This is a genomic window from Arthrobacter sp. NQ4, assembly GCF_029077345.1.
In the GTDB taxonomy this organism is placed as follows: domain Bacteria; phylum Actinomycetota; class Actinomycetes; order Actinomycetales; family Micrococcaceae; genus Arthrobacter.
In genome coordinates, this window is sequence record NZ_JARETC010000007.1 from 57,672 (window position 1) to 173,014 (window position 115,343).

The 115,343-nt window shown below is 67.2% G+C and carries 101 protein-coding genes, 4 tRNA genes and 1 pseudogene (2 of these 106 cut by a window edge); 76 read left to right on the plus strand and 30 right to left on the minus strand.

The genetic code is table 11. The features are described 5' to 3' along the window. The 3 genes in view from prmC to PUN51_RS13155 are tightly spaced (each overlapping or abutting the next) and all read left to right on the plus strand, a layout consistent with a single transcriptional unit that may run on beyond the window. Positions 1–148, plus strand: the 3' end of a protein-coding gene (prmC, locus tag PUN51_RS13145; protein ID WP_275181262.1) for a peptide chain release factor N(5)-glutamine methyltransferase. Its footprint begins 758 nt before the window's first position; the window shows 148 of its 906 coding nt (coding positions 759–906); its start codon lies off the left edge, out of view; the stop codon is at positions 146–148. Then, positions 145–1,032, plus strand: a complete 888-nt coding sequence (locus tag PUN51_RS13150; RefSeq protein ID WP_275181263.1) for an L-threonylcarbamoyladenylate synthase — start codon at positions 145–147, stop codon at positions 1,030–1,032. Before prmC ends, PUN51_RS13150 begins: the two co-directional genes overlap by 4 nt. Beyond that, positions 1,032–1,799, plus strand: a complete 768-nt coding sequence (locus PUN51_RS13155) for a WecB/TagA/CpsF family glycosyltransferase (RefSeq protein ID WP_275181264.1) — start codon at positions 1,032–1,034, stop codon at positions 1,797–1,799. The genes PUN51_RS13150 and PUN51_RS13155 overlap by 1 nt, the downstream gene beginning before the upstream one ends. A gap of 45 nt (positions 1,800–1,844) precedes the next feature. On the opposite strand, the gene PUN51_RS13160 is transcribed toward PUN51_RS13155, so the two are convergent. After that, positions 1,845–2,741 (minus strand): glycosyltransferase, encoded by an 897-nt coding sequence (locus PUN51_RS13160; RefSeq protein WP_275181265.1) that lies wholly within the window; start codon positions 2,739–2,741, stop codon positions 1,845–1,847. A 289-nt stretch (positions 2,742–3,030) separates the two neighbouring features. Here PUN51_RS13160 and PUN51_RS13165 point away from each other — a divergent pair, with 289 nt between their 5' ends. The 14 genes from PUN51_RS13165 to PUN51_RS13230 all read left to right on the plus strand — a co-directional run bounded on the left by PUN51_RS13165 (position 3,031) and on the right by PUN51_RS13230 (position 16,569). Beyond that, positions 3,031–4,143, plus strand: a complete 1,113-nt coding sequence (locus PUN51_RS13165) for an MraY family glycosyltransferase (RefSeq protein WP_159631643.1) — start codon at positions 3,031–3,033, stop codon at positions 4,141–4,143. 111 nt (positions 4,144–4,254) lie between these two features. Beyond that, on the plus strand, positions 4,255–4,737 hold the full coding sequence (locus PUN51_RS13170) for a hypothetical protein (protein WP_159631644.1): 483 nt from the start codon (positions 4,255–4,257) through the stop codon (positions 4,735–4,737). Further along, positions 4,730–5,068, plus strand: a complete 339-nt coding sequence (locus PUN51_RS13175) for an AtpZ/AtpI family protein (RefSeq protein ID WP_275181266.1) — start codon at positions 4,730–4,732, stop codon at positions 5,066–5,068. The genes PUN51_RS13170 and PUN51_RS13175 overlap by 8 nt, the downstream gene beginning before the upstream one ends. 81 nt (positions 5,069–5,149) lie before the next feature. After that, positions 5,150–5,950, plus strand: coding sequence for a F0F1 ATP synthase subunit A (atpB, locus tag PUN51_RS13180; protein ID WP_159631646.1), 801 nt, complete (start codon positions 5,150–5,152; stop codon positions 5,948–5,950). A 110-nt stretch (positions 5,951–6,060) separates the two neighbouring features. Next, entirely contained in the window at positions 6,061–6,279 is a 219-nt protein-coding gene (gene atpE / locus PUN51_RS13185) for an ATP synthase F0 subunit C (protein ID WP_003804776.1), read from the plus strand. Between the two features lie 54 nt (positions 6,280–6,333). Beyond that, complete coding sequence (locus PUN51_RS13190; RefSeq protein ID WP_159631647.1) at positions 6,334–6,885, plus strand: F0F1 ATP synthase subunit B; 552 nt, start codon at positions 6,334–6,336, stop codon at positions 6,883–6,885. Beyond that, positions 6,885–7,712: a F0F1 ATP synthase subunit delta gene (locus tag PUN51_RS13195; RefSeq protein WP_275181267.1), complete on the plus strand. Its 828-nt coding sequence runs from the start codon at positions 6,885–6,887 to the stop codon at positions 7,710–7,712. Before PUN51_RS13190 ends, PUN51_RS13195 begins: the two co-directional genes overlap by 1 nt. 78 nt (positions 7,713–7,790) lie before the next feature. Beyond that, positions 7,791–9,428 (plus strand): F0F1 ATP synthase subunit alpha, encoded by a 1,638-nt coding sequence (gene atpA, locus PUN51_RS13200; RefSeq protein WP_141160059.1) that lies wholly within the window; start codon positions 7,791–7,793, stop codon positions 9,426–9,428. A gap of 72 nt (positions 9,429–9,500) precedes the next feature. Further along, positions 9,501–10,391, plus strand: a complete 891-nt coding sequence (locus PUN51_RS13205) for a F0F1 ATP synthase subunit gamma (protein ID WP_159631649.1) — start codon at positions 9,501–9,503, stop codon at positions 10,389–10,391. Positions 10,392–10,473: 82 nt separating this feature from the next. Continuing rightward, complete coding sequence (gene atpD, locus PUN51_RS13210) at positions 10,474–11,928, plus strand: F0F1 ATP synthase subunit beta (RefSeq protein ID WP_159631650.1); 1,455 nt, start codon at positions 10,474–10,476, stop codon at positions 11,926–11,928. 1 nt (position 11,929) lies between these two features. Further along, positions 11,930–12,214: a F0F1 ATP synthase subunit epsilon gene (locus PUN51_RS13215; protein ID WP_018760117.1), complete on the plus strand. Its 285-nt coding sequence runs from the start codon at positions 11,930–11,932 to the stop codon at positions 12,212–12,214. A gap of 10 nt (positions 12,215–12,224) precedes the next feature. After that, a complete protein-coding gene (locus tag PUN51_RS13220; protein WP_159631651.1) occupies positions 12,225–12,656 on the plus strand; it encodes a DUF2550 domain-containing protein in 432 nt (143 codons plus the stop codon). A 5-nt stretch (positions 12,657–12,661) separates the two neighbouring features. After that, positions 12,662–13,990 (plus strand): alpha/beta hydrolase, encoded by a 1,329-nt coding sequence (locus PUN51_RS13225; RefSeq protein ID WP_275181268.1) that lies wholly within the window; start codon positions 12,662–12,664, stop codon positions 13,988–13,990. Further along, complete coding sequence (locus PUN51_RS13230) at positions 13,972–16,569, plus strand: bifunctional lysylphosphatidylglycerol flippase/synthetase MprF (protein ID WP_374114946.1); 2,598 nt, start codon at positions 13,972–13,974, stop codon at positions 16,567–16,569. Before PUN51_RS13225 ends, PUN51_RS13230 begins: the two co-directional genes overlap by 19 nt. Positions 16,570–16,699: 130 nt before the next feature. Here the strand turns inward: PUN51_RS13230 and PUN51_RS13235 are convergent, their stop codons facing one another. After that, on the minus strand, positions 16,700–16,903 hold the full coding sequence (locus tag PUN51_RS13235) for a cold-shock protein (protein WP_011692441.1): 204 nt from the start codon (positions 16,901–16,903) through the stop codon (positions 16,700–16,702). A gap of 304 nt (positions 16,904–17,207) precedes the next feature. Further along, positions 17,208–17,903 (minus strand): endonuclease NucS, encoded by a 696-nt coding sequence (nucS, locus tag PUN51_RS13240; protein WP_275181269.1) that lies wholly within the window; start codon positions 17,901–17,903, stop codon positions 17,208–17,210. A 128-nt stretch (positions 17,904–18,031) separates the two neighbouring features. Between nucS and PUN51_RS13245 the strand changes: the two genes are divergently transcribed. Both PUN51_RS13245 and PUN51_RS13250 read left to right on the plus strand, forming a co-directional pair. Then, positions 18,032–18,385: an ATP/GTP-binding protein gene (locus PUN51_RS13245; RefSeq protein ID WP_159631654.1), complete on the plus strand. Its 354-nt coding sequence runs from the start codon at positions 18,032–18,034 to the stop codon at positions 18,383–18,385. A gap of 45 nt (positions 18,386–18,430) precedes the next feature. Beyond that, positions 18,431–19,228 (plus strand): alpha/beta hydrolase, encoded by a 798-nt coding sequence (locus PUN51_RS13250; RefSeq protein ID WP_275181270.1) that lies wholly within the window; start codon positions 18,431–18,433, stop codon positions 19,226–19,228. Between the two features lie 13 nt (positions 19,229–19,241). On the opposite strand, the gene PUN51_RS13255 is transcribed toward PUN51_RS13250, so the two are convergent. Continuing rightward, positions 19,242–20,555 (minus strand): AI-2E family transporter, encoded by a 1,314-nt coding sequence (locus tag PUN51_RS13255; protein ID WP_159631656.1) that lies wholly within the window; start codon positions 20,553–20,555, stop codon positions 19,242–19,244. Between the two features lie 233 nt (positions 20,556–20,788). Here PUN51_RS13255 and PUN51_RS13260 point away from each other — a divergent pair, with 233 nt between their 5' ends. From PUN51_RS13260 to PUN51_RS13275, 4 genes are read left to right on the plus strand one after another with little or no spacing between them, the layout of a single operon-like run. Next, a complete protein-coding gene (locus tag PUN51_RS13260; protein ID WP_275181334.1) occupies positions 20,789–22,459 on the plus strand; it encodes a hypothetical protein in 1,671 nt (556 codons plus the stop codon). A gap of 51 nt (positions 22,460–22,510) precedes the next feature. Next, entirely contained in the window at positions 22,511–23,533 is a 1,023-nt protein-coding gene (locus tag PUN51_RS13265) for a tetratricopeptide repeat protein (RefSeq protein WP_275181271.1), read from the plus strand. After that, positions 23,533–24,630: an NADH:flavin oxidoreductase/NADH oxidase gene (locus tag PUN51_RS13270; protein ID WP_275181272.1), complete on the plus strand. Its 1,098-nt coding sequence runs from the start codon at positions 23,533–23,535 to the stop codon at positions 24,628–24,630. Before PUN51_RS13265 ends, PUN51_RS13270 begins: the two co-directional genes overlap by 1 nt. Positions 24,631–24,658: 28 nt before the next feature. After that, the gene (locus tag PUN51_RS13275; RefSeq protein WP_224026460.1) at positions 24,659–24,937 is read left to right on the plus strand and encodes a DUF3253 domain-containing protein; all 279 of its coding nucleotides are present in this window, start codon (positions 24,659–24,661) and stop codon (positions 24,935–24,937) included. A gap of 10 nt (positions 24,938–24,947) precedes the next feature. Here PUN51_RS13275 and PUN51_RS13280 read toward each other — a convergent pair. After that, positions 24,948–26,841, minus strand: a pseudogene (locus PUN51_RS13280) (Na+/H+ antiporter). Between the two features lie 51 nt (positions 26,842–26,892). On the opposite strand from PUN51_RS13280, the gene PUN51_RS13285 reads away from it, so the two are divergent. From PUN51_RS13285 to PUN51_RS13305, 5 genes are all read left to right on the plus strand, one after another. Then, positions 26,893–27,687, plus strand: a complete 795-nt coding sequence (locus PUN51_RS13285; RefSeq protein ID WP_159631661.1) for an ABC transporter ATP-binding protein — start codon at positions 26,893–26,895, stop codon at positions 27,685–27,687. Continuing rightward, positions 27,669–29,240 carry a transporter gene (locus PUN51_RS13290; protein WP_275181273.1) on the plus strand — a complete coding sequence of 524 codons (1,572 nt, stop codon included), beginning with the start codon at positions 27,669–27,671 and terminating at the stop codon, positions 29,238–29,240. Before PUN51_RS13285 ends, PUN51_RS13290 begins: the two co-directional genes overlap by 19 nt. A gap of 21 nt (positions 29,241–29,261) precedes the next feature. Beyond that, positions 29,262–30,041: a glucosamine-6-phosphate deaminase gene (nagB, locus tag PUN51_RS13295; RefSeq protein WP_275181274.1), complete on the plus strand. Its 780-nt coding sequence runs from the start codon at positions 29,262–29,264 to the stop codon at positions 30,039–30,041. 109 nt (positions 30,042–30,150) lie between these two features. Then, on the plus strand, positions 30,151–30,489 hold the full coding sequence (locus PUN51_RS13300; protein ID WP_159631664.1) for a DUF3039 domain-containing protein: 339 nt from the start codon (positions 30,151–30,153) through the stop codon (positions 30,487–30,489). Further along, a complete protein-coding gene (locus PUN51_RS13305; protein WP_159631665.1) occupies positions 30,489–32,270 on the plus strand; it encodes a DEAD/DEAH box helicase in 1,782 nt (593 codons plus the stop codon). The genes PUN51_RS13300 and PUN51_RS13305 overlap by 1 nt, the downstream gene beginning before the upstream one ends. A gap of 4 nt (positions 32,271–32,274) precedes the next feature. Here the strand turns inward: PUN51_RS13305 and PUN51_RS13310 are convergent, their stop codons facing one another. Continuing rightward, positions 32,275–32,907, minus strand: a complete 633-nt coding sequence (locus PUN51_RS13310) for an isochorismatase family protein (RefSeq protein ID WP_275181275.1) — start codon at positions 32,905–32,907, stop codon at positions 32,275–32,277. Further along, entirely contained in the window at positions 32,907–34,235 is a 1,329-nt protein-coding gene (locus PUN51_RS13315) for a nicotinate phosphoribosyltransferase (RefSeq protein ID WP_275181276.1), read from the minus strand. Before PUN51_RS13315 ends, PUN51_RS13310 begins: the two co-directional genes overlap by 1 nt. A gap of 38 nt (positions 34,236–34,273) precedes the next feature. Here PUN51_RS13315 and clpS point away from each other — a divergent pair, with 38 nt between their 5' ends. From clpS to rdgB, 6 genes are all read left to right on the plus strand, one after another. Then, positions 34,274–34,657: an ATP-dependent Clp protease adapter ClpS gene (clpS, locus tag PUN51_RS13320; RefSeq protein ID WP_159631668.1), complete on the plus strand. Its 384-nt coding sequence runs from the start codon at positions 34,274–34,276 to the stop codon at positions 34,655–34,657. After that, positions 34,650–35,216, plus strand: a complete 567-nt coding sequence (locus PUN51_RS13325; RefSeq protein WP_224026455.1) for a DUF2017 domain-containing protein — start codon at positions 34,650–34,652, stop codon at positions 35,214–35,216. Before clpS ends, PUN51_RS13325 begins: the two co-directional genes overlap by 8 nt. Positions 35,217–35,321: 105 nt before the next feature. Next, complete coding sequence (gene murI, locus PUN51_RS13330) at positions 35,322–36,353, plus strand: glutamate racemase (RefSeq protein ID WP_374114947.1); 1,032 nt, start codon at positions 35,322–35,324, stop codon at positions 36,351–36,353. Beyond that, entirely contained in the window at positions 36,350–37,147 is a 798-nt protein-coding gene (locus tag PUN51_RS13335; protein WP_159631670.1) for an MBL fold metallo-hydrolase, read from the plus strand. Before murI ends, PUN51_RS13335 begins: the two co-directional genes overlap by 4 nt. Positions 37,148–37,215: 68 nt before the next feature. Then, a complete protein-coding gene (gene rph, locus PUN51_RS13340; protein ID WP_159631671.1) occupies positions 37,216–37,974 on the plus strand; it encodes a ribonuclease PH in 759 nt (252 codons plus the stop codon). Beyond that, the gene (rdgB, locus tag PUN51_RS13345; protein ID WP_275181277.1) at positions 37,971–38,618 is read left to right on the plus strand and encodes an RdgB/HAM1 family non-canonical purine NTP pyrophosphatase; all 648 of its coding nucleotides are present in this window, start codon (positions 37,971–37,973) and stop codon (positions 38,616–38,618) included. Before rph ends, rdgB begins: the two co-directional genes overlap by 4 nt. 106 nt (positions 38,619–38,724) lie before the next feature. Here the strand turns inward: rdgB and PUN51_RS13350 are convergent, their stop codons facing one another. Beyond that, positions 38,725–39,519, minus strand: coding sequence for a VTT domain-containing protein (locus tag PUN51_RS13350; RefSeq protein WP_159635376.1), 795 nt, complete (start codon positions 39,517–39,519; stop codon positions 38,725–38,727). An 82-nt stretch (positions 39,520–39,601) separates the two neighbouring features. On the opposite strand from PUN51_RS13350, the gene PUN51_RS13355 reads away from it, so the two are divergent. Beyond that, a complete protein-coding gene (locus tag PUN51_RS13355; RefSeq protein ID WP_275181278.1) occupies positions 39,602–40,663 on the plus strand; it encodes an exonuclease domain-containing protein in 1,062 nt (353 codons plus the stop codon). A gap of 79 nt (positions 40,664–40,742) precedes the next feature. Next, entirely contained in the window at positions 40,743–41,222 is a 480-nt protein-coding gene (locus tag PUN51_RS13360; RefSeq protein ID WP_275181279.1) for a DUF4395 domain-containing protein, read from the plus strand. On the opposite strand, the gene PUN51_RS13365 is transcribed toward PUN51_RS13360, so the two are convergent. Next, a complete protein-coding gene (locus PUN51_RS13365) occupies positions 41,203–42,288 on the minus strand; it encodes an ADP-ribosylglycohydrolase family protein (RefSeq protein ID WP_275181280.1) in 1,086 nt (361 codons plus the stop codon). The genes PUN51_RS13360 and PUN51_RS13365 overlap by 20 nt on opposite strands. Positions 42,289–42,509: 221 nt before the next feature. Here PUN51_RS13365 and PUN51_RS13370 point away from each other — a divergent pair, with 221 nt between their 5' ends. The 4 genes from PUN51_RS13370 (at position 42,510) to PUN51_RS13385 (ending at position 49,239) form a co-directional block, all read left to right on the plus strand. After that, the gene (locus PUN51_RS13370; RefSeq protein WP_275181281.1) at positions 42,510–43,463 is read left to right on the plus strand and encodes an MIP/aquaporin family protein; all 954 of its coding nucleotides are present in this window, start codon (positions 42,510–42,512) and stop codon (positions 43,461–43,463) included. Positions 43,464–43,520: 57 nt separating this feature from the next. Further along, positions 43,521–44,699: an exonuclease SbcCD subunit D gene (locus PUN51_RS13375; RefSeq protein ID WP_275181282.1), complete on the plus strand. Its 1,179-nt coding sequence runs from the start codon at positions 43,521–43,523 to the stop codon at positions 44,697–44,699. Next, entirely contained in the window at positions 44,696–47,782 is a 3,087-nt protein-coding gene (locus tag PUN51_RS13380; protein ID WP_275181283.1) for an AAA family ATPase, read from the plus strand. The genes PUN51_RS13375 and PUN51_RS13380 overlap by 4 nt, the downstream gene beginning before the upstream one ends. Before the next feature lie 116 nt (positions 47,783–47,898). Further along, on the plus strand, positions 47,899–49,239 hold the full coding sequence (locus tag PUN51_RS13385; RefSeq protein WP_374114948.1) for an MFS transporter: 1,341 nt from the start codon (positions 47,899–47,901) through the stop codon (positions 49,237–49,239). Positions 49,240–49,296: 57 nt separating this feature from the next. On the opposite strand, the gene PUN51_RS13390 is transcribed toward PUN51_RS13385, so the two are convergent. Further along, the gene (locus PUN51_RS13390) at positions 49,297–50,031 is read right to left on the minus strand and encodes an IclR family transcriptional regulator (protein ID WP_224026450.1); all 735 of its coding nucleotides are present in this window, start codon (positions 50,029–50,031) and stop codon (positions 49,297–49,299) included. Between the two features lie 253 nt (positions 50,032–50,284). Here PUN51_RS13390 and PUN51_RS13395 point away from each other — a divergent pair, with 253 nt between their 5' ends. After that, positions 50,285–51,619 carry an MFS transporter gene (locus tag PUN51_RS13395; RefSeq protein ID WP_159631680.1) on the plus strand — a complete coding sequence of 445 codons (1,335 nt, stop codon included), beginning with the start codon at positions 50,285–50,287 and terminating at the stop codon, positions 51,617–51,619. Between the two features lie 124 nt (positions 51,620–51,743). Here PUN51_RS13395 and PUN51_RS13400 read toward each other — a convergent pair whose 3' ends face one another. Together PUN51_RS13400 and PUN51_RS13405 are read right to left on the minus strand one after the other, a co-directional pair. Then, positions 51,744–52,571: an alpha/beta fold hydrolase gene (locus PUN51_RS13400; RefSeq protein WP_275181284.1), complete on the minus strand. Its 828-nt coding sequence runs from the start codon at positions 52,569–52,571 to the stop codon at positions 51,744–51,746. 81 nt (positions 52,572–52,652) lie between these two features. Beyond that, positions 52,653–54,050 carry an amino acid permease gene (locus tag PUN51_RS13405; protein WP_159631682.1) on the minus strand — a complete coding sequence of 466 codons (1,398 nt, stop codon included), beginning with the start codon at positions 54,048–54,050 and terminating at the stop codon, positions 52,653–52,655. A 295-nt stretch (positions 54,051–54,345) separates the two neighbouring features. On the opposite strand from PUN51_RS13405, the gene PUN51_RS13410 reads away from it, so the two are divergent. The 5 genes from PUN51_RS13410 to PUN51_RS13430 are packed head-to-tail and all read left to right on the plus strand — an operon-like array spanning position 54,346 to position 60,213. Continuing rightward, positions 54,346–55,056: an NUDIX hydrolase gene (locus PUN51_RS13410; protein WP_159631683.1), complete on the plus strand. Its 711-nt coding sequence runs from the start codon at positions 54,346–54,348 to the stop codon at positions 55,054–55,056. Further along, positions 55,053–56,357 (plus strand): quinolinate synthase NadA, encoded by a 1,305-nt coding sequence (gene nadA, locus PUN51_RS13415; RefSeq protein WP_159631684.1) that lies wholly within the window; start codon positions 55,053–55,055, stop codon positions 56,355–56,357. The genes PUN51_RS13410 and nadA overlap by 4 nt, the downstream gene beginning before the upstream one ends. Beyond that, on the plus strand, positions 56,357–58,129 hold the full coding sequence (locus PUN51_RS13420) for an L-aspartate oxidase (protein ID WP_275181285.1): 1,773 nt from the start codon (positions 56,357–56,359) through the stop codon (positions 58,127–58,129). The genes nadA and PUN51_RS13420 overlap by 1 nt, the downstream gene beginning before the upstream one ends. Beyond that, positions 58,122–59,039 carry a carboxylating nicotinate-nucleotide diphosphorylase gene (gene nadC / locus PUN51_RS13425; protein WP_159631686.1) on the plus strand — a complete coding sequence of 306 codons (918 nt, stop codon included), beginning with the start codon at positions 58,122–58,124 and terminating at the stop codon, positions 59,037–59,039. Before PUN51_RS13420 ends, nadC begins: the two co-directional genes overlap by 8 nt. Positions 59,040–59,046: 7 nt before the next feature. Continuing rightward, positions 59,047–60,213 carry a cysteine desulfurase family protein gene (locus PUN51_RS13430; RefSeq protein WP_275181337.1) on the plus strand — a complete coding sequence of 389 codons (1,167 nt, stop codon included), beginning with the start codon at positions 59,047–59,049 and terminating at the stop codon, positions 60,211–60,213. A gap of 13 nt (positions 60,214–60,226) precedes the next feature. Here PUN51_RS13430 and PUN51_RS13435 read toward each other — a convergent pair whose 3' ends face one another. Together PUN51_RS13435 and PUN51_RS13440 are read right to left on the minus strand one after the other, a co-directional pair. Continuing rightward, positions 60,227–60,715, minus strand: coding sequence for a GtrA family protein (locus PUN51_RS13435; RefSeq protein ID WP_159631687.1), 489 nt, complete (start codon positions 60,713–60,715; stop codon positions 60,227–60,229). Positions 60,716–60,740: 25 nt separating this feature from the next. Further along, positions 60,741–61,403 (minus strand): DUF1684 domain-containing protein, encoded by a 663-nt coding sequence (locus PUN51_RS13440; RefSeq protein WP_224026443.1) that lies wholly within the window; start codon positions 61,401–61,403, stop codon positions 60,741–60,743. 180 nt (positions 61,404–61,583) lie between these two features. Here PUN51_RS13440 and PUN51_RS13445 point away from each other — a divergent pair, with 180 nt between their 5' ends. Both PUN51_RS13445 and PUN51_RS13450 read left to right on the plus strand, forming a co-directional pair. Further along, positions 61,584–62,411 (plus strand): hypothetical protein, encoded by an 828-nt coding sequence (locus tag PUN51_RS13445; RefSeq protein WP_275181286.1) that lies wholly within the window; start codon positions 61,584–61,586, stop codon positions 62,409–62,411. 71 nt (positions 62,412–62,482) lie between these two features. Continuing rightward, complete coding sequence (locus tag PUN51_RS13450) at positions 62,483–63,289, plus strand: transglutaminase-like domain-containing protein (RefSeq protein ID WP_224026441.1); 807 nt, start codon at positions 62,483–62,485, stop codon at positions 63,287–63,289. Here the strand turns inward: PUN51_RS13450 and PUN51_RS13455 are convergent. The 8 genes from PUN51_RS13455 to bcp all read right to left on the minus strand — a co-directional run bounded on the left by PUN51_RS13455 (position 63,286) and on the right by bcp (position 73,337). Then, complete coding sequence (locus tag PUN51_RS13455) at positions 63,286–63,747, minus strand: MarR family winged helix-turn-helix transcriptional regulator (protein WP_224026440.1); 462 nt, start codon at positions 63,745–63,747, stop codon at positions 63,286–63,288. The two genes, PUN51_RS13450 and PUN51_RS13455, sit on opposite strands and share 4 nt — an antisense overlap. Next, positions 63,747–64,856, minus strand: a complete 1,110-nt coding sequence (locus tag PUN51_RS13460) for an LLM class flavin-dependent oxidoreductase (RefSeq protein ID WP_275181287.1) — start codon at positions 64,854–64,856, stop codon at positions 63,747–63,749. The genes PUN51_RS13455 and PUN51_RS13460 overlap by 1 nt, the downstream gene beginning before the upstream one ends. A gap of 189 nt (positions 64,857–65,045) precedes the next feature. Next, a complete protein-coding gene (locus PUN51_RS13465) occupies positions 65,046–68,276 on the minus strand; it encodes an efflux RND transporter permease subunit (RefSeq protein ID WP_275181288.1) in 3,231 nt (1,076 codons plus the stop codon). 69 nt (positions 68,277–68,345) lie between these two features. Next, positions 68,346–69,848, minus strand: coding sequence for a malate:quinone oxidoreductase (locus PUN51_RS13470; protein WP_224026437.1), 1,503 nt, complete (start codon positions 69,846–69,848; stop codon positions 68,346–68,348). Positions 69,849–69,927: 79 nt separating this feature from the next. Beyond that, entirely contained in the window at positions 69,928–71,595 is a 1,668-nt protein-coding gene (locus PUN51_RS13475; RefSeq protein WP_275181289.1) for an ABC transporter substrate-binding protein, read from the minus strand. 163 nt (positions 71,596–71,758) lie between these two features. Next, a complete protein-coding gene (locus PUN51_RS13480) occupies positions 71,759–72,451 on the minus strand; it encodes a fasciclin domain-containing protein (protein WP_275181290.1) in 693 nt (230 codons plus the stop codon). 234 nt (positions 72,452–72,685) lie between these two features. Next, positions 72,686–72,767: transfer RNA gene (locus PUN51_RS13485), tRNA-Leu, on the minus strand. Between the two features lie 96 nt (positions 72,768–72,863). After that, positions 72,864–73,337 (minus strand): thioredoxin-dependent thiol peroxidase, encoded by a 474-nt coding sequence (bcp, locus tag PUN51_RS13490; RefSeq protein WP_275181291.1) that lies wholly within the window; start codon positions 73,335–73,337, stop codon positions 72,864–72,866. A 96-nt stretch (positions 73,338–73,433) separates the two neighbouring features. Here bcp and PUN51_RS13495 point away from each other — a divergent pair, with 96 nt between their 5' ends. Continuing rightward, positions 73,434–73,892 (plus strand): MarR family winged helix-turn-helix transcriptional regulator, encoded by a 459-nt coding sequence (locus tag PUN51_RS13495; RefSeq protein WP_275181338.1) that lies wholly within the window; start codon positions 73,434–73,436, stop codon positions 73,890–73,892. A gap of 207 nt (positions 73,893–74,099) precedes the next feature. On the opposite strand, the gene PUN51_RS13500 is transcribed toward PUN51_RS13495, so the two are convergent. The 3 genes from PUN51_RS13500 to PUN51_RS13510 all read right to left on the minus strand — a co-directional run bounded on the left by PUN51_RS13500 (position 74,100) and on the right by PUN51_RS13510 (position 76,594). Further along, a tRNA-Lys gene (locus PUN51_RS13500) sits at positions 74,100–74,175 on the minus strand. Positions 74,176–74,289: 114 nt separating this feature from the next. Further along, complete coding sequence (locus PUN51_RS13505; protein WP_275181292.1) at positions 74,290–75,489, minus strand: PQQ-dependent sugar dehydrogenase; 1,200 nt, start codon at positions 75,487–75,489, stop codon at positions 74,290–74,292. Next, positions 75,443–76,594: a sunset domain-containing protein gene (locus PUN51_RS13510; RefSeq protein ID WP_275181293.1), complete on the minus strand. Its 1,152-nt coding sequence runs from the start codon at positions 76,592–76,594 to the stop codon at positions 75,443–75,445. The genes PUN51_RS13505 and PUN51_RS13510 overlap by 47 nt, the downstream gene beginning before the upstream one ends. 257 nt (positions 76,595–76,851) lie before the next feature. Here PUN51_RS13510 and ilvD point away from each other — a divergent pair, with 257 nt between their 5' ends. The 10 genes from ilvD to PUN51_RS13560 all read left to right on the plus strand — a co-directional run bounded on the left by ilvD (position 76,852) and on the right by PUN51_RS13560 (position 91,948). After that, entirely contained in the window at positions 76,852–78,573 is a 1,722-nt protein-coding gene (gene ilvD, locus PUN51_RS13515; protein ID WP_275181294.1) for a dihydroxy-acid dehydratase, read from the plus strand. A gap of 400 nt (positions 78,574–78,973) precedes the next feature. After that, positions 78,974–80,881 (plus strand): acetolactate synthase large subunit, encoded by a 1,908-nt coding sequence (locus tag PUN51_RS13520; RefSeq protein WP_159631697.1) that lies wholly within the window; start codon positions 78,974–78,976, stop codon positions 80,879–80,881. Positions 80,882–80,883: 2 nt separating this feature from the next. Beyond that, the gene (gene ilvN / locus PUN51_RS13525) at positions 80,884–81,396 is read left to right on the plus strand and encodes an acetolactate synthase small subunit (RefSeq protein ID WP_275181295.1); all 513 of its coding nucleotides are present in this window, start codon (positions 80,884–80,886) and stop codon (positions 81,394–81,396) included. Positions 81,397–81,481: 85 nt separating this feature from the next. Continuing rightward, positions 81,482–82,507 carry a ketol-acid reductoisomerase gene (gene ilvC, locus PUN51_RS13530; RefSeq protein WP_159631698.1) on the plus strand — a complete coding sequence of 342 codons (1,026 nt, stop codon included), beginning with the start codon at positions 81,482–81,484 and terminating at the stop codon, positions 82,505–82,507. Between the two features lie 125 nt (positions 82,508–82,632). Next, positions 82,633–84,222, plus strand: a complete 1,590-nt coding sequence (serA, locus tag PUN51_RS13535; RefSeq protein ID WP_018768338.1) for a phosphoglycerate dehydrogenase — start codon at positions 82,633–82,635, stop codon at positions 84,220–84,222. 217 nt (positions 84,223–84,439) lie between these two features. Further along, positions 84,440–87,238, plus strand: a complete 2,799-nt coding sequence (locus PUN51_RS13540) for an ABC transporter permease (RefSeq protein WP_224026431.1) — start codon at positions 84,440–84,442, stop codon at positions 87,236–87,238. Beyond that, positions 87,235–87,990, plus strand: a complete 756-nt coding sequence (locus PUN51_RS13545; protein ID WP_159631700.1) for an ABC transporter ATP-binding protein — start codon at positions 87,235–87,237, stop codon at positions 87,988–87,990. The genes PUN51_RS13540 and PUN51_RS13545 overlap by 4 nt, the downstream gene beginning before the upstream one ends. 39 nt (positions 87,991–88,029) lie before the next feature. After that, positions 88,030–89,586 carry a methionine--tRNA ligase gene (metG, locus tag PUN51_RS13550; RefSeq protein WP_224026430.1) on the plus strand — a complete coding sequence of 519 codons (1,557 nt, stop codon included), beginning with the start codon at positions 88,030–88,032 and terminating at the stop codon, positions 89,584–89,586. Between the two features lie 93 nt (positions 89,587–89,679). After that, entirely contained in the window at positions 89,680–90,732 is a 1,053-nt protein-coding gene (locus PUN51_RS13555) for a 3-isopropylmalate dehydrogenase (RefSeq protein ID WP_275181296.1), read from the plus strand. A 103-nt stretch (positions 90,733–90,835) separates the two neighbouring features. Continuing rightward, positions 90,836–91,948, plus strand: coding sequence for a branched-chain amino acid aminotransferase (locus PUN51_RS13560; RefSeq protein WP_275181297.1), 1,113 nt, complete (start codon positions 90,836–90,838; stop codon positions 91,946–91,948). Between the two features lie 82 nt (positions 91,949–92,030). Here PUN51_RS13560 and PUN51_RS13565 read toward each other — a convergent pair whose 3' ends face one another. Beyond that, positions 92,031–92,624, minus strand: a complete 594-nt coding sequence (locus tag PUN51_RS13565; protein WP_275181298.1) for a hypothetical protein — start codon at positions 92,622–92,624, stop codon at positions 92,031–92,033. Positions 92,625–92,758: 134 nt separating this feature from the next. Here PUN51_RS13565 and PUN51_RS13570 point away from each other — a divergent pair, with 134 nt between their 5' ends. The 4 genes from PUN51_RS13570 to PUN51_RS13585 are packed head-to-tail and all read left to right on the plus strand — an operon-like array spanning position 92,759 to position 96,673. Next, positions 92,759–93,577 (plus strand): MBL fold metallo-hydrolase, encoded by an 819-nt coding sequence (locus PUN51_RS13570; protein WP_275181299.1) that lies wholly within the window; start codon positions 92,759–92,761, stop codon positions 93,575–93,577. Positions 93,578–93,587: 10 nt separating this feature from the next. Next, positions 93,588–94,364, plus strand: coding sequence for a fumarylacetoacetate hydrolase family protein (locus PUN51_RS13575; protein ID WP_224026426.1), 777 nt, complete (start codon positions 93,588–93,590; stop codon positions 94,362–94,364). 57 nt (positions 94,365–94,421) lie between these two features. Continuing rightward, positions 94,422–95,936 (plus strand): glutamate--tRNA ligase, encoded by a 1,515-nt coding sequence (gltX, locus tag PUN51_RS13580; RefSeq protein WP_275181300.1) that lies wholly within the window; start codon positions 94,422–94,424, stop codon positions 95,934–95,936. Then, positions 95,936–96,673 carry an HAD family hydrolase gene (locus tag PUN51_RS13585; RefSeq protein WP_275181301.1) on the plus strand — a complete coding sequence of 246 codons (738 nt, stop codon included), beginning with the start codon at positions 95,936–95,938 and terminating at the stop codon, positions 96,671–96,673. The genes gltX and PUN51_RS13585 overlap by 1 nt, the downstream gene beginning before the upstream one ends. Positions 96,674–96,746: 73 nt before the next feature. On the opposite strand, the gene PUN51_RS13590 is transcribed toward PUN51_RS13585, so the two are convergent. After that, positions 96,747–98,231 carry a hypothetical protein gene (locus tag PUN51_RS13590; RefSeq protein WP_275181302.1) on the minus strand — a complete coding sequence of 495 codons (1,485 nt, stop codon included), beginning with the start codon at positions 98,229–98,231 and terminating at the stop codon, positions 96,747–96,749. A 382-nt stretch (positions 98,232–98,613) separates the two neighbouring features. Between PUN51_RS13590 and PUN51_RS13595 the strand changes: the two genes are divergently transcribed. From PUN51_RS13595 to PUN51_RS13610, 4 genes are all read left to right on the plus strand, one after another. Continuing rightward, a tRNA-Gln gene (locus PUN51_RS13595) sits at positions 98,614–98,685 on the plus strand. 128 nt (positions 98,686–98,813) lie between these two features. After that, positions 98,814–98,889 (plus strand) — tRNA-Glu (locus PUN51_RS13600). A 220-nt stretch (positions 98,890–99,109) separates the two neighbouring features. Next, entirely contained in the window at positions 99,110–100,879 is a 1,770-nt protein-coding gene (locus PUN51_RS13605) for a dynamin family protein (RefSeq protein WP_275181303.1), read from the plus strand. Beyond that, entirely contained in the window at positions 100,876–102,492 is a 1,617-nt protein-coding gene (locus tag PUN51_RS13610) for a GTPase (protein WP_275181304.1), read from the plus strand. Before PUN51_RS13605 ends, PUN51_RS13610 begins: the two co-directional genes overlap by 4 nt. Before the next feature lie 10 nt (positions 102,493–102,502). Here PUN51_RS13610 and PUN51_RS13615 read toward each other — a convergent pair whose 3' ends face one another. Both PUN51_RS13615 and PUN51_RS13620 read right to left on the minus strand, forming a co-directional pair. Beyond that, positions 102,503–103,048 (minus strand): DUF1697 domain-containing protein, encoded by a 546-nt coding sequence (locus PUN51_RS13615; protein WP_275181305.1) that lies wholly within the window; start codon positions 103,046–103,048, stop codon positions 102,503–102,505. Positions 103,049–103,091: 43 nt separating this feature from the next. Next, a complete protein-coding gene (locus tag PUN51_RS13620; RefSeq protein WP_009356552.1) occupies positions 103,092–103,811 on the minus strand; it encodes an IclR family transcriptional regulator in 720 nt (239 codons plus the stop codon). 113 nt (positions 103,812–103,924) lie between these two features. Between PUN51_RS13620 and leuC the strand changes: the two genes are divergently transcribed. The 6 genes from leuC (at position 103,925) to PUN51_RS13650 (ending at position 110,442) form a co-directional block, all read left to right on the plus strand. Then, complete coding sequence (gene leuC / locus PUN51_RS13625) at positions 103,925–105,379, plus strand: 3-isopropylmalate dehydratase large subunit (protein ID WP_275181306.1); 1,455 nt, start codon at positions 103,925–103,927, stop codon at positions 105,377–105,379. Between the two features lie 9 nt (positions 105,380–105,388). Beyond that, positions 105,389–105,991, plus strand: coding sequence for a 3-isopropylmalate dehydratase small subunit (gene leuD / locus PUN51_RS13630; RefSeq protein WP_159631713.1), 603 nt, complete (start codon positions 105,389–105,391; stop codon positions 105,989–105,991). A gap of 148 nt (positions 105,992–106,139) precedes the next feature. Next, on the plus strand, positions 106,140–107,465 hold the full coding sequence (murA, locus tag PUN51_RS13635; protein ID WP_026265620.1) for a UDP-N-acetylglucosamine 1-carboxyvinyltransferase: 1,326 nt from the start codon (positions 106,140–106,142) through the stop codon (positions 107,463–107,465). A gap of 9 nt (positions 107,466–107,474) precedes the next feature. Beyond that, positions 107,475–108,245, plus strand: coding sequence for a lysophospholipid acyltransferase family protein (locus tag PUN51_RS13640; RefSeq protein ID WP_275181307.1), 771 nt, complete (start codon positions 107,475–107,477; stop codon positions 108,243–108,245). Next, a complete protein-coding gene (locus tag PUN51_RS13645; RefSeq protein WP_159631715.1) occupies positions 108,242–109,291 on the plus strand; it encodes an NAD(P)H-dependent glycerol-3-phosphate dehydrogenase in 1,050 nt (349 codons plus the stop codon). The genes PUN51_RS13640 and PUN51_RS13645 overlap by 4 nt, the downstream gene beginning before the upstream one ends. Positions 109,292–109,293: 2 nt before the next feature. After that, positions 109,294–110,442 (plus strand): D-alanine--D-alanine ligase family protein, encoded by a 1,149-nt coding sequence (locus tag PUN51_RS13650; RefSeq protein ID WP_275181308.1) that lies wholly within the window; start codon positions 109,294–109,296, stop codon positions 110,440–110,442. Positions 110,443–110,629: 187 nt separating this feature from the next. Here PUN51_RS13650 and PUN51_RS13655 read toward each other — a convergent pair whose 3' ends face one another. Beyond that, on the minus strand, positions 110,630–111,133 hold the full coding sequence (locus PUN51_RS13655) for a DUF3515 domain-containing protein (RefSeq protein ID WP_275181309.1): 504 nt from the start codon (positions 111,131–111,133) through the stop codon (positions 110,630–110,632). Positions 111,134–111,202: 69 nt separating this feature from the next. Between PUN51_RS13655 and thiL the strand changes: the two genes are divergently transcribed. The 3 genes in view from thiL to PUN51_RS13670 are tightly spaced (at most 22 nt apart) and all read left to right on the plus strand, a layout consistent with a single transcriptional unit that may run on beyond the window. Continuing rightward, positions 111,203–112,249 (plus strand): thiamine-phosphate kinase, encoded by a 1,047-nt coding sequence (gene thiL / locus PUN51_RS13660; protein ID WP_224026414.1) that lies wholly within the window; start codon positions 111,203–111,205, stop codon positions 112,247–112,249. Positions 112,250–112,271: 22 nt separating this feature from the next. Beyond that, positions 112,272–113,258: a DAK2 domain-containing protein gene (locus tag PUN51_RS13665; protein ID WP_159635397.1), complete on the plus strand. Its 987-nt coding sequence runs from the start codon at positions 112,272–112,274 to the stop codon at positions 113,256–113,258. After that, positions 113,248–115,343, plus strand: the 5' portion of a protein-coding gene (locus tag PUN51_RS13670; RefSeq protein ID WP_275181310.1) for an ATP-dependent DNA helicase RecG. Its footprint extends 175 nt past the window's final position; only the first 2,096 of its 2,271 coding nucleotides appear in the window; the start codon lies at positions 113,248–113,250; its stop codon lies off the right edge, out of view. The genes PUN51_RS13665 and PUN51_RS13670 overlap by 11 nt, the downstream gene beginning before the upstream one ends.

Genomic DNA, 115,343 nt, shown 5'->3' on the forward strand with positions numbered 1-115,343 from the left:
AGTCCAGGCCGGCTGGATTGCCGCCATGCTCGCAAAGACCGGAACCTGGACAGCCATCACAACGCACCTGGACCTCAACGGCAAGGAGCGCGCCACCAGCGCCGTGCTCGTGGAGGACTCCGCACGGAATGAAAGAATGGGCCAGTGACCACAACTTATGACTGCACCATCGACGACGAGCGGGCCCGGGGGCTGGAACATGCCCAGCGCGCCATCAGTGAAAAGAAGTGCGTCGTGCTCCCCACGGACACCGTCTACGGGATCGGCGCGGACGCGTTCTCGCCGCAGGCCGTCACCATGCTGCTGGTATCCAAGGGACGCAGCCGCACCATGCCGCCGCCCGTCCTGATTCCGCGGATCAACGCCCTGGACGGCCTGGCCACCGAGGTCTCGGCCGACGCACGGAAACTCGCCGAGGCCTTCTGGCCCGGAGGCCTGACGCTGATCCTGCACGCACAGCCGTCCCTGGACTGGGACCTGGGCGAAACCAAGGGGACCGTGGCCCTCCGGATGCCTGCCGACGAGGTGGCCCTGGAACTGCTGACCTTGACCGGCCCGCTTGCCGTGTCCTCGGCAAACCGCACCGGCCACGCACCGGCCCAGACTGCTGCTGCCGCCCGGGAACAGCTTGCTGATTCCGTCGAGGTGTACCTGGAGGGCGGCCAGCGCCCCGTAGAGGGCGAGGCCGGCGTGCCGTCCACTATTGTGGATGCCACCGGCCCCATCCTGCGCGTGGTGCGCAACGGGGCAGTGAGCCTGGACCAGCTCCGCGGGCACGTCCCCGGCGTCCTGGGCCTGGGAGAGATCCCCATGGCCGAAGAGGAAGCCGCAGCTGAGCAGCTTGGCGGCGAGCAGATTGGCGCTGAACAAATCGGCGCTGGGCAAACCGGCGCCGGGCAGCCGGGCACAGGCGGGTCAAGCGCAGCCGGCGTACAGGACGACGGCGGGGCCGCACCTGAGGCGCCCGGGTCGTCCGTCGTGACCGGCCCGGCCACGGAATCCGCCACGCCGGCCGGGAACCAGCAGCCTTGATGGCGCTGGACCGCCAGCAGATCCCTGTCCTGGACGTCCACGCCACGCCGCTGCGCGTCCCCGAACTGGTGGCGGAACTGAGCAGCTTCGTGGCGGATGGCGCTACCCGTACCGTCCTGGGCCACAACCTGCACAGCGTGACGCTGGCGTTGTCCGACGACGGATTCCGGCGCCTCTATGAGGACAGCGACGTCGTGCTCCTGGACGGGGCACCCGTGCTGTGGCTGTGGGGGAGGACCGGCAACGCCGAAGGCCCCGTCATGGATTACCGGCTGGGTTCAACGGACTGGCTGCCGGCGCTGGACCAGGTGCGCGGCCTTGACCGGATTGCCGTGATCGGTGCCGGTGCGGAAGCGAACGCCGGGGCAGTCAGCAGGCTGAAGGACATCGTTCCGGGCGCCCGCGTCTCAGGCTTTCCCGGTGAAGGATGGGGTCCTGAGCTGGAGGAGGCAGCCGTTGCCTGGCTGCACCGTGAACAGCCGCAGCTTGTCCTGCTTGGCCTGGGCATGCCGCTCCAGGAGGAAGTGCTGCAGCGGCGGCTGGCTGAGATGCCGCCTGCCGTGTACTGCGCCGTGGGCGGCGCCATCGAGCAGTTGGCGGGCGTCCAGAAGCTGGCCCCCCGGTGGCTGGGCAGGATGGGCCTGGAGTGGGCCTGGCGCCTGCTCCTGCATCCCCGCCGCGTGGCCTACCGCGTGCTGGGGGAGCCCTGGGTCCTGCTGTGGCTCCTGGCCGCCCGGAGGCTCGGAAAACCGGGGCTGGCCAAATAGCCGGGCCGAACGCAGCGGAGCGCGGCAAACGGCGGCAGGGCCCGCCTAGAACTTCTGGTCCTCCAACGGAGCAAAGCCCTTGCCCCGCAGGCCGGTGGTGAACGAACGTGCCCACCCCAGGAAGCCCGGAAGGTCGCGGCGCTGCAGGAAGTAGCCCAGGTACCCGCCGACGTCGGCCACGAACGAGCGCACCCGGAAGTAGCGGCGGATCAGGTAGCCCCGGTTCCGGTAATAGTAGAAGCGCTTGAAGGCGGAGTCCGGGACGATCACATGCCAGCGGGCGCCGTAGACGTGCTGCGTTTCCCCGAACGCGTGCGGGTGCGTAATGGCCGTGGTGGTGACGGTGCCAAAGCGGATCCCGGCCTTGCGCAGCCGGATGGTGAAATCAACCTCATCGCCCCGGATGAACAGGCGCATGTCCGGCAGGCCCACCTTGAAGAACACGTCGGAGCGGATCAGCGCACCATTGAAGAAATGGCCATCGTCCGGCAGGAAGCCACGTTTCTCCACCTCGGCCCTGTCGTGCGTGACCTTGCCGTCCAGCCGGAAAAAGAAGGACAACCGGTCGGGATGGCCGGGCGCCGTGACCAAAGGGACCACCGCCTCCAGGTCGCGTGCCTCAGCCTCACGAAGCAGCGTGGCGAGGCACTCCGGATCTGCCGGCTCGGCGTCGTCGTCCATCATCCAGATCCAGCGGGCCCCGCTGGCGACGGCCTTCAGCGCGGCAAGCGCAAACCCGCCGGCGCCGCCCAGGTTCGCTTCGGAGCGCACATAGTCCACGTTGGGGTGCGTCGTAGCCACATCCGCGGCCGGGGTGGTGCCGCTGTCCACCAGGCAAATCGTGTCCACGTGCCGGCTCTGGGCGTTGATCGAATCCAGCAGGACGGACAGTTCCTTGGGCCGGTCGAAAGTCACGGCGGCAACCGCAATGCGGGGGGTCATGGGGGTCCTTTCAGCATGGCTGCAAGGGAGTTCCCCGCCTGTTGTGCGCCCGTGTGGCGCGGAGCCATGGTGCCGGTGGCACTAGTATCTTTGACTAGAGTCCACTGTAATACAGCCCTGTAAGGCGCTGCGCGCATGTCTGAGCGCACCGCCTGCTGCGCGCTCGGCGACGGAGAAGTTTCATTTATCGAAGAACAGATTCCCGGCCCGTGAGCCCACACACCCCCAACCGGCTGCCACCGCAGGCGAGCGGTTTTGGCGCCACCATCCTTGAAGCGGTTGCCGTCCCATGATCATGTACCTGCTTATGGGGCTCACCGCCGCCATCGTCTCCTACGCGGCCACCTGGGGCGCCCGCGTCGTGGGGCACCGGCTTGAGCTGCACCTGCCCATCCGCAGCCGGGACATGCATTCCACGCCGGTGTCCAGGCTGGGCGGGGTGGCAATCTTCCTGGGCGTCATGGTGGCGCTGGTCGTTGCCAGCCAGTCCTTCTTCGTCAAGGACATTTACCGCAACAACTTTTCACCGTGGGGTGTCCTGGCAGGAGCAGCTGTCATCGTCCTGGTGGGCGTGGCGGACGACCTGCTGGACATCCGCTGGTGGGTGAAGCTGATCGGCCAGAGCGCGGCCGGACTGACCGTGGCCATCTGGGGTGTGCAGATGACCATCGTCCCCTGGGTACCTGAACCCATCTACCTCCACGACGGAACACTGCGGATAGTGCTGACGGCCGGACTGATCGTCACCACCATGAATGCCTTCAACTTCATTGACGGACTGGACGGCCTCGCCGCGGGAGTGGCCATCATCGGCGGCACGGCGTTCTTCATTACCGCCTATTGGGTCCACCGCAACGCGGTACTGCTGGACTATTCGGACCTGGCAACGCTCATTACGGCCGTACTGGTGGGCGGGTGCCTTGGGTTCCTCCCGCACAACTTCTTTCCCTCGAAGATCTTCATGGGCGACTCCGGCGCCATGCTGATCGGGCTCCTCATGGCCTCGGCCGGCGTCGTGTCCACGGGGCAGATCACCTCGGGCCTCTACGACCGCGCCAACGGTATCTCCACCATCATTCCCATCCTGCTTCCCTTCGCCGTCCTCTTCCTGCCGCTGCTGGACCTCGGGCTGGCGGTCGTCCGGCGGACGGCCCGCGGGCGTTCGCCCTGGTCGGCGGACCGCGGACACCTGCATCACAAATTGCTGGACATCGGCTATTCGCACCGTACCGCTGTGGTCCTGATGTACCTGTGGACCGCCGTGCTCTCCTTCGGTGGCCTGGCGTTCGCTGTCTTCCCCTGGCACATCGTGCTCGCCGTGGACATCTTCGCCACGCTGGTCATGGGACTAGTGACAGCGTGGCCGTACCTGTCCCGCGGCAACGGGGAAACTGCGGCGTAACGGCAGTTCTGAATTATTTCTATCTCGTGTAGAATTTAGGGGCAGCCCAAGCTGCCACTCCACCCCCTGCCTCCTGGCGATCCGCCATGTGGTGACGACGATTGGGATCTCATGACCTCCAACGCCGAGTCCGGACCTGCCTCCGGCAATGGACCCGTTGGTACGTCTGGTCCCACCCGTTCGCTCTGGCTGAACCTGCTCAAGCGCAGCTCTATTGCTGCGGCTGCCGGACTTGTGCTGTGCGCAATCCCGGCCGCCGTCCTCAACGGGGCAACCGGGGCGCTCTCCAGCGTCCTGGGCGGCCTGCTGGTGATGCTGTTCTTCGGCATCAGCCTGCTGGTGGGCCACTTCGTGGGACGAAGCAACCCATCGGGTGCAATCGGAATGTTCGTCGCCACCTACTTCATCAAAGTGGTTGGCTTTGCCGTTGTCCTGTTCGTCATCGGTGCTCCTGAATGGCTCCACGGCCGCTGGTTCATCATCGGCGCCATAGTGGCCGTCATCCTGTGGCAGGCCGCGGAGATCCATGGCTTCAGCAGGGCGCGACTCCAGATCTACAACGATCCAGAAGACAAGGGAGCATCCAATGCGTGATCGGAAAAAAGCCGCAGGCGCCGCACACGGCAAACGCGGATCAACCGACTCCACGCAGGGTCCTGCCGACGTGTCCACCGATGGCGGCTACAACGCTGGAATGGCTGTATTCAGCTACATCATTGGCGGAATCATCGTCTGGAGTTTGATAGGGTGGGGACTGGATTATCTGTGGGGAACGCGCTGGATTGTGCTCGCAGGCGCTCTGCTTGGAGCCGTCGGAGGTTTCTACCTTTCCCACATGCACGGCCTCACCAGTTCCCGAAAAATTGCTGATGGGCGCCATGCTCCCAGCGCACCGTCCCAGGACGGAAAAGATAATGCCAAATAATTTCACAGGGGGAACAGCAGGCTGTCAGGCTGCCGGACCCCGCCCAACGCCCAATGATGGACACTGCAGAGAGGAAACGCGTTGATCGCGCTTGCGCTCCCGGCCCAAGATTCAGGAGAGTTCACTCCTCCTGGTATTAACGAAATGCATTTGCCGGCAATCCTGCCGTGGGGTGCCGCAGAAGGATTCTCCAAGCAGATGCTGCTGGTCCTCCTCTCTGTCGTCTTTATCGCCGTCTTCTTCGTGCTCGCCGCACGCAAGCAGCAGCTGGTACCCGGCAAGCTCCAGTTCGCCGGCGAAGCCGCTTACGGCTTCGTCCGCAACGGCATTGCCAAGGACATCATCGGCGGCAGGGACTTCATCAAGTACGTCCCCCTGCTGTTCAGCCTGTTCTTCTTCATCCTGGTCAACAACATCTACGGCGCCATCCCGGTGTTCCAGCTCCCCACGTTCTCGCACGTGGGTGGAGCGTATGTGCTGGCCGGCCTGGTGTACGTCACCTGGATCGCCATCGGCGTCAAGAAGAATGGCCTGCGCTACTTCAAGCTTGCAACGGTCCCCTCGGGCGTGCCGTGGTACATCCTGCCGATCGTCATCCCGATCGAAATCATCTCCAACTTCGTTGTCCGGCCCGTCACGCACAGCCTCCGTCTGTTCGCGACCATGCTCGCCGGCCACCTGATCGTGATGATCGCCGGTTCCGGCATCGAGTACCTCATCATGCAGGAGAACGTGCTGCTGAAGGGAACCTCGATCCTGGTTCTCGCCGGTGCCATCGCCATGTACATGCTTGAAGCCCTGATCATGGTCCTGCAGGCCTATGTCTTTACGCTGCTGACCGCGATCTACATCGAAGGCGCACTGCACGCCGACAGCCACTAGGCACGCCGGCCGGGGCAACACGCACCGGCGGCACACCACAGTCTTCCCCTAGCGGGGATGAAGCAACCCAAACAACCTGCCACATAAGTGGCATCTTGAAAGGAAAAAAAATGGAAGGCTCCATCAACGGCTCCCTCAACCTCATCGGCTATGGCCTCTCGGCTATCGGCGGTGGTATCGGTGTGGGTCTCGTGTTCGCTGCCTACATCAACGGCGTTGCACGCCAGCCGGAAGCCCAGCGCGTCCTGCAGCCGATCGCATTCCTTGGCCTGGCCCTGACCGAAGCACTCGCCATCCTGGGCCTGGTCTTCGCCTTCGTTCTCAAGTAAACCCTTCAGAACTTAGCGAACATTCAGAACCGAGTAGATAAGGACGGGTGAAATATGCATCAGCTGATCATCTCAGCCGCCGCTGAAGGCGACGTCAACCCCCTTGTTCCCAATGGCTGGGAAATGCTGGTTGTCTTCGTGGGCTTTGCCATCCTCTTCTTCATCGTGGTCAAGTTTGTTGTCCCGATGTTCGAGAAGACCTTTGCAGAGCGTGCCGAGGCCATCGAAGGCGGTATCGCCAAGGCTGAAAAGGCCCAGGCTGAGGCGTCTGCTGCACTCGAAGAGTACAAGCAGCAGCTGACCGACGCCCGCACCGAAGCCAACCGCATCCGTGAGGAAGCCCGCGCCGAAGGTGCCCAGATCCTCGCGGATCTCAAGGAGAAGGCGGCAGCAGAGTCTGCCCGCATCACCGCACAGGCCCACGTACAGATCGAATCCGAGCGCCAGGCGGCCGTTGTGTCCCTGCGCTCTGAGGTAGGCACCCTGGCCACCACCCTTGCCGGCCGCATCGTGGGCGAGTCCCTCGACGACGACGCACGCGCAGCACGGGTAGTGGACCGTTTCCTGGCAGATCTGGAGTCCCAGAACGCAGGTGCAGCTAAGTAATGGCAGGCGTATCGAGCGAATCGCTGGCAACAGCCCTTGCCGGTTTGGAAGCGAAGCTTCCCACGGCGTCGCTGCAGCTGGCAAAGGAACTCTTCGGAATTCTGGGAATGGTGGACAGCTCGGCTGGCTTGCGCCGTGCCCTGACTGACCCCTCCCGCAGCGGTGACGAAAAGTCGGCGCTGGTGCGGCATCTGGTTGGCGGAAAAGTCTCCGCTGATGCTGCTGAGATCGCGTCCGGACTGGCCAGCTCACGCTGGGCATCGGCGCGTGACATCGGCGATGCACTCGAGACTCTTGCCGCAACGGTGGTCATTTCCGTTGCTGAAAACAAGTCGGCCGTTTCTGCCTCCGGAATCACTGGCCTGGAAGAGCTGGAAAATGATCTGTTTTCCTTCAACCAGGCTGTTGCCTCCAGCCACGAGGTACAACGTGCTCTGTCCGAACCGCAGGCATCGGGCGCAGCTAAGGCTGGCCTTGCCGAGAAGCTGGTACCCGGCGTCAGTGAGGAAGCCAAAGTCCTCATCACGCAGGCTGTCAGCGAGCCACGCGGGATCAAGCCCACCCGGCTTGTGGAACGGTTCGCCGAACTGGCGGCCAAGCGGCAGCAGCGCTGGATTGCAACGGTCAGCGTAACCCGGCCCTTGTCGCAGACGCAGCTGGCACGCCTCCAGGCGGGCCTGAATGCGCTGTACGGGCGGGAACTGAAGGTCAACATCAACGTTGACCCCTCGCTTATTGGCGGAATCCGAGTCCAGGTGGGGGACGAAGTGCTTGACGCTTCGGTTCTCTCCCGGCTGGGCGAACTGCAACGCCAGCTGGCCGGCTAGCCGGACAAGCACAACCAAACTGATAGAAAACCCGGTCACCGTTTGCGGTGATCACAAACAGGAGAGCAGGGACTGCAGATGGCCGAATTGACCATCAACGCCGACGACGTCCGTAATGCGTTGAACGAGTTCGCGGCGTCCTACGAACCCGGAAACGCAGAGCGCGTAGAGGTTGGCCGTGTAACGACCGCAGGTGACGGCATCGCCCGTGTTGAGGGCCTTCCCTCGGTCATGGCGAACGAGCTTCTTCGCTTCGAAGACGGCACGCTGGGCCTGGCCCAGAACCTTGACGTCCGCGAGATCGGTGTCATTATCCTCGGTGACTTCCAGGGCATCGAGGAAGGCCAGGAAGTGCACCGCACCGGGCAGGTTTTGTCCGTTCCGGTTGGCGACGCCTTCCTCGGCCGCGTGGTTGACCCCTTGGGCCAGCCCATGGACGACCTGGGCGAGATCAAGGCTGAGACCACCCGTGCCCTGGAACTCCAGGCGCCCGGCGTGACCCAGCGCAAGTCGGTCCACGAACCGATGCAGACCGGCCTGAAGGCCATCGACGCGATGATCCCGATCGGCCGCGGCCAGCGCCAGCTGATCATCGGCGACCGCCAGACCGGCAAGTCCGCCATTGCGATCGACACCATCATCAACCAGAAGGCCAACTGGGCTTCGGGAGATGTCACCAAGCAGGTCCGCTGCATCTACGTCGCCATTGGCCAGAAGGCGTCCACCATCGCCGCCATCCGCCAGACCCTCGAGGACAACGGCGCGCTTGAGTACACCACCATTGTGGCCTCTCCCGCGTCCGACCCCGCAGGTTTCAAGTACCTGGCACCGTACGCGGGCTCGGCCATTGGCCAGCACTGGATGTACGGCGGCAAGCACGTCCTGATCGTGTTTGATGACCTGTCCAAGCAGGCCGAGGCATACCGCGCCGTGTCGCTGCTCCTGCGCCGCCCGCCGGGACGCGAAGCCTACCCGGGCGACGTGTTCTACCTGCACTCCCGCCTGCTGGAGCGTTGTGCAAAGCTCTCCGACGAGCTCGGTGCCGGCTCCATGACGGGCCTGCCGCTGATCGAGACCAAGGCGAACGACGTGTCCGCCTACATCCCGACCAACGTCATCTCCATCACCGACGGCCAGATCTTCCTGCAGTCGGACCTCTTCAACGCCAACCAGCGCCCCGCTGTTGACGTGGGTGTCTCGGTGTCCCGCGTTGGCGGTGCCGCCCAGGTGAAGTCCATGAAGAAGGTCTCCGGTACCTTGAAGCTGGACCTTGCCCAGTACCGCGACATGCAGGCGTTCGCGATGTTCGCGTCCGACCTGGACGCAGCGTCCCGCCAGCAGCTGACCCGCGGCGCACGCCTGATGGAACTGCTCAAGCAGGGCCAGTACTCGCCGTTCCCGGTCGAGGACCAGGTTGTCTCCATCTGGGCCGGCACCAATGGCTACCTGGATGACGTTCCCGTCGAGGACATCAGCCGCTTTGAGGCCGAGTTCCTGGAGCACCTGCGCCACAAGTCCTCGATCCTGACCACGCTGGCCCAGACCAACGTGCTGGACGATGACACCGTTGCCGCTCTGAAGTCCTCGATTGTGGACTTCAAGAAGGGCTTCTTCGGCGAGGGTGACAACCACCTGGTAGGCGCCGGCCACGAGGAGCATGACGCTATCTCCGAGGGCGAAGTCGACCAGGAAAAGATCGTCAAGCAGAAGCGCTAGTTCCGCATTGCCGGGTGTGCCGGGCCCCAGGGTCCGGCACACCCGGCTACGGAATGTTAGGAAAGGATAAGTATGGGAGCCCAGATCCGGGTCTACCGCCAGAAGATCAGCTCGACCACGTCGATGCGCAAGATCTTCAAGGCGATGGAACTGATCGCTACCTCGCGCATCGGGAAGGCCCGTGCGCGCGTAGCAGCTTCACTGCCTTACGCGAACGCGATCACGCGCGCCGTTTCTGCCGTCGCCAGCCAAAGCGAAATCGACCACCCGCTGACCACTGAGCCGGAGCAGATCCGCCGTGCCGCCGTCCTGGTAATCACCTCGGACCGTGGCCTCGCAGGATCCTACTCGGCCAGCGTGCTCAAGCAGGCGGAAGGTCTCTTCGAGCTGCTCCACGACGAAGGCAAGGAAGTCAAGACCTACCTCGTGGGCCGCAAGGCCCAGGCGTACTTCGAATTCCGGAACCGCGAGTACACGCGGGTCTGGACCGGAGGAACCGACGCTCCAGAGTTCGGCACCGCCCGTGAAATCGGCGAAGCGCTGCTGGCAGATTTCGCCACTGACTTCGAAGAGGGCGGCGTGGACGAAATCCACGTTGTCTACACCCGCTTCAAGTCCATGGTTACCCAGGAGCCGACGGTCATCCGCCTGCTCCCGCTGGAAGTAGTGGAAGAACAGGCTGCTTCCGAGTCGGAGCTCCTGCCGCTGTACGAGTTCGAGCCGGAAACCGAGCGTGTCCTTGACGCCCTGCTGCCGCGCTACATCGAATCGCGGATTTTCGCAGCCATGTTGCAGGCGGCAGCTTCCGAGCTTGCGGCCCGCCAGCGGGCGATGAAGTCCGCAGGCGACAACGCAACGGACCTGATCAAGAAGTACACGCGACTGCGCAACACGGCCCGCCAGGCCGAAATCACGCAGGAGCTCTCCGAGATTGTCGCAGGTGCCGACGCTCTCGCGTCGTAGCCTCCCGACCCTCGGTTCCGCGGAACCAGCACCACCACAGATAGACTTAACCCCACGCCATCTACTGAATGAAGTGAGAGAGATGACTGCCACTGCTACCGAACACGTAGCCGCAACGTCCGGTGCAACCGGCCGTATTGCGCGCGTAATCGGCCCGGTTGTCGACGTCGAATTCCCGGCTGACGCAATCCCGTCGATCTATAACGCCCTTACCACCGAGATCACTCTCAACGGTGAGACCAAGACCATCACCTTCGAAGTTGCGCTGCACCTCGGCGACAACCTCATCCGCGCCATCTCGCTGCAGGCGACCGACGGCCTGGTCCGCGGCACCGGCGTCATTGACACCGGTGCCCCGATCTCCGTTCCCGTCGGCGACGGCGTCAAGGGCCACATCTTCAACGTGCTGGGCCAGCCCCTGGACGTTGCAGAGTCGGAACTGGAAGTCAGCGAACGCTGGCCCATCCACCGCAAGGCTCCCAGCTTCGCTTCGCTCGAAGGTTCCACCGAGATGCTGGAGACCGGCATCAAGGTCATCGACCTCCTCACCCCGTACATCAAGGGTGGAAAGATCGGCCTGTTCGGCGGCGCCGGCGTGGGGAAGACCGTTCTGATCCAGGAAATGATCACCCGTGTTGCCCGCAACTTCGGTGGTACTTCGGTGTTCGCCGGTGTTGGCGAGCGTACCCGTGAGGGCAACGACCTCTGGGTGGAAATGGAAGAGGCAGGCGTCCTCAAGGACACCGCCCTTGTTTTCGGCCAGATGGATGAGCCGCCGGGAACGCGCCTGCGCGTGGCCCTGTCCGCGCTGACCATGGCGGAGTACTTCCGCGATGTGCAGAACCAGGACGTGCTGCTCTTCATCGACAACATCTTCCGCTTCACCCAGGCAGGCTCCGAGGTTTCCACCCTGCTGGGCCGCATGCCTTCGGCCGTGGGCTACCAGCCCAACCTGGCGGACGAGATGGGCCTCCTGCAGGAGCGCATCACCTCCACCAAGGGCCACTCCATCACCTCGATGCAGGCCATCTACGTTCCCGCAGATGACTACACCGACCCGGCTCCGGCCACGACCTTCGCACACCTCGACGCGACCACGGAACTGTCCCGTGAAATCGCCTCCCGTGGTCTGTACCCGGCCGTTGACCCGCTGACGTCGACTTCCCGCATCCTGGATCCCCAGTACATCGGCAAGGACCACTACAACACGGCTGTCCGTGTGAAGCAGATCCTGCAGAAGAACAAGGAACTCCAGGACATCATCGCCATCCTCGGTGTCGATGAACTTTCCGAGGAAGACAAGATCGTCGTGTCGCGTGCACGCCGCATCCAGCAGTTCCTGTCGCAGAACACCTACACCGCCAAGCAGTTCACCGGCGTCGAGGGCTCCACGGTTTCCATCAAGGACACCGTTGAAGGCTTCGCAGCCATTTGCGACGGCGAACTCGACCACATCGCAGAGCAGGCCTTCTTCAACGTTGGCGGCCTCGATGACGTTGAGCGCCAGTGGGCCAAGATCCAGGAACAGACCAAGTAATATGGCTGAGCTTGAGGTTGAGATTGTCGCAGCGGACCACTTTGTGTGGTCCGGAGCGGCCAAGATGGTCAAGGCCCGCACCAGCGATGGTGAAATCGGAATCCTGCCCGGCCACTCGCCCCTGCTGGCGATCCTGGCCGAGGGTGAACTGGCAATCCAGCCGGTATCCGGGGACCGTATTGCGGTAGATGTGGACGGTGGATTCTTCTCCGTCGACAACAACCGTGTGGTTATCGTTGCTGACAACGCCCAGCTGGGCGGCTCGGCTACCGCTGGGATCCGCTAGCACGACCTTGATGGACGCACCGGGTATTTCGTTCATCGCACTGGCAATCGCGTTCGGATTGCTGATCTTTGCACTGTGCCTTTCGGGGGTGCGCCGCTTCAACCTGCGGCGTGCCCTCGGCACGGTGGACGCCTCCATTTGCGTAGCTGGAAACAGCTGGCAGATGGGGGTTTGTCGTTATCAGGACAACGACCTTGAATGGTTCAGGCTCATCTCCCTGAGCGTCCGCCCCAAGTACACCTTCAAACGGAGCTCCCTGGAGCTCCTGGGGCGCAGGAAACCCACCGAAGCTGAAGCCGTTAAAGTCCAGCCGGACGTGGTGATCGTCGAACTCCGGTACGAGGGGCAGGACCTGCACTTCGCCATGAAATTCGACGCCTATACGGGTCTTTCCTCCTGGCTGGAAGCGGGTCCGGTCATCGGCGTGGGGACCTGGCGCTAGCCGGCGTGGACTGGTTTTCAGACATCCGGCTCACGGACGGTCCACTGTATGGAACCGTCCTGGTATTGGGAGTTGGCGGCGCAGCCTATCTCCTGGTGCCGCCCCGGCGTGCCTCCATGACGTCCGTGCACCGGGCCCGGACCTGGGCGCTGCGTATCCTCCTTGCTGCCGCCGCCGCGTTTGCGCTGGTGTCCACGGTGCACTGGGCCCTCATCAATGTCTTCACTGTCTTCCCGGAGGACCTGCCGGATCCCGTACTGCTGTGGCTGGTGCCCGGTGTGGCGGCGGTCCTCCTGGGCCTGCTCCGCCTGCCCAGGACGGGCTGGGGCGGACGCGGTGCCGGAATCCTCGCCATGCTGCTGGTGGTACTGCTCTCAGCAATCCAGATCAACGCCTACTTTGGCCTGAACAGGACGGTAAGCGACCTTTTGGGAACGGCCCTGGCCCGAATACCGGTCCTCGAGCAGGACGTCATGCGGCACCCCGGCGAATCTGACGGTGTCCCGCTCCAGGGCTGGAAGCCTGAGGGGGAGTTGCCGGCCGGAGGCGAACTGCGGAAGTCCGCTATCCCGGGAACAGCCTCCGGGATGTCCACCCGGGATGCCTTCATCTACCTTCCCCCTGCCTATTTTGCTGCCAACAGGCCGGCGCTGCCTGTGCTGGTTCTGGTGGCCGGGCAGCCCGGCGGCCCGGCGGACTGGCTCACCGGCGGCGCAATCCGCGGCCATATGGATTCATTCGCCGCCGCACACGGCGGGGTGGCCCCGGTGGTGGTCATTCCGGACCCGAACGGGTCGCAGTCCGCAAACACCATGTGCATGGACAGCCGCATCGCCAAGGCAGACACCTACCTGTCCCAGGACGTGCCCCGCTGGATCAGTTCCACCCTGGCGGTGGACACCAACCACCGCCACTGGGCCGTGGGCGGGTTCTCCTTCGGCGGCACCTGCGCAGTGCAGATGGGAACACGGCATCCGGACATCTACGCGGACGTGCTGGCATTTTCCAGCGAGGCCGAACCCGCCATTGCCAAGGAACGGCAGAAGACCATCGACGCCGCCTTTCCTGGAAACCCCGAAGAATTCACCAAGCAGACTCCACTGGAGATCATGAAACACCAACGGTTCGAGTCCAGCGGCATGTACCTTACGGCAGGCCAAAACGATCCGGAGTTCGTGGGGAACCTCCGGACACTGGCCGCCGCGGCAGAGAACGCGGGCTTCACCGTCCAGGCGCACGAGGTGGAACACACAGGCCACTCCTGGGATACCTCGTCCAAGCGCTTTGCGGACGCACTGCAGTTCCTGGGCAGCCAATGGGGCCTGCAGTGGTGAGCACACGGAAACCGGACCGTACCGTCGTCCTGATGTGGGCCGCCGTCGGGCGCCCTGCCGTCCGGAAGGCGCTGGGCACACTGAAATCGATGCCCTTCACACTTGGTGTGCTGGTCGCCTTCCTGGCTGCTGCCGCGCTGACCGGGAGCTTCCTGGATGGGCCGCCGGAGCAACTCCTGGGACTGGCGTCCGTCAGCGGGCCCGGCCTGCGCAAGGGGCAGTGGTGGTCGCTGTTCACCAGCCTGTTCTTCGCCACCAACCCGCTGGCCTACCTCACCGCGTCGCTGATGATTGTCCTGCTGCTCGGACTCGCCGAGCGCAAGCTGGGCCGGCGCGCCGCCGTCGGACTCTTCTTTGGCGGCCAGTTTGCCGCCGTCACGGTGTTCCTCCTGGTCACCCAGCTGGCGGGGTACGTGGGGGACGGCTGGCTGGACAGGATGGTGGATGACAGCCTCATCGGGCCCTATGCGCCGGTCCTGACGGCGGGCCTTGCCGCCAGTGCGCGGATCACGCTGCTGTGGCAGCGCCGGCTCCGCACCGTGGTGCTGTCGATCTCGATCCTGCTGGTCCTCTACGTCGGTCACGCCGAGACCATCATTGGGCTCATCGGTGCCCTGCTTGGCCTCCTGGCAGGGTGGTGGATCCAGGGTGACCAGGGCCGGCTCCATCGCCACCGGTCCACCGGCCGCGAGACCAGGAACCTCCTGGCCCTCACCGTTGCCGTCTTTGCCGTGGGCCCCATCCTGACGGGAATCACGCGCGCGCCCACCGGCCCCCTTGCCCTGCTGCGGGACGTCGTGCTGAGTCCGATGCCCACGCTCAGCCAGCTCGTGTTCAACTGTGGCGCCACCGTTGATGCCTCCTGCCTGGAGACAGGCAGGGCAGGATTCGCCGGACCGTTCGGCCTGGCGCTGGCAGTGGTGCCGGTCATCCTGCTGCTGATCTGCGCGGACGGCATGCGCCGGGGCCGCCGGCTGGCGCTCAACATCGCCTTGGCCATCCAGCTGGCTGTCACGGCGCTGGCGGCGGTCTACCTGGCCCTGTTCGCCCTGGTTCCCTCGCGCCTTCAGGGCACGCATGCCACGCCGCTGTCCTCGGCCTTCGCCCACGTGCTGCCACTCGTGGTTGTCCCCCTGCTGCTGGCGGTGGTCCTGTGGCTGAACCGCCGCCAGTTCCGCGTGCAGACCCGGCCGGGTGCCCGGCGCACCCTCGGGGCCGTGGTCTGCGGAACGTGGCTTGTCCTGGCCAGTTCCTACACCGTGGCCTGGTTCTCGTCCGGCGGCCTGGCCCGCGACGGCGGCCTGCTGGGCCTTTTCGCGGAGTTGGCCCGGCAGTATGTTCCGGTGCCCATACCCCAGCATTTCCGCCGGGTCTTCCCGGAACGGGACAGCGCCGAAGCCCTCCTGTTCGCCTACTCGGGGCCAATCTTCTGGCTCGTGGCCCTGGTGGCCGTGTGGTGGGTCCTCGTGGGCCGGCACCATGGCCTGAACTTCGGCCGGCAGGACCGGGACCGCGCCCGGCAACTGCTCCACCAGGGCGGCGGCCCGCTGTCCTGGATGGCGCTGTGGGAGCCCAACACTTACTGGTTCAGCCCGGACGGCGCCGGTGCCATGGCTTTCCAGCAGCACGGGACGGTGGCACTGACCCTGGGCGGCGCCTTTGGTGAGCGCAAGGCGGAGCAGCGCGTGACGGAGGGGTTCCTGGACTACTGCCGCAGCCAGGCGCTGATCCCCGCACTGTATTCCTGCGACGACACGCTGTGGCCGGCGCTCAGGGAACGGGGCTTCTCCCGGGTGGCGGTGGCGCAGGAGACGCGGCTGGCGCTGAACCAGCTGGAGTTCAAGGGAAAGGAATGGCAGAACGTCAGGACGGCCCTGAACCGCGCCGCCAAGCTGGGGGTGCATGCGGTTTGGGGCTCCTACCATTCGCTGCCGGCCGCACTCAGGTCGCGGTTGAACGAAGTGTCCGAGGAATGGGCGGCCGGTAAATCCGTTCCCGAAATGGGCTTCACGCTTGGGGGAGTGGACGAACTCGATGACGAGGAAGTCCTCTGCTGCCTGGCCGTGGATGGCAACGGTGCGGTCCACGGCGTGACCAGTTGGCTTCCGGTGTACGACGGCGGGCGGCTGGTCAGCCGGACGCTGGACGTCATGCGCAGGGGCAGTGAGGGTTTTCCCGGGGTCATGGAGTTCCTGATCGCTTCTGCCGTCCTTGAGCTGCGCGATTCAGTGGACATGATCTCGCTGTCAGGCTCGCCCCTGGCCAGCCGTCCGGAGGACGCAGCCCAGGGCGACGCAGCAGGGGACGCCGAAAGGGAGGAAGACGCAGCCGCCACCGATGAGGGCGCGCAGAACCTCGTGAGGATCCTGGACCTGGTGGGCCACGCGCTTGAGCCCGTCTATGGCTTCCGCTCCCTGGCAGCCTTCAAATCCCGGTTCAAGCCCGAGTACCGGGCGCTGTACCTGTACTACCAGGACCCGCTGCACCTGCCCGCCATCGGGAGGGCGCTGACGCGCGCCTACCTGCCGGGGCTTTCCCTTGCCCAGGGCGCCCGCCTGGTCCGCAAATTAGTGACCTGACACCGGCCATACGCCGCTCAACGATAAAGTCATATTTGCGGCGCATATTTTCAAAAACAAATGATCCCCGGGCAATTGCGCCGGGGATCATTTGTTTTTGCTGACAGCCGCGCCAGGCGGCCCGGCGGTACTAGACCAGCGTTACGCCGGTGGCCTGGGGGCCCTTGGCACCCTGGCCGATTTCGAACTGAACGCGCTGGTTCTCGTCGAGGGTCTTGAAGCCACCGGTCTGGATCTCGGAGTAGTGAACGAAGACATCGCCATCGGAGTCGTCCGGGGTGATGAAGCCGAAGCCCTTTTCAGCGTTGAACCACTTGACGGTTCCCTGTGCCATTTATTTCTCCTCATTGTGGAACTTTTTAAGCCCGGCACACCTCGTGCCGACCTTGGTCACTCCGCGAGAAGAATCCTGGATTGCCTTGCCTGGGACAGGTCCGGCGCTGCAGGAGCTTCGCGCTCGCAACATGTCTTGCGAGCATGAAAAACACCTACACAAAGACTGAGATAAGAATTTCATGCCCGTTCCCGCAGGTCAACGGCCCGAACAGTAAAAAGGAAAAAATTTAGGTAAAAAACAGGTGACAGGGAAGGCCATCTGGAAAGGCGCCAATTAGGTGCCCGAAGCAACAAAGGGAATTCTAGAAGAGCCGGGATTCGCTGTCGTCGACCCCGCGCATGGCGTCATAGTCAAGGGTGACGCAGTCGATCCCGCGGTCGTTGGCCAGTACCTTCGCCTGCGGCTTGATCTGCTGGGCTGCAAAGATCCCGCGGACCGGTGCCAGCAGGGGATCGCGGTTGAGCAGATCCAGGTACCTGGTCAGCTGCTCCACGCCGTCGATGTCCCCGCGGCGCTTGAGTTCAATGGCCACCGTGGCACCATCGGCGTCCCGGGCCAGGATGTCCACGGGTCCGATCGCCGTGAAGTACTCGCGCCTGATCAGGGAGTAGCCCTGGCCCAGCGTTTCGATCTGGTCGGCCAGCAACCGCTGCAGGTCCGCTTCCACGCCGTCCTTGATCAGCCCCGGGTCCACGCCCAGATCGTGGGAGGACTCGCTGACCTTCTCGTGGATGTTGATGATGAGCCGGTCATCGGTCTTGGCCGACTGCACGGTCCACTGCTCCACTACGCCCAGCTCGAGGTCCACCTCGTCCGGGGACGTAACGCGCAGGGTTGCCGGCGGGCTCATCCAGTTCAGCGGCTTGTAGGAACCGCCGTCGGAGTGCACCAGCACGGAGCCGTCAGCCTTCACCAGCAGGAGCCGGGTGGCGAGGGGGAGATGGGCCTTGAGCCGGCCAACGTAATCAACGGAGCAATGGGCTATGACGAGTCGCACGCGGTACAGACTATCGCGTGGGCTGCGGCAGGCCATGGTCGACGCCGGGCGGCCGGGCGGGACGGCAGGAAGCCACGGGCGGGGGCACCACGGTAAGGCGCGGCAACCGGCTGGGGCAGAATGGAGGCATGCCGCGTTCCAACCGTCCCCGCCGTCCCGCCTCCGGCAAGGGCCCTGTTTCCGGCCGGGGCGCAGGCCGGAAGGGCAGTGCGGACGTTCCCGAACTGGACCTTGAGCGTGCCCGGGCCGGAATCGCCCGCCGGGAAAGCGCGCCCGACGGCGAGTGGATGGTCCGCACCATGACCGCCAAAAATGCCGAGAAGACCTACATCTGCCCCGAATGCTCCACCGCGGTGCTGCCAGGGATCGCCCACCTGGTGGTGTGGAAGGACGACCATCTCTTTGGAGCTGCCGCCGGCCTTGCGGAACGTCGGCACTGGCACACCAATTGCTGGATGACGCGCAGCTACCGCTACCGCTGACCCCGGCGCGGCAGAAGAACCTCCGCTGTCGCTAAGCTGGCAGGCATGACTTTTGATCCGGCGTCGTACGAATTCAGCCCGACCCAGGGCCCCGCTCCCATCCGTGCCTCCACTGTCCTGCCTGCCCGGCGCGAGAACATCGAGCTGCAGACAGAGGACGGCCACACGCTGGTGGGGGAGCTGGCGCTGCCCGAGTCGGGTCCGGTCAAGGCCACGCTGATCACGCTCCACCCGCTGCCCACGCACGGCGGCTTCATGGATTCCCACGTTTACCGGAAGGCCTCCTACCGGCTTCCGGCGCTGGCCGGCATCGCGGTGCTGCGCTTCAACACCCGGGGCACCGCCTCACCGCGCGGCACCAGCAGCGGCGCCTTCGAGGAGGGAGTGGGCGAGCGCTACGACGTGGAGGCAGCTGTCCGCTTCGCCGTGGAACGGGGCCTGCCCAACCGGTGGCTGGTGGGCTGGTCGTTCGGGACCGAGCTGGCGCTGATGTACGGCGCCGTGGAACCGGTGGCCGGACAGATTGAGGGCGCGGTGCTGCTCTCGCCCCCGCTGCACCGCGCCACGGACAAGCACCTGCAGATGTGGGCGGAATCAGGCAAGCCCCTCACCGTCCTGGTGCCGGAACATGACGACTTCCTGCAGCCGGCCGAGGCCGCCGAACGCTTCAGCCTGGTGCCGCAGGCCCGCGTGGTGGGCGTGGCCGGGGCCAAGCACCTGTGGGTGGGGGAGAAGTACGCGGCCCGGGTGCTGAACGACATTGTGGCCCAGGTCAGTCATGACCCCGACCCTGCGGAGCTGCCGCAGGAGTGGGACGGTCCGGCGGCGACTGCCGGAGCCTAGGCTTCCCGCAGTGCTAGTGCTGGTCCTGCCGGACGATGTAGATCTCCCGGACCAGCAGCAGCACGGCGGCGGCCGTGGGGATGGCGATCAAGGCCCCCAGGACACCCAGCAGGCTGCCGCCGGCGATGACGGAAATCACCGCCACGGCGCCCGGCACTGCAACGGCCTTCTGCATGATGCGCGGTGAAATGAAGTACGCCTCGAACTGCAGGTATGCGAAGTAGCAGATAGCGTAGATGGCCGCCGCCTGCCAGCCCTCGGTTAGGGACACCAGGGTGACCACGATGCCCGCGATCATCCCGCCCACCAGGGGGATGAAGGCCAGCAGGACCACCACGAATGCCAGGAGCAGGGCGAACGGAATGCCCACGATGGACATCACCACGAACGCGAAGGTGGCGTTGAGCAGGGCCACGCATGCCTGGCCGATCACGTAGTTTCCCACCGACCGCGTGATCTCCTCCGAGAGGGCGGCCACCCGCTTCCGCCGGGAGCGCGGGGCCAGGCGGTAGCCCCACTTCTTCATGGCGGGCAGCGCTGCCAGGAAGTACAGGCTCAGGACCAGGACGATCAGGGCGCCGAAGAGGCTGTTGGCCACGGTGGACCCGAAGCCCAGCACACCGCCGAAAATGCCGCCCATCGCGGCGGGGTCGTTGACGAACTTGTTCAGTTCCTCGGTGATCCGGTCGCGCACGCCGAACTGGTCGTCAACGCTGCGGAAGAAATCCGAATCCATGAAGTTGCGCACCCAGTCCGGCGCCTGCCGCACGATTTCGGAGACCTGTTCAACGATGGTGGGAATGAGGGTGGCAAAGAATCCGACCACAGCGCCCATCAGGACTGCCACGGAGACCAGGATGCCGGCAGGCCGGGGGATTTTCCGGTTTTCGAGCCAGCCCACCACCGGTTCCAGGCCCAGGGCGATGAACAGCGCGGCCACGATCCACAGCAGCAGCTGCGTGGTGTGGGAACCGATCCAGTAGACCAGCAGCGCCAGTCCCACGCCCACGGTGCCCATGAAGCCCATGTACAACGGGTGCTGGGGGGACATGCGCGGTCCGGGGTGGCCGAACTGCGGCTCCTCGTCGCCGTCGTGGTCCGCTTCCGGGGCCTGTCCGGTGTATTCCGGTGGCATCTCGAACCGAAGCCTGGGCTGGGCGCCGGGCAATGGCTGGCGAAGCCGGCGGACCACATGGCCAAGGGCCGCAGCGGCTGAACCCCCGCGGCGTGCTGCCATGCCGAGCGGAGGAACGGCGGCAGGAACCGGGCCCCTGGGATCCCCTGGATTTCCGGCTGCAGCCGAGGACGGGTCCGTCTTGTCAGTCAATGGTTTTGGGGGCCTGTTCCGTGCGTGGCACCGCCTGCGCGGGCCGGTGTGATGATCATCGCAAACACTATCAGCAGGCTTGTCACCACGAGCCGAAGGCGCCGTGCGCTGGCCAGCCGGGCCGGGGCGGACGGGCAAAAAAGGGGGCTCTGGTAACAAAAAGGTTACTATTGAAGGCAAACCCCCGCTGATGATAGGTGTTTCCCTTGCGTTTAAAGACTGCAGCCGCACTTGTGCTGCTCGGCCTCCTGACACTTTTGGCCGGTATCGGCCAGAGAACCATCTGGGCTCCCTCCGAGACGTTCACCGCGTCCGCGCCGGCCGATGCCGCAGCGGCGCCGCTGACCGTTATTGACCAGAAGCTGCGCACCCTGCACGGCGGGACGGTCAAGATCAACGTCCAGGGCGACGGAAATTTCATGCTGGCCTCCGGCCGGTCGGATGACGTGGCTGCCTGGGTGGGCAAGACAGCCCACAACACCATCACCGGGGTGTCCGAGGACGAAAAGTCGCTCCAGGTTGAGCACGCCGACGGCGAAGGCACGGCACCGAACCCGGCCGGTTCGGACCTCTGGGTGTCCAACGAGAACGCCAGCGGCGAGCTTGAATACACCTGGACACCGCCCGCCGACGGCGACTGGAGCCTCCTGCTTGCCTCCGACGGCACGAAGCCGGCACCGGCCACCGTGTCCATGACGTTCCCGAACGACACGTCCACTCCCTGGGCTGTTCCGCTGATGGTCCTGGGCAGCCTTCTGATCGTGGGCGGAATCGTCCTGGCGCTGCTCTCCGCCCGCCGGAAAAACGGTGAAGGCGACAACGGCGGCGACTCCGGCTTCGCTGCCCGCGCCCGTGCCCGGAAGACGCAGAACCAGGACCCGTCGTCGTCCTCCAAGGTCACCATGGTGGCAGCCGGTGTGGCAGCAGCAGTGCTGGCCGCATCGGGCACGGCCGCCCAGGCTGCCAGCCCCAGCCCCCAGCCTTCCGGCAGTGCCTCATCGCCGGCCAAGGAAGCAGCAGGATCGCCTGTCCTGCTGGACGCACAGTTCCGCCGGATCCTGGAGCAGGTCTCCAGCGCCACCGATGCAGGGGACGCGGCCAAGGACGCCGCCAAGCTCGCGGACCGCGTTGCCGGCCCCGAACTGGAAATCCGCACCCAGAACTACAAGATCCGCTCCCAGGTGGGCTCCTACGAGCCGCGCATGCCCGTGCGCTCCACCAAGCTGCTGACCACGGTGGTCACCAGCGACCGTGACTGGCCGCGTTCGGTGCTGGCCGTGACCCAGGGCGAAGGCAACGTTGTCCCGCAGATCCTGACGCTGGTCCAGCAGTCGCCCCGCGAGAACTACAAGCTCATGGAAACCACGCCCCTGCAGCCGGGAACCACGTTCCCGAACATCAGCCGGGGCGGCACCGACACCCTGGCCGCATCGGACAAGTCCGGGCTGCTCTACAGTGGCGAGGAAGCAATGTCCGGCCTGGCCGACAGGCTCACGTCCGCGGACTCGCCGTTCAAGGACAAGCTGGTCGAGGGCGACTCCTCGCCGTACATCGCCGACACCCTGTCCTACCAGGCAGAGGTGGTCAAGGCCGGCGAGAACGGCAACTTCTCCTTCACCCACAAGGTGGTCCCCGAGAGCACCGTGGTGTTCCGGACCTCCGACGGCGGGGCCCTGGTCCTGGGCCGGATCAACTTCGGCTTCGAAGGCACCCCGAAGGCCGCCGGCGACAAGCTCAGCATCGGTGACGATGCCGCAGCCCTGGCCGGTGGCAAGGAAACCACCACGGGCATGGTCTTGAACTTCGCCGAATCGATGGCTGTCTACGTGCCGCCGGCAGGATCGACGGATCCGATGAAGCTTGTTGCCGCCACCCGCGGCCTGGTGGGCGCCAGCTTCAAGTAGCGCCTGACTGCATTACCACCGGCAGCGGCCGGAGTGGCTAGAGTGGGAAACATGAGTTCGCCAGCTTCCCGCCCAGTCCCTCCTGCCGCTGCCAACCTGCTTAACCTGCGCGGCGCCGTCGACCTTTCCTCACTGAAGCGCCCCGCAGCTCCCTCCGGTACAGCTCCCTCCGGTACAGCTCCCTCCGCCACCTCGCCGTCAGGGCCGCCGGCAGGGGTGGCGCAGGAAGGGCAGCCGGGCGCGGTGGCAGGCGGACCCGAGCTCAAGGTCAACGTCACCGAAGCAAACTTCCAGCAGTTGGTGGAACTGTCCGCACAGGTTCCCGTGGTGTTCGCGCTGTGGGCTTCCTACTCGCCGGAGTCCGGCAGGATGGTGGAGACCCTCGACCGCATCGTGGCCAGCTACGGTGGCCGCCTGGTCCTGGGCGCCGCCGACATCGAAGCTTTCCCGCAGCTTGCCCAGGCCTTCCAGGTGCAGGCCGTCCCCACCGCCGTCGCCGTCCTGAAGGGGCAGCCGGTACCGCTCTTCCAGGGGTCTGCGGAGGAGCAGCAGGTGCGCAGCCTCTTCGACGAACTCCTCAAGGTGGCCGCAGCCAACGGCGTCACAGGAAGCCTTGACGCCGGCGGCGCCGCTGAGCAGGAGCCGGCACCGCTGCCGCCGCTGCACCAGGCGGCGTACGACGCGATCGAAGCCGGGGATTACGCCGCCGCGGCTGAGGCCTACCGCCAGGCGCTGAAGGAAATGCCGTCGGACCATGAAGCCAAGGCCGGCCTGGCCCAGGTGGAGCTGATGGACCGGCTGCAGTCCGTGTCGGCCCAGGACAGCGAAGCGCTGCGCACGCTGGCGGCGAACGAGCCGGACAACCTGGAAGCCCAGCTTGGGGTGGCGGACCTGGACGTGGCCGGCGGCCACGTGGAGGACGCACTGAACCGGCTGGTGGCCTTCATCGGCAGGAATTTCGGTCCGGACCGTGAGACCGCAAGGGTCCGGCTGCTGGAACTGTTCGAGGTGGTGGGCGCCGGTGACGGGCGCGTGGCGAAGGCGCGCCAGGCGCTGGCCCGGGTGCTGTTCTAGTGCCGGCCCTGTTCCAGCCGCTGGCGCTGCGGTCCATGGAGCTGCAGCACCGGGGCTGGGTGTCGCCCATGTGCCAGTACAGCTGCGATCCCGACGACGCCCCGGGGGTTCCGAACGACTGGCACCTGGTGCACCTGGGCGGCTTTGCCGTGGGCGGCGCGGCGATGATCCTCACGGAAGCCGCGGCCGTGAACGCCGAAGGCCGGATCAGCCCCCGCGATGCCGGCCTGTACAACGACGAGCAGGCGGAAGCCTGGCAGCGGATCATTTCCTTCGTCCACCGGAACGGTACTGCCGGCACCAAGATTGGCGTGCAACTGGCCCACGCGGGCCGGAAAGCGTCCACGTTCTGGCCTTTCTCCGGCCGGCACGGCAGTGTTCCCGCCGCCGAGGGCGGGTGGGGCACCGTTGGTCCGTCCACCACCTCGTTCGAGGGCTACGAGGCGCCAGCTGCCATGACGGTGGAACAAATCCACGGCGTCATCGCCGATTTTGCCGCAGCCGCTGAACGCGCGGTGGCCGCGGGCTTCGACACCATGGAGATCCACGGGGCACATGGCTACCTCCTGCACCAGTTCCAGAGCCCGCTGATCAACGAGCGTGACGATGAGTGGGGCGGGGACGAGGCCGGACGCAACCGGCTAGTGCTGGCCGTGGTTGACGCGGTCCGCGCCGTGATTCCCGATTCCATGCCCCTGCTGCTCCGGATCTCGGCCACCGACTGGGCGCCGGGCGGCGTGGACCAGGAAGCCTCGGTCCGCCTGGCCCGCCAGGCGGCCGGCCGTGGCGTGGACCTGGTGGATGTTTCCAGCGGCGGGGCGGTGGCCCACCAGCAGATCAAGCCGGGCCTGGGCTACCAGACCGGGTTTTCCGCCGCCATCCGCTCGGAGGCCGGAATCGCCACCGGCACGGTGGGCCTGGTCACCACGCCGGGACAGGCGGAGCACGCGATCGCCACCGGCCAGGCCGACGGCGTCTTCATTGCCCGGGCCGCGCTGCGCGATCCCCACTGGTGGCTCCGGGCCGCGTTCGAACTGGGCCACGACATGGCCTGGCCGCCCCAGTACGAGCGGGCCATCCCGCGGCGGACCTTCTAAGCCCCATCCCGTGAAGACGGAGCCAGGCATGGCAGACTCTGCCGGGGACGGCCCTGACATCCCGGTTGGGCGGCAACTGGAAGCGAAAATCCTGGAACTGCTCGCTTCCCGGGCGGCAACGTCCACCATCTGCCCGTCCGATGCCGCCAGGGCGGTGGGCGGCGACGATTGGCGGCACCTCATGGAGCCGGCCCGCGAAGCTGCGCGGCGCCTGGTTGACGCCGGCCAGGTCCACATCACCCAGGGCGGCTCCGTCGTCGATCCCGCCACGGCAAAGGGGCCGATCCGGATCCGCAAGGCGCCGTGAAGGCCGGCCGTCAGCCGAGCAGGTCGTCCACGTAGCACCAGCGCCATTCTTCGCCGGGTTCGATGCTGCGCATGACGGGGGGGCCGGTTTCCTTGAAGTGGCGGCTGGCGTGACGTCCCGCCGAGGAGTCGCAGCAGCCAACGTGTCCGCAGGCAAGGCACATGCGCAGGTGCACCGGTGTGGTGCCCTCCCGTTCGCAGCCTGCACAGGCCGGGTTGTCGGGAAGCGGTGCCGGCATGGCCGCCGTCAGGTGGTCGCAGACGCCGCCCGGCTGGGAGAGCCCTTCACCGCCACCGCCGCCGGCAGCGGAGTCGAGTTCGTTGAGGGAAGCATCGAGCATGGACTCTTCCACATCCAGCCGCTCCAGGACTTCGCTGAGGACCTCATGGGCGAAGTCCCCGCCGCGCCGGAGTTCCAGGACTTTTTCCCGTTCGGCTTCCAGCATGGCCATCCGCAGCTGGGCGTACCGCTGGCTCGGGGTGGCTGCCTCTGCCGCTGGCCTGCCCAGGCGTTCCCAGGCTGCCAGTCCCCGCTCCTGGGTCCGCCGCCGCAGCATGTCCATGACTTCAGGTGGATCGCTGTCCCGCCGGAGCTTCTCCAGGCGCTCCATGCCCGCAGTGGTGGCCAGCTGCATCAGTGAGGCCTGGTTCAGCGCATCCTCGCGCCGGTCCGGCCCGGGCAAACCCAGGGCGCGGACCAGGGCCGGCAACGTAAAGCCCTGCAGCACCAGGGTGCCGGCCACCACCACCATGGCGGCCAGGACCAGGACGTTGCGGTGTTCCAGGTCATCGGGCAGCGTGAGCACGGCGGCCAGCGTGACGACGCCGCGCATGCCCGCCCAGGACACGATGGCGGGAAACTGCCAAGGCGGTGCGGGGTCCTTGCGCTGCACGGAAGGAATCAGGCGGGGGAGGTATGTGGCGGGAAAGACCCAGATGGGCCGGAGCACCAGCACGGCCACCAGGATCACGGCGCAGCCAATCCATACCCGGCCCGCGCCCAGGGAATCGTCCTGGACGCTGTCGATGATGGTCCGCACCTGCAGGCCGATCAGCAGGAACACGGAGTTCTCCAGGAGGAACTGCACCGTGTCCCAGTTGCTGCGGGCGCTTTGCCGCGCGGCCCCGTTGGGCATGGACGGCGCCTTGGTGCCCATCACCAGGCCGGTGACGACGACGGCGAGCACACCGGAGGCGTGGATGGCCTCGGCAGGGAGGAAGGCAACGAACGGGGCCATCAGCGACGTGGAGGTGTTGATGGCCACGTTGCTGATCCGTTTCCGGATTTCGGTAAGGATGTACGCGGCGGCGAGGCCCACCGCCAGCCCGCCGCCGGCCGCCACCACGAAGCCGCCCGCCACATCCAGTGCTGACACCGAGCCGGCGATGGCGGCCACGGCCGCGCGCAGGCACACCAGCGCCGTGGCGTCATTGACCAGTGACTCGCCTTCGAGGATGTTGACGATCCGGCGGGGCATGCCCACCTTCCGTGCGATCGCCGTGGCCGCCACGGCGTCCGGGGGAGCCACCGTCCGGGGGAGCCACCACCGCACCCAGGGCGATGGCGGCAGCCAGCGGGATTTCCGGGAACAGCCACCAGACCACCGCCCCGACCCCCAGTGTGCCGAAGATGACATAGCCCACGGACAGGAGCCCGATGGAGCGGCGGTTCGATGTGAAGTCGAACAACGATGTGCGGAACGCGGCGGCGTAGAGCAGCGGGGGCAGCAGGCCAACCAGGACCAGTTCGGGATTGAGCTCGACCTGCGGGATGAAAGGCAGGAAGGATCCTGCCACGCCCGCAAGGACCAGGAGCAGCGGAACCGGGAGATTGAGCTTCCGCCCCGCCGCGCTGCCGGCGCACACCACCGCAACGATCACCAGGAGGCCCAGGGCAATGTCCATGAGGTTAGTTTCGCACCCCCGCAGCGACGGCCCGCGGACTAGGCTGGCACCATGACTGCTCCCATGCCTGACCAGGCGTCGAATCCCGGCCCCGTGGCGGCCCTGTCCATCCGCGGGCTGGCCAAGCGGTTTGGCGGCAAGATCGCGGTGGACGGTATCAGCCTGGAGGTCCCGGCGGGTTCATTCTTTGGCATTGTGGGACCCAATGGTGCAGGCAAGACCACCACGCTGTCCATGGCCACCGGCCTCCTGCGCCCGGACTTCGGCACCGCCGTGGTGCACGGCGTCGACGTCTGGCAGCACCCACTTGAAGCGAAGCGGCTCATGGGGATCCTGCCCGACGGGGTCCGGCTCTTCGACCGGCTGACCGGAGAGCAGCTGATCACGTATGCCGGATTGCTGCGCGGCATGGACAAGAACGTGGTGGCCGCGCGGGTGGGGGAGCTGCTGGCTGCCATGGACCTCAGCCAGGACGCCGGAACACTGGTGGTGGACTACTCGGCGGGCATGACCAAGAAGATTGCCCTGGCCTCTGCCCTCATCCACGCCCCGCGGCTCCTGGTCCTGGACGAGCCCTTCGAAGCCGTTGACCCCGTGTCTGCAGCGAACATCCGCTCCATCCTGGACCGGTACGTGGACTCCGGCGGAACGGTCATCGTGTCCAGCCACGTGATGGATCTGGTCCAGCGCATGTGCGACCACGTGGCGGTGGTGGCCAAAGGCCGGCTGCTGGCCGCGGGCACGGTGGAGGAGGTGCGCGCCGGAGCCTCGCTGGAGGACCGGTTCGTACAGCTGGTTGGCGGCCACAGCCACACGGAGGGGCTGGAATGGTTGCGCACCTTCTAAGGCTCAAGCTCACGCTGCTCCGCAACGGACTGCGCCGCAGCCCCTGGCAGCTGGTGGGGATGGCCATCGCCGGGCTCTACGCCCTGGGCGTGGTGGCAACGCTGGTCATCGCCCTTGTCCTGCTGCGCAACGCCGGTCCGGTGACCGCCCACACGGCCGTGGTCCTGGGCGGCTCCGCCGCCGTCCTGGGCTGGGCCGTGGTTCCGGTGGTGGCCTCCGCCACGGACATGACCCTCGATCCGGCCCGCTTCACCACTTTTGCGGTCCCCATGAAGCAGCTGCTTGCCGGCCTTGCCCTTGGCGGCCTGATCGGCATCCCGGGCCTGGCCACCGCACTGGTGTCACTGTCCACGGTGGTCACCTGGTCACGGGGCGTGCTCCCCGCGCTCGCCGCTTTGGCCGGGGCGTGCCTGGGTGTCATGACCTGTATTGTGCTTGCCAAGGTGGTCACCACCGCAACAGCCAGCCTGGCGGCTTCCCGGCGCTTCAAGGACATCAGCGCCATTGCGGTCATGGTGCCGCTGGTCCTGCTGGGCCCCGTCGTGGCAGGGGTCGGCCGCGGCATCCCGGCATCCACGGGGTTCCTGCCAGAGCTGGCCCGGACCTTGTCCTGGACGCCGCTCGGGGCGCCATGGTCACTGGGCGGCGACGTCGCGTCGGGCCGGCCCGGGCAGGCCGCGGTGAAACTGCTGGTAGCGGTGGCGGTCCTCGGCGCCCTGGCCTGGTGCTGGAAGCTGCTGCTCGAACGGGCACTGGTCACCCCGCCGTACGCCGGCGCGGGGAAGCGCAGGGGCGGCAGGCTGGGACTGTTCGGCGTGCTGCCGCCCACCCCGGCCGGTGCGGTGATGGCCAGGTCTCTCACCTATTGGCTCCGGGACCCGCGGTACTCGGGTTCCCTGGTGGTCATCCCGCTGCTTCCGGTGGTCCTGGCGTTCCAGGGGACGCAGACGGGCAGCTACGGCAGCCTAGCTTTCCTTGCCCCCGTGGCCGCCTTCATTCTGGCCTGGTCCATCTCCGCCGACGTCTCCTATGACAACACCGCGTTTGCCCTGCACCTGGCCACCGGCGTCAGGGGGGTGGCGGACCGGCTGGGCCGGGCACTGGCGTGCATGACCTTTGCGCTGCCCGTGGTGCTGGTGTTCTCAGTGGGTTACGCCGCCTTCACGGGTAACTGGACGGCACTGCCCGGCCAGCTGGGGTTCAGCCTGGGGATCCTTTTCACCGGCCTGGGCCTTTCCTCGGTGGTATCGGCCCGCTACACCGTCACCGTCCCGCTGCCGGGGGACAGCCCGTTCAAGAAACCGCCGGGCAACGTGGGGCAGACCCTTGCCGTGCAGTTCGTGGGAATGCTGGTCCTGATGGTGCTGGTCCTGCCGGAGGCCGCGCTGCTGGTTGCCCAGGCGGTCACGGGCAACATCCTGTTCGGCTGGCTCAACCTCGCGGTGGGAACCGTCCTGGGCCTGGTCCTTTTCGGGGCCGGCGTCCGGCTGGGCGGCAGGTGGCTGGAGGCCCGCGGGCCGGAACTCCTGGCGCAGGTTACCGTCAACCGCTGACAGTTCCAGGAAGGGAACACCATGGAAATCGTGATACTCGGCGGCAGCAGGCAGATTGGAAGACTCGCGGCGGACGCCATCGAACACCTGGTCCGCCGCAAGCCGGACGCTGTCCTTGGCCTGGCCACGGGGTCATCGCCGCTGCCCGTCTATGACGAACTCGCCGCGCGCCATGAACGGGGCCTGGACTTCAGCAGGGCGTCCGCGTTCGCGCTGGACGAGTACGTGGGCCTGCCGGCCGGCCACCCCGAGTCCTACCGGGAGGTGATACGCCGGGAATTCACCGACCGCGTGAACATCGCGCCGGAGAACGTCCACGGCCCCGACGGAACCGCCACTGACATCCCGGCTGCCTGCGAGTCGTACGAACAGGCCATCGCTGCGGCCGGCGGCGTGGACCTTCAGTTGCTGGGCGTGGGCACCGACGGGCACATTGGCTTCAACGAACCGGGCTCCTCCTTCGCGTCGCGGACGCGGATCAAGAGCCTGATCGAGCAGACACGCCGGGACAACGCCAGGTTCTTCACCAGCCTGGCCGAGGTGCCGCACCACGTCATCACCCAGGGGCTGGGCACCATCATGGCGGCACGCCACGTGGTCCTCCTGGCCACGGGGGCGCAAAAGGCGCAGGCGGTCCGCGATTTCGTGGAGGGACCGGTGGCCGCCATCTGTCCCGCGTCGGTGCTGCAGTTCCATCCGCATGCCACGGTCCTGCTGGACGAAGCCGCCGCCTCGGCCCTGAAACTTGCCGATTTCTATCGCCATACGTACGAGAACAAGCCCGCGTGGCAGGGGCTGTGACGGCGCCTGCGGGAGCGGCGCCAGGGCGTCCAAAAGTACGACGGCGGCCGGTGCGGGACCCCGGCACGGGCGTGCCGCCGTCGAACGTCCGGCCGGGGGAACGGCTAAGATGGATGCCATGACTAGCATGACGGACCCTCTCGAAAACGACCCGATGCGCGAGCTTTCCGGGGCTGGAACGTCCACGGCCACCATTGAGCGCGAGGAACTGCGCCAGGAAGTGGAACCGGGGGACCGGGAGCGCTTCTCGCACTATGTGCGGAAGGAAAAGATCATGGAGTCCGCCATGACCGGGGAGCCCGTCATTGCCCTGTGCGGCAAGGTGTGGACCCCGGGCCGGGACCCGAAGAAATTCCCTGTCTGCCCCGAGTGCAAGGAAGTCTATGATGGCCTCCGCCCGGGCAACGACGGCGGGAAGGGTCCGGGCGGCTCGGGCAACAACAAGTAGTGACGGAGACGCTCTTTGGCGGCCCCACCCTGCCTCCGGCCTACCCGGAACGTGCAGCCTGGGGAACCGCCCCGAAACTCCGTGCCTGGCAACAGGAAGCCCTTGACCTCTACCTTGCGAACAGCCCCCGCGACTTCCTTGCGGTGGCAACCCCTGGTGCAGGTAAGACGACGTTCGCGCTGCGCATCGCCTCCACGCTGATCGACTCCGGGGCAGTGAACCGCGTGACCATTGTTGCCCCCACCGACCACCTGAAGCGCCAGTGGGCGGACGCTGCCGCCAAGGTGGGGATCGCCATCGACCCCAACTTCAAGAACTCGGACGGCCAGCACGGCCGCGGCTTCATTGGCGTCGCCGTCACCTACGCACAGGTGGCCAGCAAACCCCTGCTGCACCGCGCCAAGACCGAGGCCGCCCGCACCCTGGTGATCCTGGACGAGATCCACCACGGCGGAGAGGCCCTGTCCTGGGGCGACGGCCTGCGCGAGGCATTCGATCCCGCGGTGCGCCGGCTGTCCCTGACCGGTACGCCGTTCCGTTCGGACACCTCGCCCATCCCGTTCGTGGAGTACGCCGAAGACCGCGACGGCATCCGGCGCTCCAAGGCCGACTACACCTACGGCTATGGCAACGCCCTCCGCGACCACGTGGTCCGGCCGGTGATGTTCATGGCCTACTCCGGCCAGATGCGCTGGCGCACCAGCGCGGGCGAGGAAATGGCCGCGTCCCTGGGCGAGGCCGCGGTAACCAAGGACATCACCAGCCACGCGTGGCGGACCGCCCTGAACCCGGCAGGGGAGTGGATTCCTGCTGTCCTGGCCGGCGCGGACAGGCGGCTCAGCGAAGTCCGGCGCACCGTGCCGGATGCCGGCGGCCTGGTCATCGCCACCGACCACGAGGACGCCCGTGCGTACGCCGGCCAGCTGAAGAAGATTACCGGGGAGTCGCCCACCGTCATCCTGTCCGACGACGCCAAGGCCTCCAGCAAGATCGAGGAATTTTCCGCCGGCGACAAGCGCTGGATGGTGGCTGTCCGCATGGTGTCCGAAGGCGTCGACGTGCCCCGGTTGTCCGTGGGCGTCTACGCCACGTCTACCTCCACTCCGCTGTTCTTCGCCCAGGCCGTGGGCCGTTTCGTGCGTGCCCGCAAGAGGGGCGAAACGGCGTCGGTGTTCCTGCCGTCCGTGCCGCAGCTGATGGCGCTGGCCAACTCCATGGAGATGGAGCGTGACCACGCGCTGGACCGGCCCGAGAAGGAAGACGGCGACGGCCTCTTCAACCCGGAAGACTCGCTGATGGACGAGGCCAACCGCGAAGAGAAGGCCTCAGACAGCCTCACGAAGGGCAAGTTCGAAGCGCTGGACTCCCAGGCGTCCTTTGACCGGGTGCTGTTCGACGGCGGCGAGTTCGGCACCGGCGGCGAGGTGGGGTCCGACGACGAAATGGACTTCCTGGGCATCCCCGGGCTGCTGGACGCCGAGCAGGTGGGAACGCTGCTGCGCCAGCGCCAGCATGAGCAGCTGAACCGCAAGAACCGGAAGTCCCCGGCTGCGGACGCCCAGCAGGTTCCTGCCGTTCCGGACCACCGCATGCTGATGGACCTGCGCAACGAACTGGCCAAGAACGTGGCCGCCTGGGCTGCCCGGACCGGGACCCCGCACGGGGTGGTGCACACCAAGCTGCGCACGGTCTGCGGCGGGCCTCCCGTAGCCCAGGCCAACGAGGAGCAGCTGAAGTCCCGGCTGCGCAAGCTCCAGGACTGGTTCGTGGGCCGCAAATAGCGCCCTAGGCGATGTCCGCCCCGCCGAGTTCCATCTCGGCAACGGCGTCTTCCAGGTCCTCGGCGATCCCGGCGGTCAGCGACCGCACCACGGTGACGCCGTAGCCGGCCTGGACGGCGTCCAGGGCTGTGGCCTTCACGCAGTAGTCGGTGGCGATGCCCACCACCACCACGTCCTCCACGTCATGGCTCTGCAGCCAGTCGTCGAGGCCGATGGCGTCCTCGTCGGCTTCCAGCTGTGCCTGGGCGCCGGGCAGGCCGCCGGGCTGCCGTTCCCCGGTGGGGACGGCGTCCTCAGGGGCCAGCAGGCCCTCGAAGCCTGAGTAGGCGGCGGCGAACTGGCCTTTCCGGAAGTACGCATCGACGTACTCCGTGTCCAGGTCCGGATGGAGTTCGGCCCCGCGGGTGCCTGCCACGCAGTGCCGGGGCCAGCTCTCCTTGTAATCGGGCGTATCGGAAAAGTGGCTGCCGGGGTCGACGTGCCAGTCCTGGGTGGCCACCACATGGTCGAATTCGCTGTGGTGGGCGTCCAGGTACTCGCTGATGGCGCCCGCAACTGCGGCTCCGCCGGGAACGGCGAGCGAGCCGCCCTCGCAGAAATCGTTCTGCACGTCCACGATGATCAAAGCGCGCGACATCAGTGCTCCTCGTAGATGGTGGGGATCGCGGCCTCGCCGCGCTGCAGGCGGTTGACCACCGGCGGCAGCTCAGCCATGGAATCTGCGTGGCGCTGCCGTGCGCGCAGAACGCCTTCGTGCCCGGTCCAGCCCGGCAGCAGTTCGCCGTTCTTCATGAACTGCTGCAGCAACGGACGGTCGTTGCCGTCGTCCTCGGGCCGGTGGCCCACTCCCACTACCTCTGCGGTGGCGGTACCGCGTTCGTCCAGCTTCCGCAGTGCGTACTTGCGGCCGCCCACGCTGGCCTTGTTCTTGGCCGCCTTGGCAACGGAGACGAAGTTGCCGTCGTCGTCCGTGCGGCTGACGAGTTTGTAGACCATGCTCGCCGTCGGGGCCCCTGACCCGGTCACCAGCGAGGTGCCCACCCCGTAGGAGTCCACAGGGGCTGACTGCAGGGCTGCGATGGCGTACTCGTCCAGGTCCGAGGTCACCACGATCTTCGTGTGCTCGTTCCCGAGGTCGTCCAGGAGGCGGCGTACCCACTGGGCCTGGGCCACCAGGTCGCCCGAGTCCAGCCGGACGGCGCCCAGCCGCGGCCCTGCCAGCTCGACGGCCGTGCGGACGGCCTTTTCGACGTCGTACGTGTCCACCAGCAGGGAGGTGCCCGCGCCCAGGGAGGCAATCTGGGCCTCAAAGGCCTCCCGCTCGGTGTCGTGCAGAAGGGTGAACGAGTGGGCTGCAGTCCCCACGGTTTTCACGCCGTAGCGGACGCCTGCCTCCAGGTTGGACGTGCTGTCAAAGCCGGCAATGATCGCCGCCCGCGCCGATGCGGTGGCAGCCTCCTCGTGGGTGCGCCGGGATCCCATTTCGATGCAGGGACGGCCGCCCGCCGCGCTGACCATCCGGGACGCGGCGGAGGCGATGGCGGTGTCGTGGTTGAGCACGGACAGCAGGTAGGTCTCCAGCATGCAGGCTTCGGCGAACGAGGCCTCCACCACCAGGATGGGGGAGTTGGGAAAATACGCTTCCCCCTCGGCGTAGCCCCAGATGTCGCCGGAGAATTTGTAGTTGGCCAGGTACTCCAGCGTTTCCTGGTTGACCACCTGGGTGCGTTCCAGGAAATCCAGTTCCGCCTCGCCGAAACGGAAATTCGCAATGCCTTCCAGGAGGCGTCCAGTGCCCGCAACAATGCCGTAGCGCCGGCCGTCGGGCAGGCGCCGTGCAAACGCCTCGAACACGGACCTGCGGTGTGCCGCCCCCGAATGAAGGGACGCCTGCAGCATGGTCAGCTCGTAGTGGTCGGTATAAAAGGACGTGCGGGGATGGTCCCAGCCGGCTGAGGTGCTCACGAAAATCACTCTAGTGGGCATCCACATAGAATGGACAGATGACCATAAGCGTTGCGCCCGGCCCTGATACACAGGAGGGCATCCGGACCGGCACAGCAGAGTCCACCGACTCCCTGACCGCCCCGGACATCCCCTGGAACCTGGTGATCTGGAACGATCCCGTCAACCTGATGAGTTACGTCAGCTACGTTTTCCAAAGCTACTTCGGCTACCCGGAAAGCAAAGCGAACAAGCTCATGATGGAAGTCCACAAGAAGGGCCGTTCCATCGTTGCTTCGGGCAGCAAGGAACAAGTGGAGCGCCACGCCGTGGCCATGCACGGGTTTGGGCTCTGGGCCACGGTGGAAAAAGCCAGCGGCGGCACCGGCGGCAGTTCAGGCAAGTCCGGCGGGCCGGGCCAAGGTAAGGGGAAGCGTGGCTAAGGCATTCAAATACGGGCTCAAAGGCATCACGGGCTACCTGGAACCTGCTGAACGGGACCTGCTCCGCAGCCTCATCGATGACGTCATCTCCATGCTCCAGCCCGAGGACCGCACGGGTCAGGACCCGCTGGCGGCCCTCATTGGCCTGGACATGGATGTGGCCGAACCCACGGACCGTGCCGTCAAGCGGCTGCTCCCCAACGTGGTGAAGGACGACGGCGCCGCGTCCCTTGAGTTCCGCCAGCTCACCGAGCGTTCACTGCGGGAAACAAAGATCGGCGCCCTCCGCGCGGCTGCTTTGGACCTGGACAAGGACGAGATCGTGCTGACGCCCGAGGGGGCCCGGCACTGGTCGATGGCGTTGAACGACGTGCGGTTGGTCCTGGCGGAGCGGCTGGACATCCGGGACGAGGCAGACGCCGAGCACGTCCACCGCATGCAGGACTGGTCCCAGGCCGAGGATGTGGAGAGCTACCTGGCGCTGGTGTACAACTTCACCACCTGGCTGCAGGAGTCACTGGTCCAGGCAATGCTGCAGTCCATGGAACCCCGGCGGTGAGCTCCCGCGGCCCGGGGGAGGCCGTGCGCTGTGACACACCAGACATGAGTTACCGGACACAAGATGATGGCTGACGGTTCCGGGACCCCCTATCCTCGAATAATCATGACAACAGCCCCGAGCATGGAACCACCGGCAGAAACGCAGCCTGACTCCGGCGAAGGCGAGCTGCCGGCCGCTGCCCCGGAAGCCCGCCCCATCGGCGTCTTCGATTCCGGTGTCGGCGGCCTCACCGTGGCCCGCTCCATCATTGACCAGCTTCCCAACGAGTCCATCCTCTATGTGGGGGACACCGCCCACGGGCCGTACGGCCCGCTTCCCATCGCCGAAGTGCGGGCCAACGCTCTGGGTGTGATGGACGAACTGGTGGACTCCGGCGTCAAGCTGCTCACCATCGCCTGCAACTCGGCGTCGGCCGCTGTCCTGCGGGACGCCCGGGAGCGCTACACCGCCAAGTACGGCATCCCGGTCATCGAGGTCATCCAGCCTGCCGTCCGGCGTGCCGTTGCCGCCACCCGCACCGGAAAGGTGGGCGTGATCGGCACGTCCGCAACCGTGGGGTCCCGCGCGTACGAGGACACCTTCGCCGCGGCGCCTGACCTGGACATCACGTCGGTGGCGTGCCCGGAGTTCGTCAGCTACGTGGAAGCCGGCATCACCACGGGCCCGGCGCTGCTCGCCGTCGCCGAGGAATACCTGGCACCGCTGAAGGCCGCCGGGGTGGACACCGTGGTCCTGGGCTGCACCCACTACCCGCTGCTGACGGGCGTCATCTCCTACGTCATGGGCGCCGACGTCACGCTGGTTTCCAGCGCGGAGGAGACCGCCAAGGACGTCTACCGCGCCCTGGCCACCCACAACCTGCAGCGCACCTCGGAGGCGCCGCCCGAGCACCACTTCGTCGCCACCGGTGACGCCGGGCAGTTCGAGGCGCTCGCCCGGCGGTTCCTGGGACCGGAAGTCTTGTCAGTCCGGCACGTGGACCATGTGGCCGCGCAGTACCCCACCGGCAGCCTGGCCCGGATCACCCCTGAGATGATCGCCGCCGCCCAAAGCGCGCGCAACCGTCCCCGGATCTCCAACTTCGTGGGCGGCGGTCTTGCCGGGGCGCGCCGCGGCGGAGGGTCCGCCCAGTGAAGCTGACCATCGTGGGATGCACGGGCTCATTCCCCGGACCCGGCTCCCCGGCGTCGTGCTACCTCCTGACCGCCACCGACGGCGAGCGGACCTGGAAGGTGGTAATGGACCTCGGCAGCGGGGCACTGGGGGCCATCCAGCGCTACACGGACCTGGAGGACATCGACGCGATCTTCCTCACCCACCTGCACCCTGACCACTGCATGGACCTGTGCGGGCTGCACGTTGCCATCCGCTGGAAGCCGGGCGGCTGGGGCCGTGGCCGGATCCCCGTGTGGGGGCCCGCCGCCACGGCGGACCGGATGGCCACCGCCTACGGCCTTCCCCTGGACCCGGGCATGCACGAAGAGTTCGACTTCACCAACTGGACCGAACGCGAACCCGTGACCGTGGGGCCGTTCACCATCACCCCGTTCGCCGTCAACCACCCCATCGAGGAGGCCTACGCCCTCCGGGTGGAAGTGGTGGAACCCGGCAAGGACGGCAGCCCGGTGTCCCGCGTCCTGACGTATTCCGGGGACACCGATTCCTGCGCCGGGCTCGAGGAAGCCGCCAAGGACGCGGACCTTTTCCTGTGCGAGGCGGCCTTCGAAGAGGGCCGTGATGACGGCATCAATGACGTCCACCTGACGGGCAAGCGGGCCGGGGAGGCCGCAGCGGCAGCCGGCGCGCGGCGGCTCTTGCTGACCCACATCCCGGTGTGGACGTCCCAGACCACCGTGATGGCCGAAGCCCGCCCGGTGTTTCCCGGCGATGTTGCGGTTGCGGTGGCGGGCGTGCACTACACCATCTAGCCGCGCGTATCCCGGCGCCTGGTTCCACGGCGCCTGCCTGCCGCGCGGGCACTCGATAAGCTAAAGGCATGACATCTGAAGCAACAGCAGTACCCATTGTGCGCGCCGACGGCCGCGCAGCCGACCAGCTCCGGCCCATCAGCATCACCCGCGGATGGTCCAACCAGGCTGAGGGATCGGCGCTGATCGAATTCGGCAACACCAGGGTCCTGTGCACGGCATCACTGACCGCCGGGGTCCCGCGCTGGCTCAAGGGCGAGGGCCGCGGCTGGGTCACGGCCGAGTACGCCATGCTGCCGCGCGCCACCAACACGCGTTCGGACCGCGAATCCGTCAAGGGAAAGATCGGCGGACGCACGCACGAGATCTCCCGCCTGATCGGGCGTTCGCTGCGCTCCATCATCGACACCAAGGCACTGGGCGAGAACACCATCGTGCTGGACTGCGACGTCCTGCAGGCCGACGGCGGCACCCGCACCGCAGCCATCACCGGCGCCTACGTAGCGCTTGCCGACGCCATCCGGTTTGCCCGCGACACCAAGCTCATCGCCAGGAATGCCCAGCCGCTCATCGACACGATTGCAGCAGTATCCGTGGGAATCATCGACGGCGTCCCCATGCTGGACCTGCCCTACGTGGAGGACGTCCGGGCGGAGACCGACATGAACGTGGTGGTCACCGGCTCCGGCAAGTTCGTCGAAGTGCAGGGCACTGCGGAGGGTGCGCCCTTCGACCGGGACGAGCTGAACCAGCTCCTGGACCTCGCGCTGCTGGGCACGGCCCAGCTGGCGGCCATCCAGCGCGAGACCCTCGCGGACACCCTGTGACCGGTGTGGCTCCCCGGCTGGTGCTCGCCACGCACAACAAAGGCAAACTCAGCGAACTCCGTGAGCTGCTGCGCGGACAGGTGCCAGGGCTCGATGTCGACACCCAGGTGGTGGACGCCGCCGCGGCGGGTGCGCCGGACGTCGTCGAGACCGGCGTGACGTTCGCCGAGAACTCCCTGCTGAAGGCGCGTGCGGTGGCCGGGGCTACCGGCCTGGTGGCCATCGCCGACGACTCCGGCCTGGCCGTGGACGTCATGGGCGGGGCCCCGGGCATCTTCTCCGCCCGCTGGGCGGGGCGGCACGGTGACGATGCCGCCAACCTGGAACTCCTGCTGAACCAGCTGTCCGATGTTCCCGACGAGCACCGCGGTGCCGCGTTTGTGTGCGCCGCCGCCCTGGCCATGCCCGCGGACGCGGAGGGCCCCGGGCGCGAGGTGGTGGAGTACGGGCAGCTGGAGGGCATCCTCCTGCGTGAACCGCGCGGTGCCGGTGGTTTCGGCTACGACCCCGTGCTGCAGCCGGCGGGCGAGGAACGCAGCTGCGCCGAGCTGTCCGCCGAGGAAAAGAACGCCATCAGCCACCGCGGCAAGGCCTTCCGGGCGCTGCTGCCGTCCATCGTGGCGGCACTGGAAGCCGCAGGCTAGGACAAGGCGCCGGGCCGCGGGAACCCGCACATCGGACCCAGCAAAAAAGGTGCGCACCCCGGCGGGGTGCGCACCTTTTTGGGTGTCGGGAGCGGGCGGAGGACTGCTACTCCGGCCGGCCGCGATGGATGTTCCGGGGAGTCTTCTGCTCCTCTTCCGGTTCGTGTTCCTCGATGTATTCGTCGACGGTGTCGGTGCCGTATGCCTTCGCCTGCCGCCGTGCGGACAGCCCGCGCAGGAGCTCGATGCCGATGGGGACCACCGAGACCAGCACGATGACGATGAAGATAATGTCAAGGTTGTCGCGGACCCACGGGACCTTGTCGCCCAGCAGGTAGCCGAGGAGCGTGACGCCGCCGCCCCACAGCACGGCGCCGATGACGTTGTAGATGAAGAACTTTCGCTTGCTCATTTGCGCCACGCCGACGATCACGGGCACGAAGGTACGGATGATAGGCACGAAGCGGGCCAGGATCAGTGCCTTGCCGCCGTGCTTTTCGAAGAACGCGTGGGCGCTCTCGACATTTTCGCGCTTGAACAGCTTGGAGTTGGGCCTGTTGAAGATGGCGGGGCCGGCCTTGGATCCGATCAGGTAGCCGGCCTGGTTGCCAATGATCGCGGACACCACGATCAACGCGGCGAACGCGAAGATGTTGAACTTGATGGTGCCCGTGGCCACCAGCAGGCCCGCCGTGAACAGCATGGAATCGCCCGGCAGGAAGAAACCGATGAGCAGGCCGGTCTCGGCGAAGATGATGCCGCACACCAGCAGGACCACCCAGGGGGCCAGCGCGGGATCGGCCAGGAAGACCTGGGGGTTCAGCCAATCGGGCAGGAAGGAAGCCATTTTCGGCTGGACCGGTCCCGCACCGCCCAGCATGGACACAGCGAGGTCATTCATCACAGGAAAGTTCACCCCTCAAGGGTACTTGACGGGCCTGTGCTCCCCGGGGCCGGGGGTCCGCGGCGGTAAGGTAGGGGCCGTGGGTTTGGACTTTACGGCGATCGACTTCGAAACGGCCAACGGCTTCCGTGGCTCCCCGTGCTCGGTGGGGCTGACCAAGGTGAGGGGAGGCCGGATCGTTGAGGAGGCCTCCTGGCTGATGCGTCCGCCGGCGGGATACGACTCCTTCGACCACAACAACGTCAGGATCCACGGCATCACTGCCGCTGACGTCGCCGGCGCGCCCCGCTTTGGCGACCTGTTCCCCGAAATCGGCGCATTTATCGGCGACGACGTGCTGGCCGCGCACAACGCCGCCTTCGACCTCGGCGTGATCCGCTCGGCGCTGGAAGTCTCCGGCCTGCCCGGCCCCGCCTATGACTACGTCTGCACCGTCATGCTGTCCCGTCGCTGCTATTCGCTGGTGTCCAATTCCCTGCCTTTCGCCGCCGAGGAAGCGGGCGTCCCGCTGGTCAACCACCACGACGCCGCGGAGGATGCCCGCGCCTGCGCCGGCATCCTCGTCGACATTGCCGGCCGCAACGGTGCCAACAGCATCGCCGAACTCTACCTGTCCCTGGGGCTGGCCATGCCACGGCAGCAGGCCTTCGACCCCGCCACGGACGACCTGTCCAAAGCCAGCCTTGCGGCGCTGGCAGGCAACTCCGGCAACGGGGCCACCCTGGTCCGCCGGTTCCAGTCCGGCTGGCCGGAGGAAGGACTGAACCCGGAGCCCAACCTTGACGCCGAGCCCGGGCACCCGTTGTACGCCCAGACGGTGGTGTTCACCGGGCAGCTCTCCATCAACCGTCCGGATGCCAAACTGCGGTCGGCCCGGTGCGGGGCGCGGACCGAGAGCCGGGTCACCGCGCGGACCACCGTCCTGGTGGTGGGGGACGGGTTCGTTGCCTCGGACCTTCGCTCGGGCAGGCTCACCGGCAAGGCGCGCCGGGTCCTGGAGCTTCACGACCGGGGGCAGGCCATTGAAGTGCTGTCCGAGGGGGAGTTCCTGCAGATGGTGGGCGGCGCGGATGCCCGGGGGCCGCTCGATGGTCCCGGGGAAGCCTGGGCCGGCGCCCGCGCACCCGCCGTCAGCGCCTGATCCCCGGGCGGGGGCTGCGCACAGTCATCCGGCGCAATAAAGCTTGGCCGCTCCGGCGGGTGGCTCCTACCCTTGCGGGATGGCCTCCCTGTTCACTTTCCCCAACCCCGTCAATGAATACGCCGCCCGCACCACGGCAGCGCTCGTGGTGCTGCTCGCCGTCGTCACCGCGGTGGCAAATTCAGGCTGGGGGCTGGCAGCGATCGCCGCCGGATTCTGGCTGCGGCTGCTCTTCGGCCCGCGGATTTCGCCCCTGGCGCTGCTGTCGGTCAAGGTGATCACCCCGCGGCTGGGAAAGGTGAAGCTGGTTTCCGGGCCGCCCAAGCGTTTCGCCCAGGGAATCGGTGCGGCAGTGTCCACCGGCGCGCTGCTCCTCTTCGCCGCCGGCGCGGCGCCGGAAGCCTGGACGCTGCTGGGCATCCTGGTGATTGCTGCCTCGCTGGAAGCCTTCGCGGGTTTCTGCCTGGGCTGCACCATCTTCGGGTTCCTGCAGCGCCGCGGAGTGATCCCGGAGGACGTCTGCGAAGCCTGCAATAACATCAGCCTTCGCCGGTCGTAACCTTCACCAGCTGATCGGCCATGCCGCGGACCACCTCCGGCGCTTCCAGGGACCCGAGCCACTGCGCCGGGAGGCAGTCCTCACCGTACAAGGCTCCCAGAATGTTTCCTGCCAGCGAACCCGCGGTATCGCTGGGGCCGCTGTGGTTCACGGCAACGGCCATGGCACGACGGAAATGGTCAACGGGCTGTGTGTCCGCCCCGTCGGCCGGGGCTGTGGCCATGACGGCATAAAGCGCGACGGCGAGGGCTTCCTCCGCTGTCCGGCCCCCGCCCAGCACCTGGAGCAGTTCTTCGGGCCCGACGAGCGCCTCGTCCGCAAGCCGGAGGGCCGCCTCAAGGCGTGCCGGCAGCTCCGGGGCGACGTCCACAAGGTCGCCGGCGTGCGCCGTAACCCCGGCGGCGGCGTCCCGCAGCCCCTCGCCGGACACCAGCCGGTGGATCAGGAGGCTGAAGATGCCCGCACTCTGCCGGGCTGAAGGGTGCCCGTGCGTCAGGGCGGCGGCATCGGCACTGAGCTTATAGACGGCGTCGGGCGTGATGTGCGGCACCAGCCCAAACGGTGCCGAACGCATCACCGTGCCGGCGCCCCTGGCTCCGGGGTTCACCGGGCGGCTGATGGTTCCCATTTCACCGCTGGCAAGCCCGGAAATGCATTCCTCCTCGGGGCGCCTGCGCTGCCGGAGCACCTCGTTGCCGTCGATCCAGCGGGGCTGGGGTGCCGGTGCGGACGGCCCGGCCTCCTCACCCTGGGTGGCCAGCCAGCGCAGGTACGCCAGCCAAAGGCAGGCGTTCACGTCCGCGCCCACGCCGGAGTTGGCCCATTCCAGCGCCTCCACCAGCCCATCCACCGTGTACAGGGTCAACTGGGTGTCGTCGGAAAAATGGCACGGGCCCTGCAGGTCCTCAAAGCCAGCCAGGCCCTGCGCCCCGAAGCGCTGCCGGATCGCCGCGATGGAATCGGATTCCACGGCGTAGCCCAGGGCGTCGCCCAGCGCCCCGCCCAGCAGGGAGCCGTGGATGCGGGACTTGAGGGTGGGCGCGGGGATGCCGTGGTCGAAGCTCATGGAGTAAATTTACCGTCCGCAGCCCGGAGGCCCGCGCTGCATACCGAGGTCCGGCAACCCGACAGACAGCTGCCGTCCAGCAAACGCACAGCCGGGACTGGCATACTGCTCGGGTTGCCCGGCGCCACCATCGACGGGAAGCGGCACATCGCTGGACGGCCGCGGCGCCCGAGCCACCCCGGCGGCCCGAACCCCAGACCCCCACAAGCAAAGGTCCCATCATGAGCACCCCTGTCCCAGCCCGCGACGCACTGCAGCCCGACGGCACGCCTGCCGCACCCACCGGCCTGCTGCCCCGCCTGGCGGCCGAGGCCTTTGGCAGCCTTTTCCTGGCGGTGGCCGGCCTGGGCGTGCCCCTGTTCAGCATTCCGCAGTCCAGCCCGGTCCCCTCCGCCCTCGCTGCCGGCCTGGCCGTTACCGCCGCCATGCTGGCCTTCGGACATATCTCCGGCGGCCACTTCAACCCTGCCGTCACCCTGGGGCACCTCCTGGCCGGGCGGATCCGGGCCGGCGCGGCCGCCGCCTACGCTGCCGCCCAGCTCGTCGGGGCCCTGGTGGGCGCCCTGGCCCTGTTCGGCATCCTGCGCACGCTGCCCAGCATCCCGGACAGCCGCACCGCCTTCGATACCGTGGCCGCGGGCTTCGGTGAGCACTCCATCATCCAGGCGCCCCTCGCCGCCGTCGTCCTCCTGGAACTGCTGGGTGCCGCCACCATCGTGGCTGTCTTCCTGGGAGCCGCCAGCCGTGAAGGAGGCGTCCGCACGGTGGCGCCCGTCGCCGTCGGCCTGTCATTTGCCGCCCTGCTGCAGGTGGGCCAGTCGGTGGGAAACCTGCCGTTCAACCCCGCACGTGCCGTTGCGTCCGCCGTCTTCAGCTCCGGCTGGGCCGTGGAGCAGCTCTGGGTCTTCCTGGTGGCGCCGCTGGCCGGCGCTGCCATCGCGGGGCTGGTGTTCCGGATCGGCGAGGTGACCGGTTCCCCTGCACCCGTTGCCGACGTGGAGGCTGCCCATGACACCGGCGCTGACGATGACGCCGATGATGACGCCGATGATGACGCCGATGATGACGCCGACGCTGTTGCCGTGAATGAGCCTGCCGCTGCGGCGGCTGCCCGCCAGGAGAAAGCCCGCGGTGTCAGCGAGGCACAGGAGTTCTTTGACGGCAAAAGGTCCTGAGCGCTGTTTGCCGCGGCGTTTTTCTGCACTGTCAGTGGCTGCCGATAGCTTAGGAACATGCGGTTACTTCACACCTCGGACTGGCACCTGGGCCGTTCCTTCCACGGCGTCGGAATGCTGGATGCCCAGCGGGCCTTCGTTGACCAGTTGGTGGCGGCGGTTGAGCGGGACAGCGTCGACGTCGTCCTGATCGCCGGCGACGTCTATGACCGGGCGCTCCCGGGCGTGGACGTGGTCCACCTCCTTGACGACGCCCTGGTCCGGCTCACTGCCGCAGGCGCGAAAGTGGTCCTCACCAGCGGCAACCACGACTCCGCCATCCGCCTGGGGTTCGCCTCCCGGCTGCTGGAACGCGGGGGAGTGCACCTGCGCACCAGGGTGGAGGACCTGGACCAGCCCCTGCTGCTGCCGCTGGGAACGGATGCGGCCGGGAAGGAGGCGACGCTGGCGCTCTACGGCATCCCGTGGCTTGAGCCCAGGATGGTCGCCGAACAGCTGGGGGTGGAAACGGCAAGCCATTTCGAGGTCACCCGCGCCGCGACCGGACTGATCCGGGAAGACATCGCCCGGCGCGCCGCGTCTGGCACCGTCCACTCAGTGGTCCTGGCCCATACCTTCGCCAGCGGAGGCATCAGTTCAGACAGCGAGCGGGACCTCAGTATTGGCGGCGTGGGAGCTGTTCCTTTGGACCTCTTCGACGGCTTCAGCTATACCGCGCTGGGCCACCTGCATGGCCGGCAGAAGCTGTCCGGTTCCGTCAGGTATTCGGGGTCGCCGCTGGCCTATTCCTTTTCGGAGTCCACGCACCAGAAGGGTGCCTGGCTGGTGGAGATCGGCCCGGAGGGCGTTGCGTCGGTGGCGGAAGTCCTCTGGGAGGCCCCGCGTTCGCTGGCCGTTCTCCGCGGACCGCTGGAGGACCTCCTGGGGGATCCGGCCCATGCCTGGGCTGAAGCCGCCTATTGCCAGGTCACCCTTACCGATTCCCAGCGCCCCACCCGTGCGATGGAACGGCTGCGCGCCAGGTTCCCTGACACGCTGGTCCTTGCCTTTGATCCCCAGGGCGCCACTGCCGCCACGGAGGCCAGCTACAGCAGCAGGCTTGCAGGCGCCCCGGACGACCTCGCCGTCTGCTGCGGGTTCCTGGACCACGTGCGGGGAAGGAGCGCCGACCCGGCGGAAAGGACCGCGCTCGCGGCCGCGCTGGAGAACGTCAGGCTCCTGGAGGTGTCGCGGTGAGGATCCACCATCTGCGCATTTCGGCGTTCGGGCCCTTTGCCGGAACCGAGGACATCGATTTTGAGCGGCTCAGCGCACACGGACTGTTCCTGCTGAACGGGCCCACCGGCGCCGGCAAGACCAGCGTGCTTGATGCCATCTGCTTTGCGCTCTACGGCTCCGTTCCGGGGGCACGGCAGGACGGCAAGCGGCTGCGCAGCGACCATGCCGAGCCCGGGCAGGACCCCGCCGTCACCTGTGAATTTTCCGCCCAGGGCCGCCGCTTCGAAGTGACCCGGTCCCCGGCGTGGGAGAAGCCCAGTACCCGCGGGAAGAACGGCTTCACGGTCCAGCAGGCCAAGACGCTGCTCCGCGAACGGGTGGGCGGGGCCTGGGTGGAGAAGTCTGCCCGCAATGATGAAGCGGGCGCGGAGATCATGGCCTTGTTGGGCATGGACCGCGAACAGTTCACCCGGGTGGTGATGCTGCCGCAGGGTGATTTCGCTGCCTTCCTTCGCTCCAAGGCTGCTGACCGGCTGGACCTGCTGCAGAAGCTTTTCGGTACCCAGAGGTTTGAAGCCCTGGAACAGGAACTGTCACGGCAGGCCGCCGCCGCGCGGGAGGACGTGGCCGTGCTGTCCGGCCAACTCGGCATCCTGGCCGCGCGTGCCGAAACCGAGGCCGCCCCGCTCCAGCTTCCCGAGGAGGAGGCGCCGCCGGCGGACGACATTCCCCGCCGCCTTGATTGGCTGCAGGCGTCTGCTGCCGTGCGCCTGGCGGAACTCACGGAGCGGGCCGCCGCCGCTGAGGCTGTGAACCAGGCGCGCCGCACAGAGGCTGAGCAGGAGGCTGCCCGCCATGAACGGCACCGCAAACTCGCAGCCGCGACAGCACGGCAAAAGGCCGTCGAGGCAGGGGCGGCGCAGCGGGAACAAACCAGCGCCCGGCTTGGGCGGCACCGCCAGGCAGAGGTTCTTCACGGGCAACTGCAGGCTGTGGACGCTGCAGCTGCCAAAGTCCGTGCCGCCGCCGCGGCCGCCGAATCAGCCATGACGTTGCTCCGCCTGGCCGCCGGGGACGGCGGCGAACTGGCCCAGCTCGGCAGTGGACCGGCAGAGAGTGCCGATGCCAGCCCCGGAACCGCAAAAGACGCCTGGGGGAGCATGCCGGGGGCTCCGGAGGAACTGGGCCGCCTGCGATCGCTGCTGGCCGTCGTCGAGGCACGGCTGCCCGACGAGGACAGGTTCCAGGAGCTGCGGAAGCGGCACCAAGGCCTCACCGGCAGGCTGGGTGAGCTGGAGCTCGCCGTGGAGACACTGGGCCGGCGCACCGAGCGCCTGGTGGCGGAACGCGAACAGCTGGCCAACGGCATGGACCAGCTGGAGGCGCGTTCGGTGGAAGCTGCGCTGCGGCGCAAGGAAGCTGCTGCGGCGGCGGAGCTGCTGGACGTCGTCCGGCGGCACGGGACAGCCATCGAACGCAGGGACCGGGTCAAGAGCCGCCACGGCGACTCGCGGGAGAACCTCCTCGAGGCCAAACGCCGCTGGCTGGACCTGCGGGAGGAACGGCTGGCCAACGCTGCATCGGAACTGGCAGCGGGGCTGGTTGCCGGGGAACCCTGCCCCGTCTGCGGAAGCGGACATCATCCCGGCCCGGCGGATGCGGGAACCGGAGGCCCGGCCCTGGCCCAGGATGAGGAACGGGCCCACGGTCTGTACGAAGCCGCCGAGGCAGCCCATGCCCTGGTTGCCGCAGACCTTGCCGAGGCAGAGCAGGCAGTGGCGGTCCTCGCCGGTCAAGGTGGGACTACCCCCGTGCAGGAGGCCCGCTCCGGCGCGGAGGAGGCCCTTGCTGCGGCGGCGGACGCCGAGCAGGCTGCGGAGGAGCTGCAGGACAGGCGGCAGCGGCTGGACGCCCTGGACGCCGGCCTTACCCAGGCGCGGGCCACGCTGTCCGAAACGGAAGTGGAGCTGTCCCGGACGGCAGCGTCCCTTGCCGACCTGGCCGAACAGATTGCGTCGCTGGACACGGCGCTTACCGGCCTCCGGGGCGGCCACCGCAGCCTGGAACGCCGGCTGCGGGCACTTGAGGAGGCCGTGGCTGTACTGGACAAAGCCGTCGAAGCGCAGGCGCGGCTGGATATGGCCCGGCTGCAGGCCGCCGAAGCACAGGAACACCTGGAACTGGCCCTGCCAGATGCCGGCTTCGCAAGCGCCGACGATGCCCGCAGCCAGCTCCTCGGGCCCGCTGAACTGGCAGCCCTCGAGTCCGCCGTCCGTGCAGCCCAGGACGAGGCAGCCCGCGTGGCAGGGCTGTTTGAGTCGGAGGACATTGTGCTCGCCCTGGACGAAGCCGCCGGCGGCTTCACAGCGGATGAGGAGCGGCTGGCGGCGCTGCGCCTGGACGCGGCGACAGCCAGGAATGAGGCACGGGAAGCCGATCTGGCTGCCGGCATGGCTGCCCGCTGCCTGGCGTCGTTGAAGTCCATCGCCGCCGAATATGCAGCGCTGGCCGGCTCCTCGCGCGAGCCGGCGGAGCGTGCGCAGATGCTTGCCGGGTTGGCCGATGCCGCCGCTGGCCGGGGCGAAAACACTTACCGGATGAGCCTGACCAGCTACGTGCTGGCCGCGCGGCTGGAGCAGGTGGCCCTCGCGGCCTCCGAACGCCTGGTGGCCATGAGCGACGGCCGCTATCTTCTCCAGCACACTGACGCCAAGGCAGCCCGCGGAGCAAAGTCAGGGCTGGGCCTGGAAGTAGTGGACCAGTGGACGGGATTCCGCCGGGACACCTCCACGCTGTCCGGAGGCGAATCCTTCATGGCCTCCCTCTCGCTGGCCCTGGGGCTCGCGGACGTGGTCCAGCAGGAATCCGGGGGCGTGGAAATCGAAACCCTGTTCGTTGACGAGGGCTTCGGGAGCCTGGACGACCAGTCCCTGGAGCAAGTCATGGATGCCCTCGAAGGACTCCGCGACGGCGGGAGGGTCGTGGGACTGGTCAGCCACGTGGCCGAAATGAAACAGCGGATCGGCACCCAGCTGCAGGTGGTCAAGAACCGGAACGGCTCAACCCTGCGGATCTCCGAAAGCCTCGACGCCCTCCTCTGACCAACCCCTGCCTATCCTCTGCGCAACCCCTGACGGGGGCCGATATACTGATCGGTGTTACCGGGTTGCGCGCATCGGGAGGAGGGACGATGCGCACGTACTGAACGAGCCCCGACGTGACACCACAAACCACCCCCTCATCCACCGGCACCGCCCCTGTCCAGGCATCTCCATCCCGGGAAACCCTTGACCCGGACATGGCGGAAGCGGCAGCGCGGGGACGCTTTTCCCGCCTTCCCCAACTGGCCGGCAGGGGTTTCATTCCCCTGGGCCTCTTTGCGCGGCTTCCCCTGGCCATGCTGGCCATGGGCACGCTCACCCTGGCCACATCCGCCAGCGGCTCCTTTGCTACCGGCGGAACGGCGGCAGGCGCCGTGGGTATCGGGTCCGCGTTGGGGGCTCCCGTGCTGGGATCCCTTGCGGACAGGCGGGGACAGCGGCCGGTCCTGTTGCTGGCGGCCGTATTCAACACAGTGGCCGTGCTGGCCCTGGTCCTCGCCGCCCATACCGCTGGCGTTTCGGGCGGTTTCCTGCCCGGTGTCCTTGCGGCTGCCTTCGCGGCCGGTGCCACCTGCCCACAGGTTGGGCCCCTGGCCCGGGTCAGGTGGATGTCGCTCACGGCCGACGCCGGAGATCCAACGGCATCATCCGGTGGGGCTGCCCGTGACCTGGACACAGCGCTTTCCTACGAGAGTACGGCCGACGAGGTGACTTTTGTCCTGGGACCGGCCCTGGTGGGGATCCTGGCCAGCCTTGTGGCGCCGTGGCTTCCGCTGGTCCTGGCAGCGGCGATGACCATCATTTTGGTGCCTCTCTTCGCCGTTCATCCAACCCACCGGGCTGTCCCCGCCAGCCGGCCGGCGGCACCCGGGACCCGCAAGGATGCTGCGCACGGCAGTAAGCTGCCGTGGACCGTGGCACTGCCCGTCCTTGCCATGGCCTGCATGGGCACATTCTTTGGTTCCACCCAGGCCGCCCTGAGCGCCTTCTCTGCCGGGCTTGCCGGCGCGGAAATCGCCGGGCTGCTGTATGCCGTCATGGGCCTCAGTTCCGCCGCCGCGGCGCTCTCGGTTGCATACTGGCCGCGCCGTGCGGGACTGGCGCTGCGCTGGGTGTCCTGCGCAGTCCTGATGGCAGGTCTCGCGGTCCTGCTGCTGGTACCGTCATCGCTGCCCATGATGGCGGCAGTCCTGCTGGTCCTGGGACTCCCGGTGGGTCCCGTCATGGTTACCGTCTTCGCCGTGGGCGGGAAAGTGGCACCCGCCGGCAGGCTCGGCACCGTGATGACTGCGCTGGCCAGCGGCATTGTCGCCGGTACAGCCATCGGGTCCTCTGTTGGGGGACAGCTGGCCCAGCTCCAGGGGGCCGGGGCCGCGTTCCTCGTCCCGGTCTTCGCGGCGGCGGCGCTGGCCGTGCTCGGCGCGGGAACCGCCGTCGTCGTCCGCCGCAAAGCCTGACACGGCACGTCACTGCGGGCGGCGCCGGTCCGCTACGGCGTTACTCCGGCAGAGCGGTTACGCCAGCTGGCGCTCGATCCTCGCCGCACTTTCGGCGATGGCAGCTCCCACGGCATCCGGATCATGGGCGGAACGGATATAGACCACTGCAAGTGCAGCCGGACGCCCACCCGGCACCCGGACCGGTGCTGCCAGCGATGAGACCCCGGCGATCACCTCGTCGTGGCTGGCCGAGTAGCCTTTCCGGCGTGCCTCCGCAGCCTCCGGGCGGTACGGCACGCCGGTGGCCAACCGGTCCCATTCCTCCTCCGAGAGGGCGGACTGGATGGCGATCCCGGGGGCGCCGGCATTGATGGGGTGGCGTGTGCCCGGGTGCTGGGCAACGGTTGCGCCGGAATGCCTCGGCTCGACCGTGACGAGCGTAATGCAGTCATGGTGGTCCCACACCGCCACGAATGCAGTCATGTTCAGGGAGTTCGCCAGCTGGGTAAGTTCGGGCAACGCGGCGCTCTGCAGGTTGCGCGACACGCCCCGTGCCAGGACCGCCAGGCCGGGGCCCGGCTGGACCCGTCCGGCATCATCGCGCACCAGCAGCGAATGGTCTTCGAGGGTGCGCAGGATCCGGTAAGCCACCGACCGGTGGACACCCATGGCATCGGCAAGCTCAGCGATGGTCAGCGGGCCAGGGGCGGCTGCCAGGATTTCGAGGGCGCGGATGCCGCGGGAGAGGGTCTGGGACGGCGAAGCGTGTGCCGCCGCTCCCGTCCCGGCTGCGGCTGCTGGAGGAGTCATGATGTCCATCCTAGGTTGGCGGCCCCGGAGTTCTGTGACTCTTGTCCCAGCCACTCGTTGCCGGTAGTGTCCTTCATACGAACTTGCAGTTCAAATATAGAACTTCTGTTCCGGTTGCCGTTCACCGCAAATATTGACCATTCCGTGTCCCGCATCACACTTTCCGTAGTACCCTACTAACTAACTGACCGTTCTGTCGGTAATTCTGAAGGCGTACGGGCAGCACTGCTGCCCAATGAACAATGGAGTTTCAATGACCACACCTTCCAAGGTGGATACGCTCGCCGGTCCCAGCAGCCGGCGGGAGGAGCGCAAGGTCCTCGCCGGCACCCTCGTCGGCACCACGATCGAGTGGTACGACTTCTTCATCTTTGCCCAGCTGACCGCAACGCTGCTGTCACCGCTGTTCCTGGCACCGCTGAACGAGTCCAACCCGGGCCTGGCGCAGATCCTTTCCTTTGCCCTCATCGGCATCAGCTTCCTGTTCCGCCCCCTCGGCGCAGTTATCGCCGGGCACCTGGGTGACCGCCTGGGGCGGAAGGCAATGCTGGTCTTCACCCTCGTGATGATGGGCGCGGCCACCGCCCTCATCGGCATGCTGCCCACCTACGCGCAGATCGGGGCCTGGGCCCCCGTGCTGCTGATCCTGCTGCGGGTTATCCAGGGCTTCTCGGCCGGCGGTGAATGGGGCGGAGCCGCCCTCATGGCCGTCGAGCATGCGCCGGTGAACCGGCGCGGCCTCTTCGGTGCCTACCCGCAGATCGGTGTGCCCGTGGGCATGATCCTCGCCACCGGCCTCCTGTTCTTCCTCAACACCGGCATGTCCAAGGAAGACTTCGCTGCCTGGGGCTGGCGTGTGCCGTTCCTGCTCTCCATCGTCCTGATCGTGGTGGGCTACCTCATCCGCCGCGCGGTCGCCGAGAGCCCGGTCTTCCAGGAGATGGCCCTGCGGAAGAAGGAAAGCAAAGCACCGCTGGGTGAGCTGGTCCGGAACCACAAGCTGCCCGTCCTGTACTCCACCCTGATCTTCATCGGCAACAATGCAGCGGGCTACCTGCTGATTGCGTTCTTCATCTCCTACGCCACCAAGACCCTGAAGATGCCCACGCCGCAGATCCTCCTGGCCACCACACTGGCATCCTTCGGCTGGCTGATCTTCACCCTGGTGGGCGGATGGCTGTCGGACCGCATCGGCCGCGTCAAGACCTTCCTGATCGGCTACGCCATTGTCTTTGCGTGGATGATCCCCATGTTTGCCCTGATCGACACCAAGGACATCATGCTCTACGGCGTCGCCCTGTTCGTCCTGACGATCGGCCTGGGCCTGTCCTACGGACCCATGTCCGCCATGTACGCAGAGATGTTCCCCGCCAACGTCCGGTACTCCGGCATCTCCATCGGGTACGCCTTCGGCGCCATCCTGGGCGGCGCCTTCGCAGCAACCATCGCGGAGACCCTGCTGCAGTCCACCAAATGGACCGGTTCGATCGGTATCTACATCATGATCCTCTGCGTCATTTCCGCCGTCGGCGTGGTGCTGGCCAAGGAGACCAAGGGCCGCCCGCTCGGCGTCAGCAGCCACCACTGATCCCACCGGCACCCTGACCCCGCCAAGGTCAGCGAAGCCGCAATACCAGCAGCCCGGACCGCCTGGTCCGGGCTGCTGGTGCATGCGGGGGAAGTCGGCCGACTGCCCGGGAGGTCCGTGCCGCCTAGACGCCCAGGAATGAAATGGCGGCCTGCTTGAACGCCCTGCTGGTGATGGCGTTGGTGTGGTTCCGGCCGGGCAGGACCAGTTGCTCGGCCATGGAGCCGGCACTTCGGGCCAGTTCGGCGAGCCTGGGCAGGGTGTGGGCCCGCTCGTCCTTGTCGCCCACCACCAGCAGCATGGGAACGTGGGGTACCGCTTCGGCGGGGTCGTAGGGTTCCGCTTTGATGGCCTCCACCAGGGACAGCAGGGCGAAGATGTTGTTGCTCGGCAGCAGCAGGGCCATTTTGAGCAGCTGGGCGGTGGATTCGTCGTTGATCGGCGTGCCGTCCGCCAGGTAGTCCTGGGCGGCCCGAAGGTCGAATGCGGCCAGGGGGTCGGAGTCGTTGGGCCCGCCGAGCACCAGCCGGTGCACCAACTCGGGCTGGGTCGCGGCGAACTCCCACGCGAGCCGGGACCCCAGGGAATAACCCACTACGTCCAGCCCGCTGGCAGGGTCGCCGTCGTGCAGGGGGCGCGCTCCGGCGTCGAACGCTGCCTGGAGCAGGTCCGCCCTGATTTTGCTGGGGGAGTAGGAATCCCGGTCCTCCGGCGCGCCGCTGCGGCCGTGGCCCGGCAGGTCAACGGTAATAACCCGGCGGCCGGCGTCAAGCAGGGCCGACACCCAGCCGGTGTCCTCCCAGTTGAGTTTGGAGGAGGAGGAAAAGCCGTGCAGCAGCAGGACCGGCCGGAGGCCGGCGTCGCTGGCGGGTTCATGGACCGCCACGTACAGCTGCGGGTCGGTCCCTTCAACGGTGTGCGCCTGCTGCTGTCCGGTGTGCCTGCCGCTCATGGTGTCAGTTCCCCAATCAGGTACGGCGCCTGGGCGGGCCCGGCGCGTCGGTGCGTCTTCCTTGGAAAGGTACGCTCCACTCTACCTGTTGGCGGCCCGGTTCCTGGCGGTCAGCCGGGCCCCGGCGGCGCACGCCAGCGCAATTCCGGCGATCAGGGCGAAGGTGCTGAAGAGCTGGATGCGGCTGCCCTCGGCGCTGAAACCGACGGCGAAGATGAGTCCCAGCAGGACCAGGCCCAGGATGGTCAGGCCGGGGAAGCCCCGCATCCGCAGGGGCAGCGCGGTGCCGTCCCGGTCTGCCCGCCGGCGCAGGATCAGCTGGGAGACCAGGGCACTGCCCCACACCACCAGGCACGTGGAACCCACCAGCTGGAAGAGGGCCGGCAGGATCCGTTCCGGGAACAACAGCTCCAGGACCGTGGCGATGAAACCGAAGGCCACGGAGACTGCGACCGCGAGCAGCGGCACGCCGGCATTGTTGAGCCGGGTGAGGACGCGGGGCGCCTCCCCCCGCTGCGAGAGCGAATACACCATGCGGGAGGCGCCGTAGAGGTTCGCGTTCAGCGCCGAGAGGAGTGCGACGACGGCCACGAGGGTGATGGCGGTGGAGGCGCCGGGGATCCTGGCAGCGTCCAGCACGCCGGCGAAGGGCGAGGCAAGGCTCTTGGACGTGGCGGGAAGCACGGCGGCAATGACAAAGACGGAGCCGATGTAGAACACCAGGATTCGCCACACCACGGTCCGGATGGCCTTGCCGACGCTGCGCTCGGGATCCTCGGTTTCGGCCGCGGCCACGGAGACGATCTCCGTCCCGCCGAACGCGAAGATCACCACGAACAGGGCCGCAGCAACCCCACCCAGGCCCTGGGGGGCGAAGTTTCCGGTCAGGTTTTCCGCCCCGGGGGAGTCGACGCCGGGCAGCAGGCCCAGGAGCAGGGCGGCGCCGACAGCCAGGAACAGGACGATGACGGCCACCTTGAGGATGGCGAACCAGAACTCGAACTCACCGAAGTTCCGGACGCCGGCCAGGTTGATGCCGGTGAAGACCACCATGAACAACAGCGCCAGCGCCCAGACCGGCACCACGGGCCAGACGGAGAAGAGCAGGCCGGCGGCACCCAGGGCCTCGGCCGCAATCACCACCACGAGCTGCAGCCACCACAGCCATCCGATGGTGGCTCCTGCCGTCCGGCCCAGCGCCCGCTCCGCGTACACGGAAAAAGCCCCGCTGGTGGGATGGGCAGCGGCCATCTCGCCCAGGGCCCACATCACCAGGATGATCAGCGTTCCGGCAACGAGGTAGGAAAGGAGCACTGCCGGACCGGCCGCCTGGACGCCGGCACCGGATCCCAGGAACAACCCCGCGCCGATGGCGCTGCCCAGCCCCATCATGGTGAGCTGCCGGGGCTTCATGCTGTGGCCGGCTGTGGCTTTGGTGGGGAATGTGGCGGACGTGGTCGCGCCGGACTTCGTCGTCATGGGGCAATGCACCTTCTGGGGCTGGTTGGGGGTCCGGCCTCTGGGGTCCGGGGTCCTCGTGGGACCTCTTGAATTTACCGCCTCCGGAACGCGCCCGGAAATGGACGGGAGGACGGGGGCCGCGGGATGCGGGAAGAGGGTTTCGGAGGCGGCAGGCCGCGGCCGCGACTGGGATGCAGAAATATTTCCGTTTCGGGGGCGCCCGGCCGTAGAATTAGTTTTGGTCAATGTGACTATAACTAAGCGCGAAAGAACGCCCGGGGGCGGTCGAGGGTGACGGAAGGCGGTGGAGCGGGTGTACTACAGTTCGGCGAACGTTTCCGAGCGGCAGGCCGCGCCGCCGTCGCTGGCCATCTCCACGGTGATCTTCGCGCTGCGGCCCAGCGAGTCCTCAGGCCGGCCAACTTTGTGGCTTCCCCTGGTACGCCGCATCCGGGAACCCTTCAAGGGGCTGTGGGCGCTGCCGGGCGGACCCCTCAGCCACGACGAGTCCCTCCAAAGCGCCGCCGCCAGGAACCTGCAGGAGACCACGGGCCTGGCGCCCCGCTACCTGGAGCAGCTGTACGCCTTTGGCGGCCTGCACCGCTCGCCCACCCAGCGCGTTGTCTCCATCGTCTACTGGGCCCTGGTCCAGCCCACGGAGGCAGCGCTCGCGGACGAATCCGAAAACGTGAAGTGGTTCCGGGCCGACCGCCTGGGCGACCTTGCCTTCGACCACAACGCCATCGTGGACTACGCCCTCTGGCGCCTCCGCAACAAGCTGGCCTACGGCTCGGTGGCCTACCACCTGCTGGGCGAGTACTTCACGCTGGCCCAGGTCCGCGAAGTCTACGAAGCCGTCCTGGACCGCCAGCTGGACCCGGCCAACTTCCGCCGCCAACTCAAATCGACCCCGGAAATCGAAGAAACCGGGGAATACCTCCAGGGCGGGAAGCACCGTCCGCCCCGCCTCTACCGCTACACCGGCCGGCCAGGCCTTGACCCAGACAACAGGAGCACACCATGAGCAGCGTCAACACGGCAATCCAGCTGATCACGCGCGAACAGGCCGAGAAGGGCGCCGCCGCTAAGGGCAGCACCTGCAGCCCGGCGCTGGCCAAGGGCCCGTGGGACTACGACCTGGCCGAGGCACTGGCGGGCGTTCCCGCCTATGGCCCGGGTGCGTCAAGTGCCGATCCTGCTCCTGCCGGCTCCCCGCGCCAGGGCCAGCTGCCCGAGGAGTACAAGCGGGCCAGCGACGCCGAACTCGGCGAGCGGATCAGGGCCGCCAAGGCCGCCCTGGGGGAGCGGGCTGTCATCCTGGGACACTTTTACCAGCGGGACGAGGTCATCCAGTACGCCGACTTCGTCGGTGACTCCTTCCAGCTCGCCAACGCCGCGCTGACCAGGCCGGAGGCGGAAGCCATCATCTTCTGCGGCGTCCACTTCATGGCCGAAACCGCGGACATCCTCTCTACCCCCGACCAGGCGGTCATCCTGCCCAACCTGGCCGCCGGATGCTCCATGGCCGACATGGCGGACGCGGATTCCGTGGAGGAGTGCTGGGAACAGCTCGCGGAGATCTTCGGCGCCGAGCCCGACGCCGAGGGCCGGGTCCCGGTCATTCCCGTGACCTACATGAACTCCTCCGCAGCCCTGAAGGCGTTCTGCGGTGAACACGGCGGCATCGTCTGCACCTCCTCGAATGCAAAGACGGTCTTGGAGTGGGCTTTCCAGCGGGGCCAGCGGGTCCTGTTCTTCCCCGACCAGCACCTGGGCCGCAACACGGCCAAGGCCCTGGGGGTGCCCCTGGACCAGATGCCCATGTGGAACCCCCGCAAGGACCTGGGCGGCAACGACGAACAGGCGCTCCTTGACTCCCGCGTGATCCTCTGGCACGGGTTCTGCTCCGTCCACAAGCGCTTCAGCGTGGCCCAGATCGACAAGGCCCGGGCGGACTTCCCCGGTGTCCAGGTCATCGTGCACCCCGAATGCCCCATGGAGGTGGTGGACGCCGCGGATTCCGCCGGCTCCACGGACTTCATCAAGAAGGCCATCGCCGCCGCCACCGAGCCCACCACGTTCGCCATCGGCACCGAAATCAACATGGTCAACCGGCTGGCCGCCGAGTACCCGCAGCACACCATCTTCTGCCTGGACCCGGTGATCTGCCCATGCTCCACCATGTACCGGATCCACCCCGGCTACCTCGCCTGGGTACTGGAGGAACTGGTGGCCGGCCGCGTGGTCAACCGCATCACCGTGGACCACAACGTGCAGGCCAACGCCAGGACGGCGCTTGAGCGCATGCTCGCCGCGAGGCCGTGATGACGCGCCGCCTGGCCGTCGTCGGAAGCGGCATCGCAGGGCTCTACGCCGCACTGCTTGCCACCGATGCCGGCGCGGACGTGGTGCTGCTGACCAAGGGCGCGCTGGACCACAGCAACACCTGGTACGCGCAGGGCGGCATTTCGGCCGTCCTCGCCGAACCTGCACCTGGGGACACCGTCGCCGCGCACATCGCCGACACCCTGCGCGCCGGGGCCGGCCACTGCAATGAGGCCGCAGTCCGGCTGATGTGCACGGAGGCGCGGCGGGACATTGCCGGCCTCCAGCGCTACGGTGTTGCCTTCGATGCGGGCCACGCCGGGCCAGGGACGGCCGGGGCCACGCACGACGCCGGCCCGGCCCTTGGGCTCGAAGCAGCCCACAGTGCCCCGCGGATTCTGCACGCAGGAGGAGACGCCACAGGTGCACGCGTCGCCGCGGCACTGATCCAGGCCGTCCTCTCCCGCAGGGACGGGGGAAAGCTCACCATCCTCACGCACGCCCAGGCCACCGCCCTGGTGACCCGGGACGGGCAGGTGGCAGGAGTCCACTACCTCCAGGACGGCCGGCCCGCGGACCTGGATGCGGATGCCGTCCTGCTTGCCTCGGGGGGAGCAGGACAACTGTTTGCCCAAACCACCAACCCCGCTGTTGCCACCGCCGACGGACTGGCGCTCGCCGTCCGCGCCGGAGCGGCAGTGGCAGACCTCGAGTTCTTCCAGTTCCACCCCACGTGCCTGGTCAGCTCCGCCACGGCGCACCCGGCCCGGCTGGACGGGCCACTGCTGATCTCCGAAGCCGTCCGCGGCGAAGGAGCCATCCTGCTGGACTCCGGCGGACGCCGCTTCATGCAGGCCTACCACCCCGATGCCGAACTGGCGCCCCGCGACGTCGTATCCCGCAGCATCGCCCTCCACCTGGCCAAGCTGGGCGATCCCAACGGCCACGTCTACCTCGACGCCCGGGGTGTCGAGCAGGCCAAGGGCGCGGGCTTCCTCCGGCAAAGGTTCCCCACCCTCACCCGCAAAACCCTCGACGCCGGCATCGACTGGACCCGCGAACTGGTTCCCGTCGCCCCCGCAGCCCACTACTGGATGGGCGGCGTCACCACCGACCTCTCCGCCCGCACCACCGTCCCCGGCCTTTACGCCGCCGGGGAGGTCGCGTGCACCGGCGTCCAAGGGGCAAACCGGCTGGCCAGCAACTCCCTCCTCGAGGGACTCGTCTTCGGCCGACGCGCTCTTGAAGACTTTCTGGAGGGCAGCTCCGCAGGTCCCTCGGCGCCTGCGCTCGCGCCTCGCACCGGCGAACGCCTCGCAAGCTCGGCGGCCGATGCGGACGCTCACGCGACAACGGCGCTTTCGGGACCTCCGAAACTGCCGCACGATTCCGCACCCCTGCCGCGAAACGCGAGTGCGCACGTCGCCGTCCCTGCTGGTTTTGAAGGTGCGGGCGGGTCTGGGCCGTTTTCCCGGGAGGCTCTACGCCGCCTCATGACCTCGCACGCCGGAGTGCTGCGCTCCGGGCAATTGTTGGCCGAGGCCGGCCGGACGCTTGAGTCCTGGGCCGCCGTCGTCCGTCCTGATGCCGTTGATTCGTGCGCTGACAATGTGGCGCAGGAGGACCGGAACCTCCTGCTGGCCGCACAGCTGCTGGTCAGCGCCGCCCTCCAGCGCGGTGAATCGCTGGGGGCGCATTACCGCAGCGATGAACCCGTCGAAACTGACAACCTGACTTCCCTCCGCCCGAAAGCGAGCCTGCTCCATGACTGAACCCGCCGTGATCGACCAGGCAACGCCCCTGCGCCCCGGGTTGGACCTCACCCTTCCGACGGCCCCCATCCGGGACATCTTGCAACGGGCCTTCGCCGAGGACGCGCCCTCCGGCGACATCACCTCGCAGGTACTCATCCCCGCCGATGCCCGCGCCACCGCCGTCCTGAACGCCCGCGTGCCGGGCGTCCTCAGCGGAGCCACCGTCTTCCGCGACGCCATGCAGTTGGTGGACCCGGAAACGCACGTGGAGCTGCTGGTGGCGGACGGGGAAACGTTCGACGCCGGAATGCACCTCGCCCGGGTCAGCGGCACCGCCCGCTCGGTGCTGCTGGCAGAACGCGTGGCGCTCAACCTTGTCCAGCGGATGTCCGCCATCGCCACCAAGACCGCCGAATTTGTCCGGCTCGCCGACGGAACCCGGGCCCGCATCACTGATACGCGCAAGACCACCCCGGGCCTGCGCATCCTTGAACGCTTTGCGGTGCGTTGCGGCGGTGGCGCGAACCACCGCTACAGCCTCTCCGACGCCGTGCTGGCCAAGGACAACCACCTCGCCGTGATGACCGGCGGGGATCCGGCGAAACTCACCTCGCTCCTTATGGCCGCCAAGGCACAGCTGGGCCACACCACCCACTTTGAAGTCGAGGTGGACCGCATGGACCAGATCGAACCCGTGCTGGCCGCGGGCGTGGACACCATCATGCTGGACAACTTCAGCATCGAAGAGCTCAAAGCCGGGGTTGCCCTCGTGGCCGGCCGTGCCCGGGTGGAGGCCAGCGGGAATGTGAACACCGGCACGGTCGCGGCCATCGCGGCCACTGGTGTGGATGTCATCTCCGTTGGCGCACTCACCCACTCCGTGGCCGCGCTGGACCTGGGCCTCGACGTCGAACTGGCCGCCGGGTGAGGCTGCCGTGATCTTCCTTGACGCCGCCGCCACCACCCCGGTCCGCCGTGAGGTGCTGGACGCCATGTGGCCCTACCTCACCGGTGGATTCGGGAACCCCTCCAGCCACCACACCCTGGGCGAGGCGGCGGCGGCGGCTCTCGCGCAGGCGCGGAGGGCCGTGGCGGATGTCCTTGGCTGCCGTCAGGGCGACGTGGTGTTCACCTCGGGTGGAACCGAAGCGGACAACCTGGCGGTGAAAGGCATTGCCCTGGCCCGGCAGGCCGCAAACCCGCTGCTGGACCGGGTGGTGATCAGCGCCGTCGAACATCCCGCCGTGGAGGAATCCGCCCGCTACCTGGAGCGCTTCCACGGCTTTGCCGTCGACGTGGTCCCGGTGGATTCAACAGGCCGCGTCACACCCGAAGCACTTGCCGGGGTGCTGCGCCCGGAAACCGCGCTTGTGAGCATCATGTACGCCAACAACGAGATGGGAGCCATCCAGCCCATCGCCGCGCTGGCGGAACTGGCCCGCGCCCAGGGCATCCCGTTCCACACCGACGCCGTCCAGGCCGCCGGCTGGCTGCCGCTCGACACCCGCTCGCTGGGCGTGGATGCGATGAGCATCTCGGGGCACAAGCTGGGGGCGCCCAAAGGCTGCGGCCTGCTGTTCGTGCGGAGCCGTACGCGGCTGGAGCCGGTCACCCACGGCGGCGGCCAGGAGCGGGGCCGCCGGTCCGGAACGGAAAACGTTGCCGGCGCGGTGGGGCTCGCCGCCGCCCTCACGCTTGCCCGGGACCGGCAGGCAGGGGAGCAGGCAAGGGTTGCCGCGCTGCGGGACCGGTTCATTGCAGCCGTCCTGGCAGGCGTGCCGGATGCCGTCCTCACCGGGCATCCGTCCGAGCGGCTGCCATCAGTGGCGTCGTTTTGCTTCCCCGGTACCAGCGGCGAGTCGGTGCTCCTCGAGCTGGAACGCCGCGGCGTGGTCTGCTCCAGCGGCTCGGCATGCGCCGCAGGCTCGGACGCGCCGTCGGCCGTGCTCACCGCCATGGGTATTCCGGCAGAGGTGGCCCAGACGGCGGTCCGCTTCAGCTTCGACGCGGCGGTGACGCAGGAGGACCTCGACGCTGCCGCGGCTGCCGTCCAGGCGGCCGTCGCCGGGGTCAGGAACCTGGGAGCGGGCCAGGGCCGGTAGCCCCCGGACGACACTAGCGGTGGCGCGCGCGGCGGAAAATCCAGTGCCGCAGCATGCTGAAGCGCACGGCGGTGGCCAGGAAGCCGGAAAGCGTGGTGGCCACCAGTTCGTCACCCACGGTGGCGTCCGGGTTGAACCAGTGCAGCACGCCCAGGCTGCTGCCGGTGATCACCAAAGCCACGGCAATCACCACCAGGCCGTTGAGGTGGTCGCGGGTTCGGCGTTGCTGGCCGGCAATCTTGAAGGTCAGCCGCCGGTTCAGGGCCGTGTTCAGCAGCGATGTGAGGACCAGCGCCACGGCGTTGGCCAACTGGGCGCCCAGCCACGGCCGCAGCAGCGCGTAAAGCCCCAGGGACGCCGCGGTGCAAATAACCCCGACGCCGGAAAAACGCAGCAGCTGCCGGATGACCGGAAAGCGCAGGACACCACGGTAGTGCCTGGTGGCGGGAAAGCGCCGGGTAGCGGTCTCCGTGGCGGCGGGTGCGGACAGGCCCTCCCTCACGCGGCGTTACCGGGGACGGCCGGCATCAGTACAGCTCGCCCACGGGAATTTCCACTGCCAGCCGGTTTGATGGCCCGGGCAGCGGGCAGGCCCACGCCTCGTTGTAGGCGCAGGAGGGGTTGTAGGCGAAGTTGAAGTCCAGCACAAAGGTGGCGCCGGGACCCGTGCCGCTGACCCCGTGGAACGCGCCCTTGATGGTGTCCAGCAGGTAGCGGCCGGCCCCATAGGTTCCACCCGGCTGGCCGGCCGTGGCGTCGCGGAACGGAACGAAGATGCCGCCGCCGTACCCATGGATCTTCCACACCCCCAACTGGCCCATTTCCGGCAGGTCGAACGTTCCCAGCCGGACGAAGTTGACCACGCCGTCGGTTCCCGTGTCCACGCTCATCTCCCGGCCTGCACCTTCCTTGGTGAGCGGGACATGGAAGCGGTAAATCGGATCGTAGTCAGCAGTCTTGAGGCCGGAAAAGCGCGCCTTGTCCGCCGCTGTCAGGGCGGAGGCCGGGTGCGTTGCGAACATCAGGTCCCGCTGGTGGCGCCAGTACGAGTGCGCCTCGGACGGGCTTTCGGCGGAGATCCGGCGGACATTGTCGTAGAGCGCAAACGTCCGCAGCCGCCAGTCGGCAATGTCCAGGGCGGAAATGTCCGCGGGATTCTCTTCGGCTGCGCCGTGCTGCTCTTCCGACATAGCCTCCAGCCTAGTCCCAGGCCGGGGTGGTAAACGTCCGACGGCGACACGCCGGTCCGGGTGCCCGGCCTGCGGCTGGGCGGGGGCCGGTTGGGAGGAGCCGTGGGCGGAGGTGCGGGATGCAGGAAACACCGCCGCGGCAGGCGGGAGAGGGGGATGGGTCCCGTTAGGCTGGGCCTCATGACAGGCGCGCCAGTAAAGGCTGTTCTTTCCGGTATCTCCCTCGTGGCCGGCGCGGTTCTGCTGGCAGCGTGTTCCGCGCCGCAGGCGGCCGGCCCCGGATGGACCGCGCAGCCGGACCCTTCAGCGCCAGCGGCGTCCGGAACGGCCTCTCAGGCCGACGGGGCGGGCGCCGGCGCCACGGCAGCGGCGCCGGCCGGCAGTGCAACAGCATCAGCACCGGCCTCCGGCGAACCCCCGGCGGTGCCCACCGCAACGTCCTGGAAGACGTTCTCCGATCCCGCAAAGACGGTCAGCTTCGATTTGCCGGCGGACTGGATCGCCCAGTCCGTGGCGCCGGAGGAAGACGTCCTTCCCGGCGGACTCAAGATTGACGTGAAGAAGCCCGACGGAACCTTCATGGCTTCGCTCAGGACGGGACTGCCGCCGTCGTCCGTTGACTGCCCGGACAGCGCGCAGCGCCCGTACACTGTGATCAGCAGCGTACCGTTCGACCTTGCCGCGCAGGGTGGGGAGGGAACCATCCCGCCACGCATGGTCTACCGGGTGATCCAGGGTTACCGCTACTTCGGTTCCTACGGCATCACCAACCTGGTGGGAGGAACCGACGGGAAGGCGTGCGAGCTGCGCAACGTGGTGCGTGGTCCGGCCGGGAAGGGGGACTACTCGTTTGGGGACCTGGTGGCCCTCAAGGCCTTCGCGCCGGACGAAAAGGTGGCCCCGGCGAAGGCGTTCGACACGCTGGACCAGGCGGCCCAGTACGTCAACGGGAGCCCTGACTTCGCCAACGTGCAGCGGATGCTAATGTCGCTGAAGGTCAAAAACTAGTCCCGCTGTCCGCGCCCACCAGGTGCCGGTGCGCCCGACTTGCCTTCCACCCCCAACAACCCCGGAGATTCATGGAACGCTCTGTTTCCGCACGCCTGGCCTTCAAGACAATCGCCAACACCAAGGTGGCCATGGCCATTGCCGTGGCGAGGAACAGCGGCTACTCATCCTTTGACGAATCCCTGTCCGTGACGGCCGGGGGTGCGGAGGTTCCCCTGACGGAAATTTCGGACCACCACGGCGGCCGGTTCCACTACATGGAGTTCGCCGAGCCTGCCGAAGTCACGGTGGAATACTCGGCCACGGTGACCGGCCGCGCCGTGCCCGAGGAGGCGTGCCTGGCCGACCGCATCCGCTACGTGCGTCCCAGCCGGTATGCCGAGTCGGACCGGCTGCTGCCGACCGCCTACGCGGAATTCGGCGGGGTCCACGGGGCCGACCTGGTGCATGCGGTCCGCGAGTGGGTCAATGGCGAACTGCGGTACATCAGCGGCTCCTCCCGTGGCACGGATGGCGCGGTGGAGACGCTCCTGAGCAGGCGCGGGGTCTGCCGGGACTTCGCGCACCTGGCCATTGCCCTGCTGCGGTCCAAGGACATCCCCGCCCGCCTCACGGCTGTTTACGCCCCCGGCTTGAATCCCATGGATTTCCACGCCGTGGCGGAAGCCTATGTGGAGGGTGCCTGGCACGTCATCGACCCCACGGGGCTTGCCCCGCGGGAGTCGATGCTGCGCATCACTGCGGGCCGGGACTCGTCCGACACGGCCTTCCTTTCCACGGTGGGCGGCAGCCTGGTGTTGAACCAGCTGCGCGTGACCGCCGTGGTGGACGGGGACCTGCCGGCAGAGGACCCCGCCCGGCTCGTGCAGCTGGGCTAGCGCTTCCCCAGCGAGTTCCGCAGCTTGTCGGTAAGCCGCATGAGTTCCTTCTGCTCAGCGGCCGTCAGTGCGGGGCCCACCAGGGCCGAGATGTCCCGCACGTGCTCGCGGCCGATCTCCTTCTGCAGTTCCCGGCCCTCGTCCGTCAGCTTGAGCAGCACGCCGCGGCCGTCCTCCGGCGCCGGCATCCGGGCCACCAGTCCCCGCTTTTCGAGCCGCTCCACCAGCCGGCTGAGGCTTGACTGGCTCAACAGGACGTTGTCGTTGAGCTCGTTGAGCCGCAGCCAGCCGGACGGGCAGCGGGAGAGCGTGAACAGGACGTCGTATTCGTTCACCGCAAGCTTCCGGAACGCCGGCCCGGACTGCAGCTTCCGCATGACAGCCACCTGCGCCCGGAACAGCGATTCCCAGGTTTCCGCCGCCAGCCGCACCGGCGATTCCGATCCTCCCGCAGCCATTACGCCACCGGGGTGGCTTTGCCGGCGTCCTGTGACGCCAGCAGGGCGGCCACGCGTCCTGCGTGGGTGGGCGGCTCCGGAACGTGGGCGGGCTTAAGGGCTGCGTACTCCCTGCGCAGGACCGGCAGCACTTCCTCACCGAAGAGGTCCAGCTGCTCCAGGACGGTCTTCAGCGGCAGGCCGGCGTGGTCGATCAGGAACAGCTGGCGTTGGTAGTCGCCGAAGTACTCGCGGAAGGCCAGGGTCTTTTCGATGACTTCCTGGGGGCTCCCCACGGTCAGCGGTGTCTGCGAGGTGAAGTCCTCCAGGGACGGGCCGTGGCCGTAGACGGGGGCGTTGTCGAAGTACGGGCGGAATTCCTTCACCGCATCCTGGGAGTTCTTGCGCATGAAGAACTGGCCGCCGAGTCCCACGATCGCCTGGTCCGCCTTGCCGTGGCCGTAGTGCTCGTACCGCTCCCGGTAGAGGCCGATCAGCTGCTGGTAGTGCTCCTTGGGCCAGAAAATGTTGTTGGCGAAGAAACCGTCACCAAAGTAGGCGGCCACCTCGGCGATCTGCGGCGTGCGGATGGAACCGTGCCACACGAAGGGGGCCACGCCGTCGAGCGGGCGGGGGGTGGAGGTGAAGTTCTGCAGCGGGGTGCGGAACTTGCCGGACCAGTTCACCGTGTCCTCATCCCACAGCTTGCGCAGGAGGCTGTAGTTCTCGATGGCCAGTTCCACGCCGTCCTGGATGTTCTTGCCGAACCACGGGTAGACCGGCGCGGTGTTGCCGCGGCCCAGGACCAGGTCCACGCGGCCGTCGGCCAGGTGCTGGAGCATGGCGAAGTCCTCGGCGATCTTCACCGGGTCATTGGTGGTGATCAGCGTGGTGGCCGTGGAGAGGATGATGCGTTCGGTCTGGGCCGCGATGTACGCCAGGGTGGTGGTGGGGGAGGAGGAAAAGAAAGGCCGGTTGTGGTGCTCGCCGATGGCGTAGACATCCATGCCGATTTCCTCGACCTTTTTGGCAATGGCCACCGAGGCTTTGATGCGCTCGTGCTCGGTGGGGGTGTGGCCCGTGGTGGGGTCCGTGGTGATGTCGCTGACGCTGAATACACCGATCTGCATGACGTGCCTTTCCGTTCCTGGACTTGCTGGCTTGGTTCCAGTGTAGACCAATGTAGATGCATTTGCATCTATTGCCTTCTGTAACACCATGTCCCGCGGATTATTCCCGGCCCCTGCTTCCGTGCCATGCCCTGGAACGCAGCGATGCCCGCACCAGGATCTGGTACGGGCATCGCGGCAGCGTGGGCCTTATCCGGCGCCGGGCGCTGCCCGGCGGCCGCTGACTTTGGGGACCTGGCCGGTGGTCCAATCCCTGAATTCGGCGTCGATGTCCGAACCGGGCCCGGGTTCCGGGCGGGCCTGCAGGTCCCGCAGCAGCGCCTTCTTCTCGCGCCGGCCTTCCACCAGGCGGTAGAGCACCGGAACCAGGATCAGGGTCAGCGCCGTGGAGGACACCAGGCCGCCGATGACCACCACCGCCAGCGGCTGGGAAATGAATCCGCCGCCGCCCGTGAGGCCCAGGGCCATGGGGGTCAGGGCAAAGACCGTGGCAAGTGCCGTCATGAGGATGGGCCGGAGCCGCTGCCGGGCGCCGTTCGTGATGGCGTCCGCCACGTTCATGCCCGGCCGGCCGTCGCGTGGTTGCCGGTACTGGTTGATCAGGTCGATCAGCACGATGGCGTTGGTGACGACGATGCCCACGAGCATCAGCATGCCGATGAGCGACGGCAGGCCCAGCGGCACGCCCGTGAGCAGCAGCAGGGCCACGGCACCGGTGGCCGCGAACGGAACCGAGACCAGAAGGATCAGCGGCTGGATGAGTGACTTGAAGGTGGCCACCATGATCACGTACACGATGGCGATGGCTGCCAGCAGGGCCAGGCCCAGTTGCCGGAAGGACTCTGCCTGCTGGGTGGTGGCGCCACCGATGGTGGCGGTGACCCCCGGCGGCAGCTGGACGTCAGCCAGGCGCTTTTGGACTTCGGTGTTCACTGCGCCGAGGTTGGAGCCCGACGGCGTGATGGACACTTTGGCGGTACGCTCCCCGTTGCTGGCCGTGATGGAGACCGGGACGTCCACCTGCTCCACGGCAGCGATGGTTCCCAGCGTGACCGGCCGGCCGGCCGCCGGAAGCGGGATGTTCCGGACGGCATCGATGCTGGTGAACTTGGTGCCCTGGCCAATGCGGACGGGGAAGTCATTGGTGTCGATCCGGACCGTGCCGGCCGGGATGGGGCTGATGGTGGAGGCCAGGACGCCGGCCACCTGTTCCTCGTTCAGGCCGGCGGCCGCGGCTTTGGCCCGGTCCACCTTAACCTGCACCACCGGGTTGCTGGCGGCAAGGTTGCTGGCCACCTCGCTGGTCCCGGGGACGCCCGTCATGGCGGCCACCATGGTGTCGCTGGCCGACTGCAGGTCGGCGCTGGTAGCAGCCTTCAGCGTGATGTCGACGGTGGACGAGGTGCCGAACCCGCCCTGCTGGGTGCCTACGGAGATCTTTCCCGCATCGGGGACCTTCGCAAGCTCCGAGCGCACAGTGTCCTGGAGCCGTTCCTGGTTGGCCTTTTCGTCGGTCACCACCGTGAACGTCGAGTTGGAGGAGCCGGTGGAGGTGAGTGCGGCGAAGCCTGCCTGGGCGTTGCCGGACGTGACCTGGACATCCTTGATGCCGTCGATGCCGCGGAGGACCCCTTCGAGGCGGATGGCGGCGGCACTGGTGTCGGCCAGGCTGGTTCCGGCCGGCAGCACCTGGCGCACGGTCAGGCTGTTTTGCCCGGAATTTCCCAGGAGGTTGGTGGCCAGCAGCGGGGTCATGGCACCGGTGGCTCCGAGCACCAGGACAGCCGCCACCAGGGTGATGACGGGGTGCTTCTGCGTGGACCGGAGGATGGGCAGGTAGCCGCGCTGCAGCCGGCTGCGCTGCTCGGCGTCGTGGGCCCTTTCCTTGGCCTCGTCGGCAATGCGCCGCGCCTCGGGGGATCCTGCGGCCGCGCCGGCGGCGCCGCCCTTGGGGTTCTTCAGGAACCAGTAGGCCAGCACCGGAACGATGGTCAGGGATACCAGCAGCGACGCCAGCAGGGCCATGGTGACTGTCAGGGCGAACGGCCGGAACAGTTCACCGGCCAGTTCACCGACAAACGCGATGGGCAGGAACACCGCCACCGTGGTCAGGGTGGAGGCGCTGATGGCGCCGGCCACCTCCCTGATGGCGGTGAGGATCGCCGTCGACTTTTCCTCGCCGTAGCTGAGGTGCCGCTTGATGTTTTCGATGACCACGATCGAGTCGTCCACGACCCGCCCGATCGCGATGGTGAGGGCGCCCAGCGTCAGGATGTTCAGTGAGTAGCCGGTGGCTGACAGGCCGATGAACGTGATCAGCAGGGACAGCGGAATGGAGACGGCCGTGACCAGCGTGGACCGGGCAGACATAAGGAAGAGCAGGATGACGGCGACGGCGAATCCCAGCCCCAGCAGGCCTTCCGTGGTGAGGTCCTTGATGGACTTTTCGATGAACGGCGCCTGGTCGAAGACGGGGGTGAACTTGGCGTTCGAACCCAGTTCCGTCTCGAGTTCATTCAGGGAGTCCCGCACCGCGTGGGAGATCGCCACCGTGTCACCCTCGGGTTTCTTGGTCACGGAGACGGCCAGCGTCTCGGCGCCGTTGGTGCGGGTGATGGAGGTGCGCTCGTCGTCCTTGAGGGAAACATCGGCCACGGAGCCGATGGTCGCCGCGTTCTTGGAGCCGGAAAGGGGCAGGGCCTTGATGGCATCGAGGGAATCGACGGGGCTGCCGATCTGCAGCGAGAGGGTCTTGCCCTGGTCCTCGAGTGTTCCGGCAGGGATCAGCGCGCCGTTGTTGGACAGGGCGTCGCGGATGGCCGTGACGCCTGCCCCCGCCGCCGCCATGGCGTCGGTGCGGGGGAGGATCTCGATGTGCTGGGAGGCGCCGCCCGTGACGTCGGCGCTGCGGACGCCGTCGATCTTCTGCAGCCTGGGCACGCTGAGGCGCTGGAGGTCCGCGTTCAGTTCACTGAGTGGCTTGTCCGAGGAGACGGCGAGGAAAACAATCGGGAAGTCGCTGATGCTTCCGGCGATGGCCTGCGGCTGGACGTCGCTGGGCAGCGTCCGCTTGGCATTGGAAATGGCCCGGTCGATCTGGTTCCGGGCCCGGTCCAGGTTCGATCCGTAGGTGAACACCATGGTGATCTGGGAGACGCCGGTCCGCGACGTGGAGGAGGTGGATTCCAGCCCCTCCACGCCGTTCAGCGCCTTTTCCAGCGGACCGCTGACCTGCTTGTCCACCACTTCGGGCGACGCACCCGGCATGGAGGTGAGCACTGTGATCTGCGGGAACTCAATCGAGGGAATGAGTTCCTGCTTCAGCGACGACATGGTGATCACGCCGAAGACCGAGGCGAAGACGGTGATCAGCGCGATCAGGGCCCGGTTCGCCAGGGAAAGGTGCGCCAACCGGAACATGGGCGGTCTCCTGGGGGTCTAAGTGACTGGTACAAGCCCTGGGGGTGCCAGCCGCTGGCCCCGGCAGGGTCAGTGGCTGGCGGAAACACTCTCCAGCTGGAGGGACGCGGCCGTTGCCCGTTCCAGCTCCGCGGCAAGGTCAGGATTCTCATCCAGCTTCACCCCGTAGCCGGGCATCATGTCCTTGAGCTTGGACTGCCAGCCCTTGAAGTTCTTGGGGAACGTCTTCTGGAGCAGCTCGATCATGATGGGGACAGCGGTCGACGCCCCCGGCGAAGCGCCCAGGAGCGCACCGATGGAGCCGTCACGGCCGGCAATCACTTCAGTACCGAACTGGAGGATGCCGCCCTTTTGCGGGTCTTTCTTGATGATCTGTACACGCTGGCCGGCGGTGATGAGTTCCCAGTCCCCGCCCTTTGCCTCGGGGTAGTACTCGCGCAGCGCCTCGACCTTCTGGTCGTGGCGCTTGACCACTTCCTTGACCAGGTAGGCCGTGAGGTCCATGTTGTCCTTGGCCACGGCCAGCATCGGAATGATGTTGCCGGGGCGGATGGACAGGGGCAGGTCCAGGTAGGAGCCGTTCTTCAGGAAGTTGGTGGAGAAGCCTGCGTACGGGCCGAAGAGGAGCGAACGCTTCCCGTTGACGTAGCGGGTGTCCAGGTGCGGAACGGACATCGGCGGCGCGCCCACGGAGGCCTGGCCGTAGACCTTGGCGCTGTGCTGGGCGGCGATGGTTTCGTCCGTGCAGCGGAAGAACTGTCCGGAGACCGGGAATCCGCCGTAGCCCTTGCTTTCCGGGATGCCGGAGGCCTGGAGCAGGTGCAGGGCACCGCCGCCGGCGCCGACGAAGACGAACTTGGCGTGGATCTTGCCGTGTTCCCCTGACCGGGGGTGCTTCAGCGTCAGGTCCCAGCCGCCGTCGGAGGCGCGGGAGATCCCGGTGACATCGTGGCCGTAGTTGATTTCGACGCCGTTGTTCCCCAGGTAGCTGGTCAGCTCGCGGGTGAGTGCGCCGAAGTCCACATCGGTGCCCTCGGCGGCGCGGGTGGCGGCAATACGCTGCTGGGGGTCGCGGCCCTTGACGATCAGCGGTGCCCACTTGGCGATCTGGGCGTGGTCCTCGGAGTACTCCATGCTCCGGAACAGCGGGTGCGGCTTCAGTGCCTCGTACCGGGTCTTCAGGAACCTGGTGTGGTCTTCGCCGATCACGAAGCTCATGTGCGGGACGGTGTTGATGAAGCCCTTGGGGGATCCAATGAGGTTGTTGTCCACCAGGTGGGACCAGAATTGGCGGGAGAGCTGGAACTGTTCGTTGATGAGCAGTGCCTTGTTCGGGCTGACGGAGCCGTCTTTGGCTGCGGGGGAGTAGTTGAGTTCGCAAAGGGCGGCGTGGCCCGTTCCTGCGTTGTTCCAGGGGTCCGAGCTTTCGAGGCCGGGCTGGTCCAGCCGCTCAAACAGGGAAATGGTCCAGTCCGGCTCCAGCTGCTTGAGGAATGCCCCCAGCGTGGCGCTCATGATGCCGCCGCCTATCAGGACAACGTCGGCGTGTGGGGTCTTGGAAATGAAGGTCACGATCAGTCTCCGATTGCAGCGGCTCTGGCTGTCACAGAATATCCCTGCGCGGCCCTCATACTGAAATTGGCCCGGGCCGTCAAGGCTTTAGCTGGACCTTCGTGAAAACTTCGTTTAAGACCGGTGAAGCCGGGTAGCTGAGCACGCGGTCTGACAGGGCAAGTGCGGAGATGGGGAAGGCGATGGGAACCGCCGGTACCGTCGCGGCGATCTGGGCGTTGATGGTGTGATAAAGCTCATCCCGCTCTTTCCCGTCAGCGAGCCCCCGTGCACGGTTGATCTTTGAAAAGACCTGGGGATCCTGGTACCCGAACTCGCCGTTCTTCTCCCCGAAGAGGGGGCCCACGAAGTTGTCGGCGTCGGAGTAGGAGCCGTTCCAGCCAAGGATGTGGAGGGCATGGTCGCCGGCCGACTGGACCTTCTGCAGGTAGCCGTCCGACCAGTCAACCGGCACGGGCCGGATGTTGAAGCCGACGGCGGTGAGCTGGCGGCTGAGCTCGGCATAGACCTTTTCAGGGGTGGGCAGGTACGGCCGGGTGACGTTCAAGGGGTAGTAGAACTTCAGTTCCTCGCCCGCGTAGCCGCCCTCTTTGAGGTAGTCCTTGGCCTTGGCGGGATCGTGTCCGAGTTCCGGCGCGTCATTGTTGAAGCCGCTGATCTTGGGCGGGACAAACTGCGTGGCCTTGGCGGTGTTGTCGATGAAGAACTTCCGGATCAACGTTTCCTTGTCGATCGCGAGCTCCACCGCCTGCCGGATCTTCTGGTTCTGGAGTATAGGGATGTCCTGGTTGATGCCCACGTACATCACGGAGAACGGGTCGCGCTGCACGATCTGTTTGCCGCGCTTGACCAACTGGTCGAAGTTTCCCACGGTGACGGCGTCGTAGCCGTCGATCGTGCCGTCCAGCAGCGCCTGGAGGCGGGTCTGGGGGTGGTTGTAGGCAAGGAAGTTGATGGTGGCGATCTGGCCGCGGTCGCCCCAGTAGGTCTTGTTGCTGGCGAGGGTGACGTTGTCGGTGCCCCAGGCGGCAAGCGTGAAGGGCCCGGTGCCGACCGGATTCGTGGCGAAGGCCGACATGGCCTGGCCGCCCCGGTTCTGGTCCAGGACGTCCGCTTTACCCGAGGCCAGGGCGGCCGGGGATGCGATCGCGAAGGCCGGGAGGGTCAGTGCCTGGAGGAAGGCAGTGAATCGCTGGGTGAGGTCGATCTGTACCGTGTCCGGTGCCACCGCGGTACAGCTCTTGAAAATCGAAAGTCCGGGCTCGTCGGAGTGGGCCTTGAACACGCCCTTGAAGGAGCTGCCGGGAGCCTGCTTCCGCAGCTCGGCAGGGAAAGCAAACCAGCGGTTGAAGTTGGCGCAGACGGCGTCGGCGTTAAACGGGGTGCCGTCCTGGAAGGTGACCCCGGTGCGGAGCTTGAAAGTGTAGGTCCGGCCCTCGTTGGACTCGTTCCATTCGGTTGCCAGCAGCGGCGTGGGTTTGCCGGTGGTCTGGTCCACGCCCACCAGGCCTTCGAGGATCTGGCGGGTGATGCGCTGGGATTCCACGTCGTTGGACAGGGCCGGGTCCAGGCCCAGGGGCTGGGCCGCGGTGCCGAAATTGAAGGTGGCTCGGGGCTCGGCCGGAGGGGAACTGGGCGTCCCGGACGTGGGGGAGGGGGACGGCATGCCCGTGCACGACGTCACGCCCAGCGCCATGAGGACGGCGCCGGCCTTGATGACCGTCCGCCGCGATGTACTGCTGGGCACTCGTTTATCACCTCTGGATGCTGCCGGCTCCGCCGCTTGCGGGCCGGGACCAGTCTAGAGGACGGGGCTTGCGGCGGGCCCCAGGCTGGCACATGACGCGCCAGGGCCGGGTCCGCCGGTCTATTGGCGGACCCGGCCCTGTGTTGGGGGGCGGAGAGAGGGCTTACTTGGGCATGAGGACCGAGTCGATCAGGTAGACCGTCGCGTTCTTGGTCTTGACGCCGCCGCAGACCACGTTGGCGTTGTCCACCTTGAGGTTGTCGCCGCTGCCGGTCACCGTGACGGAGCCGCCCTCAACCGTGGCGTGCGTGCCGGCGATCTTGTCCGGGGTGATCTGGCCGGGGACTACGTGGTAGGTGAGGATCTTGCTCAGCAGCGCATCGTCCGTCTTCAGCGTTTCGATGGTGGCGGGGTCGATCTTCTTGAAGGCGTCGTCCACCGGTGCGAACACGGTGAACTCGCCACCGTTGAGCGTGTCCACCAGGTCAACCTTGGGGTTCAGCTTGCCGGAAACTGCCGCGGTAAGCGTGGTCAGGATGGGGTTGTTGGAGGCTGCGACGGCGACCGGGTCAAGGGCCATGCCCTCCACGGAACCCGCACCGGTGGGAACCTGCTTGGCGTAGGCGGCGCAGCCGGGGCCAACCAGGTTTGCTGCCGGGTCCATGGTGCCCGCCGAGGAGCTGGCCATTGCGCTTGAGGACGGGGACGCCATGCTGGAGCTGGGCGCCGGTGACATCGGCGCGGAGGAGGCCGAGGAGCCGGAGGTGCTGCCGGAACCGCCGCACGCGGTGAGGCTGAGCAGAGCAGCTGCTGCAACGCCTGCGACGGTGAAAGTGGTGCGCTTGAAGGTCTGCATTGTGGTTCTCCTTGGATCGATTGCTGCCGACTGCGGACTGTGTGTTCGTGGTGTGCAGCCTGCCTGGGGGGTGGGCACCTGCCCTTGGCTGGTGTCTCAATGGCTATTCGGCCGGTGGGCAGCAATGGATGGGTGGATCTTTGGAGTTTTTCGATTCGGGGCACTAACCAGCCGGCAGGACCGCCGGGCGCTTAACGCAGGAATCCCCCGGCCGGAGCCGGGGGATTCCCAGTGTGCGCAAGGGGGGACTTGAACCCCCACGCCCGAAGGCACAGGAACCTAAATCCTGCGTGTCTGCCAATTTCACCACTCGCGCGCGGCTTCCTGACGGGAACGCCAAGCGTTCGACGCCGGATGCCAGAGTCCATTGTAGCGTTGCGCCGGGCGGTGTCCCCGGCAGGCCCCGGCCGGGTCAGGCGTCCAGGTTCAGGTCCCGCCGAAGCTTGGCCACGTGGCCCGTGGCCCGGACGTTGTACTGGGCCAGTGCCACCTTGCCGTCCGGGTCCACCACGATGGTGGACCGGATCAGGCCTTCGTACGTCTTGCCGTAGTTCTTCTTTTCGCCCCAGGCGCCGTAGGCCCCGGCCACGGCGTGGTCGGCATCCGAAAGCAGCGGGAACGTCAAGGACTCCTTGTCCGCGAATTTTGCCAGCTTCTCCACGGGGTCGGGGGAGATCCCCAGGACGTCGTAGCCAGCGGCCTGCAGGGAGGCAAGGCTGTCCCGGAAGTCGCACGCCTCCTTGGTGCAGCCCGGAGTGGAGGCTGCGGGGTAGAAGTAGACGATGGTGGAGCGGCCGGGCCGGGGATCCAGGCTGACGTCCTTGCCGGTGGAATCCTGCAGGGTGAAAGCCGGTGCCTTGTCGCCGGTAACGAGTCTTTCAGCCATTGTTTTTCTCCTTGTTGCGGGCGGGACACAACAGCCTAGTAAGCAGGTGGAACGAGTGCTAATCGGCATTTGGCTATACTGGCTGCTATGCCTGATATGGATCACTGGCCCACAGGGCGCCTTCTGTCCACTGCTGCGCGACTCGTTGAGCACTCCTGGAACGAAAAACTCGGCGCCATCGGCCTCACCCATGCCGGTGTTATCGCCATCGAGGTCCTGGCCGCGCAAGGGCCCATGACCCAGGCCCAGCTTGCCCTGTACGTCCGCGTACAGGCCCAGACCATGGGCAAGACCCTCAGCCGTCTTGAGTCCCACGGCCACATTGCCCGGGTGCGCAGCACTTCGGACCGCAGGAGCCACGTGGTGTCGCTGACCGAGCAGGGCAAGGAAGCCGTTGCCCAGGCTGTTGAGATGGAGCGATCGGTCCTGGCATCGGCGTCAATCGACCCTGAGCTTCTCCGCCAGGAACTCAAAGCTGTGGTCCGGGAGCTGGCCAGCCAGTTCTCCACGACGCCCAGCAACGCCGGAGCCCTTATGGACAACGTCGCCAAGTAACCGTTGACGCTGCAGGCAGCGTAAGGAAAGCGCGGCCCTGGTTTGGAAGAACCAGGGCCGCGCTTTTTTGTGCCCGGCCACCATCGATTGCTCCGTACTTGCCGTTTTGAGCCCTGATAAAGACAAGTACGGAGCAATCGATGATGGGGGCACATAACAAAACAGCCCCCGGTCTGTGTTTCCACAAACCGGAGGCTGTTTTCCCAGTGGTGCACCCCCCGGGACTTGAACCCGGAACCCATTGATTAAGAGTCAATTGCTCTGCCAATTGAGCTAGAGGTGCATCTTTTTTGCTTCCATCCCCGGGCTTTTTCTTTCCCGTTGATCTCCGCAACGACATGAAACTCTACACGAACTTTTGGTGCAAGTGAAATCGGCGCTCCCGTGGGTTCCTGATTCACTGTGGGAGCCGCAAAATCAGCGCAAAATCAGGGTTTTTGCCGTTCGTGAGCATCCATAAGCTGCCGTTGGGTGCCAGGATGACGTCCCGGATCCGGCCGTATTGACCTGTGAAATAGGCCACAGGTTGCCCGGCCTCTGTTCCCTTGAGCGGCACGGTCCAGAGCCGTTCGCCCCTGAGCGCACCCAGGTAGGCAATACCGCCGGATATCTCCAGCCCGCTGGGGGAGGACTCGCGGGTTGAGGGCCAGACGACTTTTGCGTCCTCGAAGCCGGCGCGGTGCGGTGCCCCGGTGACGTCCGGCCAGCCGTAATTGGCGCCGGGCAGGATCAGGTTCAGCTCATCGTCCACGTCCGGTCCGAACTCGCTGGCCCACAGCCGGCCTGCTTCGTCCCACGCCAGGCCCTGGACGTTCCGGTGGCCAAGGCTGTAGACGGCGTTCCCGAACGGGTTGCCGGGCGCGGGGACGCCGTCCGGAGTGAGCCGAAGGATCTTCCCGCCCAGGGCGGCGGGGTCCTGGGCCTGCTCGCGGCGCTGGGCGTCGCCGGTGCCCACATACAGGAACCCGTCCGGGCCGAACCGGATCCTGCCTCCGTTGTGGGTGCCGGCTTTGGGTATTCCCGTAAAGACGGTCTGCGGCCGGCCCAGCGTCAGTGAACCATCAGCGCCGCGTTCGACGGTAAGCCGGACCACCCGGTTGTCCTCCCTGGTGGTCGTGTAGGCATAGAGGGAGTGGTCAGCCTCAAAATGCGGCGAAAGCGCCAGGCCCAGCAGGCCTCCTTCTCCTGCGGGCGCCACGTCGGGCACCTTCCCCAGTGTTGTGGCGGCGCCGTCCCGAACGGCCTTCAGCAGTGCGGTCCCGCGCTCGGAAATGACGGCGGTGCCGTCGGGGAGGAAGACCGCCGCCCAGGGCGTGTCCAACTGCAGCTCCAACCGTTCCTGCACAGCGGGTGGGGCATGGACAGGGGCTGTGCCGGCGGATTCGTTGGCCGGGGGAGCGGAGCTGGCGACGGCGGCTCCCGGCGGGGTGCCCGCGGCGGCAGGGTTTGTGCCTGGTGCAGGCGGCCCCGGCGTGCCCGTGCAGGCGGCCAGCACCAGGAACAGGGCAAGGCACGGAAGGCCCGCCGCAATGCGGCGGGCCTTCCTCCTGCTAGAGCCGTCTGCGCCGTGGAGCGCGGAAGCCTGCGGCCTCCGCATGCGCGGCAGATTCGAACCAGACTTCCGCCCGGGTCTGCTCATAGTCCGGATGTCCTTCTTCGTAGTAGACCATTGCGGCGGCATCGCCCTTGACCGTGTAGTCCGCCGGTCCGCTGCCGTCGGGGCCGGGTGCAGCCGAGCCCGCGCCGTAGGGCTCATCGGCTGCAAGGTGTCCGGCAGGCTCGGCGGCAGTGGTGCCATGGCCGGGTGCGGATCCCTGTGCGAATCCCTGAACGGCGTCCTGTCCCTGGCCGGACGGCTGGTGGTGGTCCGCGCCGTTTTCCACCAGTGCGGAGGACTGGGCGCGCTCCAGCGTTTCGGCATCGCCGGGGCTGCCGCCGGAGACCGGTGCGGGCTCGTGCTGGTCTGCTGCGCGGTAGCCGTCCGCCAGGTGCTGGGGCGCCTGCCCGCCGGCCTGCCCGCCGGCCTGCCCGCCGGCTGCCGTGCCGCCGTCGTCCACGCCTTCCACTGCGGCTGTTTCGGCGCCGGGAAGCGTGGGGGCATGGGGGGCCGTGTATTCGTCGTGGTGGGCGGGGCGGGTCGCCGCTGCGGCTGCCTGGCCGGACGGTGCATCCGTACTGGTCCCGGGGTGGGGCGCGACCTCTTGGGCGGCTGCCGCCCCACCGGCAACGGAGGAGCCGGACCGGGACCCGGAGCCGGCCTCGGACCACTGGGTTTCCCACTCGGCCTGGTCCGCATCCAGGTCCTGCGACCGTGGTTCGACGTGTCCGGTGGCGCTGGCGGGCAACCCGGCGCCGGAAGCGCCGTGGCCTGCCTCGCCGAATGCCTCACTGGACGCGGGAGTGGAGGTCCCGGCCGCCGGCGAGGCCGTGGCTGACGAGTCGGCCGGCTCTTCGGCCGTGGCGGGCGCTGCCGGTTCTGCGGCTTTTCCGAATCCGGCTGCTGTTGGAATGCCGGTGGTCCCGGCGGCCGCGGCCGACGCGGCGGCGCTGCCCCCTTCGAGGGCTCCATCGGCGCGGGGCCGGTCAGTCGTCGCGCCGGCTGATGATCCACCCGGCGCGTTGGCAGACTTGTTGCGGTTGACCAGCCACCAAATGATGACGGCGACGACGGCTATGAGGATGATCCAGAAAACAATGTCCATGGCAGGCCCTTCTCTACGGGTGGCGGTGTCCTGTCCCCGACGCTACGTCGGGTCACCACTGCTGTCCAGAGATGCCGCGGCACGCCGGACAGGCCCGCTGGAAACACCGGCCGGAGCGCTGCCGTGGAACGCAACGTCGTCCGGGTCTCACAGTATGAGATCCCCATCCTCTGGTTGGTCCGGGATCTTTCGGGATTTTCGCCGGATCCGGCCACGGGAGGTCGTTCAGGCAGCATCCGAGCCCTAGACTTTCCCCTATGAGTGACGCCCAGACCACAACCGGAAGCAAGCCGGACATCAAGCCCCGCAGCCGCGTCGTCACCGACGGCATCCACGCGGCGCCCGCCCGCGGCATGTTCCGGGCCGTCGGAATGGGAGATGACGACTTCGCCAAGCCCCAGGTGGGCGTCGCAAGTTCCTGGAACGAGATCACCCCCTGCAACCTTTCGCTGAACCGGCTGGCGCAGGGCGCCAAGGAAGGCGTCCACGCGGGCGGCGGTTTCCCCATGCAGTTCGGCACCATCTCGGTGTCCGACGGCATCTCCATGGGCCACGAAGGCATGCACTTCTCACTGGTCTCCCGCGAGGTCATCGCCGACTCCGTGGAAACCGTCATGCAGGCCGAGCGGATTGATGGCTCCGTCCTGCTGGCCGGCTGCGACAAATCCCTGCCCGGGATGCTCATGGCCGCCGCCCGGCTGGACCTTGCCAGCGTCTTTCTCTACGCGGGGTCCATCATGCCCGGCTGGGTCAAGCTCGAGGACGGCTCCGAAAAGGAAGTCACCCTCATTGACGCTTTCGAAGCGGTGGGCGCCTGCGCCGCCGGCAAGATGAGCATTGAGGACCTCACCCGAATTGAAAAGGCCATCTGCCCGGGTGAAGGTGCCTGCGGCGGCATGTACACGGCCAACACCATGGCCTGCATCGGCGAGGCCCTGGGCATGTCACTCCCCGGATCCGCCGCACCGCCCTCGGCAGACCGCCGTCGTGATGAGTTCGCGCGCAAGTCCGGCGAAGCGGTGGTCAACCTGCTGCGCCTGGGCATCACGGCCCGCGACATCATGACCAGGGAGGCGTTCGAGAACGCTATCGCCGTCACCATGGCCTTCGGCGGCTCCACCAACGCCGTCCTCCACCTGCTGGCGATTGCCCGCGAGGCAGAGGTGGAACTCACCCTGGACGACTTCAACCGCATCGGGGACAGGATCCCGCACCTGGGTGACCTCAAGCCGTTCGGCCGCTACGTCATGACCGACGTCGACAGGATCGGCGGCGTGCCGGTCATCATGAAGGCACTGCTCGACGCCGGCCTGCTGCACGGCGACTGCCTCACCGTCACGGGCAAGACCGTCGCGGAGAACCTCGCGGCCATCAACCCGCCGGACGTCGACGGCAAGATCCTGCGCGCACTCGACAACCCGATCCACAAGACCGGTGGCATCACCATCCTGCACGGCTCGATGGCTCCGGAAGGCGCCGTCGTGAAGAGCGCAGGCTTCGACGCCGACGTCTTCGAGGGCACCGCCCGCGTCTTCGAGCGCGAGCAGGGCGCCCTGGACGCCCTGGACAAGGGGGAGATCAAGGCCGGCGACGTCGTCGTCATCCGCTATGAAGGTCCCAAGGGTGGACCGGGCATGCGGGAGATGCTCGCCATTACCGGCGCCATCAAGGGCGCGGGACTCGGCAAGGACGTTCTGCTGCTGACGGACGGACGCTTCTCCGGCGGCACCACCGGGCTGTGCATCGGCCACGTGGCGCCGGAAGCGGTCGACGGCGGCCCCATCGCCTTCGTGAAGGACGGTGACCGGATCCGCGTGGACATCGCAGCGCGTAGCTTCGACCTGCTGGTGGATGACGCTGAGCTTGAGGCCCGCAAGGTGGGCTGGGAGCCGCTGCCCGCCCGGTACACCAAGGGCGTGCTCGCCAAGTACGCGAAGCTGGTCCACAGCGCCAGCCAAGGCGCCTACACCGGCGTGTGAGTTCCTCAGTGCCTCCCGCGGAGTAACTGCCCGCTGTAGGCGGCAGGGTTTAATAAGGGCTGATCCGAGGGGCCCCGGTCGGACGGCGCTCGCGCCGGGCGGCCGGGGGCGGATCATCCCGCCGCCGGGGTAGGATCAAAGGGTGGACATTGAAGTCCACATGGTGAGATTGGGTTGTTGCTCGTTGACACCTATCTTGCCAAGAGGGAAAACTGAACGCATGACTTTCGTTACCGCCGGCACCGTCGTCGTCGTCCTTACCAAGCGCGTGGCACATTAGCCCCTGGTAACGAACAGTCACGCGCAAACCCCTCACCAAGCCGCCAGGCCGAGGGGTTTTTTTATTCCCACCGTTCCAAACCAGTTCCAGAACCAGAGAAGATCCACAAGGAAGAGTCCGATGAGCAAAGGATCGCCCATCAGCCCCTCGCTGATGGCCACCAAGTCCGCTGGAGCCCCCAAGGCTCCGGAACGCGCCGACCGGACGGCTGACCATGCCGCCGTCGTCGCCGACCTTGCTGCCGTCTCTCCTGTCCTTGGGCCGAACAACGTCGTACCCCCGACGGTGATGACCGGCTCGCAAGCAATCGTCCGCTCGCTCGAAGAACTCGGCGTCGACGACATTTTCGGTTTGCCTGGTGGCGCGATCCTGCCCACCTACGACCCCCTGATGGCCTCCACCATGAACCACGTGCTGGTCCGTCACGAACAGGGAGCCGGCCACGCCGCGCAAGGCTACGCCATGGTCACCGGGCGGGTGGGCGTCTGCATCGCCACCTCGGGCCCCGGCGCCACCAACCTCGTTACCGCCATCATGGATGCCCACATGGACTCCGTGCCCCTGGTGGCCATCACCGGCCAGGTATCCAGCGGCGTGATCGGCACCGACGCGTTCCAGGAAGCCGACATCGTGGGTATCACGATGCCCATCACCAAGCACTCCTTCCTGGTGACCGACCCCAACGACATCCCGCACGTCATGGCAGAGGCCTTCCACCTGGCCTCCACCGGCCGTCCCGGCCCCGTGCTGGTGGATGTTGCCAAGGATGCCCAGGTGGGCCAGATGACCTTCTCCTGGCCGCCGAAGATCGACCTGCCGGGCTACCGGCCGGTGACCCGCGGGCACAACAAGCAGGTCCGCGAAGCGGCCAAGCTCATTGCCGCATCCACCAAGCCTGTGCTGTACGTGGGCGGCGGCGTGGTCAAGGCGCACGCCTCGGCCGAGCTGCTGGCCCTCGCCGAAGCCACCGGCGCTCCGGTGGTGACCACCCTGATGGCCAAAGGCGCGTTCCCGGACTCCCACCCGCAGCACGTCGGCATGCCCGGCATGCACGGCAGCGTCTCCGCCGTCACGGCCCTGCAGCAGTCAGACCTGCTGATCACGCTCGGCGCCCGCTTCGATGACCGCGTCACCGGGGTGCTGAAGACCTTTGCGCCCAACGCCAAGGTCATCCACGCCGACATCGATCCTGCCGAAATCTCGAAGAACCGCACCGCTGATGTGCCCATCGTCGGGTCGGTCAAGGAGATCATCCCGGAACTGACCGAGGCCGTGCGCAGCCAGTTCGATGCTTCCGGTACCCCGGACCTCACCACGTGGTGGGCCTTCCTGAACAATCTCAAGGAAACCTACCCGCTGGGCTGGACGGAACCGGACGACGGCCTGATCGCACCGCAGAAGGTCATCAAGCGGATCGGCGAACTGACCGGGCCCGAGGGCGTGTATGTGGCCGGCGTGGGCCAGCACCAGATGTGGGCCGCCCAGTTCATCAAGTACGAGCGGCCGCACGCCTGGCTGAACTCCGGCGGCGCCGGCACCATGGGATACGCCGTCCCGGCAGCCATGGGCGCCAAGGTGGGCAACCCGGACCGCGTGGTCTGGGCCATCGACGGCGACGGCTGCTTCCAGATGACCAACCAGGAACTGGCCACCTGCGCCATCAACAAGATCCCCATCAAGGTAGCTGTCATCAATAACTCCTCGCTGGGCATGGTGCGCCAGTGGCAGACCCTCTTCTACGAGGGCCGCTACTCCAACACCGACCTCAACACCGGCCATGACACGGTCCGCATCCCGGACTTCGTCAAGCTGGGGGAGGCCTATGGCTGCGCGTCGTTCCGTGTTGAACGCGAAGAAGACATCGATGCCACGATCCAGAAGGCCCTCGAAATCAACGACCGCCCCGTGGTCATCGACTTCGTGGTGAGCCCCAACTCCATGGTGTGGCCAATGGTGCCCGCCGGCGTGAGCAACGACCAGATCCAGGTTGCCCGCAACATGACCCCGGAATGGGAAGAGGAAGACTGAGCATGACCCGCCACACACTTTCCGTCCTGGTTGAGGACAAGCCCGGCGTCCTGACCCGCGTGGCCAGCCTCTTTGCCCGCCGCGCCTTCAACATCAACTCCCTGGCCGTGGGCCCCACCGAAGTGCCGGGCGTGTCCCGCATGACGGTGGTGGTCGACGCCGACGGCGACCTCATCGAGCAGGTCACCAAGCAGCTCAACAAACTGGTCAACGTCCTCAAGATCGTTGAGCTGACTCCAGAATCTTCCGTACAGCGCGACCACATCCTGGTCAAGGTACGTGCGGATGCCGCAACACGCCTGCAGGTAACCCAGGCCGCAGACCTGTTCCGTGCCTCAGTGGTCGACGTGTCCACCGACTCCGTCGTCATCGAGGCCACCGGCCACCCCGAAAAGCTCACAGCCCTGCTCTCAGTGCTGGAGCCCTTCGGCATCCGCGAAATTGTGCAGTCCGGCACCCTGGCCGTTGGACGGGGATCCCGCTCCATGAGTGACCGGGCGCTCCGCTCCGCCTAGGCGTTTGCGTCCAGGCGGGACCACGCGCCCGTAACCGCAGCACCGCAAGACCACTATCTACAACCACTCAAGAGGAGTTACGCAAGTGACTGAAATGTTCTACGACGATGACGCCGACCTGTCGATCATCCAGGGCCGCAAGGTTGCCATCGTTGGCTACGGTTCCCAGGGCCACGCCCACGCGCTGAACCTGCGCGATTCCGGCGTCGAGGTCGTCATCGCCCTGAAGGACGGCTCCAAGTCCACCGCCAAGGCCGAGGACGCCGGCTTCACGGTCAAGAACGTTGCCGACGCTGCCGAATGGGCCGACGTCATCATGATCCTCGCGCCGGACCAGCATCAGCGCGCCATCTACAACGACTCCATCAAGGACAAGCTGACCGCCGGCAAGGCCCTGGCCTTCGCCCACGGCTTCAACATCCGCTTCGGCTACATCAAGGCACCGGAAGGCGTTGACGTCATCCTGGTGGCCCCGAAGGCTCCGGGCCACACCGTGCGCCGCGAGTTCGAAGCTGGCCGCGGCATCCCGGACATCATCGCCGTCGAACAGGACGCATCGGGCAACGCCTGGGAGCTGGCCAAGTCCTACGCCAAGGCCATCGGCGGCACCCGCGCCGGCGTCATCAAGACCACCTTCACCGAAGAGACCGAAACCGACCTCTTCGGCGAGCAGGCAGTTCTCTGCGGCGGCGTTTCCCAGCTGGTCCAGTACGGCTTCGAGACCCTGACCGAGGCCGGCTACCAGCCGCAGATCGCCTACTTCGAGGTGCTGCACGAGCTCAAGCTCATCGTCGACCTCATGTGGGAGGGTGGCATCGCCAAGCAGCGCTGGAGCGTCTCCGACACCGCTGAGTACGGCGACTACGTCTCCGGCCCGCGCGTCATCACCCCCGAGGTGAAGGAAAACATGAAGGCCGTCCTGGCCGACATCCAGTCCGGTGCATTCGCCAAGCGCTTCATCGAAGACCAGGACAACGGCGCCGTCGAGTTCAAGGAACTGCGCGCCAAGGCTGAGCAGCACCCCATCGAGGCTGTCGGCCGCGAACTGCGTTCCCTGTTCTCCTGGCAGCAGCAGGACGTGGACTACGTGGAAGGCTCCGCAGCCCGCTAAGGCTGCCAGCGCAACCGCATAGACCCCAATGGTGAGGCCGGGTTCACACTTAACAATGTGAGCCCGGCCTTTCCGTCGGCCTAGACTTGTTTCCATCCCCAGGACTGCAACGCAGAGGATCAGCCGTGTCAAAACCCGTAGTACTGCTCGCCGAAGAACTTTCCCCCGCCACCGTCGAGGCCCTTGGCCCGGACTTTGAAATCCGACAGACCGACGGCGCCGACCGTTCCCAGCTGCTCTCGGCGATCAGCGACGTGGATGCCATCCTGGTCCGCTCCGCCACCCAGGTGGACGCCGAAGCGATCGCCGCGGCCAAGAACCTGAAGGTCATCGCCCGCGCCGGCGTCGGCCTGGACAACGTGGACATCAAGGCCGCCACCCAGGCCGGCGTGATGGTGGTCAACGCCCCCACGTCCAACATCGTGTCCGCCGCGGAACTCACCGTGGGGCACATCCTCAGCCTGGCCCGCCACATCCCGCAGGCCAGCGCCGCCCTCAAGGACGGCGAATGGAAGCGCTCCAAGTACACCGGCATCGAACTGTTCGAAAAGAAGATCGGCATCATCGGCCTGGGCCGCATCGGCGCCCTGGTGGCCGCCCGCCTCAAGGGCTTCGACACCAAGATCCTGGCCTACGACCCCTACATCACCTCGGCCCGCGCCGCGCAGCTCGGCGTGCAGCTGGTCACCCTGGACGAGCTCCTGGCCCAGTCCGACTTCATCACCATCCACATGCCCAAGACCCCCGAGACCGTGGGCATGCTTGGTGCGGACGCATTCAAGAAGATGAAGTCCACCGCCTACGTGGTCAACGTGGCCCGCGGCGGCCTCGTTGACGAAGAAGCGCTCTTCACGGCCCTGCAGGACGGCGAAATCGCCGGCGCGGGCGTGGACGTCTTCGCCAAGGAACCCAGCACCGACCTGCCGTTCTTCAAGCTCGACAACGTGGTGGTCACCCCGCACCTGGGCGCCTCCACCGACGAAGCGCAGGAAAAGGCCGGCGTCTCCGTGGCCAAGTCCGTCCGCCTTGCCCTCGCGGGAGAGCTGGTCCCGGATGCCGTCAACGTCGCCGGCGGCGTCATTGCCCCCGACGTCCGTCCGGGCATCCCGCTGATCGAGAAGCTCGGCCGCATCTTCACCGCGCTGACCCACGCGTCCCTGACGCAGTTCGACGTTGAAGTCGCCGGCGAAATCTCCTCCCTCGATGTCAAGGTGCTGGAACTTGCGGCGCTGAAGGGCATCTTCGCCGACGTCGTGACCGAACAGGTTTCCTACGTCAACGCCCCGGTCATCGCCGAGCAGCGCGGCATCAACGTCCGCCTCATCACCACGCCGGAGACCGAGTCCTACCGCAATGTCCTGACCCTGCGCGGCGCCCTCAGCGACGGCAGCCAGATCTCCGTGGCCGGCACCCTGACCGGCCCCAAGCAGATCGAGAAGCTCGTGGGCATCAACGGCTTCGAGGTGGAAATCCCCATCAGCGAGCACCTTGTGGTGGTTGCCTACACCGACCGCCCCGGCGTCATCGGAACCATCGGCCACATCCTGGGCATGAACAACATCAACATCGCCGGCATGCAGGTGGCCCGCTCCAACGAGGGCGGCCAGGTCCTGGCCCTGCTCACCATCGACAGCTCCGTTCCCCAGCAGGTGCTGGACGCCATCAAGGCCGGCATCGGCGCTGAGATGGTCCGGGAAGTGGACCTGGAAGACTAACGCGACACACCGGCCGAAACGCCGAAAGCCGCTCCTCCGCAGGGGTACGTCCGTGCGGAGCCACGTATGATTGGCCGGTCTGCTTACAATGGCTACGTCCTGATTCAGGACCATAGCCGGCAGACCGGCCAATACCTTTTGCACATCCGTCCGTCATTGCCCACGTCTGCCCGGGGGATGGATGTGCGCGCACGCAATCCAGGTTTCAGGGAGTTCCATGAACGCCGTCCAGAGGTTCATCAGAAGCAGGGTGCTGCTGTTGACCGCGGCCATCTTGATCGCAGCCATGTGCTTGTCGGTCGTCGTCCAAAGCCAGTCACAGGCTGCGCTCAACCGGACGGTCAATGAAAATTCGAGGGGGCTCTACGACATCCTGGTCCAGGCGAAGGCGCCCTCCGGGGCGCTGCTGCAGCCCGAGATCGCCAACGGCGCGGGCGGCATCGGCTTTGACCAGCTGGACTCCATCAGGAAGCTGTCCGGCACGTCCGTGGCGGCCCCCATCAGCCTGGTCTCCCGCGTCACCCAGAACCTTGAGACCCCCCGCCTCGACGCCATGGACTACCTCGGCTACAACGCCGGGCTGGCAGGCACGGCCACGGCGGACCAGGCTGCCGGCGCCACCGCCCCGGACAAGTGGCCAGCCGCTGAATCGGTGCTGACCGATGCTGCCAAGAAGTACCGCCTGACCGCCAGCGCCGTGAGCTCCGATGGACACTCCGAACAGACGCTCTTCAAGACCACGGCCGAGGGCAGCCTGGGCAAGGCCCGCCTCGTGGAGGAAAAGGCACAGGGCGGCAGCAGCATCCGCATCGCCCCGGCGCAAGGGGAGACCGGCATCAAGTTCCCCGCCCCCGCCGGCGGCTCCGAGCACAACCTCTTCAACCTCTCCGTGGCCTTGCCGCTGGCCCCTGAGGTCACCGAGTCCGTCGTCGCCGTCGACCCTGCCGCCGAACGGGCACTGCTCGGCTCCGCCGGTGATTTCCTTGCTCCGCTGGAGAAGGCGCCGCCCGCTGATGCACGGGACGCAGGCGCCGTGGGCCGCTACCTCGAAGGGCTCTTCACCAAGGGCATCAGCATGGACCAGCTCAAGGAAGGGCCGGACTTCCTGGGCGTCAAGCTCAAGTACTGGGCCCCCTTGATGACCCAGTACCAGCAGGCCAAGCGCGCCGGCCAGCTGACCAGCGGCTCGCAGGCAGTTCCGCTGATTGTCCGCTCCGGTACGTCACTGGACCTTAAGTACAACGTCAAGATCGAGGAAATTGACGACGCCGGCAAGGTAGTCAAGGACATCGGGACCGTTTCGAAGTCCCTGGGCAAGGACTACCTGCCCTTCGTTTCCAAGGACCCCTTCGTGTTGTCCTGGCCTGGCTCTACGGACCACTCGTCCCTGCTGGGCAGCAACGGGAACTTCAACCCCGGCCTGTACACGCCGGCCAAGTGGAGCACGAACTTTGCCGGTGCCCCCAAGTACACGGACGGTGACACGGCCGCCAACGGCGCCGTGGACAAGACCGCCGTTCCCGGCGAATGGGTCACCGTCAACCGGCTGCCGGACAAGGCCGCCAACGGCGCCCCCGTTGACCAGACCCAGCGCGACCCCGTGGACGAGCGGTCCTACCGGGACAACCTGCCCACCGGCCAGCAGCAGGCCGCTACGCCGCTGCCCATGGTCTACGGAACGTTCGACCCCGCCGCCGTGGAGGCGGCCTCCGGTGACGTCAACAAGCTTCCGCTGGGCGGGTACGACCCCACGCCGTTCACCCTGGAGAAGGACGCGGCCGGCAAGGACGTGCCGGCGGCGGAACTGAAGCCATCACTCAGTGCCACCGGCCTGGCCAGCCAGTCCGCCGGTGCCATCACCGACTACTACGGACTCGCCGCAGCGCGTGGCTACAAGCAGAACGCCGCCGTCATCGACGCCGTCCGCGTCCGCGCCAAGGCGCCGGGCAGCTGGAAGGACGCCCAGCCCGAGGTGGAGAAGCTTGCCGCCGAAATCCGGGACATGGGCCTGGACGCCACCGTGGTGGCCGGCTCGGCCCGTGAGGACACCAGCATCTTCGTTCCGGGCTACTCCAAGGACGGTGCCGGCAAGGAATCGGCACTCGGCACGGTCCAGCAGTCCTGGGTCCGGCAGAACGCCGCCGAAGCCGTGGCCGGAGCTCTTTCCGGGACCAACATCACCCTGCTCTTCCTGACGCTGTGCGGGGCCGCCCTCCTGACGGGCGCATCGACCGTGAGCTACATCCGCAAACGCCGCAGCGAGGCCGGAACACTGCGGGCCATGGGCTGGACCCAGCGGCGGATCCGCAGCTGGGTGCTGGAGGAATTCGGCGTCGGCGCCGTGCTGCTCGCCGCAGCAGGCATCGTGCTGAGCCTGCTGAGCTGGAGCCTGGCCACCGCCCTGGTGTGCGCCGCCGTCCTGGTGCTCTACTGCGCTGCGGCCCTGTTTGCCGCCCGGCAGCTCCGGCACCGCGACGTCATTGACCAGGAACCGCAGCACGACGAGCGCCTCATTCCGGTCGACTCGCCACTGACGTTCGCCAACCGGCAGCTGAGCACCAACAAGTTCAACACCTTGTCCCTGGCTGTCGCGGTTGGTGTCTTCGGTGCCGCGGTCGGCGGCCTGATCGCCCTGCTGATCGACATTCCGCGCGCCGCCGGTGCAAGCGCCCTCAGCGGGCTGGCCGCAGCGAGCGTGACGCTGCCCAGCATCCTGCTGGCACTGGCCGGCGTGGCCGTGGGGCTGGTGCTGACCCTGGTGACGGGCCGGTTCGAGCTCAATGCCAAACGGCAGTACCTTGGCATCCTCCAGGCCATGGGCTGGAACCCGGACATGCTCCGCCAGGTCCGGTTGTTCGAAAACGCACTGGTGGGAACCGTGGCCCTGCCGCTGGGCGTGCTGGGCGCCCTGGGCATCGGCCTGCTGCTGGCCCCCTATGCAGCCATCTGGGCTGCCGTGGCCGGGCTGGTGGCTGTAATTTGCTGGATACCGATTGCAACGAAAGTGGTCCAATGACAAACCCGACGAACGTCCAGCGCAGCCGCAGGAGCGGCTCCAACGAGGTCCCCCTGCAGACCCGGGCCAACACCATCGTCAAGTCGGCCGACCACGCCACCCCGCTGGAGATGCGCGACATTACCATCCGCTATGGCGGCGGCAAGGGCGGTGCCGAGGCCGTCAGCGTGGTGGAAGGCTTCGACCTGACCCTGCACGCCGGTGAGATGCACTGCGTCGCCGGCCGAAGCGGCTCCGGCAAGACCAGCATCCTGACCGTCGGCGCGGGACTTACCCTGCCGACGTCGGGCCGGGTGTTCTGGGAAGGTGATTCGCTCGAAAGCATGGGCGACGACGAAATCGCCGACCGCCGTCGTGCCCTGATCGGTTACGTGGACCAGGGCGGCGCCCTGATCGACGGCATGAGCGCCCTGGAGAACGTCCTCCTGCCCGCCGTTCCGGACGGCGAAGTGGAGCAGCGGCGGGACATGGCCAAGGACCTGCTGGACCTGGTGGGCCTGGGCCGCCGCATGCGGCACCGCCCCGCCCAACTGTCCGGCGGTGAACGCCAGCGCGTGGCCATCGCCCGGGCGCTGATCCTCGGCACCAGGGTGCTGGTGGTGGATGAGCCCACCGCCTCCCTGGACCGTGCCTCCGCCAACCGCATCATCAGCATCCTGAAGGACACCACTTCCGACGGCATCGCCGTCCTGGTGGCCTCGCACGACCACGAACTGGTGCGTCTGAGCGATACCCTGACAGAACTGATCTAGTCCGCCCCCCCTTACGCACCGAAGGTAACCGTCCGCACCGTGACTGCTCCAGAGAAAACGCCGTTCTACATCACCACGGCCATCACCTACCCCAACGGCGTGCCGCACATCGGGCATGCCTACGAGTACATTGCCACCGACGCCATGGCCCGCTTTAAGCGGCTGGACGGCTTTGACGTGATGTTCCTGACCGGCACCGACGAGCACGGCATGAAGATTGCCCAGACGGCGGAGAAGGAAGGCATCACCCCCAAGGAACTGGTGGACCGGAACGTTGCGGTCTACAAGGGGGCGCACTCCGCCCTGGGCATCAGCTATGACCGGTTCATCCGCACCACGGACACGGACCACTACGCTGCCTCGCAGGCCATCTGGAAGAAGATGGAAGCCAACGGCGACATCTACCTCGACAAGTACGAGGGCTGGTACTCCGTCCGGGACGAGGCCTTCTACGCCGAGGATGAGACGGTGGTGAAGGACGACGGCGTGCGCTACTCGAAAGAGACGGACACCGAGGTCACGTGGACGGCGGAGGAGAGCTACTTCTTCCGGCTCTCCGCCTACCAGGACAAGCTGCTGGCCCTCTACGAATCCCACCCGGAGTTCGGCGCACCCCAATACCGGTTCAACGAGGTCATCAGCTTCGTCAAGCGCGGCCTGGAGGACCTGTCCATCAGCCGGACCACCTTCGACTGGGGCGTCCCCGTCCCGGGCAACGACAAGCACGTCATGTACGTTTGGGTGGACGCGCTGACCAACTACCTGACCGGCGTGGGGTACCCGGACGTGGACTCGGAGAAGTTCCGGAAGTACTGGCCCGCCGATGTCCACATCATCGGCAAGGACATCTCCCGGTTCCACGCCATCTACTGGCCCGCCTTCCTGATGAGCGCCGGGCTGGAACTGCCCAAGCGCGTCATGATCCACGGCTTCCTGCACAACAATGGGGTCAAGATGTCCAAGTCCCTGGGCAACGTGGTGGCACCGGCGGACTTCGTTGCCCGCTACGGCCTGGACCAGGTGCGGTTCTTCTTCCTGCGTGAGGTTCCCTTCGGCGCGGACGGCAGCTACAACCACGAGGCCATCGTGGGCCGCATGAACGCGGACCTGGCCAACAACTTCGGCAACCTGGCCCAGCGCTCCCTGTCCATGGTGGCGAAAAACTGCGGGGCCGCCGTTCCCACGCCCGGAGCGTTCACGGCGGAGGACAACGCGATCCTCGCCCAGGCGAACGGTTTGCTGGAAACCGCCCGCGCCGCCTTCGACAAGCAGGAGTTCAGCCGCGCGCTGGAGGCCATCTGGGGCGTGCTGCACCACACCAACGCCTACTTCGCCGAGCAGGCACCCTGGGTGCTGCGGAAGACCGACGTCGAACGCATGAACACCGTGCTGTATGTGACGCTGGAGGTCCTGCGGATCGTGGCGGTCCTGGCCCAGCCCGTCATGCCCGACGCAACGGCCAAGCTCCTGGATGCCCTCGGCCAGCCGGAAGGCGACGCCCGGCAGTTCGCGGCGATCCCAACCCCGATCGTGCCCGGTACGGCGCTGCCCGCTCCCACCCCGGTGTTCCCCAAGTTCGAGGAACCCGCGGAGTAGTTTCCTTCCTCCGCGGGCTCCCGGCGGATGCGCTCATGTCCAAGAGCTGAGACGTTTTGACCAGCATATGGATGTCTTGGCTACCCTGAAACCATGAGCGCATCCTCCATCGATCTTGCAGTTATTCCCGGCGACGGCATCGGCCCCGAGGTCATTGCCGAGGCCCTCAAAGTCCTGGAAAAGGCTGTGGCGGCGGAGGGCGTGGAGCTCAAGCCGACGCACTATGAGCTCGGTGCCGAGCACTGGCTGGCTACGGGGGAGACCCTGCCGGATGCCGTCCTCGCCGACCTGAAGAACCGCGATGCCATCCTCTTCGGCGCCGTGGGTGCCGCCCCCGGCGACACCCGCATCCCGTCCGGCATCATCGAGCGTGAGTTGCTGCTCAAGCTGCGCTTCAGCCTGGACCACTACGTCAACCTGCGGCCCTCACGGCTCTACGGAACCGTCGGCAGCCCCCTGGCCAACCCCGGCACCATCGACTTCATCGTGGTGCGCGAAGGGACCGAGGGTCCGTACGTGGGCAACGGCGGCACACTGCGGGCGGGAACCCCGCATGAGGTAGCCACCGAAGTGTCACTGAACACCGCCCACGGCGTGGAGCGCGTGGTCCGCGACGCATTCCGCCGCGCCAGCCTGCGGGAGCGCAAGCACGTCACCCTGGTGCACAAGCACAACGTCCTGGTCTTCGCCGGGCACCTGTGGAAGCGCACCGTCGAAGCCGTGGCCCAGGAATTCCCTGGGGTCACCCACGACTACCTGCACGTGGACGCCGCCACCATCTTCATGGTCACCGACCCGTCCCGCTTCGACGTCATCGTCACGGACAACCTGTTCGGCGACATCATCACCGACCTCGCCGCGGCAGTCACCGGCGGCATCGGGCTGGCAGCCTCCGGCAACATCAACATGGACCGCACCGCGCCGTCCATGTTCGAGCCGGTCCATGGGTCCGCACCGGACATCGCCGGCCAGGGCAAGGCTGACCCCACCGCGGCCATCCTCTCCGCCGCGCTCCTGCTGGACCACCTCGGCTACACCGACGCTGCCCGCAGGATCGAAGCCGCAGTGGTTGCCGACGTCGAAAAGCGCGACGGCACAGCACGCAGCACCAGCGCCGTGGGCGACGCCATCGCCGCCGGCCTGTAGCCCGCGCCGGGGCCGCCGGCATCGGGCGTAAGCTTTACTCGAATCACCAAATGCCGCCTTCCCGTTCAGCGCTGAACCCCGGGCGGCCGATCGTGGAGGAACCATGACTCAGACCGCCCATGGCGTCGAATTCACCCGGCAGCCCTCGGAGAACCCGAAGTCCGCCGAGGAGCGTGCAGCCATCCTGGCAAACCCGGGATTCGGCAACTACTTCACCGACCACACCGCCATCGTCGACTACAGCGTGGACGCGGACGGCAACGGCGGCTGGCACGACGCCCGGATCGAACCCTACGGTCCGATCGTGCTGGACCCGTCCGCCGCGGTCTTCCACTACGGCCAGGAAATTTTCGAAGGGCTCAAGGCCTACCGGCACGCGGACGGCTCCGTCTGGACCTTCCGTCCCGAAGCCAACGCGGCACGCCTGAACAAGTCCGCCCGCCGGCTTGCACTGCCCGAGCTGCCGGCCGAATACTTCCTTGGCGCGATCCGTGAGCTGGTGGCCGTGGACAAGGAATGGGTGCCCTCCGGCGACGGCGAAGCCCTCTACCTGCGGCCCTTCATGATCGCCACCGAGGCTTTCCTGGGTGTCCGGGCAGCCCGTGAAGTGTCCTTCCGCGTGATCGCATCGCCGGCCGGCAACTACTTCGGCGGCGAACTCAAGCCGGTCTCCATCTGGATCTCGCGCCAGTACGCCCGGGCAGGCCGCGGCGGCACCGGCGACGCCAAGTGCGGCGGCAACTACGCTGCCTCCCTGATCGCGCAGCAGGAGGCCGAAGCCAACGGCTGCAAGCAGGTGCTGTTCCTGGACCAGGCCAACGACAACGCCGTGGAAGAGCTGGGCGGCATGAACGTGTTCTTCGTCATGAAGGACGGCTCCCTGGCCACTCCCGCGCTGACCGGCACCATCCTGGAAGGTGTCACCCGCATGTCCGTCATCCAGGTGGCCAAGGACATGGGCCGCGAGGTTGCCGAGCGCAAGATCACCCTGGACGAGTGGCGCGACGGCGTGGCGTCCGGTGGGATCACCGAGGTCTTCGCCTGCGGTACCGCAGCTGTGATCACTCCCATCGGGGTCCTCAAGGACGATACCGAGTTCATCGGTTCCGAGGACGCCAAGGCCGGCGAGGTCACCATGGCCATCCGGGAGAAGCTCCTGGGCATCCAGACCGGCGCCGAGCCGGACACCCACGGCTGGCTCACCCGCCTGGCATAGTTTCAGGGTTCAACGTACGACGGCGCCTGCCGGACTTTGGTCCGTCAGGCGCCGTTCTGCGTTTCAGCCGGCGGCGGGTTGGTCAGCGGCGTGCTGCCTTCCGGGCCGCGTTCTTCATGGCTTTGCGGGAGACCGGCTTCAGTGCTTTGCGGGCCGATTCCTCCGCCAAAGCACGGTTGCGCCGTGCGTCGATAAGGTCGTTCCAGAGGCCCGTGGCAAACACGCCACCGTCTTGGGCGTAGACGTCGTACGGGTAGCCGGCGAAGACGGCGGGGGTGGAGCCGCTGGTGAACAGGTCCTTGTTGGTGGCCTTCGCAACGGCATCGCCCACAGCCCAGGTCCTGGTCAGGTGCCGGGTGAGGTTCTCCTGGACGAAGACGTTCGCATCGCCGGACCGGGCAGCCTGGTCCAGCAGGAATTCCAGGTCCGCGGCAACGATTGCGGCGCCGGCCTGGTCTGCCGGCGCGGAGGCGGCATCCAGTTCCGCGGTGATGCCGGCGACGGCCTCCGACCAGTCCGTGGTTTCACGGAACTTCCGCCACGTCGGGAACCAGACGATGCTGCCAGTGGCGTGGTTGTGGACGTGCAGCAGGCCGGTGGCTTTTTCGGTGGCCGAGTGGTCGTGTCCGTCGGCGTCCGCCTGGGCGAGAAGGTCTGCGAGTGATGCTGTGCTCATGGGCGGTATCCGGCTTCCTGATGGAGATCGTGGTGCTGTCTTTGGTGCCAACCTGTGGCCCGTGCCGTTCTATTCCGCTGCCGCGGATGTGCGTGGGCTGGGGGAGGGCCGGCCGGTGATGCAAGGATGGGTCCGTGACTTTCAATCCCGGCCCGCTCCTGCAGCGGAGCAGCGCGCTCACGCAATTCTTCCTTGCCCCCAACCCGGGCCCCATGAGCCTGGACGGCACCAACTCCTACATCCTGCGCGGCCCCGCGCAGTCCGCCGTGGTGGTGGTGGATCCCGGGCCGGAGGATGATACGCACCTGGCCGCACTGGCCGGCGTGGGCACCGTGGAGCTGATCCTGGTGACCCACCGGCACGCCGACCACACTGCCGGGTCCGCGCGCCTGCACGGGCTCACGGGCGCACCCGTCCGCGCCATGGATGCCAGCCACTGCCATGGAGGGGGAGAACCCCTGGCATCCGGGGAGGTTATCCGGGCGGCGGGGCTTGAGATCGCAGTGATAGCCACACCTGGCCACACCTCCGACTCCGCCTGCTTCCACCTGCCGGCGGACGGGCAGAACGGATCGGTGCTGACGGGGGACACCATCCTTGGCCGGGGGACCACCGTGCTGGACTATCCCGACGGGAAGCTGGGCGATTACCTCGCGTCCCTGGACCTGCTGGAGGCCCTGGGGCCCGCCACGGTACTGCCTGCGCACGGCCCGGTGCTGCCGTCCCTGAAGTCTGCGGCCCGCGACTACCGGACGCACCGGGAGGAACGGCTGGCGCAAATCCGCGCGGCACTGGCCCGGCTGGGCCGGGACGCAACTGTGGGTGAGGTGGCGGACGCCGTCTATGCCGGCGTCGGACCTTCCGTCCGGCGCGCCGCCGAACTGTCCGTGGCGGCCCAGCTCTCGTACCTGCGCGGCGGGAGTGAAGGGCAGCCGGCGCCGCCGGGACGGTAGGGTAGGAGCCATGCGTATTGCCAGGTTTGTCGTCGATTCCGATCCCCTGTACGGCGTTGTGGAAGGTGCCCCCGGCAGTGAGGAAATCACTGTCATCCACGGCGACCCCTTCTTCAACGGAGTGGAGCGCACCTCCGTGCGCCACAAGCTGGAGGACGTCCGGCTGCTTGCACCCATCATTCCGCGCAGCAAGGTGATCGGCGTAGGCCGGAACTTCGTGGAGCACGCCCATGAACTCGGCAATGAGGTCCCCGCCCAGCCGCTGCTCTTCCTGAAGCCCAACACCGCCGTCGTAGGCCCCAATGACCCCGTCGTGCTGCCGGAGTTCTCCGAGGAAGTCTCCTTCGAAGCCGAACTCTGCGTGGTCATTGGCCGCATCTGCAAGGACGTGCCGGAAGACCGCGTGGACGACGTAATTTTCGGGTACACCTGCGGCAACGACCTCACGGCCCGCGACGTCCAGAAAACCGACCTGCAGTGGACCCGCGCCAAAGGCTTCGACACCTCAGCGCCGCTGGGCCCCTGGATCGAAACCGACCTGGACACGGAGGACCTGCAGATCCAGGGCCGCCTGAACGGCGAGGTGCGCCAGGACGGCAGCACCAGCCAGATGATCCGGGGCGTGCGCGAACTGGTCTCCGTGGTGTCCCAGGCGTTCACCCTGCTGCCCGGCGACGTCATCATGACCGGCACGCCGGCCGGTGTGGGGCTGGTCAAGGAGGGCGACCGCTTCGAGGTGGAAATCGAGGGCATCGGCCGGCTGTCCAACCCCATCGTCCGCCGCTAGCACCGGCCCGCAGGGCGGGAGGCGGCATGCGGCCGGGCGGGTAAAGTTGAAGCCACTATGAGTATCGCTTCTTCGTCACCTGCCGCCTCCATTCCCCCCGTTACCGCGGAAACGCCCGTGCGGGTCCGTTTCTGCCCCTCGCCCACGGGCACCCCGCACGTGGGACTGATCCGGACGGCCCTGTTCAACTGGGCCTACGCGCGCCACACCAAGGGCACGCTGGTCTTCCGGATCGAGGACACGGATGCGGCGCGGGACAGCGAGGAAAGCTACCACCAGCTGCTGGATGCGCTGAAGTGGCTGGGCATCGACTGGGACGAGGGCGTGGAGGTGGGCGGCCCGCACCAGCCGTACCGGCAGTCCCAGCGCGGCGACATCTACCAGGATGTCATCAAGCGGCTGCATGAAGGCGGATTCATCTATGAGTCCTTCTCCACCCCGGAAGAGATCGAGGCCCGCCACCGCGCCGCAGGCCGCGACCCGAAGCTCGGTTACGACGGCTTTGACCGGCACCTGACCGATGAGCAGCTGGCGCAGTACCGGGCGGAAGGCCGGCAGGCTGTGCTCCGCCTGCGGATGCCGGACGAGGACATCACGTTCACCGACCTGGTCCGGGGCGACATCACCTTCAAGGCCGGGTCGGTCCCCGACTTCGCCGTGGTACGGGCCAACGGTGCGCCGCTGTACACCCTGGTCAACCCCGTGGACGACGCACTGATGGGCATCACGCACGTGCTGCGCGGGGAGGACCTGCTCAGCTCCACGCCCCGGCAGGTTGCCCTGTACCGGGCCCTGTACGCCATCGGTGTTGCCGAGTACATGCCGGAGTTCGGACACCTGCCCTACGTCATGGGCCAGGGCAACAAGAAGCTGTCCAAGCGGGACCCCGAGTCCAGCCTCTTCCTGCACCGCGAGCGGGGCTTCATTCCTGAAGGGCTGCTCAATTACCTGTCCCTGCTGGGCTGGTCCCTCAGCGCAGACGAGGACATCTTCACGGTGGAGCAGCTCGTGGAGCACTTCGACATCCACGACGTCCTGGGCAACCCCGCGCGCTTCGACCTGAAGAAGGCGGAGGCCATCAACGGCACCCACGTCCGGATGCTCGAACCCAGGGTCTTCCGCGACCGGGTGGCGCACTACCTGCGCGAGGCGGGCCTGGTGGGGGAGATCCTGACCGACCGCGAGGAGGAGATCCTCACCGAAGCGGCACCCCTGATCCAGGAGCGCATCACGTTGCTGGGCGAAGCACCCGAGATGCTGGCATTCCTGTTCAAGGCAGACGACGCCGTCGACGTTGCCGATGACGCCCGCAAGGGCCTCCCCGCCAACCTTCCCGAGGTCCTGGACGCTGCCATCGCCGCCCTGGAGCCCGTGGCGGACTGGACGGCGGAGAACATCCAGGCTGCCCTCAAGCAGGCCCTGGTGGAGGACATGGGCATCAAGCCGCGGCTCGCCTTCGGTCCGGTCCGCACGGCGGTTTCCGGCCGCCGCGTGTCGCCGCCCCTGTTCGAGTCCATGGTGATCCTGGGTAAAGAGTCGTCCCTGCGCCGGCTCCAAGCCTTCCGCGGCTGATGACCGCCCCCAGCCAGGCACCCGCCGGCATGTTGCAGACACCATTCGGCGCTGTCCGGGGTGTCCTGTTCGATATCGACGACACCCTGGTGGACCTCGAATATTCAATGACGACCGCCCTGCGCGAGGTCAGTGAACACCTCCTGCCCGGCCTGGACCAGGCCGGATGGGAGCGGTTCGGGCGCATCTTCACGCACGAAACCACGCATTACTACGACCGCTACCTTGCAGGTGAGCTGACGTTTAACGAACAGCGCCTGCTCCGGGGAAGGGCGGCCCTGGGGCACTTCGGCGTGGAACTGGCCGACGGCGAGGAATCACACCAGTGGTTGAGCGCCTACATGGAGAAGCAGCCCGCTTATGTGAAGCCGTTTCCCGATGTGCTGCCCCTGCTCGATGCCCTGGACCAGGCGGGCATCCCGTATGGCGCCGTGAGCAACAACGTCCACGACTACCAGCGGGCCAAGCTGGACGGCGCCGGGCTGGAGCGGATCACGCACCTCGTGGGCACCGACACCCTGGGCGTCGCCAAGCCGCATCCGGCGATGTACCTCGAAGGCGTCAGGCTCCTGGGCACTGGCCCTGCCGAAACGCTGTATGTAGGCGACAATCGCCTGCTGGATGCAGAAGGGTCGACGGCGGCGGGCCTGGTGGGTGTGTGGCTCAACCGCGTGGGGGAGGTCGTGGAGGATTTCGAGGGCGGCATGGTCGCGTCCCTGGACCAGCTGCTGGGATAAGCTTCCGGCCACAGCGGCCGCTGCCCCTTCTTGAGGGGCGGCGGCCGATGTGTCGGCGAAAGTGCTCCAGGTGTCAGGCCGCAGCTTCGGGCCGGAGGGAACGCCTGCGGAGGACCAGGTAGGCCCCGACGGCGGCAGCCACCAGCAGCGCCACCACCACAAGTGCGACTGCAGGGTTGTCCAGCCACGACGACGGCGAGACAGCGGCCACCTTCGAGTGCAGCTCCTGCGTGCCGGCCGCTATTTTCGCGTTGCCGTCCGCCAGCTTGCCCGCACCGTCGGCGAGTTTGACCGAGCCGTCGTCCAGCTTGCCGTTGCCGTCCGCGAGCTGGCCTGTTCCGTCGGCGAGCTGGGCGGATCCGGCCTGCAGCTGGCCTGTGCCGCGGCTCAGGGCCACTGTTCCGTCCGACAACGCCTCGGTTCCGGCCAGCAGGCCCGGGTTGGCGGGGTCTTCGCCGCCGTTGATTCCGGCGCTGAGTTTGGTGGTGCCGTCCTGGAGGTTGTTCGCCGCGTAAATCAGCCCGGGGCTGTCCGGGTTGCCGGGGACGCCGTCCATTCCTACCCTGATCTTGGCCGTGCCCTCGGCCAGCATGGACGTGCCCAGCACCACGCCCGGATTTTGCGGGTCCGTCGCATTGAGCTTCCCGGCCAGCGTGGCGAAGCCCGCCTTCAGCCGGGCCGCCCCGTCATCCAGCTGGGCGGCTCCCGTGGTCAAGCTGCCGGTTCCGGCCTTAAGCTGCCCGGCGCCGTCGTTCAGCTTTGCTGCTCCCGCATCGAGCTGCCCCGCTCCCGCGTAGGCGCGCCGTCCGCCGTCGGCCAACTTGGCGATCTGGTCCTTGATGACGGCCAGGGGAACCAGGCCCTGGGGCCCGTTCGCCGCCGCTTCAAGCTGGTCCAGCCCCTGGCTGAGCGCGGCGAGCCCGTCTCCCTTGGCCGGATCGTTCCCCGCGCCGGGGTAACCCTTCAGCTGCGCTGTTCCGTTCTTCAGCGCCGCTGTCCCTGCGCTCAGGCTGGTGGCGCCGGCGTCGAGCTGACCGGCGCCTGCGGCGAGCCGGCCGGTACCTGCCGCCAGCTGTCCCGCACCGTCGGCCAGGTTGTTCGGCGCATTTCCGGCAGCAGTGGGAGTCAGCGCCGCGGACAGGGCGACGGCGCCGGCCTGAAGCTTGTGGGCGCCGTCATCCACCTGGTAGACGCCGGGGACGAGTTTGTTCAGGACGTCATTCTGCAGTTTGGTGGTGCCGGCATGCAGCTTGTCTACCCCGGGCGCCAGCTGGTCGCGGACTCCGGAGAAGATCTTCCCGGCACCCGCCTGCAGGGCTGCAGCGCCGGTATTAAGCTCGGCGCTTCCGTCCTTGACCTTGACCGAGCCGTCCTTGACCTGGCCCGCGCCTTTGTTCGCTGCGCCGGCTCCTGTGGCCAGTTGCCCGGAGCCGTCCTTGAGCTGCGATGCCCCCGCGGCCGCCTGCCCGGCACCGTCCATGAGCTGGGCGGCACCGTTGGAGATCTGGCCGGTGAGGTAGGTGTAGAACGCAAGGAACAGGGTGAGCAAGAGGGACAAAGCGATGATTGCGATGGATTGTGACCGGGGTCTGGGCCTGGCTGCGGCAATGGTTGCTGTGCGGGTTGTCAACGCTGACACTTCCTAACTTCCGCCGGACGACGCTGCCCGGGGGCGAAAAACCGTGGCTGGTAAGGCGTTCCCGTTTTCCTCGTGGGTCCCCACAAGACGGGGCAGGGAGGTTGTTACTGATGGGTAACTTACTCGAGGGTAACCATATGGGCGGAAGGTGGGCAAGGGGTTTGGAGCAACCGGTTCACCGCGGCTCCCGTGCCTGCCCGACGCTCGATTTGTGCGAGCCGAAAGTCTCGGGTAAAGTAATTTCTCGTGCTGAGGCGCACGGAGCAGGGAAAACGCCCTGAATCCGGCCCGAAAGTGCCATTGGGATATGGTGTAATTGGCAACACTACGGTTTCTGGTACCGTCATTCTAGGTTCGAGTCCTGGTATCCCAGCTCTGGTTTGAGTGCTGATTTCAGCCGCAAAACAGTAGGTTTCCACTCGGTTCGCCGATTTGAAACCACGGCAAAGTGTGTGACATACTCACTGAGCTTGAGCAGCGGAAACGCTGCCGGAAGTACATGGCCCCATCGTATAGCGGCCTAGTACGCCGCCCTCTCACGGCGGTAACGCGGGTTCGAATCCCGCTGGGGTCACCATCGGAAATGGTCCCGGGCAACAGCCCGGGACCATTTTTGTTATCCCGACAACAGAGCCTGTCAGCCCAGACGCCCCATCACGTCCCGCCGTGTTTTTGGGAACGCCCCATCACTTCCAGTCATGGGTACGGAAAGCTTCATGCCTGCCGCCGCGGTAGATCCGGGCTTGCGGACGCGCCGCGGCCGCTCTCCTCGACGACTCAACTGGCATGATGTTGCTGTGACCACCCATGACGAGCACGGCCGCCCAGCCCAGTCGCCACCGCAATCCTTGGCGGCGGTGACGCTGCTGGAGGAAATCCGCAGTGGGCTGGACGATGTCACGCTGCCGCTGGCCCTGCCGGGTGCAGACCAGGCGCGGCGCGGCGCCGCAGCCGCAAGGGCCCAGCTGGACGACTACATCCTTCCCCGGTACCGCAGCCTGGATGCACCCCTGCTTGCCGTCGTCGGCGGTTCCACGGGCGCGGGCAAATCCACCCTCGTGAACGGACTCGTGGGGCACCCGGTAACCCGCGCGGGAGCCATCCGGCCCACCACCCGCCAGCCAATCCTGCTGCACAACCCCGCCGAAGCTGCCTGGTTTGAGGGCCAGCGCGTCCTGCCGGGGCTAAGCCGGATCCGGGGAACCCTGGCTGCCAGTCCGGCGCCCACTGGCCACGCGGGGGAGCCGGCCGCTGCCACCGATTCCCTGGTCCTGGTGGCTGAAGCGGCAGTACCTGCCGGCATCGCCCTCCTCGATGCGCCCGACGTCGACTCGATCTCGGACCAGAACCGACTCCTGGCCGGACAGCTGCTGGCCGCCGCCGACCTCTGGGTGTTTGTCACCACTGCAAACCGGTATGCCGACGCCGTCCCCTGGAAGCTCCTCCTGGATGCCGCTTCCCGGGACATTACGGTGGCGGTGGTGCTGGACCGGGTGCCGCAGGGCGCCGAAGCGGAGGTGAGCCAGGACCTCCGTGGCCTGCTGGACCGCGAAGGCCTGGCCGGAAGCCGCCTGTTCATCATCGCCGAAACAGTGCTGGATAGTCACGGCATGCTGCCCGCCGGGGCCGTGGACGAGTTGCGGGAGTGGCTGGCGTCGCTGGCGTCCGATGCCGCGGGGCGGGGCGACGTGGCACGCCGAACGCTGAACGGGACGGTCCGTGCGTTGGCCCAGCGGATTGCGGACCTCGCCGAATCTGTGCGTGCACAGGAACAGGCAGCTGCCCGGCTCGAATCCGACGCCGTGGCGGCTTATGAAAATGCGGCCACCCGGATCCTGGACGCCACCCGCGACGGAGCCCTGCTGCGGGGCGAGGTGCTGGCCCGCTGGCAGGACTTCGTGGGCACCGGCGAATTCTTCCGCACGCTGGAGCAGAACGTGGGCCGGTTCAGGGACCGGATGGGGGCATTCTTCCGTGGCGAACCCGCGCCGGCCGTGCGGGTGGAAGCGGCCATCGAGACCGGCCTGCAGGCAGTCATTGTCGACGAGGCAGCCAATGCTGCCGAAGACACCGACCAGCGGTGGCGCTCGGACCCGGCCGGCCGGCAACTGCTGGCCGCGGACGACCTGTCAGGGACGGCGCCCGGGTTCGCTGACCGGGCGGCTGCGGAGATCCGGGCCTGGCAGGAAGCATTGATGGAGCTGATCCGCACCGAGGGCCAGGGCAAACGCACCCAGGCGCGCTGGCTGTCGTTCGGCATCAACGGCCTCGGTGCCGCGCTGATGATCGTGGTGTTTTCGATGACGGCGGGGCTTACGGGACTGGAGATCGGCGTGGCCGGAGGAACCGCCGTCGTGGGCCAGCGCCTGTTGGAGGCTGTGTTCGGCGAGGATGCCGTGCGCCGGATGGCGGACAAGGCGCGCGAGGACCTGGCCGTGCGCTGCCGGCAGCTGCTGATGGACGAGCAGCAGAAGTTTCTGCAGCGGCTGCCGGCGGACAACCCGGACCTGGCACAGACACTTGCAGTGCAGGCCGGAAAACTGGCTCGGCTGGCGGAGAGCGCGTGAGCCGGCACAGCGGAGCGCGGGAGTCCTCGCGGCTGGACACCCGGCTCCAGGCACTCCAGGACGCCCGCGAACTGGGGGAGGGGGTCCTGCCGGACCATGCGCTGCAGGAAGCGTTCACCGTCCTGGAACGCGCAAGTTCCCGCCGTTCGCTGTCCGGTGACCACACAGTGGTCGGCTTCTTTGGAGCAACGGGAAGCGGCAAGTCGTCCCTCTTCAACGCCGTCAGCGGCGCGGAAATCGCGACGGCGGCCGCGCGCCGGCCCACCACATCGGAACCGTTGGCAGGGGTCTGGGGAGCGGCGGGCAGTGAAGCGCTCCTCGACTGGCTGGAGGTGGGGAACCGGCACCACGCCCAGCCCGTGGAGGGCTTCGCGGACGAACGGACCGGGCTGATCCTGCTGGACCTCCCCGACTTCGACTCCACCCACGCCGCTAACCGCGAGATCGTGCAGCGCATGGTGGGCCTGGTGGACGTCCTGGTGTGGGTGCTCGATCCGCAGAAATATGCGGATGCGGCACTCCATAACGGGTTCCTGGCGCCGTTGGCGTCCCACGGGGCCGTCACGCTGGTGGTCCTCAACCAAGTGGACCGGCTTCCCGCGCACGATGTGCAGCCGGTGCTTGACTCGCTGCACGCGATCCTTGCCGGCGAGGGGCTGGGACAGGTGCGCGTACTCGCTTCATCCGCCCTGACGGGCGCAGGAATTGGGGAGGTGCGGGCAGCGATCCGGAAAGTGGCCGTGCAGCGGCAGGCCCAGTCCCGGCGGTTGGAAGCGGACATCAGCAAGGCCGCAGAGGACCTGCGGCACGCCTCCGGTGACGGCGACGCCGCAGGGATCCGTTCTGCTACCAGGACACAGCTTGCGGACGAACTGGCTGTTGCGGCGAATGTGCCTGCCGTGGTGCGGGCTGTGGGACAGTCCTACCGACTCGAGTCCGTGCGCCGCACCGGCTGGCCGGTAACCCGCTGGCTCTCCCGGTTCCGGGTTGACCCGCTGCGCCGGCTCAACCTCCGAAGCAGTTCTCCTGCCAGCCTGAACCGGACATCGCTGCCGCCGGCCGGTGCGCCGGAGCGGGCACGCACCGATGCAGCTGTCAGGGAGTTCGCGGACGCGGCCAGCGCCGGAGCACCCGGCCCATGGCGGGCCGCGATCCGGGGGGCTGCAAGGGCCGGCCGGGAGCGCCTGCCCGATGCGCTGGACCAGGCCATCGCCGGAACCGACCTGGCCGCCAACCGGAAGGCATGGTGGTGGGGTGCCTTCAACGTCGTTCAGTGGCTGGCACTGTTAATCCTGCTGGGCGGTCTGGGCTGGCTGGGCGTCCTGGCCGGGCTCGGCTACCTTCAGCTGCCGGTGCCGGAGGTGCCGCGCGTGGAGGGATGGCCGGTGCCCACCCTGATGATCGCCTTCGGATTGGTTTTGGGGATCTTCCTGGCGATCACCGGACGTTTCATTGCGGCCGCGGCTGCCCAGGCCAGGGCTGCAAGGGCGCGACGACGGCTCAACAGTGCCGTTGCGGCGGCGGCTCAGGAGCTGGTCGTGGAACCAGTGGAAGCGGAAATCGGAAGGCTTGCGGCGTTCAACAAGGCACTGAGGAAGGCCGGGCAGGCCTAGGGCCTGTTCGCTAGCCCGCTGCGAGAGCCCGTGCGGCGTCGCGGACCTTGATCATGGTGCGCAGGTTCCGCGTGGTGGTCGCGGCTTTGAACTTCGCCTTGGCGCTGATTTTGCTGAAGGGACTGTCCAGGGTTCCGCCTACGGGGGCCAGCCAGGCAAGCGCCTCCGGCGCCAGCCGCTGCTGGGCGTGGCCTTCCAGGGCTGAGCCGGCTGCTTCCAGTTCGTCCAGGACGGCGGTGTCCGAGGAGATGGTGATGTAGGCGTGGGTGGACTTGTCGTCGTCAGGGTAAGGGCATGCTTCCACCAGGTAGCCCACCCGCCCGGCTTCCAGGACCACCACCCATGCTTCGTAGCCAAAGGCCGCTCGGAGGCTCTTTTCGCATTCGCGCTTCACGGCTGCGGCGTCCAGGCTGCTGGACAGCACCACGTTGCCGCTCGCCAGCAGGGTCTTCGCGTCCTCGAAACCACAGGTCTTCAATGCGTCCCTGAGGTCCGCCATTTTGATATTGATTCCGCCCACGTTGATGCCGCGGAGGAACACTGCATAGCTGCCCATGGCCACAGCCTAGCCGCGCGGGCGGCCGGGGGAGGGGAAGGTCCTAGTCGTTGTTCTTCCGCAGCGCCTCGGTCAGGATCCGTCCTGCATTGCAGACCACTTCGGCGTGGAGGCGTCCCGGCTGGCGGGTCAGGCGTTCGATGGGGCCCGAAATGGAGACGGCGGCGATCACCCTGCCGGACGGACCCCGCACCGGTGCCGAGACGGACGCGACCCCCGGCTCGCGTTCGCCCAGGCTCTGCCCCCAGCCCCGTCGTCGTACTCCTGCCAGGACGGTGGGCGTAAAGCGGGCCGACTGCAGGCCCTCCAGGAGCCGGTCGTGGTCTTCCCACGCCAGCAGGACCTGGGCCGCGGAACCTGCCTTCATGGACAATTGGGTACCGACGGGGATGGTGTCGCGCAGGCCGATGGGCCGCTCGGCGGAGGCGACGCAGACGCGCCAGTCGCCCTGGCGGCGGAAGATCTGGGCGCTCTCGCCCGTGGCGTCGCGCAGTTGCATCAGGACCGGGCCGGCGGAGGCGATCAGGCGGTCCTCGCCGGCTGCCGAGGCGAGCTCAACAAGCCTGCTGCCGAGCACGAAGCGGCCTTGGATGTCGCGGCTGACGAGCCGGTGGTGCACCAGCGCCAAAGCGAGGCGGTGGACAGTGGGGCGGGCCAGGCCCGTGGCGGCTACAAGCTGCGCCAGGGTGGTGGGTCCTGCCTCGAGGGCATCGAGCACCTGGGCCGCTTTATCAATGACACCGACTCCACTAGAATTGTCCATGTAATGATATTGCCGTCTCATTATCTGAGATGCAAATCTTTCGGGTGGCGCGGCGTGGAGCCCTCCTGATTCAGTTGGACCATTCAGCCAAACAGCAGTGAAGGGAGAGGGCCATGGGAAAGACATTGGCCGAGAAAGTCTGGGACGCACACGTGGTGCGCAAAGGTGACGGCGATGGTGCCAACGCCCAGCCTGACCTTCTCTTCATCGACCTTCACCTGGTCCACGAAGTCACGTCCCCGCAGGCCTTTGAAGGCCTGCGCCTGGCCGGGCGCAAGCTGCGCCGGCCGGACCTGACCATCGCCACCGAAGACCACAACACCCCCACCCTGGACATCGACAAGCCCATTGCCGACCTCACCAGCCGCACCCAGATCCAGACCCTGCGCAACAACTGCGCGGAGTTCGGGGTCCGGCTGCACAGCCTGGGCGACGCCGAACAGGGCATCGTCCACGTCGTAGGTCCCCAGCTGGGCCTCACGCAGCCAGGCATGACAGTGGTCTGCGGCGACTCGCACACCTCCACGCACGGTGCGTTCGGCGCGCTGGCCATGGGCATCGGGACGTCCGAGGTGGAGCACGTCATGGCCACCCAGACCCTGTCCCTGAAGCCGTTCAAGACCATGGCCATCAACGTGGAGGGCACCCTGCGCCCGGGCGTTACCGCCAAGGACATTATCCTCGCCGTGATCGCAAAGATCGGCACCGGCGGCGGCCAGGGCTACGTGCTGGAATACCGCGGCTCGGCCATCCGGGCGTTGTCCATGGAAGCGCGGATGACCATCTGCAACATGTCCATCGAGGCAGGCGCCAGGGCCGGCATGGTGGCACCCGACCAGATCACCTACGACTACATGCTGGGCCGTCCGCACGCGCCGGAGGGCGCTGACTGGGACGCCGCCGTCGAGTACTGGAACACGCTGCGGACCGACGACGACGCCACCTTCGACGTCGAGGTGGACCTGGACGCCGACACGCTGGAGCCCTTCGTCACCTGGGGCACCAACCCCGGCCAGGGCGTGTCCCTGTCCCAGGCCGTTCCGTCCCCCGAGGACTTCGGCGACGAGAACGCCAAGGCTGCCGCCGAGCGCGCCCTGCAGTACATGGGACTCGAGGCCGGCACACCAATGAAGGACATCAGGGTAGACACCGTCTTCCTCGGTTCCTGCACCAACTCCCGGATCGAGGACCTGCGCGCTGCCGCGGACATCATCCGCGGCCGCGAAAAGGACCCGCAGGTCCGCATGCTGGTGGTGCCCGGCTCGGCCCGCGTCCGGCTCGAAGCCGAGGCAGAGGGACTGGACAAGGTCTTCAAGGACTTCGGTGCCGAATGGCGCTTCGCCGGCTGCTCCATGTGCCTGGGCATGAACCCGGACCAGCTGGAGCCGGGGGAGCGGTGCGCCTCCACCTCCAACCGCAACTTCGAAGGACGCCAGGGCAAGGGCGGACGCACGCACCTGGTCTCGCCGGTGGTGGCCGCAGCCACGGCCGTGCGCGGCACGCTCAGCTCGCCGTCGGACCTTGAACCGGCTCCCGAACCCGCAGCCATCCGCATCGACGCAGCCTAGGACAACACCATGGAAAAGTTCACCAAGCACACCGGCATTGGCGTCCCGCTGCGCCAGAGCAACGTCGACACCGACCAGATCATCCCCGCGGTGTACCTCAAGCGCATCACCCGGACCGGCTTCGAGGACGCCCTGTTCTCGGCGTGGCGGAAGGACTCCTCCTTCATCCTGAACCAGGAGCCGTACAACGCCGGTTCGGTCCTGGTGGCCGGCCCGGACTTCGGTACCGGTTCCTCCCGCGAGCACGCCGTCTGGGCGTTGAAGGACTACGGCTTCAAGGCCGTGCTGTCGTCCCGCTTCGCGGATATTTTCCGCGGCAACTCGGGCAAGCAGGGGCTGCTGGCTGCGCAGGTGGCCCAGGACGACATCGAGCTCATCTGGAAGGAACTCGAGAACGCCCCGGGCACCCAGGTCACGGTGGACCTCGAGTCCAAGACCGTGGTGTGCGGCAACATCGTGGCGCCCTTTGAGATCGATGACTACACCCGCTGGCGGCTCCTGGAAGGCCTGGATGACATCGGGCTGACCCTGCAGCACGAAGCCGACATCACGGCCTATGAGGCCACCCGCCCGGCTTTCAAGCCCAAGACCCTGCCGGCGAAGCTTTCCTAGCCTGGGGTGCGCCATCCGGCGGCGGGTGCCCGTTCCGCCACGCCCCGCCGCCGGTGCCCCCTTATTTCGGTTCGGTAACGCGACCTCCTATGCTTGGTTGGAGCCTTTGCAAGGTTTTGGGGGCTAGTGATCGTGAGGAAACCGGTATATGAGTAGTGTTCTGACAATCCGCGGCGGTGTCCCGCTTACAGGCCGCGTCAGCGTCCGTGGGGCAAAGAACCTTGTCCCCAAGGCAATGGTGGCGGCGCTGCTGGGCAACGAACCCTCGGTGTTGCGGAACGTGCCGGAAATCAAGGACGTCGAGGTAGTCACCTCCCTGCTGCAGCTGCATGGCGTGACGGTGGAGAAAGACCCCGTCAACGGCGACCTGACCCTTGACCCCAAGGCTGCCAAGACGGCGCCGAGCACCGCGATCGACGCCCACGCCGGCGACTCCCGCATTCCCATCCTGCTGTGCGGGCCGCTGATCCACGCGATCGGCGAAGCCTTCATCCCGGACCTGGGCGGCTGCAAGATCGGCGACCGGCCCATCGACTACCACCTGGACGTCCTGCGCCAGTTCGGTGCCGTGGTGGAGAAACGCCCCGGCGGCATCCACATCTCGGCGCCTAAAGGCCTTCATGGCGCCAAGATCTCCCTTCCTTACCCCTCTGTGGGGGCCACGGAGCAGGTCCTGCTGAGCGCCACCCGCGCGGAAGGCATCACGGAACTTTCCGGCGCCGCCACCGAACCGGAAATTATCGACCTCATCGCCGTGCTGCAGAAGATGGGCGCCATTATCAGCGTCCAGACTGACCGCACCATCCGCATCGAAGGCGTCCGCGACCTGGGCGGCTACAACCACCGCGCCCTTTCGGACCGCAATGAGTCGGCGTCCTGGGCGTCGGCGGCGCTGGTGACCCGCGGCGACATCTTCGTCGAGGGTGCCTCCCAGCGCGACATGATGACTTTCCTGAACACCTACCGCAAAGTGGGCGGCGGAATGGACATCGGCGAGGACGGCATCCGGTTCTACCACAAGGGCGGCAAGCTGAACCCGCTGGTCCTCGAAACAGACGTCCACCCCGGCTTCATGACCGACTGGCAGCAGCCGCTGGTGGTGGCACTCACCCAGGCCGAGGGCGTCTCGATTGTCCATGAAACGGTGTACGAGAACCGCTTCGGCTTTACGGACGCGCTCATCCGCATGGGCGCCAGCATCCAGGTGCACCGGGAGTGCCTGGGCAGCGTCCCGTGCCGCTTCGGCCAACGGAACTTCCTGCACTCCGCGGTCATTTCCGGCCCCACCCAGCTCAAGGGAACCGACATCGACGTTCCGGACCTGCGCGGCGGGTTCAGCCACCTGATCGCCGCCCTGGCGGCCACGGGAACCTCACGGGTCACCGGCATCGACATCATCAACCGCGGCTACGAGCGCTTCACCGAGAAGCTTGCCGGACTCGGTGCCGATTTCGACATCACCACCACGAAGTAGAGCGGGACTGTGAAGGAATCTGCCAAGAGCAGGGCCACATTTGTGTTCATCGCCGGCGTCGTCCGGCCCCTGATGAACCTCATGATGTCCAAAACCTGGGAAGGCACGGAGAAGCTTCCCGCAGGCGGCTTCATTGCCGCGCCCAACCACTGCACCGAAATCGACCCCCTGGTGGTGGGGCACATGCTCTACAACCAGAAGCGGGCCCCGCACTTCCTGGCCAAGGCCGGGCTCTTCAAGGTGCCCGGCCTGGGCCCGCTCCTGCGCGCCACCAAGCAGGTGCCGGTGGAGCGTTCGACGGCGGGAGCGAACCGGTCGCTGCAGGTGGCCCAGGAGATTGTGGCTGAGGGCGGCGCAATCATCATCTACCCGGAGGGCACGCTGACCCGCGACCCCGGGCTTTGGCCGATGAAGGGACACACTGGGGCGGCACGGCTTGCCCTCGAAGGGGGCATCCCGGTGGTGCCCATCGCCCACTGGGGTGCGCACGAGGTCTTCCCCAGGTACGGCAAGCGGTTCCACCTGTTCCCGCGGAAGCGTTCCCGCGTGGTGGTGGGCGATCCCGTGGACCTGAGCGCCTTCAAGGGCCGTCCCCTGGACAAGGCCACACTGAGCGAGGCCACGGAACTGATCATGGACGCCATCACGGAGCTCCTGGCGGGCCTGCGCGGTGAGCAGCCTCCCGCGGAACGCTGGGATCCGGCCAAGCAGCAGCAGGCCAAGCACGGGCGGTTCGTGGAACGCGGGCAGCAGCCGGGCGCAGGAACGGAAGCGCAGTGACCGCTGACGCAAAGCCGGGAGCGGCCCGCACTGTGGCCGTCCTCGGTGCAGGATCATGGGGAACAACGTTCGCGAAGATCCTGGCCGACGCCGCCACCGCCACCGGTACGCCGCGCGCCATCAAGCTGTGGGGCAGGCGCGCCGAAGTGGTGGAAGAGATCAACACCAGCCACCGCAACAGCGACTACCTCAAGGACATCGTCCTGCCGGAAAGCATCACGGCGTCGACCGACGTCCGCGAGGTCCTGGCAGGGGCAGAGCTGGTGGTGGTGGCCGTTCCGGCCCAGTCGCTGCGTCCCCAGCTGCGGGAGTGGAAGGACATGATCGCCCCCGGGGCCGTCGTCGTCTCCCTCATGAAAGGCCTGGAGCTGGGAACCGACGCCCGGATGAGTGAGGTCATCAGCCAGGAACTGGGCCTGCCGCAGGAACGCATCGCGGTCGTCTCAGGCCCCAACCTCGCCATGGAAATTGCCCGTGAGGAACCCACCGCGTCCGTTGTGGCCTGCACGGATTCCGCGACGGCGGGCTGGCTTGCCAGGAGCTGCACCGCCCCCTACTTCCGCCCGTACACCACGGCGGACGTCGTCGGCGTCGAAATTGGCGGCATCGTCAAGAACGTCATCGCGCTGGCCGTGGGCATCTGCGAGGGCAGGCAGATGGGGGACAACACCAAAGCCTCGGTGATTACCCGGGGACTTGCGGAAACATCCCGCCTTGCGCTGGCACTGGGCGGCGAAGCGAAAACCATGGCCGGGCTCGCGGGGCTTGGCGACCTCGTGGCAACGTGTTCCTCCGCGCTCTCCAGGAACCACACGGCCGGCCGGCTGCTGGGACAGGGCCTGACGCTGGAAGAGGTGGGCCGGAAGATGACCCAGACCGCCGAAGGCATCAAGTCCGGCCAGGCCGTCCATGAACTTGCCGGCAAACTCGGCGTCGAAATGCCCATTACTGCCGCCGTCGTGGCGGTGCTGGCAGGCAAGCTGTCCGTTGACCAACTGGGGCCGGTTCTGCTGTCCCGGGAATTGAAACCTGAAGGCGATTACTGACCATGTCCCAAGACAAACCCACCACAGGCCAAACGGCCCCCACCAGGAAGCCGCGCGTTGCCGTGCTTTTTGGCGGCCGTTCCAGCGAGCACGCCGTGAGCTGCGTCACGGCGGCAGGTGTGCTGGGTGCCATCAATAAGGACAAGTACGAGGTCATCCCCATCGGGATCGCCAAGACCGGGCAGTGGGTTCTCGCCCCCGCCGAGACGGCCCAATGGTCCCTGGCGGCATCATCGCTCCCGGAAGTTGTGCCGTCGTCGGAAACCGTCACCCTGGCCGAGATCGGCGGGGAACACCAGCTGATCGTGGCCGCGCCCAACCAGGTTCCGCAGGAACTGGGCGCCGTCGACGTGGTCTTCCCGCTGCTGCACGGCCCGTTCGGCGAGGACGGCACCATCCAGGGTCTCCTCGAGCTCTCGGATACGCGCTACGTCGGCGCCGGGGTCCTGGCATCGGCCGTCGGCATGGACAAGCACTACATGAAGGTGGTCTTCGAAGCTGCCGGGCTGCACGTGGGCCCGTATGTGGTGGTGACCGACCGGCAGTGGCGCAAGGACCCCGAAGCCGTGCGTAAGCAGGTGGACCGCCTCGGGTTCCCCGTCTTCGTCAAGCCGGCCCGTGCGGGGTCCTCGATGGGCATTTCGAAAGTCGACTCCCTCGAGGGGCTGGACGCCGCCATCGAGGAAGCCCGCCGCCACGACCTCAAGCTTGTGATCGAAGCCGGCATTGTTGGACGCGAAATCGAATGCGCGGTCCTGGAGGGCCGGGGCACGGACGCGCCTCGGACGTCGATGCCCGGCGAAATCTCCGTCGCCGGGGGCACCCACGAGTTCTACGACTTCAACGCCAAGTACGTCGAGGATGACGCCGCAGCCCTCAGCTGCCCGGCCGACATGCCTGCGGACGCTATTTCCCGGGTCCGTGAGCTGGCTGCCGCCGCCTTTGACGCAGTTGGGGCCGAGGGGCTCAGCAGGGTGGACTTCTTCTACACTCCCGAGGGCGAATTGATCATCAATGAGATCAACACCATGCCCGGCTTCACGCCCAAGAGCATGTACCCCCAGATGTGGGCGGCAACAGGATTGGGCTACGCCGACCTCATCGACGAACTGATCTACCTGGCACTGAACCGCAACACCGGACTCCGCTGATCCCCACCGGCACCCTAACCTCGCTCCGCTTCGGCCAGGGAACCCTGCCGGCGTGGGCCCACACACCGGCACCCTAACCTCGCTCCGCTTCGGCCAGGGAACCCTGCCGGCGTGGGCCCACACACCGGCACCCTAACCTCGCTCCGCTTCGGCCAGGGAACCCTGCCGGCGTGGGCCCACCGGCAGGTTACTGGCTCTTGGGCAGGTTCTGCAGATCCTCCTGGCCTACGCAGTTCCGGGACGACGGAACATTGCCGGCCGCTGCTGCCAAGTCCGCCAGCACTGTCGCGGAGCTGATCTTGTCAGGGTCCATCAGGACCTCCGTGGCGGGTTCCCTGCCGTAGGTGGTCAGCGTCCACACCGGGTCGCCTTCCTTGATCACCCAGTCAATGCCGTTGACGGTGACGCAGCGGTCGGTCGTCGGCCCCGGAACGTTCACGCCGCAACGGAGAATGACAAGGGACGGATCGCCCCAGGCCGCGGTGGCCTGGCTGTTGGTCTTCCGCAGTTTGGAATCGCCGATGGCATCCGGCAGGGCCACCATCATGGGCGCACACGCCGGGTTGGCGGCGTCCTTGGCGGCGGTGACATCAACGGTGGGGGAGCAGGCAGTCAGTGAAAGGGCGGCAATGGCCCCAACCGCCGCGGTCCTGGCGGCGCGGGCGGACAGGGGCAGCTGGGGATGGTGCATGCTTCCAGCCTATCGCCGCCGCAGTCCCCGTCCGGACACAATGTCGGCCCGGCGCGGTAGCGTAGTGGCGTGCCTGAAGACCTCCGTAACCGCGTTGACCGCCAGCCCACCGTGGCAGGCCTTTCCGAAGCCGACCTGCTGGCCCGGATCTTTCCGCGCCTGCGCATGGAGGGCGGCCACAACTCCAACTTGCTCCTCGGCCCGGGGGATGATGCCGCCATCGTCGCGGCTCCGGACGGGAAGACCGTCATCAGCATCGACACCCAGGTCCAGGACCAGGATTTCCGGCTCCTGTGGCCCAACGGCTACCGCACCACCGGTTTCGACGTCGGCTGGAAGGCCGCGGCGCAGAACCTTAGCGACATCAACGCCATGGGCGCGCATGCCACGTCCATCGTGGTCAGCCTCACGCTTCCCGTTGACACGCCGGTCCGCTGGGTGGAGGACCTGGCGGACGGGCTGAGGGCCGGAATCCGGGAACTCGGGGCAGTCCACTGTTCCGTGGCGGGTGGCGACCTTGGCCGGGGCCGGGAAATTTCGGTGACCGCCGCGGTCCTGGGAAACCTTGACGGCGGGCGGCCCGTCCTCAGGTCCGGCGCACGGCCCGGGGACATCCTCGCACTGGCCGGAACCGTCGGCCACGCGGCGGCGGGCCTGGCCCTGCTCGAATCGGGCGTGCCGCTGGACTCCCTTACACCCGCAGAGCAGGCCTTTGTCGACCTGCAGTGCCGTCCGCGGCCGCCGTTGGAAGCCGGCCCGGCAGCCCGCGCTGCAGGTGCAACGGCGATGCTGGACATCTCGGACGGACTCCTGCGCGACGGGAAGCGGCTGGCCACGGCCAGCCATGTCGCGGTGGCCCTCGATCCAGCGCGTCTTACCCAGTTGGCGGACCTGTTGGGCCCCGCCGCGGCGCGGCTGGGAGCAGATGCCGCACCGTGGGTCCTGGGCGGCGGGGAGGACCACGGGCTGCTGGCCACATTCCCGGCCGGCGTTCAGCTGCCACCCGGATTCACTGCGATAGGCTCGGTACATGCACTCGGCACCGACGAAGGCCCGGGTGTCCTGATAGCTGGCCGGGCCGCGGACACCGGGGGATGGGATCACTTTGCACACTAAGGTTGCCGCCAACGCGCTGGCGATGAAGAGGTGGCTGGGCAAGGCTGAAACTGCCCTGGGAAACCACAGCGACCGGCTCAACGCCATCAACATCTTCCCGGTCGCTGACGGCGATACCGGCACCAACCTCTACCTCACGGTCCGCGCTGCCGCCCGGTCGCTGGTGCTGGACGCGGACCAGCCGGCCCCTGTGGACGTCGGGGAAGTTCTTTCCAAGGCCGGGCAGGCAGCCATGGAGGAGGCCAGGGGAAATTCCGGAACCCTCTTTTCCGTCTTCCTGTGCGCAGCCGCCGAGCCACTGGCCGGGCACACCCGGCTGACGTCCACCCTCCTGTCGGCAGCCCTGAACCGTGCCCAGATCCGCGCCTGGTCTGCGCTGAGTGATCCCGTTCCGGGAACCATGCTTTCGGTGATGGAGGCGGCAGCCCGTGCGGCTGGGGCCGTCGACGCCGGCCAGGACGGCGATGACAGCAACCACGCCCTGGGCCTGGCGCTGGACGCAGCCGTGGAGGGAGCCCTGGCTGCCGTGATCCACACCGAGGAGCAGCTCGATGCACTCCAGTCTGCCCGGGTGGTGGACGCCGGCGGCGTGGGGATGCTGTTGATCCTCGACTGCCTCCGCTCAGCCGTCATGGGACAGGAACTGCAGGGCGAGCTCCTGGACGGCCTGCACGGCTACGATGTCTCCGATCCCCACATCCACACCTCCATGCCGGACGACGACGGCGTGGAAGTCATGTGCACCATCAGCCTTTCGCCCTTGAACGCCGCAACCCTCCGGCAGCGGCTGGACGAGATTGGCGAGTCCGTGATCATGAGCCAGGTTGGCAACGGGCCGGACGCCGAAGGGAACTATAGATGGCGGGTCCACGTGCACGTGCCGGACGCTGCCCCGGCTGCAGCAATCATCCGGTCCCTGGGCGAGCCCTCCCAGATCACCATCAGCGAACTGGCGCTGCCCAGGGATCCTGATGCGGATGCGGTGAACACCGGCGGGCATGAACGCTGAGCTGGAACTGGCCCTGGAGCGGCGGATCGGGAAGCGTTCGGCGGCAGTCATTGAGAAACATCTCGGCATAACCACCGTGCAGGGCCTCCTCAACTACTTCCCGCGCCGCTACATGAGCCGCGGTGAGCTGACGCCCATCACGGAGCTGCCGCTGGATGAGGACGTCACCCTCATTGCCAGGGTTCTGTCCAGCAGCACCCGGCATATGCAGGCACGGCGCGGGACCATCACCGACGTCATCGTTTCCGATGACGACGGGCAGCAGGGGCTTCGTCTGGTGGGTGGCCGCGATTACAAGGGAAAAGTTCCGGGGACCCTCAAAATCAGCTTCTTCAACGGGTTCAAGGCGAAAAACGAACTCCTGCAGGGACGCCGCGCCCTGTTTTCGGGCAGGGTTACCAGCTTCAAAGGGAAGCTTGGGCTCACCAACCCGGACTTCCAGCTCCTGGACGAGGATCCGTTCAGCGATGGGGGCCAGGACCCTGAAAAGCTTGCGGCCATGCCCATCCCGGTCTATCCGGCCACGGCCAAGCTGCCCAGCTGGAAGATCCAGAAGGTGATCGCCACGCTGCTTGAGACCTCGGACCTGGGCGCGGTGCCGGACCCGGTGCCCCCGCTGGTCGCGGCCAGGGAAAACTTCCTGCCCGTGGCCGACGCCTACCGACTCATCCACGTGCCTGAAACCGCCGCCGACTGGAAGCGTGCCCGCGACCGGTTCCGTTACCAGGAAGCCCTGGTGCTGCAGTCAGCGCTTGCCCGGCGCCGGGCCCAGCTCGCCGCGGAGGAAGCCACCGCCCGGCGCCCTGTCGGCGAAGGCATCCTGGCTGCCTTCGACCAGGCGCTGCCCTTTACCCTCACGGCCGGCCAGGCCGCCGTCGGCAGGACCCTCGCCGGGGAGCTGGCGCAGGACACGCCGATGAACCGGCTGCTCCAGGGCGAAGTGGGCTCCGGAAAGACCGTCGTGGCGTTGCGGGCCATGCTCCAGGTGGTGGACGCCGGCGGCCAGGCCGCGCTCCTGGCCCCCACCGAAGTGCTCGCAGCCCAGCATTACGACTCCATCCGCCGCACACTGGGTCCGCTGTCCAGCGACGGACTCCTGGGCGGCCTGGCCGGAGGCAACGGGCCGTCCGTCCAGGTCACCCTGTTGACCGGGTCCATGCCCACGGCGGCACGGAAGCAAGCCATGCTGGATGCGGCCTCAGGGACGGCCGGGATCATCATCGGCACCCACGCGCTCCTCAGCGACAACGTCTCGTTCTACGACCTGGGCCTGATCGTGGTGGACGAGCAGCACCGCTTCGGAGTGGAACAGCGCGATGCACTGCGGGCCAAGGCCCGGAAGCCGCCGCATCTGCTGGTCATGACCGCCACCCCTATTCCGCGCACCGTGGCAATGACCGTGTTCGGTGACCTCGAAACCTCCACCCTCGATGAACTGCCCAAGGGCAGGGCCCCCATCACCACCCATCTCGTGGGCCTCGCCGAGAACCCCGCCTGGGCGGGACGGATCTGGGCGCGCGCCCGGGAGGAGATCGACGCCGGCCACCAGGTGTACGTGGTCTGTCCCAAGATCGGAACGGACGACGACGGCGACTTCAGCCCCGGGGAGGCCGCACCACCGGGGGTGGAGGCGGAGGAGGCCAGGGAACTGGCGTCCGTCACCGCCGTCGTGGACCACCTGCTGGCTGAGCCCTCACTGGCGGGGGTTCCGCTGGCGCCCCTTCACGGGCGCCAGGACCCCGAGGTGAAAACGGACACCATGGCCGGGTTCACCGCCAACCGCATCAAACTGCTCGTCTCCACCACCGTGATCGAGGTGGGGGTGGATGTGCACAACGCCACCCTGATGGTGATCCTGGACGCCGACAGGTTCGGGATCTCCCAGCTGCACCAGCTTCGCGGGCGGGTGGGCCGCGGCGGGCTGCCCGGAACCTGCCTGTTGGTCACCGCCCTTGAACCCGGCCACCCCAGTCGGAGGCGGCTGGAGGCCGTGGCTGCAACCACTGACGGTTTCGTCCTGTCGCAGGAAGACCTCAAGCTGCGGCGCGAGGGCGATATCCTTGGTGCTTCCCAGTCCGGCGGCCG

Bases quoted from the DNA above. Each gene is read 5' to 3' on its own strand.
- ilvN (WP_275181295.1), top strand. From the start codon at position 80,884: ATGACCCGCCACACACTTTCCGTCCTGGTTGAGGACAAGCCCGGCGTC.
- PUN51_RS13540 (WP_224026431.1), top strand. From the start codon at position 84,440: ATGAACGCCGTCCAGAGGTTCATCAGAAGCAGGGTGCTGCTGTTGACC.
- murA (WP_026265620.1), top strand. From the start codon at position 106,140: ATGAGTAGTGTTCTGACAATCCGCGGCGGTGTCCCGCTTACAGGCCGC.
- PUN51_RS13545 (WP_159631700.1), top strand. From the start codon at position 87,235: ATGACAAACCCGACGAACGTCCAGCGCAGCCGCAGGAGCGGCTCCAAC.
- PUN51_RS13275 (WP_224026460.1), top strand. From the start codon at position 24,659: ATGGCAGACTCTGCCGGGGACGGCCCTGACATCCCGGTTGGGCGGCAA.
- PUN51_RS13495 (WP_275181338.1), top strand. From the start codon at position 73,434: ATGGATCACTGGCCCACAGGGCGCCTTCTGTCCACTGCTGCGCGACTC.
- PUN51_RS13420 (WP_275181285.1), top strand. From the start codon at position 56,357: ATGACGCGCCGCCTGGCCGTCGTCGGAAGCGGCATCGCAGGGCTCTAC.
- PUN51_RS13480 (WP_275181290.1), bottom strand. From the start codon at position 72,451: ATGCAGACCTTCAAGCGCACCACTTTCACCGTCGCAGGCGTTGCAGCA.
- PUN51_RS13560 (WP_275181297.1), top strand. From the start codon at position 90,836: ATGACTCAGACCGCCCATGGCGTCGAATTCACCCGGCAGCCCTCGGAG.
- PUN51_RS13555 (WP_275181296.1), top strand. From the start codon at position 89,680: ATGAGCGCATCCTCCATCGATCTTGCAGTTATTCCCGGCGACGGCATC.
- PUN51_RS13365 (WP_275181280.1), bottom strand. From the start codon at position 42,288: ATGAGCTTCGACCACGGCATCCCCGCGCCCACCCTCAAGTCCCGCATC.
- PUN51_RS13465 (WP_275181288.1), bottom strand. From the start codon at position 68,276: ATGTTCCGGTTGGCGCACCTTTCCCTGGCGAACCGGGCCCTGATCGCG.
- PUN51_RS13370 (WP_275181281.1), top strand. From the start codon at position 42,510: ATGAGCACCCCTGTCCCAGCCCGCGACGCACTGCAGCCCGACGGCACG.
- murI (WP_374114947.1), top strand. From the start codon at position 35,322: ATGACAACAGCCCCGAGCATGGAACCACCGGCAGAAACGCAGCCTGAC.
- PUN51_RS13575 (WP_224026426.1), top strand. From the start codon at position 93,588: ATGCGTATTGCCAGGTTTGTCGTCGATTCCGATCCCCTGTACGGCGTT.
- PUN51_RS13175 (WP_275181266.1), top strand. From the start codon at position 4,730: ATGCGTGATCGGAAAAAAGCCGCAGGCGCCGCACACGGCAAACGCGGA.
- PUN51_RS13390 (WP_224026450.1), bottom strand. From the start codon at position 50,031: ATGACTCCTCCAGCAGCCGCAGCCGGGACGGGAGCGGCGGCACACGCT.
- PUN51_RS13310 (WP_275181275.1), bottom strand. From the start codon at position 32,907: ATGTCGCGCGCTTTGATCATCGTGGACGTGCAGAACGATTTCTGCGAG.
- nadA (WP_159631684.1), top strand. From the start codon at position 55,053: ATGAGCAGCGTCAACACGGCAATCCAGCTGATCACGCGCGAACAGGCC.
- PUN51_RS13665 (WP_159635397.1), top strand. From the start codon at position 112,272: ATGAAGAGGTGGCTGGGCAAGGCTGAAACTGCCCTGGGAAACCACAGC.
- ilvD (WP_275181294.1), top strand. From the start codon at position 76,852: ATGAGTGACGCCCAGACCACAACCGGAAGCAAGCCGGACATCAAGCCC.
- PUN51_RS13160 (WP_275181265.1), bottom strand. From the start codon at position 2,741: ATGACCCCCCGCATTGCGGTTGCCGCCGTGACTTTCGACCGGCCCAAG.
- PUN51_RS13290 (WP_275181273.1), top strand. From the start codon at position 27,669: ATGGTTGCGCACCTTCTAAGGCTCAAGCTCACGCTGCTCCGCAACGGA.
- leuD (WP_159631713.1), top strand. From the start codon at position 105,389: ATGGAAAAGTTCACCAAGCACACCGGCATTGGCGTCCCGCTGCGCCAG.
- PUN51_RS13450 (WP_224026441.1), top strand. From the start codon at position 62,483: ATGGAACGCTCTGTTTCCGCACGCCTGGCCTTCAAGACAATCGCCAAC.
- PUN51_RS13300 (WP_159631664.1), top strand. From the start codon at position 30,151: ATGGATGCCATGACTAGCATGACGGACCCTCTCGAAAACGACCCGATG.
- PUN51_RS13235 (WP_011692441.1), bottom strand. From the start codon at position 16,903: ATGGCACAGGGAACCGTCAAGTGGTTCAACGCTGAAAAGGGCTTCGGC.
- bcp (WP_275181291.1), bottom strand. From the start codon at position 73,337: ATGGCTGAAAGACTCGTTACCGGCGACAAGGCACCGGCTTTCACCCTG.
- PUN51_RS13505 (WP_275181292.1), bottom strand. From the start codon at position 75,489: ATGCGGAGGCCGCAGGCTTCCGCGCTCCACGGCGCAGACGGCTCTAGC.
- gltX (WP_275181300.1), top strand. From the start codon at position 94,422: ATGAGTATCGCTTCTTCGTCACCTGCCGCCTCCATTCCCCCCGTTACC.
- PUN51_RS13620 (WP_009356552.1), bottom strand. From the start codon at position 103,811: ATGGACAATTCTAGTGGAGTCGGTGTCATTGATAAAGCGGCCCAGGTG.
- PUN51_RS13190 (WP_159631647.1), top strand. From the start codon at position 6,334: ATGCATCAGCTGATCATCTCAGCCGCCGCTGAAGGCGACGTCAACCCC.
- PUN51_RS13220 (WP_159631651.1), top strand. From the start codon at position 12,225: ATGGACGCACCGGGTATTTCGTTCATCGCACTGGCAATCGCGTTCGGA.
- PUN51_RS13405 (WP_159631682.1), bottom strand. From the start codon at position 54,050: ATGACGACGAAGTCCGGCGCGACCACGTCCGCCACATTCCCCACCAAA.
- PUN51_RS13440 (WP_224026443.1), bottom strand. From the start codon at position 61,403: ATGTCGGAAGAGCAGCACGGCGCAGCCGAAGAGAATCCCGCGGACATT.
- PUN51_RS13565 (WP_275181298.1), bottom strand. From the start codon at position 92,624: ATGAGCACAGCATCACTCGCAGACCTTCTCGCCCAGGCGGACGCCGAC.
- PUN51_RS13460 (WP_275181287.1), bottom strand. From the start codon at position 64,856: ATGCAGATCGGTGTATTCAGCGTCAGCGACATCACCACGGACCCCACC.
- PUN51_RS13230 (WP_374114946.1), top strand. From the start codon at position 13,972: ATGGGGCCTGCAGTGGTGAGCACACGGAAACCGGACCGTACCGTCGTC.
- PUN51_RS13655 (WP_275181309.1), bottom strand. From the start codon at position 111,133: ATGCACCATCCCCAGCTGCCCCTGTCCGCCCGCGCCGCCAGGACCGCG.
- PUN51_RS13585 (WP_275181301.1), top strand. From the start codon at position 95,936: ATGACCGCCCCCAGCCAGGCACCCGCCGGCATGTTGCAGACACCATTC.
- PUN51_RS13455 (WP_224026440.1), bottom strand. From the start codon at position 63,747: ATGGCTGCGGGAGGATCGGAATCGCCGGTGCGGCTGGCGGCGGAAACC.
- PUN51_RS13155 (WP_275181264.1), top strand. From the start codon at position 1,032: ATGGCGCTGGACCGCCAGCAGATCCCTGTCCTGGACGTCCACGCCACG.
- atpE (WP_003804776.1), top strand. From the start codon at position 6,061: ATGGAAGGCTCCATCAACGGCTCCCTCAACCTCATCGGCTATGGCCTC.
- PUN51_RS13375 (WP_275181282.1), top strand. From the start codon at position 43,521: ATGCGGTTACTTCACACCTCGGACTGGCACCTGGGCCGTTCCTTCCAC.
- PUN51_RS13265 (WP_275181271.1), top strand. From the start codon at position 22,511: ATGAGTTCGCCAGCTTCCCGCCCAGTCCCTCCTGCCGCTGCCAACCTG.
- PUN51_RS13650 (WP_275181308.1), top strand. From the start codon at position 109,294: ATGTCCCAAGACAAACCCACCACAGGCCAAACGGCCCCCACCAGGAAG.
- PUN51_RS13195 (WP_275181267.1), top strand. From the start codon at position 6,885: ATGGCAGGCGTATCGAGCGAATCGCTGGCAACAGCCCTTGCCGGTTTG.
- PUN51_RS13615 (WP_275181305.1), bottom strand. From the start codon at position 103,048: ATGGGCAGCTATGCAGTGTTCCTCCGCGGCATCAACGTGGGCGGAATC.
- PUN51_RS13400 (WP_275181284.1), bottom strand. From the start codon at position 52,571: ATGAGCGGCAGGCACACCGGACAGCAGCAGGCGCACACCGTTGAAGGG.
- PUN51_RS13205 (WP_159631649.1), top strand. From the start codon at position 9,501: ATGGGAGCCCAGATCCGGGTCTACCGCCAGAAGATCAGCTCGACCACG.
- PUN51_RS13520 (WP_159631697.1), top strand. From the start codon at position 78,974: ATGAGCAAAGGATCGCCCATCAGCCCCTCGCTGATGGCCACCAAGTCC.
- PUN51_RS13215 (WP_018760117.1), top strand. From the start codon at position 11,930: ATGGCTGAGCTTGAGGTTGAGATTGTCGCAGCGGACCACTTTGTGTGG.
- PUN51_RS13360 (WP_275181279.1), top strand. From the start codon at position 40,743: ATGGCCTCCCTGTTCACTTTCCCCAACCCCGTCAATGAATACGCCGCC.
- nadC (WP_159631686.1), top strand. From the start codon at position 58,122: ATGACTGAACCCGCCGTGATCGACCAGGCAACGCCCCTGCGCCCCGGG.
- atpA (WP_141160059.1), top strand. From the start codon at position 7,791: ATGGCCGAATTGACCATCAACGCCGACGACGTCCGTAATGCGTTGAAC.
- PUN51_RS13285 (WP_159631661.1), top strand. From the start codon at position 26,893: ATGACTGCTCCCATGCCTGACCAGGCGTCGAATCCCGGCCCCGTGGCG.
- PUN51_RS13510 (WP_275181293.1), bottom strand. From the start codon at position 76,594: ATGGACATTGTTTTCTGGATCATCCTCATAGCCGTCGTCGCCGTCATC.
- PUN51_RS13245 (WP_159631654.1), top strand. From the start codon at position 18,032: ATGCCGCGTTCCAACCGTCCCCGCCGTCCCGCCTCCGGCAAGGGCCCT.
- rph (WP_159631671.1), top strand. From the start codon at position 37,216: ATGACATCTGAAGCAACAGCAGTACCCATTGTGCGCGCCGACGGCCGC.
- clpS (WP_159631668.1), top strand. From the start codon at position 34,274: ATGACCATAAGCGTTGCGCCCGGCCCTGATACACAGGAGGGCATCCGG.
- PUN51_RS13395 (WP_159631680.1), top strand. From the start codon at position 50,285: ATGACCACACCTTCCAAGGTGGATACGCTCGCCGGTCCCAGCAGCCGG.
- leuC (WP_275181306.1), top strand. From the start codon at position 103,925: ATGGGAAAGACATTGGCCGAGAAAGTCTGGGACGCACACGTGGTGCGC.
- atpD (WP_159631650.1), top strand. From the start codon at position 10,474: ATGACTGCCACTGCTACCGAACACGTAGCCGCAACGTCCGGTGCAACC.
- PUN51_RS13165 (WP_159631643.1), top strand. From the start codon at position 3,031: ATGATCATGTACCTGCTTATGGGGCTCACCGCCGCCATCGTCTCCTAC.
- nagB (WP_275181274.1), top strand. From the start codon at position 29,262: ATGGAAATCGTGATACTCGGCGGCAGCAGGCAGATTGGAAGACTCGCG.
- PUN51_RS13445 (WP_275181286.1), top strand. From the start codon at position 61,584: ATGACAGGCGCGCCAGTAAAGGCTGTTCTTTCCGGTATCTCCCTCGTG.
- PUN51_RS13170 (WP_159631644.1), top strand. From the start codon at position 4,255: ATGACCTCCAACGCCGAGTCCGGACCTGCCTCCGGCAATGGACCCGTT.
- PUN51_RS13350 (WP_159635376.1), bottom strand. From the start codon at position 39,519: ATGAATGACCTCGCTGTGTCCATGCTGGGCGGTGCGGGACCGGTCCAG.
- PUN51_RS13250 (WP_275181270.1), top strand. From the start codon at position 18,431: ATGACTTTTGATCCGGCGTCGTACGAATTCAGCCCGACCCAGGGCCCC.